This window comes from Kribbella jejuensis, assembly GCF_006715085.1.
GTDB classification, from domain to species: Bacteria; Actinomycetota; Actinomycetes; order Propionibacteriales; family Kribbellaceae; genus Kribbella; species Kribbella jejuensis.
Window position 1 is genome coordinate 1,473,063 of the sequence record NZ_VFMM01000001.1, and the last position, 110,766, is coordinate 1,583,828.

The 110,766-nt window shown below is 68.4% G+C and carries 121 protein-coding genes and 1 pseudogene (2 of these 122 running past the window's edge); 65 read left to right on the forward strand and 57 right to left on the reverse strand.

The annotated features are described in order from the left end of the window. The 3 genes in view from FB475_RS07120 to FB475_RS07130 are tightly spaced (at most 43 nt apart) and all read left to right on the forward strand, a layout consistent with a single transcriptional unit that may run on beyond the window. Positions 1–818, forward strand: the 3' portion of a protein-coding gene (locus tag FB475_RS07120) for a PaaX family transcriptional regulator (protein WP_141853666.1). The gene continues 1 nt to the left of window position 1, outside the view; the window shows 818 of its 819 coding nt (coding positions 2–819); its start codon straddles the left edge of the window (only 2 of its three bases are visible, at positions 1–2); its stop codon occupies positions 816–818. Positions 819–850: 32 nt separating this feature from the next. Beyond that, a complete protein-coding gene (locus FB475_RS07125; RefSeq protein ID WP_141853667.1) occupies positions 851–1,645 on the forward strand; it encodes an enoyl-CoA hydratase/isomerase family protein in 795 nt (264 codons plus the stop codon). Positions 1,646–1,688: 43 nt separating this feature from the next. Further along, positions 1,689–3,755, forward strand: a complete 2,067-nt coding sequence (locus FB475_RS07130) for an alpha/beta hydrolase-fold protein (protein WP_141853669.1) — start codon at positions 1,689–1,691, stop codon at positions 3,753–3,755. 191 nt (positions 3,756–3,946) lie between these two features. Here FB475_RS07130 and FB475_RS07135 read toward each other — a convergent pair whose 3' ends face one another. Genes FB475_RS07135 through FB475_RS07160 form a run of 6 tightly spaced genes read right to left on the reverse strand, consistent with a single transcriptional unit; the run spans position 3,947 to position 8,638 of the window. Next, on the reverse strand, positions 3,947–4,507 hold the full coding sequence (locus FB475_RS07135) for a DNA-3-methyladenine glycosylase I (RefSeq protein ID WP_141853671.1): 561 nt from the start codon (positions 4,505–4,507) through the stop codon (positions 3,947–3,949). Next, positions 4,504–5,313, reverse strand: a complete 810-nt coding sequence (locus FB475_RS07140; RefSeq protein WP_272952077.1) for a DivIVA domain-containing protein — start codon at positions 5,311–5,313, stop codon at positions 4,504–4,506. The genes FB475_RS07135 and FB475_RS07140 overlap by 4 nt, the downstream gene beginning before the upstream one ends. A 54-nt stretch (positions 5,314–5,367) precedes the next feature. Continuing rightward, a complete protein-coding gene (locus FB475_RS07145; protein WP_141853675.1) occupies positions 5,368–6,213 on the reverse strand; it encodes an LOG family protein in 846 nt (281 codons plus the stop codon). A 37-nt stretch (positions 6,214–6,250) separates the two neighbouring features. After that, positions 6,251–7,315, reverse strand: a complete 1,065-nt coding sequence (gene dapE / locus FB475_RS07150) for a succinyl-diaminopimelate desuccinylase (RefSeq protein ID WP_141853677.1) — start codon at positions 7,313–7,315, stop codon at positions 6,251–6,253. After that, positions 7,312–7,995, reverse strand: coding sequence for a VOC family protein (locus FB475_RS07155; RefSeq protein ID WP_141853683.1), 684 nt, complete (start codon positions 7,993–7,995; stop codon positions 7,312–7,314). The genes dapE and FB475_RS07155 overlap by 4 nt, the downstream gene beginning before the upstream one ends. Before the next feature lie 10 nt (positions 7,996–8,005). Beyond that, a complete protein-coding gene (locus tag FB475_RS07160; protein ID WP_141853685.1) occupies positions 8,006–8,638 on the reverse strand; it encodes a CGNR zinc finger domain-containing protein in 633 nt (210 codons plus the stop codon). Between the two features lie 301 nt (positions 8,639–8,939). Here FB475_RS07160 and FB475_RS38520 point away from each other — a divergent pair. From FB475_RS38520 to FB475_RS07170, 3 genes and pseudogenes are all read left to right on the forward strand, one after another. After that, a pseudogene (locus FB475_RS38520) lies at positions 8,940–9,167 on the forward strand (pyridoxamine 5'-phosphate oxidase family protein); the annotation flags it as partial. Positions 9,168–9,242: 75 nt separating this feature from the next. Continuing rightward, positions 9,243–9,350, forward strand: a complete 108-nt coding sequence (locus FB475_RS38335) for a pyridoxine 5'-phosphate oxidase C-terminal domain-containing protein (RefSeq protein WP_272952078.1) — start codon at positions 9,243–9,245, stop codon at positions 9,348–9,350. Continuing rightward, positions 9,341–10,006: a maleylpyruvate isomerase family mycothiol-dependent enzyme gene (locus FB475_RS07170; protein WP_141853687.1), complete on the forward strand. Its 666-nt coding sequence runs from the start codon at positions 9,341–9,343 to the stop codon at positions 10,004–10,006. Before FB475_RS38335 ends, FB475_RS07170 begins: the two co-directional genes overlap by 10 nt. On the opposite strand, the gene FB475_RS07175 is transcribed toward FB475_RS07170, so the two are convergent. The 4 genes from FB475_RS07175 to FB475_RS07190 form a co-directional block, all read right to left on the reverse strand. Further along, complete coding sequence (locus FB475_RS07175) at positions 10,003–12,036, reverse strand: DUF4185 domain-containing protein (protein ID WP_141853689.1); 2,034 nt, start codon at positions 12,034–12,036, stop codon at positions 10,003–10,005. The genes FB475_RS07170 and FB475_RS07175 overlap by 4 nt on opposite strands. 12 nt (positions 12,037–12,048) lie before the next feature. Beyond that, entirely contained in the window at positions 12,049–12,849 is an 801-nt protein-coding gene (locus FB475_RS07180) for a carbohydrate ABC transporter permease (RefSeq protein ID WP_238332007.1), read from the reverse strand. Beyond that, entirely contained in the window at positions 12,836–13,723 is an 888-nt protein-coding gene (locus tag FB475_RS07185; protein ID WP_202878274.1) for a carbohydrate ABC transporter permease, read from the reverse strand. The genes FB475_RS07180 and FB475_RS07185 overlap by 14 nt, the downstream gene beginning before the upstream one ends. 62 nt (positions 13,724–13,785) lie before the next feature. After that, positions 13,786–15,147 carry an ABC transporter substrate-binding protein gene (locus tag FB475_RS07190; RefSeq protein WP_141853693.1) on the reverse strand — a complete coding sequence of 454 codons (1,362 nt, stop codon included), beginning with the start codon at positions 15,145–15,147 and terminating at the stop codon, positions 13,786–13,788. Between the two features lie 210 nt (positions 15,148–15,357). Between FB475_RS07190 and FB475_RS07195 the strand changes: the two genes are divergently transcribed. From FB475_RS07195 to FB475_RS07205, 3 genes are all read left to right on the forward strand, one after another. Next, positions 15,358–15,975: a KpsF/GutQ family sugar-phosphate isomerase gene (locus FB475_RS07195; RefSeq protein ID WP_238332008.1), complete on the forward strand. Its 618-nt coding sequence runs from the start codon at positions 15,358–15,360 to the stop codon at positions 15,973–15,975. Further along, positions 15,972–16,913, forward strand: a complete 942-nt coding sequence (locus tag FB475_RS07200; protein WP_141853697.1) for a ribokinase — start codon at positions 15,972–15,974, stop codon at positions 16,911–16,913. Before FB475_RS07195 ends, FB475_RS07200 begins: the two co-directional genes overlap by 4 nt. Before the next feature lie 69 nt (positions 16,914–16,982). Beyond that, positions 16,983–17,981, forward strand: coding sequence for a LacI family DNA-binding transcriptional regulator (locus FB475_RS07205; RefSeq protein WP_141853699.1), 999 nt, complete (start codon positions 16,983–16,985; stop codon positions 17,979–17,981). 3 nt (positions 17,982–17,984) lie between these two features. Here FB475_RS07205 and FB475_RS07210 read toward each other — a convergent pair whose 3' ends face one another. After that, positions 17,985–21,062, reverse strand: a complete 3,078-nt coding sequence (locus FB475_RS07210) for a GH92 family glycosyl hydrolase (RefSeq protein WP_141853701.1) — start codon at positions 21,060–21,062, stop codon at positions 17,985–17,987. 59 nt (positions 21,063–21,121) lie between these two features. Then, entirely contained in the window at positions 21,122–21,943 is an 822-nt protein-coding gene (locus FB475_RS07215) for a phosphotransferase family protein (protein WP_141853702.1), read from the reverse strand. 54 nt (positions 21,944–21,997) lie between these two features. On the opposite strand from FB475_RS07215, the gene dapD reads away from it, so the two are divergent. Together dapD and FB475_RS07225 are read left to right on the forward strand one after the other, a co-directional pair. Then, positions 21,998–22,927, forward strand: a complete 930-nt coding sequence (gene dapD, locus FB475_RS07220) for a 2,3,4,5-tetrahydropyridine-2,6-dicarboxylate N-succinyltransferase (RefSeq protein WP_141853704.1) — start codon at positions 21,998–22,000, stop codon at positions 22,925–22,927. 106 nt (positions 22,928–23,033) lie between these two features. After that, positions 23,034–24,005 (forward strand): VldE C-terminal domain-containing protein, encoded by a 972-nt coding sequence (locus FB475_RS07225; protein ID WP_420359201.1) that lies wholly within the window; start codon positions 23,034–23,036, stop codon positions 24,003–24,005. A 114-nt stretch (positions 24,006–24,119) separates the two neighbouring features. Here the strand turns inward: FB475_RS07225 and fdxA are convergent, their stop codons facing one another. Further along, positions 24,120–24,446, reverse strand: a complete 327-nt coding sequence (gene fdxA, locus FB475_RS07230) for a ferredoxin (protein WP_012923087.1) — start codon at positions 24,444–24,446, stop codon at positions 24,120–24,122. A 118-nt stretch (positions 24,447–24,564) separates the two neighbouring features. Here fdxA and FB475_RS07235 point away from each other — a divergent pair, with 118 nt between their 5' ends. After that, on the forward strand, positions 24,565–25,491 hold the full coding sequence (locus FB475_RS07235) for a GNAT family N-acetyltransferase (RefSeq protein WP_238332009.1): 927 nt from the start codon (positions 24,565–24,567) through the stop codon (positions 25,489–25,491). On the opposite strand, the gene FB475_RS07240 is transcribed toward FB475_RS07235, so the two are convergent. Beyond that, complete coding sequence (locus FB475_RS07240; protein WP_141853708.1) at positions 25,467–26,843, reverse strand: MFS transporter; 1,377 nt, start codon at positions 26,841–26,843, stop codon at positions 25,467–25,469. The two genes, FB475_RS07235 and FB475_RS07240, sit on opposite strands and share 25 nt — an antisense overlap. 48 nt (positions 26,844–26,891) lie before the next feature. On the opposite strand from FB475_RS07240, the gene FB475_RS07245 reads away from it, so the two are divergent. Then, positions 26,892–27,329 (forward strand): type II toxin-antitoxin system PemK/MazF family toxin, encoded by a 438-nt coding sequence (locus FB475_RS07245; protein WP_141853709.1) that lies wholly within the window; start codon positions 26,892–26,894, stop codon positions 27,327–27,329. Here the strand turns inward: FB475_RS07245 and FB475_RS07250 are convergent. Both FB475_RS07250 and FB475_RS07255 read right to left on the reverse strand, forming a co-directional pair. Further along, positions 27,326–29,074 carry a VanW family protein gene (locus tag FB475_RS07250; protein WP_141853711.1) on the reverse strand — a complete coding sequence of 583 codons (1,749 nt, stop codon included), beginning with the start codon at positions 29,072–29,074 and terminating at the stop codon, positions 27,326–27,328. The genes FB475_RS07245 and FB475_RS07250 overlap by 4 nt on opposite strands. A 112-nt stretch (positions 29,075–29,186) precedes the next feature. Further along, positions 29,187–29,669 (reverse strand): flavin reductase family protein, encoded by a 483-nt coding sequence (locus tag FB475_RS07255; protein ID WP_238332010.1) that lies wholly within the window; start codon positions 29,667–29,669, stop codon positions 29,187–29,189. Positions 29,670–29,722: 53 nt separating this feature from the next. Between FB475_RS07255 and FB475_RS07260 the strand changes: the two genes are divergently transcribed. Then, positions 29,723–30,667 carry a DMT family transporter gene (locus FB475_RS07260; protein WP_141853713.1) on the forward strand — a complete coding sequence of 315 codons (945 nt, stop codon included), beginning with the start codon at positions 29,723–29,725 and terminating at the stop codon, positions 30,665–30,667. On the opposite strand, the gene mshB is transcribed toward FB475_RS07260, so the two are convergent. The 3 genes from mshB to FB475_RS07275 form a co-directional block, all read right to left on the reverse strand. Next, positions 30,606–31,517, reverse strand: coding sequence for an N-acetyl-1-D-myo-inositol-2-amino-2-deoxy-alpha-D-glucopyranoside deacetylase (gene mshB / locus FB475_RS07265; RefSeq protein ID WP_141853715.1), 912 nt, complete (start codon positions 31,515–31,517; stop codon positions 30,606–30,608). The two genes, FB475_RS07260 and mshB, sit on opposite strands and share 62 nt — an antisense overlap. A gap of 61 nt (positions 31,518–31,578) precedes the next feature. Next, the gene (locus FB475_RS07270) at positions 31,579–31,875 is read right to left on the reverse strand and encodes a LuxR C-terminal-related transcriptional regulator (protein ID WP_141853717.1); all 297 of its coding nucleotides are present in this window, start codon (positions 31,873–31,875) and stop codon (positions 31,579–31,581) included. Positions 31,876–32,023: 148 nt separating this feature from the next. Continuing rightward, positions 32,024–32,392, reverse strand: coding sequence for a (deoxy)nucleoside triphosphate pyrophosphohydrolase (locus FB475_RS07275; protein WP_141853719.1), 369 nt, complete (start codon positions 32,390–32,392; stop codon positions 32,024–32,026). Between the two features lie 58 nt (positions 32,393–32,450). Here FB475_RS07275 and FB475_RS07280 point away from each other — a divergent pair, with 58 nt between their 5' ends. The 7 genes from FB475_RS07280 to FB475_RS07310 all read left to right on the forward strand — a co-directional run bounded on the left by FB475_RS07280 (position 32,451) and on the right by FB475_RS07310 (position 38,701). Next, positions 32,451–33,077 (forward strand): hypothetical protein, encoded by a 627-nt coding sequence (locus FB475_RS07280; protein ID WP_141853721.1) that lies wholly within the window; start codon positions 32,451–32,453, stop codon positions 33,075–33,077. 108 nt (positions 33,078–33,185) lie between these two features. After that, positions 33,186–33,473: a hypothetical protein gene (locus tag FB475_RS07285; protein ID WP_141853723.1), complete on the forward strand. Its 288-nt coding sequence runs from the start codon at positions 33,186–33,188 to the stop codon at positions 33,471–33,473. Next, entirely contained in the window at positions 33,473–34,273 is an 801-nt protein-coding gene (locus FB475_RS07290; protein WP_141853725.1) for a hypothetical protein, read from the forward strand. Before FB475_RS07285 ends, FB475_RS07290 begins: the two co-directional genes overlap by 1 nt. Positions 34,274–34,280: 7 nt before the next feature. Then, on the forward strand, positions 34,281–36,158 hold the full coding sequence (locus tag FB475_RS07295; protein ID WP_141853727.1) for a fumarate reductase/succinate dehydrogenase flavoprotein subunit: 1,878 nt from the start codon (positions 34,281–34,283) through the stop codon (positions 36,156–36,158). After that, positions 36,155–36,904 carry a succinate dehydrogenase/fumarate reductase iron-sulfur subunit gene (locus tag FB475_RS07300; protein WP_141853729.1) on the forward strand — a complete coding sequence of 250 codons (750 nt, stop codon included), beginning with the start codon at positions 36,155–36,157 and terminating at the stop codon, positions 36,902–36,904. Before FB475_RS07295 ends, FB475_RS07300 begins: the two co-directional genes overlap by 4 nt. A gap of 116 nt (positions 36,905–37,020) precedes the next feature. Continuing rightward, positions 37,021–38,409 (forward strand): MFS transporter, encoded by a 1,389-nt coding sequence (locus FB475_RS07305; protein ID WP_141853731.1) that lies wholly within the window; start codon positions 37,021–37,023, stop codon positions 38,407–38,409. Between the two features lie 4 nt (positions 38,410–38,413). After that, positions 38,414–38,701 carry a 4a-hydroxytetrahydrobiopterin dehydratase gene (locus FB475_RS07310; protein ID WP_141853733.1) on the forward strand — a complete coding sequence of 96 codons (288 nt, stop codon included), beginning with the start codon at positions 38,414–38,416 and terminating at the stop codon, positions 38,699–38,701. On the opposite strand, the gene FB475_RS07315 is transcribed toward FB475_RS07310, so the two are convergent. Both FB475_RS07315 and FB475_RS07320 read right to left on the reverse strand, forming a co-directional pair. After that, the gene (locus FB475_RS07315; protein WP_185759121.1) at positions 38,698–39,048 is read right to left on the reverse strand and encodes a VOC family protein; all 351 of its coding nucleotides are present in this window, start codon (positions 39,046–39,048) and stop codon (positions 38,698–38,700) included. The two genes, FB475_RS07310 and FB475_RS07315, sit on opposite strands and share 4 nt — an antisense overlap. A gap of 10 nt (positions 39,049–39,058) precedes the next feature. After that, positions 39,059–39,892, reverse strand: a complete 834-nt coding sequence (locus FB475_RS07320) for a helix-turn-helix domain-containing protein (RefSeq protein WP_141853737.1) — start codon at positions 39,890–39,892, stop codon at positions 39,059–39,061. 50 nt (positions 39,893–39,942) lie between these two features. Here FB475_RS07320 and FB475_RS07325 point away from each other — a divergent pair, with 50 nt between their 5' ends. Further along, positions 39,943–40,767, forward strand: coding sequence for an acyltransferase domain-containing protein (locus tag FB475_RS07325; protein ID WP_141853739.1), 825 nt, complete (start codon positions 39,943–39,945; stop codon positions 40,765–40,767). Here the strand turns inward: FB475_RS07325 and FB475_RS07330 are convergent. After that, positions 40,762–41,925 (reverse strand): polysaccharide deacetylase family protein, encoded by a 1,164-nt coding sequence (locus FB475_RS07330; RefSeq protein ID WP_141853741.1) that lies wholly within the window; start codon positions 41,923–41,925, stop codon positions 40,762–40,764. The genes FB475_RS07325 and FB475_RS07330 overlap by 6 nt on opposite strands. A 90-nt stretch (positions 41,926–42,015) precedes the next feature. After that, on the reverse strand, positions 42,016–42,645 hold the full coding sequence (locus FB475_RS07335) for a DedA family protein (protein WP_238332011.1): 630 nt from the start codon (positions 42,643–42,645) through the stop codon (positions 42,016–42,018). A gap of 143 nt (positions 42,646–42,788) precedes the next feature. Between FB475_RS07335 and FB475_RS07340 the strand changes: the two genes are divergently transcribed. Both FB475_RS07340 and FB475_RS07345 read left to right on the forward strand, forming a co-directional pair. Continuing rightward, positions 42,789–43,106 carry an ArsR/SmtB family transcription factor gene (locus tag FB475_RS07340; RefSeq protein ID WP_141853743.1) on the forward strand — a complete coding sequence of 106 codons (318 nt, stop codon included), beginning with the start codon at positions 42,789–42,791 and terminating at the stop codon, positions 43,104–43,106. After that, positions 43,096–43,509 (forward strand): SRPBCC family protein, encoded by a 414-nt coding sequence (locus tag FB475_RS07345; protein WP_141853745.1) that lies wholly within the window; start codon positions 43,096–43,098, stop codon positions 43,507–43,509. Before FB475_RS07340 ends, FB475_RS07345 begins: the two co-directional genes overlap by 11 nt. 58 nt (positions 43,510–43,567) lie before the next feature. On the opposite strand, the gene FB475_RS36670 is transcribed toward FB475_RS07345, so the two are convergent. Beyond that, the gene (locus FB475_RS36670; protein WP_185759123.1) at positions 43,568–43,744 is read right to left on the reverse strand and encodes a DUF5302 domain-containing protein; all 177 of its coding nucleotides are present in this window, start codon (positions 43,742–43,744) and stop codon (positions 43,568–43,570) included. Between the two features lie 147 nt (positions 43,745–43,891). Here FB475_RS36670 and FB475_RS07350 point away from each other — a divergent pair, with 147 nt between their 5' ends. Together FB475_RS07350 and FB475_RS07355 are read left to right on the forward strand one after the other, a co-directional pair. Then, positions 43,892–44,542: a LysE family translocator gene (locus FB475_RS07350; RefSeq protein WP_202878275.1), complete on the forward strand. Its 651-nt coding sequence runs from the start codon at positions 43,892–43,894 to the stop codon at positions 44,540–44,542. A 58-nt stretch (positions 44,543–44,600) separates the two neighbouring features. After that, a complete protein-coding gene (locus FB475_RS07355; protein WP_141857856.1) occupies positions 44,601–45,488 on the forward strand; it encodes an aminoglycoside phosphotransferase family protein in 888 nt (295 codons plus the stop codon). Here FB475_RS07355 and FB475_RS07360 read toward each other — a convergent pair. Genes FB475_RS07360 through FB475_RS07375 form a run of 4 tightly spaced genes read right to left on the reverse strand, consistent with a single transcriptional unit; the run spans position 45,475 to position 48,737 of the window. Beyond that, on the reverse strand, positions 45,475–46,197 hold the full coding sequence (locus tag FB475_RS07360; protein ID WP_141853747.1) for a class I SAM-dependent methyltransferase: 723 nt from the start codon (positions 46,195–46,197) through the stop codon (positions 45,475–45,477). The genes FB475_RS07355 and FB475_RS07360 overlap by 14 nt on opposite strands. A 43-nt stretch (positions 46,198–46,240) precedes the next feature. Then, a complete protein-coding gene (locus FB475_RS07365; RefSeq protein ID WP_238332012.1) occupies positions 46,241–47,020 on the reverse strand; it encodes an ABC transporter permease in 780 nt (259 codons plus the stop codon). Further along, the gene (locus FB475_RS07370) at positions 47,017–47,772 is read right to left on the reverse strand and encodes an ABC-2 family transporter protein (protein ID WP_141853750.1); all 756 of its coding nucleotides are present in this window, start codon (positions 47,770–47,772) and stop codon (positions 47,017–47,019) included. The genes FB475_RS07365 and FB475_RS07370 overlap by 4 nt, the downstream gene beginning before the upstream one ends. Continuing rightward, positions 47,769–48,737 (reverse strand): ABC transporter ATP-binding protein, encoded by a 969-nt coding sequence (locus FB475_RS07375; protein WP_185759125.1) that lies wholly within the window; start codon positions 48,735–48,737, stop codon positions 47,769–47,771. The genes FB475_RS07370 and FB475_RS07375 overlap by 4 nt, the downstream gene beginning before the upstream one ends. A gap of 62 nt (positions 48,738–48,799) precedes the next feature. Here FB475_RS07375 and FB475_RS07380 point away from each other — a divergent pair, with 62 nt between their 5' ends. Beyond that, positions 48,800–49,768 (forward strand): helix-turn-helix transcriptional regulator, encoded by a 969-nt coding sequence (locus FB475_RS07380; RefSeq protein WP_141853752.1) that lies wholly within the window; start codon positions 48,800–48,802, stop codon positions 49,766–49,768. On the opposite strand, the gene map is transcribed toward FB475_RS07380, so the two are convergent. Beyond that, complete coding sequence (map, locus tag FB475_RS07385; protein ID WP_141853754.1) at positions 49,759–50,529, reverse strand: type I methionyl aminopeptidase; 771 nt, start codon at positions 50,527–50,529, stop codon at positions 49,759–49,761. The genes FB475_RS07380 and map overlap by 10 nt on opposite strands. Before the next feature lie 45 nt (positions 50,530–50,574). Between map and FB475_RS07390 the strand changes: the two genes are divergently transcribed. Further along, positions 50,575–50,835 (forward strand): helix-turn-helix domain-containing protein, encoded by a 261-nt coding sequence (locus tag FB475_RS07390; protein WP_141853756.1) that lies wholly within the window; start codon positions 50,575–50,577, stop codon positions 50,833–50,835. A gap of 59 nt (positions 50,836–50,894) precedes the next feature. Here FB475_RS07390 and ychF read toward each other — a convergent pair whose 3' ends face one another. Beyond that, positions 50,895–51,971 carry a redox-regulated ATPase YchF gene (gene ychF / locus FB475_RS07395; RefSeq protein ID WP_141853758.1) on the reverse strand — a complete coding sequence of 359 codons (1,077 nt, stop codon included), beginning with the start codon at positions 51,969–51,971 and terminating at the stop codon, positions 50,895–50,897. A 43-nt stretch (positions 51,972–52,014) separates the two neighbouring features. Further along, on the reverse strand, positions 52,015–52,563 hold the full coding sequence (locus FB475_RS07400) for a GNAT family N-acetyltransferase (RefSeq protein ID WP_202878277.1): 549 nt from the start codon (positions 52,561–52,563) through the stop codon (positions 52,015–52,017). A 41-nt stretch (positions 52,564–52,604) separates the two neighbouring features. On the opposite strand from FB475_RS07400, the gene FB475_RS07405 reads away from it, so the two are divergent. The 9 genes from FB475_RS07405 to FB475_RS07445 all read left to right on the forward strand — a co-directional run bounded on the left by FB475_RS07405 (position 52,605) and on the right by FB475_RS07445 (position 60,393). Further along, positions 52,605–53,471 (forward strand): DUF817 domain-containing protein, encoded by an 867-nt coding sequence (locus FB475_RS07405; protein ID WP_238332013.1) that lies wholly within the window; start codon positions 52,605–52,607, stop codon positions 53,469–53,471. A 75-nt stretch (positions 53,472–53,546) separates the two neighbouring features. Next, positions 53,547–54,341 (forward strand): polysaccharide deacetylase family protein, encoded by a 795-nt coding sequence (locus tag FB475_RS07410; protein ID WP_141853760.1) that lies wholly within the window; start codon positions 53,547–53,549, stop codon positions 54,339–54,341. Positions 54,342–54,380: 39 nt separating this feature from the next. Then, positions 54,381–55,355, forward strand: coding sequence for a methyltransferase (locus tag FB475_RS07415; protein ID WP_141853762.1), 975 nt, complete (start codon positions 54,381–54,383; stop codon positions 55,353–55,355). Positions 55,356–55,401: 46 nt separating this feature from the next. Continuing rightward, a complete protein-coding gene (locus FB475_RS07420) occupies positions 55,402–56,571 on the forward strand; it encodes a DNA recombination protein RmuC (protein ID WP_141853764.1) in 1,170 nt (389 codons plus the stop codon). Positions 56,572–56,617: 46 nt separating this feature from the next. Next, a complete protein-coding gene (locus FB475_RS07425) occupies positions 56,618–57,160 on the forward strand; it encodes a DinB family protein (RefSeq protein WP_141853766.1) in 543 nt (180 codons plus the stop codon). Positions 57,161–57,266: 106 nt separating this feature from the next. Then, the gene (locus FB475_RS07430) at positions 57,267–58,430 is read left to right on the forward strand and encodes a glycoside hydrolase family 64 protein (RefSeq protein WP_141853768.1); all 1,164 of its coding nucleotides are present in this window, start codon (positions 57,267–57,269) and stop codon (positions 58,428–58,430) included. Positions 58,431–58,470: 40 nt separating this feature from the next. After that, positions 58,471–58,818, forward strand: coding sequence for an ArsR/SmtB family transcription factor (locus FB475_RS07435; protein ID WP_141853769.1), 348 nt, complete (start codon positions 58,471–58,473; stop codon positions 58,816–58,818). Then, on the forward strand, positions 58,815–59,264 hold the full coding sequence (locus FB475_RS07440; protein ID WP_141853771.1) for an SRPBCC domain-containing protein: 450 nt from the start codon (positions 58,815–58,817) through the stop codon (positions 59,262–59,264). Before FB475_RS07435 ends, FB475_RS07440 begins: the two co-directional genes overlap by 4 nt. A gap of 7 nt (positions 59,265–59,271) precedes the next feature. After that, a complete protein-coding gene (locus tag FB475_RS07445) occupies positions 59,272–60,393 on the forward strand; it encodes an aromatic ring-hydroxylating oxygenase subunit alpha (protein WP_141853773.1) in 1,122 nt (373 codons plus the stop codon). Here FB475_RS07445 and FB475_RS07450 read toward each other — a convergent pair. Beyond that, positions 60,377–60,988 carry an NAD(P)-dependent oxidoreductase gene (locus FB475_RS07450; protein WP_141853775.1) on the reverse strand — a complete coding sequence of 204 codons (612 nt, stop codon included), beginning with the start codon at positions 60,986–60,988 and terminating at the stop codon, positions 60,377–60,379. The genes FB475_RS07445 and FB475_RS07450 overlap by 17 nt on opposite strands. Positions 60,989–61,086: 98 nt before the next feature. Between FB475_RS07450 and FB475_RS07455 the strand changes: the two genes are divergently transcribed. Next, the gene (locus FB475_RS07455; protein WP_202878278.1) at positions 61,087–61,431 is read left to right on the forward strand and encodes a winged helix-turn-helix transcriptional regulator; all 345 of its coding nucleotides are present in this window, start codon (positions 61,087–61,089) and stop codon (positions 61,429–61,431) included. Between the two features lie 24 nt (positions 61,432–61,455). Here the strand turns inward: FB475_RS07455 and FB475_RS07460 are convergent, their stop codons facing one another. Next, positions 61,456–61,737, reverse strand: a complete 282-nt coding sequence (locus FB475_RS07460) for a nuclear transport factor 2 family protein (RefSeq protein ID WP_185759126.1) — start codon at positions 61,735–61,737, stop codon at positions 61,456–61,458. Positions 61,738–61,843: 106 nt separating this feature from the next. Between FB475_RS07460 and FB475_RS07465 the strand changes: the two genes are divergently transcribed. Next, entirely contained in the window at positions 61,844–62,362 is a 519-nt protein-coding gene (locus FB475_RS07465; protein ID WP_141853779.1) for a SigE family RNA polymerase sigma factor, read from the forward strand. 1 nt (position 62,363) lies between these two features. Next, complete coding sequence (locus FB475_RS07470; RefSeq protein ID WP_141853781.1) at positions 62,364–63,137, forward strand: hypothetical protein; 774 nt, start codon at positions 62,364–62,366, stop codon at positions 63,135–63,137. On the opposite strand, the gene FB475_RS07475 is transcribed toward FB475_RS07470, so the two are convergent. Beyond that, positions 63,130–64,146 (reverse strand): 4-hydroxy-3-methylbut-2-enyl diphosphate reductase, encoded by a 1,017-nt coding sequence (locus tag FB475_RS07475; RefSeq protein ID WP_141853783.1) that lies wholly within the window; start codon positions 64,144–64,146, stop codon positions 63,130–63,132. The genes FB475_RS07470 and FB475_RS07475 overlap by 8 nt on opposite strands. 259 nt (positions 64,147–64,405) lie before the next feature. Here FB475_RS07475 and xseA point away from each other — a divergent pair, with 259 nt between their 5' ends. After that, positions 64,406–65,617, forward strand: coding sequence for an exodeoxyribonuclease VII large subunit (gene xseA / locus FB475_RS07480; protein WP_141853785.1), 1,212 nt, complete (start codon positions 64,406–64,408; stop codon positions 65,615–65,617). A 14-nt stretch (positions 65,618–65,631) separates the two neighbouring features. Continuing rightward, a complete protein-coding gene (locus FB475_RS07485) occupies positions 65,632–65,826 on the forward strand; it encodes an exodeoxyribonuclease VII small subunit (protein WP_238332264.1) in 195 nt (64 codons plus the stop codon). Positions 65,827–65,853: 27 nt separating this feature from the next. Here FB475_RS07485 and FB475_RS07490 read toward each other — a convergent pair whose 3' ends face one another. Further along, positions 65,854–66,429: a TetR/AcrR family transcriptional regulator gene (locus FB475_RS07490; RefSeq protein WP_238332014.1), complete on the reverse strand. Its 576-nt coding sequence runs from the start codon at positions 66,427–66,429 to the stop codon at positions 65,854–65,856. A gap of 91 nt (positions 66,430–66,520) precedes the next feature. On the opposite strand from FB475_RS07490, the gene FB475_RS07495 reads away from it, so the two are divergent. After that, a complete protein-coding gene (locus FB475_RS07495; RefSeq protein ID WP_141853791.1) occupies positions 66,521–67,114 on the forward strand; it encodes a flavodoxin family protein in 594 nt (197 codons plus the stop codon). A gap of 40 nt (positions 67,115–67,154) precedes the next feature. Next, complete coding sequence (locus tag FB475_RS07500; protein WP_141853793.1) at positions 67,155–67,475, forward strand: DMT family transporter; 321 nt, start codon at positions 67,155–67,157, stop codon at positions 67,473–67,475. 107 nt (positions 67,476–67,582) lie between these two features. Here the strand turns inward: FB475_RS07500 and FB475_RS07505 are convergent, their stop codons facing one another. Together FB475_RS07505 and FB475_RS07510 are read right to left on the reverse strand one after the other, a co-directional pair. Next, positions 67,583–68,230, reverse strand: a complete 648-nt coding sequence (locus FB475_RS07505; protein ID WP_141853795.1) for a nucleotidyltransferase family protein — start codon at positions 68,228–68,230, stop codon at positions 67,583–67,585. A gap of 168 nt (positions 68,231–68,398) precedes the next feature. After that, on the reverse strand, positions 68,399–69,022 hold the full coding sequence (locus FB475_RS07510; RefSeq protein ID WP_141853797.1) for a DUF4245 domain-containing protein: 624 nt from the start codon (positions 69,020–69,022) through the stop codon (positions 68,399–68,401). Between the two features lie 69 nt (positions 69,023–69,091). On the opposite strand from FB475_RS07510, the gene glpX reads away from it, so the two are divergent. Genes glpX through FB475_RS07525 form a run of 3 tightly spaced genes read left to right on the forward strand, consistent with a single transcriptional unit; the run spans position 69,092 to position 71,546 of the window. Further along, positions 69,092–70,126 (forward strand): class II fructose-bisphosphatase, encoded by a 1,035-nt coding sequence (glpX, locus tag FB475_RS07515; protein ID WP_141853799.1) that lies wholly within the window; start codon positions 69,092–69,094, stop codon positions 70,124–70,126. After that, positions 70,123–71,067, forward strand: a complete 945-nt coding sequence (locus tag FB475_RS07520) for a carbohydrate kinase family protein (protein WP_141853801.1) — start codon at positions 70,123–70,125, stop codon at positions 71,065–71,067. Before glpX ends, FB475_RS07520 begins: the two co-directional genes overlap by 4 nt. Continuing rightward, positions 71,064–71,546, forward strand: a complete 483-nt coding sequence (locus tag FB475_RS07525; RefSeq protein WP_141853803.1) for a hypothetical protein — start codon at positions 71,064–71,066, stop codon at positions 71,544–71,546. The genes FB475_RS07520 and FB475_RS07525 overlap by 4 nt, the downstream gene beginning before the upstream one ends. 150 nt (positions 71,547–71,696) lie before the next feature. Here FB475_RS07525 and FB475_RS07530 read toward each other — a convergent pair whose 3' ends face one another. Continuing rightward, a complete protein-coding gene (locus FB475_RS07530) occupies positions 71,697–72,365 on the reverse strand; it encodes a FadR/GntR family transcriptional regulator (protein ID WP_141853805.1) in 669 nt (222 codons plus the stop codon). Positions 72,366–72,550: 185 nt separating this feature from the next. On the opposite strand from FB475_RS07530, the gene FB475_RS07535 reads away from it, so the two are divergent. The 4 genes from FB475_RS07535 (at position 72,551) to FB475_RS07550 (ending at position 75,731) form a co-directional block, all read left to right on the forward strand. Beyond that, positions 72,551–73,879 carry a 2-isopropylmalate synthase gene (locus tag FB475_RS07535; protein WP_238332015.1) on the forward strand — a complete coding sequence of 443 codons (1,329 nt, stop codon included), beginning with the start codon at positions 72,551–72,553 and terminating at the stop codon, positions 73,877–73,879. Beyond that, a complete protein-coding gene (locus FB475_RS07540; RefSeq protein WP_141853807.1) occupies positions 73,867–74,655 on the forward strand; it encodes an ABC transporter ATP-binding protein in 789 nt (262 codons plus the stop codon). Before FB475_RS07535 ends, FB475_RS07540 begins: the two co-directional genes overlap by 13 nt. Before the next feature lie 73 nt (positions 74,656–74,728). Continuing rightward, complete coding sequence (locus FB475_RS07545; protein ID WP_141853809.1) at positions 74,729–75,250, forward strand: hypothetical protein; 522 nt, start codon at positions 74,729–74,731, stop codon at positions 75,248–75,250. Then, positions 75,234–75,731, forward strand: a complete 498-nt coding sequence (locus tag FB475_RS07550) for a hypothetical protein (RefSeq protein ID WP_141853811.1) — start codon at positions 75,234–75,236, stop codon at positions 75,729–75,731. Before FB475_RS07545 ends, FB475_RS07550 begins: the two co-directional genes overlap by 17 nt. On the opposite strand, the gene FB475_RS07555 is transcribed toward FB475_RS07550, so the two are convergent. Further along, positions 75,724–76,410, reverse strand: coding sequence for a DUF1707 SHOCT-like domain-containing protein (locus FB475_RS07555; RefSeq protein WP_141853813.1), 687 nt, complete (start codon positions 76,408–76,410; stop codon positions 75,724–75,726). The genes FB475_RS07550 and FB475_RS07555 overlap by 8 nt on opposite strands. A 96-nt stretch (positions 76,411–76,506) precedes the next feature. Between FB475_RS07555 and FB475_RS07560 the strand changes: the two genes are divergently transcribed. Both FB475_RS07560 and FB475_RS07565 read left to right on the forward strand, forming a co-directional pair. Further along, positions 76,507–76,815: a hypothetical protein gene (locus FB475_RS07560; protein ID WP_141853815.1), complete on the forward strand. Its 309-nt coding sequence runs from the start codon at positions 76,507–76,509 to the stop codon at positions 76,813–76,815. A 101-nt stretch (positions 76,816–76,916) separates the two neighbouring features. Continuing rightward, positions 76,917–78,578 carry a fumarate hydratase gene (locus FB475_RS07565; protein WP_141853817.1) on the forward strand — a complete coding sequence of 554 codons (1,662 nt, stop codon included), beginning with the start codon at positions 76,917–76,919 and terminating at the stop codon, positions 78,576–78,578. Positions 78,579–78,765: 187 nt separating this feature from the next. Here the strand turns inward: FB475_RS07565 and FB475_RS36675 are convergent, their stop codons facing one another. The 4 genes from FB475_RS36675 to FB475_RS07580 form a co-directional block, all read right to left on the reverse strand. Then, on the reverse strand, positions 78,766–78,924 hold the full coding sequence (locus FB475_RS36675) for a hypothetical protein (RefSeq protein ID WP_185759128.1): 159 nt from the start codon (positions 78,922–78,924) through the stop codon (positions 78,766–78,768). A 55-nt stretch (positions 78,925–78,979) separates the two neighbouring features. Beyond that, positions 78,980–79,645, reverse strand: coding sequence for a DUF402 domain-containing protein (locus FB475_RS07570; RefSeq protein WP_238332016.1), 666 nt, complete (start codon positions 79,643–79,645; stop codon positions 78,980–78,982). Next, a complete protein-coding gene (locus FB475_RS07575) occupies positions 79,638–81,041 on the reverse strand; it encodes a class II fumarate hydratase (protein ID WP_141853819.1) in 1,404 nt (467 codons plus the stop codon). The genes FB475_RS07570 and FB475_RS07575 overlap by 8 nt, the downstream gene beginning before the upstream one ends. A 70-nt stretch (positions 81,042–81,111) precedes the next feature. After that, a complete protein-coding gene (locus FB475_RS07580; protein WP_141853821.1) occupies positions 81,112–81,753 on the reverse strand; it encodes a spermine/spermidine synthase domain-containing protein in 642 nt (213 codons plus the stop codon). Positions 81,754–81,806: 53 nt separating this feature from the next. On the opposite strand from FB475_RS07580, the gene FB475_RS07585 reads away from it, so the two are divergent. Next, a complete protein-coding gene (locus FB475_RS07585; RefSeq protein ID WP_141853823.1) occupies positions 81,807–82,529 on the forward strand; it encodes an SDR family oxidoreductase in 723 nt (240 codons plus the stop codon). 3 nt (positions 82,530–82,532) lie between these two features. Here FB475_RS07585 and FB475_RS07590 read toward each other — a convergent pair whose 3' ends face one another. From FB475_RS07590 to FB475_RS07600, 3 genes are all read right to left on the reverse strand, one after another. After that, a complete protein-coding gene (locus tag FB475_RS07590; RefSeq protein ID WP_141853825.1) occupies positions 82,533–83,237 on the reverse strand; it encodes an aggregation-promoting factor C-terminal-like domain-containing protein in 705 nt (234 codons plus the stop codon). Between the two features lie 171 nt (positions 83,238–83,408). After that, positions 83,409–84,740 carry a PhoH family protein gene (locus tag FB475_RS07595; protein ID WP_141853827.1) on the reverse strand — a complete coding sequence of 444 codons (1,332 nt, stop codon included), beginning with the start codon at positions 84,738–84,740 and terminating at the stop codon, positions 83,409–83,411. A gap of 500 nt (positions 84,741–85,240) precedes the next feature. Then, positions 85,241–86,020 (reverse strand): isoprenyl transferase, encoded by a 780-nt coding sequence (locus tag FB475_RS07600; RefSeq protein ID WP_141853829.1) that lies wholly within the window; start codon positions 86,018–86,020, stop codon positions 85,241–85,243. A gap of 249 nt (positions 86,021–86,269) precedes the next feature. On the opposite strand from FB475_RS07600, the gene trhA reads away from it, so the two are divergent. Next, the gene (gene trhA / locus FB475_RS07605) at positions 86,270–86,956 is read left to right on the forward strand and encodes a PAQR family membrane homeostasis protein TrhA (protein WP_141853830.1); all 687 of its coding nucleotides are present in this window, start codon (positions 86,270–86,272) and stop codon (positions 86,954–86,956) included. A 1-nt stretch (position 86,957) separates the two neighbouring features. On the opposite strand, the gene FB475_RS07610 is transcribed toward trhA, so the two are convergent. Continuing rightward, positions 86,958–87,407 (reverse strand): MarR family winged helix-turn-helix transcriptional regulator, encoded by a 450-nt coding sequence (locus FB475_RS07610; protein WP_141853831.1) that lies wholly within the window; start codon positions 87,405–87,407, stop codon positions 86,958–86,960. 54 nt (positions 87,408–87,461) lie between these two features. Between FB475_RS07610 and FB475_RS07615 the strand changes: the two genes are divergently transcribed. Together FB475_RS07615 and FB475_RS07620 are read left to right on the forward strand one after the other, a co-directional pair. After that, positions 87,462–88,616 (forward strand): phosphotransferase, encoded by a 1,155-nt coding sequence (locus tag FB475_RS07615; RefSeq protein WP_238332017.1) that lies wholly within the window; start codon positions 87,462–87,464, stop codon positions 88,614–88,616. A 177-nt stretch (positions 88,617–88,793) separates the two neighbouring features. Then, a complete protein-coding gene (locus tag FB475_RS07620) occupies positions 88,794–89,174 on the forward strand; it encodes a hypothetical protein (protein ID WP_238332018.1) in 381 nt (126 codons plus the stop codon). A gap of 6 nt (positions 89,175–89,180) precedes the next feature. On the opposite strand, the gene FB475_RS07625 is transcribed toward FB475_RS07620, so the two are convergent. The 3 genes from FB475_RS07625 to FB475_RS07635 form a co-directional block, all read right to left on the reverse strand. Beyond that, positions 89,181–90,596, reverse strand: a complete 1,416-nt coding sequence (locus FB475_RS07625) for a M28 family metallopeptidase (protein WP_141853832.1) — start codon at positions 90,594–90,596, stop codon at positions 89,181–89,183. An 85-nt stretch (positions 90,597–90,681) separates the two neighbouring features. After that, on the reverse strand, positions 90,682–92,766 hold the full coding sequence (locus FB475_RS07630) for a M4 family metallopeptidase (protein ID WP_238332019.1): 2,085 nt from the start codon (positions 92,764–92,766) through the stop codon (positions 90,682–90,684). A 227-nt stretch (positions 92,767–92,993) separates the two neighbouring features. After that, the gene (locus FB475_RS07635) at positions 92,994–95,087 is read right to left on the reverse strand and encodes a thioredoxin domain-containing protein (RefSeq protein WP_141853834.1); all 2,094 of its coding nucleotides are present in this window, start codon (positions 95,085–95,087) and stop codon (positions 92,994–92,996) included. 44 nt (positions 95,088–95,131) lie between these two features. On the opposite strand from FB475_RS07635, the gene FB475_RS07640 reads away from it, so the two are divergent. Further along, positions 95,132–95,659, forward strand: a complete 528-nt coding sequence (locus tag FB475_RS07640) for a nitroreductase family protein (protein ID WP_141853836.1) — start codon at positions 95,132–95,134, stop codon at positions 95,657–95,659. Here the strand turns inward: FB475_RS07640 and FB475_RS07645 are convergent. From FB475_RS07645 to mca, 3 genes are all read right to left on the reverse strand, one after another. Beyond that, a complete protein-coding gene (locus FB475_RS07645) occupies positions 95,656–96,681 on the reverse strand; it encodes a CopD family protein (protein WP_141853838.1) in 1,026 nt (341 codons plus the stop codon). The genes FB475_RS07640 and FB475_RS07645 overlap by 4 nt on opposite strands. A gap of 126 nt (positions 96,682–96,807) precedes the next feature. Next, positions 96,808–97,092 (reverse strand): hypothetical protein, encoded by a 285-nt coding sequence (locus tag FB475_RS07650; protein WP_141853840.1) that lies wholly within the window; start codon positions 97,090–97,092, stop codon positions 96,808–96,810. A gap of 31 nt (positions 97,093–97,123) precedes the next feature. Next, positions 97,124–97,987 (reverse strand): mycothiol conjugate amidase Mca, encoded by an 864-nt coding sequence (gene mca / locus FB475_RS07655; RefSeq protein ID WP_141853842.1) that lies wholly within the window; start codon positions 97,985–97,987, stop codon positions 97,124–97,126. Between the two features lie 57 nt (positions 97,988–98,044). Here mca and FB475_RS07660 point away from each other — a divergent pair, with 57 nt between their 5' ends. The 3 genes from FB475_RS07660 (at position 98,045) to FB475_RS07670 (ending at position 100,604) form a co-directional block, all read left to right on the forward strand. After that, on the forward strand, positions 98,045–98,494 hold the full coding sequence (locus tag FB475_RS07660) for a DUF4307 domain-containing protein (protein ID WP_238332020.1): 450 nt from the start codon (positions 98,045–98,047) through the stop codon (positions 98,492–98,494). Positions 98,495–98,704: 210 nt separating this feature from the next. After that, complete coding sequence (gene greA / locus FB475_RS07665) at positions 98,705–99,217, forward strand: transcription elongation factor GreA (RefSeq protein WP_141853847.1); 513 nt, start codon at positions 98,705–98,707, stop codon at positions 99,215–99,217. Positions 99,218–99,365: 148 nt separating this feature from the next. Continuing rightward, a complete protein-coding gene (locus FB475_RS07670; RefSeq protein ID WP_141853849.1) occupies positions 99,366–100,604 on the forward strand; it encodes an MFS transporter in 1,239 nt (412 codons plus the stop codon). Between the two features lie 77 nt (positions 100,605–100,681). Here the strand turns inward: FB475_RS07670 and FB475_RS07675 are convergent, their stop codons facing one another. Both FB475_RS07675 and FB475_RS07680 read right to left on the reverse strand, forming a co-directional pair. Continuing rightward, entirely contained in the window at positions 100,682–101,878 is a 1,197-nt protein-coding gene (locus FB475_RS07675; protein ID WP_141853851.1) for a hypothetical protein, read from the reverse strand. A 130-nt stretch (positions 101,879–102,008) separates the two neighbouring features. Beyond that, positions 102,009–103,472: an MFS transporter gene (locus FB475_RS07680; RefSeq protein ID WP_141853853.1), complete on the reverse strand. Its 1,464-nt coding sequence runs from the start codon at positions 103,470–103,472 to the stop codon at positions 102,009–102,011. Between the two features lie 133 nt (positions 103,473–103,605). Here FB475_RS07680 and FB475_RS07685 point away from each other — a divergent pair, with 133 nt between their 5' ends. Genes FB475_RS07685 through FB475_RS07695 form a run of 3 tightly spaced genes read left to right on the forward strand, consistent with a single transcriptional unit; the run spans position 103,606 to position 106,209 of the window. Then, positions 103,606–104,061, forward strand: coding sequence for a MarR family winged helix-turn-helix transcriptional regulator (locus FB475_RS07685; RefSeq protein WP_141853855.1), 456 nt, complete (start codon positions 103,606–103,608; stop codon positions 104,059–104,061). Continuing rightward, positions 104,054–105,079: an alpha/beta fold hydrolase gene (locus tag FB475_RS07690; RefSeq protein ID WP_141853857.1), complete on the forward strand. Its 1,026-nt coding sequence runs from the start codon at positions 104,054–104,056 to the stop codon at positions 105,077–105,079. Before FB475_RS07685 ends, FB475_RS07690 begins: the two co-directional genes overlap by 8 nt. Positions 105,080–105,117: 38 nt before the next feature. Then, positions 105,118–106,209, forward strand: coding sequence for an aminoglycoside phosphotransferase family protein (locus FB475_RS07695; protein WP_141853859.1), 1,092 nt, complete (start codon positions 105,118–105,120; stop codon positions 106,207–106,209). Positions 106,210–106,535: 326 nt separating this feature from the next. On the opposite strand, the gene FB475_RS07700 is transcribed toward FB475_RS07695, so the two are convergent. Then, complete coding sequence (locus FB475_RS07700) at positions 106,536–108,278, reverse strand: HNH endonuclease (protein WP_185759130.1); 1,743 nt, start codon at positions 108,276–108,278, stop codon at positions 106,536–106,538. A gap of 607 nt (positions 108,279–108,885) precedes the next feature. Here FB475_RS07700 and FB475_RS07705 point away from each other — a divergent pair. Continuing rightward, on the forward strand, positions 108,886–109,554 hold the full coding sequence (locus FB475_RS07705; RefSeq protein ID WP_141853864.1) for a hypothetical protein: 669 nt from the start codon (positions 108,886–108,888) through the stop codon (positions 109,552–109,554). 275 nt (positions 109,555–109,829) lie between these two features. Here the strand turns inward: FB475_RS07705 and FB475_RS07710 are convergent, their stop codons facing one another. Continuing rightward, positions 109,830–110,766, reverse strand: partial view of a hypothetical protein gene (locus FB475_RS07710; RefSeq protein WP_141853866.1) — the 3' portion only. The gene runs 575 nt beyond the window's last position; only the last 937 of its 1,512 coding nucleotides appear in the window; the start codon falls outside the window, past its right edge; it ends in the stop codon at positions 109,830–109,832.

Below are 110,766 nucleotides of genomic sequence, written 5' to 3' on the forward strand. Positions count from 1 at the left end.
TGCACGCCCGTTCAGCCCTTTTCGACCTGTACGGCGACCACCTGCGCGCACGCGGTGCGCAGGCCCCGGTCGCGGCCCTCGTCCGGCTGCTCGCCCCGCTGGGCGTGCATCCGCCGGCCGTCCGGACCGCGGTGTCGCGGATGGTCCGGCAGGGCTGGCTGGAGCCGGTCCGCATCGAAGGACAGCCCGGATACGGACTGACGTCCCGGGCGCGTCGCCGGCTCGACGACGCGGCCGCCCGGATCTACCGGACCGCGCCGGACGGCACGCCGGTGGCAACGGGTTCGGAGGGCTCGGGCGACTGGGACCGGCACTGGCACCTGGGCATCCTCCGCGAGGTCCCGAACGCCCGCCGGCGCGAACAGCTGGCGAGCCAACTTTCCTTCCTGGGTTGGGCTCCGCTGTCCGACGGGGCCTGGGTCGGGCTGCGCAACGACGCCGAGGTTGACCAGATCCTCGGTATCGAGGGCATCGCCGCGGACCGCTTCCGGGCGCCGATCGACGAGAGCGCTCCGCAGTTCGCCCGGCGGGTCTGGAAGCTCGACGAACTCGGCGCGTCGTACGACGCCTGGCTGATCGAGGCGAAGGCTCTCGTCGACGCCGCCGGGGCAGACACCAGCGACGAGCAGGCGTTCGCCGTCCGGTCCCAACTCGTGCACGAATGGCGCAAGTTCCTGTTCCGCGATCCGGGGCTGCCCGACGAGCTGCTGCCGGCCGGCTGGTCGGGGACCAAGGCCGCCGCGTTCTTCGATTTCCACGCCGAACGACTGGGCCCCGCGGCCGGGCGTTTCGTCGACGAGTGCTTGACACAACACTGAAATTCTCACTGACCGTCAAGGAGCTGACCACGATGAGTGATTCCGTCACGTACGCCGTATCGCCCGAGGGCGTCGCGACCGTCACCCTGAACCGGCCGGACGCGATGAACTCCCTCGACACGCCGACCAAGGTGCTGCTCCGCGACACCGTCCAGGCAGCCGCGGACGATCCGGCCGTGCGGGTGGTCGTGCTGACCGGGACCGGGCGGGCGTTCTGCGTCGGGCAGGACCTGAAGGAACACATCGGGTTGCTCCAGGCAAACGACCAGGCCGCGCTGTGGAGCACGGTGCCGGACCACTACGCGCCGATCGCGCTGGCGCTCGCCGAGATGCCGAAGCCGGTCATTGCCGCGGTCAACGGCGTGGCGGCCGGTGCCGGCGCGTCGATGGCGTTCGCGTGCGACTTCCGGGTGGTCGCGGACACGGCCGGCTTCAACCTCGCGTTCACCGGGATCGCGCTGTCCTGCGACACCGGCATCTCCTGGACACTGCCCCGCCTGATCGGCCACGCCAAGGCGCTCGAACTGCTGTACTTCCCGCGCACGATCCCGGCCGCCGAGGCGCTGGACCTCGGCCTGGCGTCGTCGGTCGTCCCTGCCGCCGACCTGGAGCAGACGGTCGGGGAACTGGCTCTCAAACTCGCGGCCGGTCCGACGGTGGCGTACGGCGCTGTACGCCGGTCGCTCGGGTACTCCGCGAGCCACACGCTGGCCGAATCGCTCGCCTTCGAGGCCGGCAAGATGCAGGAAACCGGAGCCACCGAGGACCACCAGAACGCGGTCGCCGCGTTCGTCGCGAAGCAGAAGCCGACCTTCAACGGGCGGTAACCAGGCCTTGTAATCGTTTACGTAAGCGATTACAAACGCCTGTGTGAGGAAACTGCTGCTGCCTGCCCTGACCGCCGCCACGCTGGTCGGGAGTCTCGTCGTGCCCGGATCGAGCGCCGCCCCCGCGGCCGAACCCGGGGTGATCAAGTCCGCCGCCGTGCGTTCCACGACGCTCGGCGAGGACATCAACTACAACGTCTACCTGCCCGCCGGGTACGACGAGTCCACTCGCCGCTACCCCGTCCTCTACCTGCTGCACGGCCGGGGCGACTCGATGAGTGCCTGGACGCAGGTGAAAAGCCGGCTCGACGAGCTGATCGGGAGCGGCGCGATCCCGCCGGCGATCGCGATCATGCCGGACGCGCCGTGGAGCAGCCGGGCGAGCTGGTACGTCGACTCGGCCTACACCGGGACCGATCCGGGCCGACCGGTCGAGACGGCGTTCGTCAAGGACCTCGTGCCGCAGATCGATGCGACGTACCGGACGATCGCCGACCGGACCGGTCGCGCGATCGCGGGCTACTCGATGGGCGGCGCGGGCGCGCTGCGGTACACGCTCGCACACCCGGACGTGTTCGGCGCCGGGATCGTGCTCAGCCCGGCGGTGTACTTCCCGTTGCCGCCGAGCGATTCCAGCACCCGCGATTTCGGTGCCTTCGGCAAGGGCAAGGACCCGTTCGTCGAGGCGACGTACCTGAAGCTGAACTGGCCGGTGGCGCTGAAGTCGTTCGCGGCGAGCGGGCTGCAGTCGCACCTGTACATCGCGGTCGGCGACGACGAGTACAAGAACCCGAAGCCGATCGACGCCACGCACGACCTCGACTTCGAGGCGCACGTGGTCTACAACCAGGCGGCCCGGGTGCCGAACCTGACGTCGGAGTTCCGGGTCGTCGACGGCGGGCACGACTGGGACGTCTGGGGGCCGACGTTCGCCGAGGGCGCGAAGTACGTGTTCCAGTACCTCGGGAAGCCGCCGGCCACACCGATGCAGGCCGACATCACCGGTACGCCGGGCGACGACCGCGCCGGCGGAATCGCGACCGATGCCTCGGGCAACGTTTACCAGGCGCTCGCCGGGACCGACGTGACTCTCAACAAGTACACGGCGGACGGCTCCCTGGCATGGACACGCTCGATCGCGTCGGGTGGCACCGATCGTGCGTACGGCGTGCAGGTCGACGCCGACGGGCACGTTGTGGTGACCGGGTACACCAACGGCGATCTCGACGGCGCACACGCCGGAAACTCCACGGACGATGCGTTCGTCGCGCAGTACGACGCGGACGGGAACCGGCGGTGGCTCACGCAGTTCGGCGTACCCGGGGTGGCGGATCGCAGCTACTCGCTGGCGGTTGACGGGACCGATGTGTACGTCGGCGGTTATACGAAAGGTGCGTTGGGCGGGGCGAACCAGGGCGACAAGGACGTGTTCGTCGCGCGGTTCGATGCCGACGGGAAGCAGGTGTGGTTGCGGCAGAACGGGACCGCGGGCGAGGACAAGGGCATGGCGATCGCGGTGTCGGGCGGTTCGGTCTACCTCGGTGGGATGACGAGCTCGGCCGGTGGGATCGACGGGCTGCTGGCGCGCTACTCGACCGCGGGTGATCCGGTGTGGACCAAGCAGGTCGGTACGGCCGAATCCGATGAGGTGTGGGGGCTCGCGGCGGATCCCGCGGGTGGCGTCTACCTGACCGGGTACACGGCCGGCGACTTCGCGCGGACGTTGATCGGCGACAAGGACATCGTCGTGGCTCGGGCGGACGCGGACGGCGTCCTGACGTGGCGGGACCAGTTCGGTACGAGCGGGAACGACAAGGGCGCTGCGATCGCTGTCGACGCCGGCGGTTCGGTGTACGTCGGCGGGTTCACCGACGGCGCGCTGGAGACGCCACTCGGGAAGTTCGACGGCGTGCTGGCGAAGTACTCACCGGATCACACGCGGACCTGGACACGCCAGTTCGGTACGCCGGACGACGACGCCGCGGACGCTTACGCCGAAGCGAATCTGTACCTCACCACCACGACTGACGGCGCCCAGTTGAGCGGGCTGACCGGAACCGACGTGTTCCGGACCAGCTTCACCGCCGACGGCACGAACAGGCACCCGTAGAACGTTTGGTGGGCTCCACGACCGCGTTCCGGCCGGGCGAGTCACGGCCGGACAACCACCTGACAGTCGGGGAGCCCGCTGAACACCTCATCACGTTCCGTGCCCGGAGCACAACTCGTTCAGCCGTTTGTCTTTTGATTTCGGCAAAGAGCCTTATGCAGCTGCCTTTTGCAGATGCACGTGCACGAGAACTACCGGGCGATACAGCTCTTCAAGTGGTCGTTCACGATGCCCGTGGCCTGCATCAACGCGTACGCCGTGGTGGGTCCGACGAAGACGAAACCCTTCTTCTTCAGGGCCTTCGACATGGCAACCGACTCGGGTGTCGTGGCCGGTACGTCGGCCAGTGTCTTCGGGGCCTTGTGCTTGGCTGGCTGGAACGACCACAGCAGCTCGGTGAACTCGCCGTCGGCCAGCTCGAGCAGGGCGCGCGCGTTCGCGATCGTGGCGTTGATCTTCAGCCGGTTGCGGACGATCCCGGTGTCGGCCATCAGCCGCTCGAAGTCCGCGTCGCCGTATGCCGCGATCACCTCGGGGTCGAAGAACGCGAACGCCTTCCGGAAGTTCTCCCGCTTGCGCAGGATCGTGATCCAGGACAGCCCCGACTGGAACCCCTCGAGCGTCATCCGTTCGAACAGGCCGACGTCGTTGCGGATCTCCTTGCCCCACTCGTTGTCGTGGTACTCGATGTACTCCGGCGCCGAGGTCGCCCACCCGCAGCGCGGCTGCCCGTCCGGGCCGACGACCGTCACTGCGCGTCCGGCGACGACTGCTCGGCCTTGGGTTGGCTGAGCCGGAGGCGGTCGTACTGCTGCGCGGGGGTCAACTTCGCGGGCGCGGGTTCTTCCGCTGCCGGCTGCTGGGCCGGCTGCTGGGTCGGCTGCGCTGGCGGCTGCTCGGCCGGCTCTGGCGGGGGCGGCGTACGGCGTGGGGTCACCGGCTGGGACCGGGCCTCGAGTACGGCGCGGGCCTCGGCCTGGAGGCGCTCGTACTCGTCCTGAGCGCGCTGAATCGCCCCAGGAAACTCCCGCGTCCGCGGCGCGTCCTCCTCGTCGTGCCTCCGGTCCACAGGCTCATCCGCAGCGTCCGCCGGCTCATCGGCCGCGGGCTCGGCCGCGGGCTCGACTGTGGGCTCGACTGTGGGCTCGACTGTGGGCTCGGCTGCCGGCTCCGGGAAGTCGCCGCCGACCAGAATCGGCGGCTGCATCCCGGTGTCCTCGAACTCGCCGTCGTCGTACGCCGCGGAGGTGAACCCGTGGCCCTCGGGCGACTCGACGATCGGCGCGACCGCCCGCTCCAGGTCGGCGATCCGGCGGTCGCGTTCGGCCACCTCGCGGGCGATCCGTTCGAGCAGCGTGTCGACCTCGTCCATCCGGTAGCCGCGCACCCCGACCGCGAACCGGGCACCCTCGATGTCGACCGACGTCAGCGCCTGCCGGGCCGGCACCGTCATGTCCGGCCGGTCGTCGTACGCCGTACCCATGGCACCCCAACGACCCGAGGCCACGACAGCGACAGCCCCGATCAATAAGACGACGATCAGCCCGAAGAACCACATCACGGGTCCGATCGTGCCATGCCGCCCGAGTCAACCGCGAAGACGCCCAGCTTTTCAGCTCCCGTCGGAGCCGAGGCGGCGGGTTTCGGAGGCTTCCCCGGCCTCGTGGGCGGCGGCCTCGGCGGCCTCCTCCGCGGCGGCGTCGGCGAGTTCGCCGGCCTTGACGATGTAGCTGATCGCCTCGTCGACGTCGTCGGTGACGACGAACATGTCCAGGTCGGCGGCGGAGATCTTGCCGTCGGAGAGCATCGTGGTGCGCAGCCAGTCGACCAGGCCGCCCCAGTACGACGTACCGAACAGCACGACCGGGAACGACGTCACCTTGCGGGTCTGCGCCAGCGTGAGCGCCTCGAACAGCTCGTCGAGCGTGCCGAACCCGCCCGGCATCACGACGAAGCCCTGGGCGTACTTCACGAACATCGTCTTGCGGGTGAAGAAGTACCGGAAGTTCATCCCGATGTCGACCCAGTCGTTCATGCCGTTCTCGAACGGCAGCTCGATGCCGAGCCCGACCGACACGCCGCCGGCCTCGGAGGCGCCCTTGTTCGCCGCCTCCATCACGCCCGGCCCGCCGCCGGTGATCACGGCGTACCCCGCCTGGACCAGCTTCCGCCCGAACTCCTCGGCGGCCGCGTACATCGGGTCGTCGACCTTGGTCCGGGCGGACCCGAACACGCTGATCGCCGAGCCGAGCTCGGCCAGCATGCCGAACCCCTCGATGAACTCCGACTGGATCCGCAGCACCCGCCACGGGTCCGTGTGCACCCAGTCCGACGGGCCGCGGCTGTCCAGCAGCCGCTGCTCGGAGGTGGAGTGCTGCACCTGCTTGCGGCGCATCACGATCGGCCCGCGCTGCTGCTGGCCGACCGGGCGGTCGGGGTGGATCGATGGTTCTGACATGCTTCCAGGTTATTGCCTGAGCGGTAACCGGGCCCGCTTACGCGCGGTCTGTCAACCAAGTCCTCAGCCGCTGTTCACACAGCTCGATCTCGGCCTCGGGCACGAACTCGTCCTGCTTGTGCGCGTACAGCGGGTCGCCCGGCCCGTAGTTGACCGCCGGTACGCCGAGCAGCGTGAACCGCGCCACGTCCGTCCACCCGAACTTCGGCTGCGGTTCCCCGCCGACGACCTGCAGGAACGCCGCCGCGGCCGGCCGCTCCAGCCCGGGCAGCCCGCCGGGCGCCGAGTCCGTGACGACCACGTCGTACCCCTCGAAGACCTCCCGCAGGTGCGCCTCGGCCTCCGCCTCGGACCGGTTCGGCGCGAACCGGTAGTTGATCGTCACCGTGCACAGGTCCGGTACGACGTTCCCGGCGACGCCGCCGGTGATCGCGACCGCGTTCAGGCCCTCGCGGTACTCGAGCCCGTCGATCGGTACCCGGCGCGGCTGGTAGGCCTGGAGCCGCGCGAGTACGTCGCCCGCGGCGTGGATCGCGTTGCTGCCCATCCACGAGCGGGCCGAGTGCGCCCGCTCGCCGCGGGTGGTCACCTCGATCCGCATCGTGCCCTGGCAGCCGGCCTCGACGACCGCGTTCGACGGTTCCATCACGACCGCGAACACGCCTTCGAGCAGCTCGGGGTTGGAGCGGGTCAGCTTGAACAGACCGTTGCGCTCGGCCTCGATCTCCTCGCAGTCGTAGAACACGTACGTGACGTCCCGGTTCGGCTCGTCGAGGGTCGCGGCCAGGCGGAGCGCGACCGCCACACCGCCCTTCATGTCGCAGGCGCCGAGGCCGTGGATCAGGCCGTCGGCGCGGCGGGCCGGGAGGTTGTCGTTCAGCGGGACCGTGTCGAGGTGACCGGCCAGCACGACCCGCTCGGCACACCCGAGATCGGTGCGCGCGACGACGGTGTTGCCGTGCCGGAACACCTTCAGGTGCGGGTACGCCGAGAGCGCCTTCTCCACCTTGTCCGCGAGCTTCTCCTCGGTACCGCTCACCGAGGAGATGTTGACGAGCTGCTCGGTCAGGTCGGACGCCGACGCGGTCAGATCCAGCTTCATGAGGCCTCCGGGGGCAGGAACACGCAGAACTCGTTGCCTTCGGGGTCGGCGCAGACGTGCCAGCCGATCTCGTCGTCCTTGGGTCGCAGCAGTGTCGCACCCGCGTCGAGGACCGGCTGCAGGGCGGAGGCGGTGACGTCCCAGTGCACGCGGTTCTTGACCGTCTTCGGCTCTGGTACGGGGACGAACACCCAGTACTTGAACGGCATCCCGGGCACGTTCTCGAGCCAGCGGTACGGACGGCCGGGCCGGCTGTTGACGTCGCCGCCCACCACCCCGGCCCACCACCGCGCCTGCGCCTCCGGGTCGGCCGAGTCGACGATCAGCTCCATCAGCCGGTACGCAGGAACCGTCTCGCGGACGAATCCGCAGAACTCACCGCCCTCAGGATCGGTCAGCACCGTCCATCGCTGCTCCTCGCTCGCCGGGGTGTGGACCGCGGCGCCCATCCGTTCCAGGTCCTCGACCGCGCCGGTGACGACGTCGAGGTGGACGCGGTTCTTGACGGTCTTCGGCTCCGGGACCTTGCACATCCACACGGTCTTCTCGGGTACGTCGCCGACCAGCACGTTCGGATTGTCGGTCGGTGTCGTCAGGCCGAGCGCCCGGCCCCAGAACGCGGCCATCTCGCTCGGCGAGCCCACGTCCACGCACAGGTCCTTGAAACGCGCGATCGTCATGACGCCCAGGCTATCGGCCGGTGCGCTTGCGGTAGTGCCGGTTCACCCGTTCGCGGTTCCCGCAGGACGGCGAACACCAGGTCTGCCGCGGATCGTCCTGCAGGAAGTACTTCACACACCGCGCCGCCGGGCAGGCCTTCAGCCGATGCCGGTCCGGCCCGACCATGAACTCGATCGCCGACCGCCCGACCGCGCCGATCAGCAACTCCACCGGATCCCCGGTCCGGTACGCCCACTTGGCGCGCGGGGCGTCCTCCCACTCGAGGTAGGTCGTTCCCAGCCTGGCCGCCGCCTCGTTCACCCTGCGCAGGGCCTCCGGAAACTCCATCAGCCGATCCGCATCGGCCTTCGACGGCTCCCCCGGCGCGACCGCCCGCGCGAACAACGCCCGTACCGCCCCCCGCATCCGCCGCAACTCCCGCCACGCCCCGGAACCGTCGACGTCGGGGAGGATTTCTGCCCGATCCGGGTGCAAAAGCTTCCCCGAGTCCGAGTCCGGCGAGGGGTGCAGGACGTCGGCGACGAGGGGATTGTTTTCGGTCAGCCAGGCAGCCGTCTCCGCCGGGGTGGAGAGGAGGTCCGCGACGCCGCCGTGGCCGTCGTGCTTGATCGTGGCCGCGAGGGCGAAAGCCAGGGTGGTCATCTGGCGATACTAATGGGATATTCGCTTGCTGCCATGTGAATACCTCCTCTAGGGTCTCGACCCGTGAGCGATCTCCGCACGCGCCTCCGCGCCGTACCGACTCTGACCGGGACTCCGCCGCTCTGGGATCCGTCGCAGAGCCCCCGGATCCCGCACGAGCTGTTCGTCGACTGGTTGCTGACGGCGATCGACCGCGGCGTTGTCGAGCCGTGCGCCGCCACGCTCTCCACGGTCCGCCCCGACGGCCGGCCGAACGCGCGGGTGCTGATCCAAGGACGTCACCGCCGACGGCTGGCAGTTCGCGTCCACGTCGACCAGCCGCAAGGGCTCGGAGTTGGCGGCTTCGCCGTACGCGGCCCTGACGTTCTACTGGATCCCGCTCGGCCGGCAGGTCCGCGTATCCGGCCGGGTCGCGCCCGCGGCACCCGAAGAATCCAAGCGCGACTTCCTGCAACGGCCGGCCGCGGCCCGGGCGGAGGCGCTGGTCGGCAAGCAGAGCGCCGTACTCGCGGATCGCGCGGACATCGATGCCGCGGTCAAGGAACAGCTGGACCGCCTGACGCTCGAGCCGGACCTGGTCGCGCCGAACTGGACGCTGTACACGCTGCACGCGGACGAGGTCGAGTTCTGGCAGGCCGACCCGAACCGCCGGCATCTCCGGCTGCGGTACACCCTCGATGACACCTGGACGAAGGAGCTGCTGTGGCCCTGAACGACGTACGCGCGATCGCCGACCAGTTGCTCGCGCTCACCGCCGGGCTGGACGAGGACACCGCCCGCGGCGACTCCGTCCTCCCCGGCTGGACCCGCGGCCACGTGATCACCCACCTGGCGAACTTCTCCGAAGCCATGACCCGCCAGGTCGAAGAGGCCCTCCAAGGCCGCCTGATCGAGGTCTACGACGGCGGCCGCCCGGCCCGAGACGCCGCCATCGAATCCGGCGCCCACCGCCCCGCCGCCGACCTGAAGACCCACCTGACCCAGGCAGTCACCACCCTGATGACCTCCTGGGAGAAGGTCGGCCCGACGGACTGGCCCCTCCCCATCCTCCACCGCAACAGCAACCTCGCCGCCGGCCTCCAGGCAACCTGGCGAGAACTCACCATCCACACCTCAGACCTCAATCTGGGCATCAACCCAGCAACCTGGTCCGAAGACTTCTGCCTACACCTCCTGGACTTCCTCCGCCCCCGCACCCCCGACAACATCCACCTGATCCTCCAATCACCCACCACCACCTGGGAGAACGGCACGGGCGAGGAGGTAGAGCTGGCCGGCGCCCTGACAGACCTAACCGCCTGGTACGCCGGCCGCCCAGCCCCCGGCCCGATCACCGGCTCAACCCCCGAACTGCTCCCCTGGCCCTAGTTGACTGTGAAGTCGTCGAGCTGGATCCAGGTGTCTTTGTTGGGGGCGTTGAAGCCGGCGTAAACCGTTAGTTCGTGGACGCCGGCTGGGACTGTCACCGTGACTTCGTGGTGGACGTAGCCGGTGCCGGCGCCGAAGGTGGTGCTGGCGAGGTCTGTGGTGCCGTTGCGGACGCCGAAGCGGCCCTGGTTTGCGGGGAGGTTGGCGGAGGCGTTGATCCAGGAGCCGAAGGTGTACGTCGTACCTGGTACCACCGGCACGTTCTGGTAGAGGTCGCTGAAGCCCGTGCAGGTGCAGCGGATCCAGCCGTTGTTGGCTCCGGAGTGCGCGAAGCCCAGGCCGCGGTCGACGCCGTTGGCCGCAGTACCTTCGAACAACCACGCCGGCTTCCCGCCGCCGGTCCCTTCGAAGCCACCGTCCGCGAGCTGCGCCACGAACCGCACCGCCAGCTCCGAGACCGTCGTGTACGAACGCGTCCCACCCGGCAGCCCGATCACCCGTACGCCATCGGTTTCCTGCGTCGGGAACGTGATCGTGTACGTCGTGTTCGCTCCCGCCGACGCAGCACCCGGATACGCAGGCGACACCGTCTGCGATCCGACCTCGACCCACTGCCCGTCGCGGCGAACCTGCACCCGCGGCCGTCCGGTGAAGTACCCGCCCTCCGCGGACACCGCGCCCGACGTGAACTCGACGTTGTTCACCTTGTGCCGTGCCGGCCATTCGTACCCCCACCACGAAGCACCCTTCACCTCGTCGTCGAAGTCGGACTCGCTGCCCGTCTTCGACCCGTCGTTCATCAGCGCGAGGCTCCCGGACTGCGACGACTTGGAGATCGCCACCGCACCCGTGGACGACGCAGCCAGGTTGTCCGGCCCCGGCAGGTTCGAAGCAGGCGTGTCGACCGACGGGGTCAGTACCAGTTTGCGCAGGTTGAAGTTGTACACCGACGTACCGATCCCGCCGCCACCGCACGGGCACACGTTCGCCTGGAGGTACATCGTCCGACCGTCCGGCTGGACGAACTTCGACGGAATCGTCACGGCGTACCCGCCGTACTTCGACGTCGACCACGGATACCCGCCGAAGTCCTTGGACAGGAAGTGCTTCCACGGTCCCCACGGCGTCGGCGACTCGTAGAACTCGAACGTGTACTCCGTCCACGACGTGTAGACATATCGCTTCTGCGCCGGCAGGTACGTGACGCCGCCCTGGCTGATCACGCTCAGGTTCGAGGCATTCGTTCCGTACGTCTGCGCGTACAACCGTCGCGTGTCGGTTAGCACCGGCTTGCGGTCCACGAGCTTCGCCGACCACCCGGACCCGGTGTAGAACTTCCACGCGCTCCGGTTCTGCACCTCGTCGCGCGGCACCCGTGCCAGGTACACCGACTGCGGATCGGCGACCGTGTCGTCGAACGAGTCCCGCCAGTTCCCGTCCAGCCCGTAGGCGTAGACGTACGCGTCCGGCGCCAGCGCTCCACCGCGGCCGAAGTCCGCGAACCAGATCGTCGTGAACACGTGGTCGGAGAACATCGGCTTGGACTTGTCCCAGGTCCAGGTCCGCCCGTGGTCGGTCGACTTCAGGATCGTCGCGGCCGGTACGTCGTTGAAGTCGAGCGCGAGGTCCTGCACGGCCAGGTACAGCGTGTCCCCGACGCACACCATCCCGGTCGGCTTCCGGTTGTACCCGCCGCCGCTCCAGATCTGGCCGACTTGGTCGCCTTTCGAGATCGTTGCCCCGGACAAGTTTCCCGGCGTACCGGTGATCTCGCTGACCGCGACGTCGGCGAAGTCACCGTCGACGCTGAAGCCCTTGCCGTCACCGTTGGCGGCGTACAGCTTGTCGTTCTTGGCCCAGCAGGACGGCCACAGGTCACCGTCGCTCTTGCTGGGCGTCCCCTTCGACTCGACCTGCACGGTCCCGATCGGAGTGGTCGACGGTGCCGGCCGGGAGGCTGGTGACTGGGTGAGCAGTGTCGCCGTTCCGAAGACCAGCGGCAGGACAGCAAGCAAGGCCCCACGCTTCATGAGCTATCCCTTTCATTTGAGACCGGTGGTCTTCATCGCGTCGACCAGGCGGCGCTGGCCGGCGACGAAGACCACGACGGTCGGGATGGCCGCGATCACCGCGGCCGCGAGAATCAAATTCCAGGCGGCGGCGTACTGACCCTGCATGCCGGAGATGCCGAGCTGGATCACCCGCAGGTCCGGATTCCGGGTGATGGTCAGCGGCCAGAGGAACGCGTTCCAGTTGGCCAGGAAGAACAGCACCGACAGCGACGCGAGCACCGGCCGGCTGAGCGGCAGGATGACGCTCCAGTACCGGCGCCAGTACCCGCAGCCGTCGAGGTCGGCCGCCTCCTCGAGTTCCCGCGGGATGTTCAGGTAGTACTGCCGGAGCAGGAAGATCCCGAACGCGTGGAAGATGCTCGGTACGATCAGGCCGGCGTAGCTGTCGAGCAGTCCTAGCTGCTTCGCCACCAGGAAGAGCGGAACCAGGATCACCGGCAGCGAGACGAGCAGCGTCGACATGATCCCGGAGAAGATGATCCCGCGGCCCGGGAACCGCAACCGGGCCAGCGCGTAGGCCGCCATCGAGTGGAAGAACAGTGCGACCACGGTGACCGTGACCGAGACGATCGCCGAGTTCAGCATGAAACGCGGCATCGGGATCTTCAGCAGCACGTACTGCAGGTTGCTCAGCGTCCAGTGTTGCGGCCAGCCGAAGTTGAACACTTCCTCGGCGGGCTTCAACGCACTGATCAGGATCCACAGCAGCGGCAGGATCGCGATGATCGCCAGGACGTGAGCGAGGATCGGGACGACTCTAATCTTCGTCAAAGCGGCCTCCTCGGGTGAAGCCGAACATCAGGCCGGTACAGACGATCAGCAACGCCACCACCACGGTCGTCAGCGCCGCGGCGTACCCCATGTTGTTGAAGGTGAACGCCTGCTCGTAGATGTAGAGCACGACCGTGCTGGTCGCGCGGGCCGGGCCGCCCTTCGTGAGGACGTAGACCAGGTCGAAGGCCTGCAGGCCGGTGACCGCGCCGATCGTCGAGTTCACCACGACGAAGAAGCTGGTCGGCCGGAGCAGCGGCCAGATCACGTACCGGAACCGTTGCCAGGGGCCCGCACCGTCGATCGCGGCAGCGTCCTCGAGCTCCTTCGGCACGTCTTTGAGACCGGCCAGGAAGACCAGCATCTGGTACCCCATCAGGAACCAGACGCTGATCACCACATAGGTGCCGAGGGCAAGCGACGGCGTACCGAGGAACGACACGTCACCGAGGCCGAACGGCGCCAGCAGCCGTGACAGCGCGCCCCGCTTGTCGACGAGCAGGAACTGCCAGATCAGGCCGACCACGACCAGGCTGACGACGTTCGGCAGGAAGAACGCGGAGCGCACCCAGCCGATGCCCTTGAAGTGGTTGCGGACCAGCATCGCCAGCGCGAAGCTGACCACGAACGCGATCGGCACGAACGAGACGACGTACATCGCGGTCACCTTGAGCGACGCCCAGAGCTGGTCGTCGCCGGCCATCAACCGGTAGTTGCCGAGTCCGATGAACTGGTAGTTGCCGAAGCCGTCGACCTTGAAGAACGCGACCCCGAACGCGAGCAGCATCGGGATCGCGACGAAGATCAGCAGGCCGAGGGTGTCCGGCGCGAGGAAGGCGTAGGCCGCCAGCGCCTCGCGCCGTTTTCTGGTCATTCCCGTGCGCTGCGCCCGCGGCTTCACCACACGCTCGGAGGGCGGGGAGATCGTGGTCACCATCAGCTGATCGGCGCACCTTGGTAGGTCTTCAGGAACGTGTCGATCTTCTGGGCGGCGTCGGCCGCGGCCTTGGCCGGATCGGCACCGTTCAGCTGGCAGGCCTGGATCGCGTCCGCGATCGGCTGGTACACCTCCGGTGGGAACCGCGGCTCGGGCTTGCCGGTCGGCGCGATCTCGTTCGCGAACTTCTTCAGCACACCGTCGGCGAAGGCACCCTTGGCGTCCGCAGCCTCCTGCACAGACTTGCGTGGCGGCAGGTTGGTCTTCACCACGGTGTTCCACTGCCGCTGCCGTTCGACCCCGGCCGCGTCGGTGGAGCCGAGCGCCCAGGCGATGAACTTGGCCGCCGCCTCCGGGTTCTTGCCCTTGGAGTTCGCGACGAACGCCCAGCCGCCGAGGTCGGTCGAGGGCTGTCCGCCGGCCGGTGTCGGCAGCGGGATGATCCCGTACTTGAACGTCTTCGCCTTGGACCGCATGTCGGCGACGGCCCAGATACCGCTCTGCTGCATCGCGGCCGCGCCGGAGCCGAGGTTCGACAGCACGTCACCGCCGCCGGTACCGAGCGACTTGCGCGGAGCGACCTTGGTCTTGATCGTGTCGCCCCAGAACTTCAGCGCCTGGACGGCGGCCGGCGAGTCGAAGGCGGCCTTGCCGTCCTTGATCGCGGTGCCGTCACCCTGCCAGAGGAACGGGTACCAGGTGAAGTTCTGGTAGTAGCCGGGCGCGGTCTCGAACATCACGCCGTACCGGTCCTTGCTGGTGAGCTTCTGCGCGACCGCCAGCGTCTGGTCCCAGGTCTTCGGCAGGTCGGCCTCGGACAGGCCGGCCTTCTCGAACGCGGCCTCGCTGTAGTACATCGCGAGCGGCTCGATCTCCATCGGCAGGCCGTAGACCTTGCCGTCGACGCTGCGCGCCTCGAGCAGACCGGGCAGGTAGTCCTTCTTGGACTCCTCGGACAGCGCCGGCCCGAGGTCCTGCAGCACGCCGCCGTTGTAGTAGCGCAGGAAGTCGCCGGGGCTGATCAGGAAGATGTCCGGGCCCTGGCCGGACTGGAACGCGGTCTGCAGCGTCGACCCGTTCATGTAGTCCTTGTTCGGGACGTAGCGCAGCTTGACCTGGACGTCGTTGTTCTTGTTCCACTCCGCGACCGTGTCGACGAACCACTTGCTCTGCGGGCCCCGGTCGTCGGACGGACCGTAGAAGTTCCAGAACGACAGCTCCTTGGCGCTGCCGCCGGAGGAGTTGCCGCCGCCACAGGCGGACAGCAGCGGTACGCCGGCGGCGGAGGCGGCGAGCGCCCCGAGCCCGCCGCGGAGGACGGACCGGCGGCTGAACCGGGCGGGAGAGGTTGTTGCGGCCATCAGGGACTCCTCGAAGGGCAATCGATTTCTCGCAATGTACGAGCGACCGACTGCGCGGTCAAGGGCGGACCGGGGATCGATGTGATCAAGTCCGCCGATTCCCGCGTGCACACAGGGTTTCGCCTCGGTGGTAGCCGTTGACACCGGCTGATCGCACTGCCTAATCTGCGGAAATCGATTTCTGAGATGAGAGGCGCTGGGATGCCAGTTGTGCCGAGCCGTAGAGACCTGGTCGCACTGGGTCTCCAGGCGGCGCGGGACGCCATCGAGACCGAAGCAGCAGCCGTGTCGGCCCTGGCCGACCGGCTCGACGGGGTGTTCCTGGACGTTCTGATCGCGGTCGCCCGGTGCGAAGGTCACCTGGTCGTGACCGGTCTCGGCAAGTCGGGGCTGGTCGGGCGGAAGATCGCCGCGACGCTCGCCAGTACCGGTACGCCGGCCACCTTCATCCACTCCGCCGACGCGCTGCACGGGGATTCCGGCGCGGTCACACCGCGCGATCTCGTCCTCGCTCTGTCCGCGTCGGGTGAGACGGCCGAGGTGTGCGCGTTCGTCCGGATGCTGCGCGAGCGGGAAATCCCGGTGATCGCGATGACCGGGCGTGAGGAGTCGACACTGGCACGGCTGGCGACGTACACGCTGGACACCATGGTCTTGCGGGAGGCCGATCCGTTGAACTTGGCACCGACCGCGTCCACCACGGCGTCGCTGGCGATGGGCGATGCGCTCGCGTGCGCGCTCGTCGTACTGCGGGAGTTCAGTCATCACGACTTCGCGCAGTTCCATCCGTCCGGTGCCCTGGGCAAGCGTCTCCTGGGGGACGCATGACGGACGTGTGCGTGCTCGGGTCGTTCATGAAGGACCTGGTCGCCTCCGCCGAGCGGCGGCCGTTGCCGGGCGAGACGCTGCACGGAACCGGGTTCGCCGAGTTCCTCGGCGGGAAGGGTGTGAACCAGGCGATCGCGGCGGCGCGGATGGGCGCGCGGACCGCGATCGTCGGCACGATCGGCGCGGACCGGTACGGCGAGGAGTTCCTCGAACTGCTGGCGTCGAACGGGGTCGACACGTCGTGGGTGGTGCGGCATCCGTCGCTCGGTACGGGGGTCGGGCTGCCGCTCGTACTGCCTGACGGCGGGAACTCGATCATCATCGTGTCCCGTGCGAATGCGGCGATCACCACACTGGACGTGGAGGCCGCGGCCGACGTACTGACCGCAAGCAAGGTGCTGAGCGTGCAACTCGAGCTACCGGTCGAGGCAAGCCACGCCGCCCTCCGGCTCGCCTCGACCGCGGGCGGCACGACGATCCTCACGCCGGCCCCGGTCGGGCCGGTCGATCCGGCGCTGGCTGGGCTGGCAGGGTACGTCGACATCCTGGTGCCGAACGAGGTCGAGGCGGCGGCGCTGACCGGGCTGAACTGCGACGACGAGTCGCAGGTGCCGATGATCGCGCGCAAACTCGCCGAGGACTGGGACCTGCGCGGCTGCGTCGTCACGCTCGGCGCGCGCGGGGCGTACGTGCTCGACCGGGCCGGCAGCTTCGAGGAACGGATCGCGCCGTACGCCGTCGACACCGTGGACACCGTCGGCGCGGGCGACGCCTTCTGCGGCTCACTCGCGGCCTCACTCGCGGACGGTGCCGACCTGGTCGACGCGGTTCGGCTGGCCAACGCCGCCGGCGCCCTGTCCACCACCGTCAACGGCGCCGCCGATTCCGCCCCCGTCCGCGCCGCCGCCATCGCGCTGCTGGAGTCGACGGCCTCATGAGATCCTTTCGGACGGATCGGAGTTAGAGTGCGATCCAGACGACCATCGGATCTCCAGCGGGGAGCGGGTATGACGACGATCTACGACGTCGCGCGTAGGTCGGGGGTGTCTCCGGCGACGGTCTCCCGGGTGCTGAGCGGCCGGCGGAACGTGGATCCCGAGCTGTCCGAGAAGGTCCGCGCCGCGGTCGCCGAGCTCGGGTACCGCCCGAACGGCGTCGCCCGGAACTTGCGCAAGTCGTCGACGAACCTGTGGGCGGTGGTCATCTCCGACATCGAGAACCCGTTCTTCACCTCACTCGTCCGCGGCCTCGAGGACGTCGCACAGACCGAGGGCTACCACGTCGTACTGTGCAACTCCGACGAGGACCCGGCGAAGGAAGCGGCGTATGCGTCGGCCGTGCTGACCGACCAGATGGCCGGCGTGGTGATCTCGCCGACGTCGACCGCGGAAGGCGTCCAACTGCTCGCGGACGCGAAGATCCCGCTGGTGATGATCGACCGCCGCGTCGAGGGAGTCGAGGCCGACACCGTGCTGGTCGACAACGAGCACGGCGCGTTCGAGGGCGTCAAACACTTGATCGACGGCGGCTACCAGCGGATCGCCTGCATCACCGGTCCCCGGAAGGTCTCCACCGCGATGGACCGGCTGGCCGGCTACCGGTCGGCGCTGCGCGCGGGCGGCATCCGGTACGACAAGGACCTGGTCCGGCACGCCGACTTCCGCGAGGCGGGTGGGTACGCCGCGATGGAAAGCCTGCTCGAACTACCGAATCCCCCCGAGGCGCTGTTCGCCACCAACAACCTGATGACCGTCGGCGCCCTGGAATGCCTTGCCCGCAAGGGCCTCCGCGCCCCCGACGACATCGCCATCGTCGGCTTCGACGACATCCCCTGGGCCGACCTGGTCATCCCCAGCCTCACCACCGTCGCCCAACCCACCTACGAACTCGGCCGCACCGCCGGCATGCTCCTCAAAGACCGAACCACCTCCCCCGGCCGCCCACCCTCCACCGTCACCCTCAGAACCGAACTCCACATCCGAGCCACCTCCGCGCCGAAGAGGTAGCGTTCACAGCAGTTCGATTTGGCTGAGGGTTGTGGGGGTCGGGAACGTCAGGCGGTAGTGCTGGTAGGTGCCTGGGGTAGGGATGGTGAAGGGGCGGAGTTGGCGGGGCCAGGGGAAGGATTGGGAGTCGCGTTCGTCGAGGACGGTCCAGGTGGTTCCGTCGGCGGAGGCTTCCAGGCGCCAGGCGGTGGGTGGGGTGGTGCTGCCCGAGGTCAGGGTGTAGAGGGTTGGGGTGGCAGGAGTTGGCAGGGACCAGGTGAGCTCTTCGACAACGGCGGAGGTTGTGGAGGTGTCGTCGAAGAGGGGGTTGGTGGGGTCGGTGGGGATCAGGTCGACGAGGGGGGTTGCCACCTGGTCGTCGAGGGTCAGGCCGGGAGGGAGCTCCAGGGTTGCCCAGTCGGACGGGTCGGGGCCGAGGGTGAACGTCAGTTCGGTCGCGGCGGTCAACGAAGCGTGGCTGATGGATGCTACCGGCAACTGTTTGCCGTCGACCAGGACCTCTTGTACGTAAGGGTTTTCGGCCCCGGAAGCAGTGATCGTCAGCGGTCGACCGCCCAGCGGTGACACGACTACCCGCGGGAAGAGCGGTGAGCCGATGGCGTACTCCGGAGCGCCGACGCGGAGCGGATACAGACCGAGTGCGGCGAAGAGGTACCACGCGGACATCTCCCCGTTGTCCTCGTCGCCCGGGTAGCCCTGGCCGATCTGCTCCCCGACGTACAGCCGGTCGAGTACCTCGCGGACGATCGCCTGGGTCTTGTACGGCGTACCGGCGTAGTTGTACATCCAGGCGATGTGATGCGCCGGCTGGTTCGAGAAGCCGAACTGGCCCATCCGGACCGCCTGCGCCTCGACCATCTCGTGGATGACGATGTCGTACGTCCCCTTCTTCACCGCCAGCTCCGGCGTCGCGAAGAACGCGTCGAGCTTCGCCTCGAGGCCGCGCGGACCGCCGTACAGGTTGGCCAGGCCGCGCGGGTCGTGCGCGACGTGGAACGCGAAGTTCCAGCCGTCGGTCTCGGTGAAGTCGCCGCCCCACTCCTCCGGGTCGAACTCGGCCGGCGTCTTGGCGAAGCTGCCGTCCGGGCGACGGCCCTGGAAGAAGTTCACCGCGTCGTCGAACAGCAGTACGTAGTTCAGCGACCGTCGGAGCAAGTACGAGGCTTCCTCAAGTAGTTGCTCGCGGCGCTCATCGAACCGATCAGCCAGTTGCAACGCCATCTGTGCCAGACCGAAGTCGTTCAGATAGGCCTCGAGCGACCACGACACGCTCTCCTCGGTGTCCGTGCTCACATACCCGGCGAAGAACCCGGTCTCCACGCCTTTGCGCCCGACCTCGGTCGCCTCCGGCGCGACGGTCGCGTTCCGCAGACCGGCCTCGTACGTCGCCAACGCGTCCGGCAGCTCCACGCCCTTCAGATAGACGTCCGCGAACGACACGTCCGAACTGGTCCCGGTCATGCAGTCCGCGTACCCCGGCGACGACCACCGCGCGATCCACCCGCCGTCGCGGTACTGCTGCACGAACCCGTCCACCAGCTCGCCTGTCAGTGCGGGATAGAAGAGCGCGTACGCCGGCCACGCGGTCCGGTACGTGTCCCAGAACCCGTTGTTCACATACATTTTCCCAGGCCGCACGACCGCATTGGTCGCCCGCGACGTCGCCTCACCGGCAACCGGCAGAACCGGGCTCGCGTACTGGTACTCCGGGTGCTCAGCGGTCCCGGTGTTCTCGAAGTGCGAGTTCGGGTAGAGGTTCAGCCGGTACAGGTTCCCGTACACGGTCCGCAGCTGCGGGGGCGTCGCACCCTCGGGGCGGATGACCGCAAGACGCTCGTTCCAGATCGCGTTCGCGGCCGCCTGGATCTCCTCGAACGGCCGCCCGTCCAGCTCGAGCGCGAGGTTGTGCCGCGCCTGCTCGACGCTGATGAACGAGGTCGCGATCCGCAGTGTCACCTCGAGCACGTCGAAACTCGCCGCGCGGGCGTTGGCGCGCCCACCGGTCGCCGGCCCGAAACCGATCGGTGCGGTGGAGAACTCGCCGTAGCAGTACATCCGGGTGAGGCCCGACTCGGATCGCTGCGATCCGTTCTCGACCCACCCCGTGACCGCGATGCCGTCGTACGTGAACCCGCCGTTCTCGTCGATCGTGTCGAAGATCAGGTGCTTCCCGGCCGCGCCCGCCGGAAAGGTGAACCGGAAGATCGCGCCGTGGTCGGTCGGCGTCAGCTCGGCGCGGATGCCGTTCGCGAGCGCGACCGAGTACAGGTCGGGCCGCGCGATCTCGTCGTCGTGGCTGAACGCCGACGCCCGCGCGACCGGGTCGCCCAGCGGTTCCGCGGCGGCGACCGGCATGATCGTCAGCTGATCGCGGTCCCCCATCCACGGACTCGGCTGGTGCGAGAACGTGAGGCCCTGCAGCTCCGGGCGGTTGTCCGCGTTGTTGGTGCGGTGGTACTCGTACGGCCAACGGTACGTCGACGCGTCGGTGACGGGTGTGAGGAAGTTGAACCCGTTCGGCCACGCGGTGATCGGCAGCGTGTTCCCGCGGGAGAAGTCGTGGCTGGCGTTGGTACCGCGCCGCGTGTCGACGTACGCCACGAGGTCCGACCCGTCCGGTTCCGCCGGCGCCGGCCCGACCTCGACGTCGTCGATCCACCCCGCGAAGTCCGCCGAGCCGGGCGCGTCGACCACCAGCATCAGTTGCGCGATGGTCTTTCCCGCGGCCGCGGTCAGGTCGACCTGTACGTCGTTCCACTGGTCGGCGTACAGGATCTTCGCCGCACCCTGACCCGCGGCATCGGCGGGCTTCCCGTACTGGTCGACGCCGGCGAACCGGGAGCCGTCCGCGAACACGACCTCGACCGCCACGTACGTCGCGGCATACGTCAGCCCTGCATCCAGCCCCGGATAGATCTTGTACCGCAGTCGATCCCGCGCCGCGACCAGCTGTCCACCACCAGGCAGCACGACCTCTTGCCGCCCGCCGGCAACCCCCGAATACCGGGTCCCGTCCACGCTGCTGAATCCGCCCCGCGAACTCGTCGGGCCACCCGGTCCACCGCCAGTCTCGATCTGCACGCAGCAATCCTACGAATCAACAAGGCGGCGCAGGTGGAACGTTTCCATCGTGGACGTTCTCACGCCAGTTGCTCCACCAGCTCTGCGAGTTCGGCGAGCAGCGGGGCGATCCAGTCCTCCGAGCCGGGGATCGTCCGGACGCCCTCCGCCATCACGAATGTCGCCGCGAGCAGGCAGAAGCACGCTCCGCCGACGAGCAGTTGCCGATCCACCAGAAACGGATCGGTTCCCGACACCTCGACATACCGCGCGAGGATCGGGCCGCGTTCGTAGCCGAGGGCAACGGCGTCACGGATCAGCGTGTACAAGTCGCTCAGGTGCGGCGCGAGGTACGCCAACGGCCAGTCGACCGCGGTCCACCGTGTGCCGTCCGTGACCAGGTTCTTCGGGACGAAGTCCCCGTGCACCACGCCGAGCGGCGCGTCCTGGTGCAACCGTTCGAGCGCCTCGACCAACGGCTCCAGATCGAGCTCGACCCACCCGGCGAGCTCCTTCACCCGCTCCGGCGGGAACCCGGGCGGCCCGTCCACCGGCGCGGTGTGGATCCGCGCCACCAGTTCCGCAGCGGCCAGGAACCCGTCCGCGGTCGGCTCCTGTTCCAGCGTCACCCGGCCGACGTCGGACAGCACGATCACGCCGTCAGCGCCGTACAGCAACTCCGGCGCCGGCAGACCGAGCGGTACGACGTACCGCTGATAAGCAGCCTCTTCGCCCGCCTGGCTGCCGGTCGCGCGCTTCGCGATGACGCTGCGCAACCCGTACGACAGCCGCCAGACCTCCGACGAACTCCACTGCCGCAACAGCTCCGCGTGGACCGCCTCCAGCTCCGGCGCCGCCGTCACATCGAGCACCACGTCCCGCGGAATCCAGCCAGGAACCATCCGAGAAGTAGACCACGCACGATCACCTGTACGCGGCGGAATTAGGGTGTGCACATGACCGACAACGCCTGGGGCTTCGGCCTCGCCACCGTTACGACCGCCGGTGACGTCCTCGATGTCTGGTACCCGGCGCCCGCGCTCGGGACCCGGCCGGACGACGCCAAGGCCCCGGCCGAGCTGGTCGCCGCCGAGGGGAACGACGACCTCCGGCGGGTGCGGCGTCAGGTGGTCGTGACCGAGATCACCCTGGACCAGGCCCCGAGCGGTACGGCGGACGCGTACCTGCGGCTGCACCTGCTCAGCCACCGCCTGGTCCGCCCGCACGGCGTGAACCTGGACGGCATCTTCGGCGCGCTGCCGAACAACGCGTGGACGTCGCTCGGCCCGGTCCCGGTCGAGGAGATCGAGAACGTCCGGCTCCGTACCCGTGCTGCCGGGCAGCACCTGAGCGTGACCAGCGTCGACAAGTTCCCGCGGATGACGGATTACGTCGTTCCGTCCGGGGTCCGGATCGGCGACGCGGACCGGGTCCGGCTGGGCGCGCACCTGGCGTCCGGGACCACCGTCATGCACGAGGGGTTCGTGAACTACAACGCCGGCACCCTCGGTACGTCGATGGTCGAGGGCCGGATCGTGGCCGGCGTGGTGGTCGACGACGGCAGCGACATCGGCGCGGGCGCCTCGATCATGGGCACGCTGTCCGGCGGCGGCAAGCACGTCATCTCGATCGGCAAGCGCTGCCTGCTCGGCGCGAACGGCGGTACCGGGATCTCGCTCGGCGACGACTGCGTGGTCGAGGCCGGGCTGTACGTGACGGCCGGCACGAAGGTGACCCTTCCGGACGGCAGCGTGGTCAAGGCCCGCGAGCTGTCCGGGCAGCCCGGTCTGCTGTTCATCCGCAACTCGGTCACCGGCGCCGTCGAGGCCCGCCCGCGCACCGGCGAAGGCATCACGCTCAACGAGGCACTGCACGCCAACGCCTGACCATCCGAAAGTATGAATTCGGCAACCGGCGTGCGGCGCGGCTCGTCAACCTGTTCGTGAGGCAGGAACCTGTGACCCGCCCTCGGACGTTGGGAGCGGTATGCCGATGAAACGTGGTGCCCTCGTGGTCCTCGGGGGCATCGGCGTGCTCAGCCTCGCGATCGGGGCCGGCATCGCCTGGCTGGGCGGCAAGCACATCGGCACGCTCCTGCCGCCGCCGGAGCAGTGCACGGCGACCGTGAACGGGCAGATGGTCGTGACGGACCTCGAGCAGGCCGAGTCCGCGGCGATCATCGCCGGGATCGCGGTCCGGCGTGGGCTCCCGGCGCGGGCGGCGACGATCGCGCTCGCCACGGCGTACCAGGAATCCAACCTGCGCAACCTCGCGCACGGGGACCGCGACTCGCTCGGGCTGTTCCAGCAGCGGCCGTCGCAGGGCTGGGGTACGGCGCAACAGGTCCAGGACCCGTACTACGCGACCGGCAAGTTCTACGACGCGCTCGTGAAGATCAAGAACTACCAGAAGCTCGCGATCACCGTCGCCGCGGACAAGGTGCAGCGCAGTGCGTTCCCGAACGCGTACGCCGACCACGAGGCGGACGCGCGGGTGCTGGCGTCCGCGCTGACCGGGCAGTCGAAGAGCGTGTTCAGTTGCACGGTGAACAGCGAGGACGTGGCGCAGGAGACGCTGGGCAGCAACGGGCTCACGCCGCGCGCGGACGCGGTCCGGAAGGACCTGATCCGTACGTTCGGGAAGCTGTCGACCGGCGGGTACGAACCGGGCGGGGTGCGGACCGGGCACATGGAGGGGTCAGCGCACTACGAGGGGCGCGCGATCGACGTGTTCGTCCGGCCGATCTCGGCGGCGAACACCACCAAGGGCTGGGCGATGGCGCAGTACCTGGTCGCCCGCGCGAAGCTGCTGAACATCAAGACGGTGATCTTCAGCGACAAGATCTGGACCGCCGGCCGCCAGTCCGACGACGGCTGGCGCCCTTACACGCCCCCCGAACGCTCCGGCGACCCCAAGATCCTCCGCCACCTCGACCACGTCCACGTCGACGTACAAGAGCAGTAGTAACAGGGCACAGGCGGGGCGTCTCAGGACGCCCCGCCTGTCTCGGACGACTACTCGTCGTGCTCCTGCGGGGGGGAGGGCGGCGACCCCCTCACTCCCGCTTTTGTTTTTCTTTTATTCGTCGTGCTCCTGCGGGGGGAGGGCGGCGATGAACGGGTGGTCCTTGTCGATCTTGCCGAGTTTGGACGCACCGCCCGGTGAGCCGAGGTCGTTGAAGAAGTCGACGTTCGCGGTGTAGTAGTCCTTCCACTGCTCCGGGGTGTCGTCCTCGTAGTAGATCGCCTCCACCGGGCAGACCGGCTCGCAGGCTCCGCAGTCGACGCACTCGTCGGGGTGGATGTACAGCATCCGGTTGCCCTCGTAGATGCAGTCGACAGGGCATTCCTCGACGCACGCGAGGTCCTTCAGGTCAACACACGGCTGCGCGATGACGTAGGTCACTGCTACTCCTCCTATGGCAGGCAAGCGCAGCGCTGGTTTCGGGGTGCTGCGATGCGGTGATGCAAGGTGTCTCTAGTATCACGGTAGTACGTCGCCCACTGTGCCAGGAGTCCGGATCGTGTCAGGCCTCGGTGTCCGTGATATCGGCCACCGTGTCGTCGTCCGGCACCGGATCCCCGGCGGCCTGACCGACGTGATCGGGGTCCTGCAGGCCTGTACACCGGATCTCGTCACCGTCCGCCACGCCGACAGTACGCTGCACGAGATCCCGCCCGCCGACGTGACCGCGGCCAAGCGGATCCCGGAGATGCCGCTCCGCCCGGTCGACGTCGACCAACTCTTCCTGACCACCGCCCTGGGCCGGCCGGCCGCGGAGACCGCCCACCTCGGCCAGTGGTTGCTCCGAGCATCAGCAGGCTGGACCGGCCGCGCGAACTCCCTCCTCACTGCGGGCGACCCCGGCATCCCCCTCGCCGAGGCCCTCCAGCAAACCGAGCGCTTCTATCGGGAACACAACCTCCCACCACAGGTGCAGGTACGCATCGGCAGCCCTCCCGACCAAGAGATCCGGGCTCTCGGGTGGGTGGACGCCCGCCCCGAGCAGTCCGACGTACTCGTCATGCACACCACCCTCGACCACGTGAACGAGTTGCCGACGTACGACGTAGAGCTCACCGAACGGCCGGATGCGGCGTGGTACGCGGCTGCCTTCGAGGGCCCGGTACCGGAAGTTGCTCCGAAGGTGCTCGAAGGTGCGGCGAAGGCGGTGTTTGCGTCGGTCACCACCGCCGGCCAAGTGGTTGCGGTGGGCCGGGGCTCGATGACCGGGCATTGGCTGGGAGTGGACTCGATCCGGGTGGCGGACGGGTTCCGGCGGCGGGGGCTCGGTACGGCGATCGTGCAAGGCCTCGCGCGCTGGGCCGGGCCTCACGGCGGCCGCCGTACCTATCTGGAAGTCCTCCTGGAGAACACCGCCGCCCTGGCGACGTACACCCACCTCGGCTACCAAGAGGCCTACCGCTACCGGTACCTGACCAACCGCTGAGCCGCACCGGCACCCACGAGCGCCAGCACGACGAACCCGGCTAGCACGACGCTCAACGCCCGCCCGGGATCAGCGTCGAGCGCAGTGTAGGTAGAACCCGCCACAGCAACCCCCAGCGCACCGGAGAGCTGAGCATTGGTAGCCACCACGCCAGACAGATCAGCCGCGTACTCCGGCGACAGGCTGGACGTCACAGCACCGATCAACGTGTTGGCGCTGATCCCAAGCCCTGTCCCACCAACCCCGAGCAGCACGAACAACAACGGCCCGCTACGCCCGCCAAGCAGCAGGTACGTCAGCACGCACAAGTAACCCAGAGCCAGCACCACACAGCCCACGACAGGCATCCACCGCACTCCCCTGCGCAGTCTTGGAAGCACGGGCCCCGCCAGCCCAAAAGCGGCCACCCAGACCACCATGGCGAACCCGGAGTACGCGGGGCCCTTGTGCAGACCGCCCTGCAGGTACAGCGCCAGCACGAAGAGCAGTGCGAAGTACGAGCCACTCGTACAGCCATGCGCCAGCAGACCAGCCCGGACGGACCGGCTTGCCAGCACTTCACGGGCGATCAACGGACGTCCACCACGAGCAGCCGTGCGCCGTTCGCCGTACTCGAAGAGCGCAAGAGCCGGGAGACTCAGCAGAAGGCACAGCCAGGACCATGTGGGCCAACCGCGTTCCGCACCGAGCAGGAGCGGCACGACGACGAGCAGAACCGTTGTACACAAGGCGAGTACGCCGCCCAGGTCCAGGCGATCGCGGCGACCCGGCGGATCCGGTGGGAGCAGCCTGCGCCCGGCCACAGCCAGTGCGATCCCGATCGGGACGTTCACCAGGAAGATCGGCCGCCAGCCGGTATCGAACAGGTTCGCGGCGATCAGCACGCCGCCGAGCAGCTGACCGGCCACAGCGCCGCCGGAGAGCGCGATCGAGAAGTACCCGAGCGCTTTGAGGCGGTCCCGGCCGCGGAAGTGCAGCTGGATGCCGCTGAGTACCTGCGGCACCATCAGCGCGGCTCCTGCACCCTGGACGAAGCGAGCGCCGACCAGCGTGGCGATCCCGGGCGCGAGGCCGCAGGCGAGCGAGGCCGTGGTGAACACGGTCAGCCCGAGCAGGAACGTCCGCCGGTACCCGAGCGACGTACCGAGCCGGGCGCCGGTGATCAGCAGCACCGCGAACGCGATGACGTACCCGGAGACGACCAGGCCGACCGCCCCCGGCGACGCGCGCAGGTCGTTCCCGATCGACGGGCCGGCGATGTTCGCCACCGCGGTGTCGATGTTGGCCATGAACTGACCGGTGAGCAGCACGGCGAGCACCGCGCCCCGGTTGCGAATGGTGAGCACGTCCATGGAACGGGGTGAGGCCTTCGCGATGTGAGGGCGTTAGGCTCCCGGGCTATGGCGGATCACGTGGTTGAGCGGCCGGAGTACGCGGGGGATTTCGAGGGCACGGTGCACGTGCAGTACACGCCGCATCCGGACGACGGGGTGGCGGATCCGGGCGAGATCGTCTGGACCTGGGTGCCGTTCGAGGAGGATCACACCCGCGGCAAGGACCGGCCGGTGCTGGTGGTCGGCTGGGACGAGCCCTACCTGCTGGCGCTGATCCTGACCAGCAAGGACCACGACCGCGACGCCGCCGACGAGGCGCGCTGGGGCCGGGTCTGGATGGACATCGGCAGCGGCCTGTGGGACAAGGAGCACCGCCGCAGCGAGGTGCGCCTGGACCGGGTGCTGCGGATCGACCCGCGGCAGGTCCGCCGCGAGGGCGCGGTCATCGAGGAGGCCCTCTTCGACCAGGTCGCGGCGGAACTACACAAACTGCACCGCAGTTAGCTGGGCTTCCGGCCGGGCGTGGTCGTCCCCGGCGGCGGCGTCACGGTGGTCCCGGGTTTGGGACCGCAGCGGATGTCGTCGGCCGCGTTGTACTTGGTGGTGAACTGCTCGGTCTTCTGCCGGACGCCGTTCCGCGCCATGTACCGGTAGATCGTGATGTCGAAGCCCGGCGTCGGCGCCTGCGGCTCGCACTTGGCGGCGGTGTTGTACACGACCTTCGGCTGCCGGATGTTCGACTTCTCCGACTGCCCCGCGGTGACGTCCCAGAACTTCGTGCCCCAGATGATCACCCGGATGCTGCCCTTGGAGCCCGGCGTCGACGCCTTGAAGATCGTCTGCACGAGGATGCCGTGGCCGGAGTCGTTCAGGAACTTCAGGTCCACCGAGCCCCACGCCACGGTCGCCTCACGGCCGACCGGGTAGCGGCTGATGTAGACGCTGTGCGCCTTGTGCTCGAGGATCTTCAGCCCGGCGAAGAACGCTGCGTTGAACGTCGTGGTCGCGGACTGCGAGACACCACCGCCGAGGTCCTTCTCGAACTTCCCGCCGCTGATGATGTAGCCCTCGGTGAACCCGTTCTCCTTGGTCCGCTCGCCGACGATCTTGTTCAGGCTGAACGTCTCGTTCGGCTTCAGCAGCGTGCCGTTGATCTTGCGCGCCGCCGTACCGATGTTGATGTTGCGATAGGCCGCGTCCGGGAACTCGGTCTGGAACTCGCCCATCTTCTCCTTGATCCCGAGCGCGGTCGCCGCCTCGGTGGTGAACGCCGCCTTGGTCTGCGTCAGCGGTACGACGGCCCGCCGCTCGCCCTGCGGCTTCGGCAGCACCAAGAGGATGGCCGCACCGACCTTGGCCCGGTCGACGACCAGCCCGTCGACCGCCGGTACCACCTTCGGGGCGGCGCCGACGATCTGCACCGTGGCGTCCTTCGGCAGCGTCTCGAGGGTCTTGAAGCGCGCCTGGAACAGCGGCTCGAGCTTCTTGGTGTTCAGCGCCGGAATGACCCGGCCCTCCTGGACCGTGACCGACAGCGCCGGGGCCAGCTCGGCAGGCTCGAGATCCACCGACTTCGAACCGACGCTCAGCCGCACCGGTCCGGACATCGCCGGCTCGGCGAACTCCGTGACCGCCTTGTCGATGGCCTCGGAAGCGGCCTGCGGCTTCGTCGTGCTGACCGGCAGGTCCGTGGCGTCGCCGTCCGAGGGGTACGCCGCCAGCACCGCGCCGGTCGCCTTCGCGGTGTCGAGCTCCAGGCCCTCCGCCGGCTCGTGCTTGACCGGCTTGGTCCCGGTGAAGGTGATCGTGCCCTCGGTGGCCTTCCGGTTCACCTGGCCGGCCAACTTGTCGACGGCGGCCTTGAGCTTCGCGTCGTCCTTCGTCACCACCGGCTCGACGGCGTCGCCGCCGGTGAGGGCGTGCCAGATCCGGGCCGGCGACAGACTGCGACCCGCTCCGGCCGCGTCGACGGTCTTGCCGATGTCGACCGACAGCCCGGCGTCGGCCGGTACCACCTGGAACTTGGACCCGCCGGCGGTCAGCGCGATCGGCGCGGCCACCCGGTCCTTGAGACCGTCGGACAGCTTCGCCTGCGCGGCGTCCTTGGAGAGCCCACCGATACCGATCCCGAGCACGGTCGTGCCGGACGGGATCTTGGAGCCCGCGAACGCGAACGCGGCACCGTACCCGACAACGATCACACCGAGCCCTGCGGCGGCGATGATCCCCGCGAGCTGCTTTCTCCCCACCGGAAAGAGTCCTCTTCTCGAGCCTTGGTCAGGGCACAAGCGGCCATCTTACGGGACGCGGCGGGCCTCACCGACCCTCGGGGCAGGCCCTTCGCAGGGGCCGAGACAACGCTCAGTTTCCGGGCAGTTCCCGATAGTTACCGGAGTAGTACAGCAACGCTCCGGGATCGGTCGCCGGGCCGGTGCCGAGGCTCAGCACCTCACCCACCACGATCGTGTGGTCTCCCCCGTCGTACGTCGCCCACGTACGGCACTCGAGCCAGGACAGGGCCCCGTCGACGGTCGGACAGCCCGTCTTCGGGCCGGCCGTCGTACCGATGCCGTCGAACTGGCTGTACAGGTCGCGGCCGGAGCGGGCGAACCGCTCCGCGATCGGCTGCTGATCCCCGGCCAGCACGGAGATCGCCCAGAAGCCGCAGTCCAGTACGGCGGCGTGCATGCGGACGCCCTTGTCGACGCAGACCAGCACGAGCGGCGGATCGAGCGACACCGACGTGAACGCGTTCGCGGTCATCGCGTGCGCGACGCCGTCCTGCAGCGTGCTCATGACCGTGATTCCGGACGCGAACTGCCCGAGCGCAGCTTTGAATGACACGTCAGCAGGTTACGCGCTGCATCAGCCGGCGTCTTCGGGGTACCGGGAGAGCGATGTCTGGTGACCAGCAACGTTCCGGACAGCGGGCCGGGCCTGGGTTCCGGCTCGCTGCCGGGGCGTTGTTCGTGTCGGTCTCTTCGGTGCTGATCGACCTCGCCCGCACCACACCGGGAACGGCCAGCTTCTATCGCTGCGCTCTGTCGCTACCGCTGCTCGCGGTGGTCGCACTAGTCGAGCGACATCACGGCCGGGCGCTCGGCCGTGCCGAGGTGCTGATCAGCCTGGTCGCCGGTGTCTTCTTCGCGGGCGACATGTTGCTCTGGACCCGGGCGATCGAGGAGGTCGGCGCGGGCCTGTCGACCGTGGTCGTGAACGTCCAGGTGGTCGGCGTACCGCTGCTGGCCTGGGCGATCGACGGCGAGACCGTCCCGCGACGCTTCATCGCCTGCGTCCCCGTGATGCTCGTGGGCGTCGCACTGACCGCGGGACTCGTCGGCGGTGGCACCACCGGTACGGATCCGGTCTGGGGCACGGTCCACGCCGTCCTGGCGGCCGCGTGCTACTCGGTCTTCCTCTATCTGCTGCGCCGCAACGGCTCGACGGGGCGGCCGGTGCAGAACTACTTCGTCGTGATCGCGTCGGCGGGACTGGTCTCGCTGGTGGCCGGATGGTTCTGGCGCGGCGTCGATCTCACGCCGGGTTTCCGGGTCATCGGCTGGCTCATCGGTGTAGCCGTCGCCGGCACGGTGGTCGGTTGGCTGCTCGTGGCGATGAACTCGTCCAAGCTCCCGAGCCACGTCGGCGCGGCGCTGTTGATGCTGACGCCGGTGGGCGCGCTCGTGCTCGGCACCGTGGTGCTGCACGAGCGGCCGACCTGGCTCCAACTGACCGGCTGTGTGCTGATCGTCGCCGGCGCCTATCTGTCCGGCAACCGGCTCAGAGTCCGGCGAACAGATCGTGTTCCAGACCGTCCTCGTCCGGAGCCGGGGTCCCCTTGACCAGCCGGTACGGCTCGGACGCCCAGATCTGGTTGCCGTTGTTGTTCGACAGCGCGAAGAACGGGCCGTCGACGGTGATCTGGGTGGCGTGCGCCTTCATCGCGTTCATCTTCCGGTCGAGGAACTCCTCGCCGTCGATCACGCAGTCGATCAGCCGGTCCGGCGTGATCATCGGCGGCAGCGGGCCGTCCGGGTCCATCCCCTCGAACGTCGTGGTGTCGCCGGCGTCCCGGAGCGCCCGCAGCTGCTCGCGCATCGGCGACTCGGCCATCGCCGTCCAGTAGATCTTCGCGATGTCCCAGGCCGGGCCGAGATCCTCCCGGTAGGACCGGGCGGCGGCCAGCGCGGCGGCGTACATCGCGACCCGGTGCGCCTTGATGTGGTCCGGGTGGCCGTAGTTGCCCCACTGGTCGTAGGTGACCAGGACCTGCGGGCGCAGCTCACGGATGACCGGGACCAGGTCGTTGGCGGCGTCGACCAGGTCGGCCTGCCAGAAGCTGTCCTTGCGGGTCTGCGGCGGGACGTCCGCGTTGCCCTCGTCGTTGTAGATCATGCCGGTGTCGCGGTACTTCCCGGCCTCGCCGAGGAAGCGGTGGTCGGTGACACCGAGCTCGGCCATCGCGTTCGCCAGCTCACCGATCCGGTGCCGGCCGAGGCCGTCGGTCTGGTCGGCGGCCAGGTGCGCGAGCTCGGGGACGAGGACCTCGCCCTCCTCACCGAGGGTGCAGGTGATCAGCGTGACGTGCGCTCCCTCGGCGACATACCGCGCCATCGTCACGCCGTTGTTGATGGTTTCGTCGTCGGGGTGGGCGTGCACCAGCAACAGCCGGCGCTCAGCAAGCTCAACCATGCCGAAAGCCTACGTCGGCCCGCGGACAGTTTCCCGGGCGTTTCTGCTCGTTCGGTGGAGCTCAGCCGAACCGGCGGACCAGCAGGCAACCGGCCTGGAACCGCGACTTCGCGCCCAGCCCCTTGATCAGCGCGCTGATCTCGGCGCGCACGGTCCGCAGTGAGAGCCCGAGGTCGCGGGCGATCGCGGCGTCCTTCGCGCCGGTCGACATCATCCGGCCGATGGCGACCTGGCGGCTGGTCAGCTCCTTGATCACGGCAGGCGTCCGCCGGTGCGAACCGAGCTCGTAGACCTCGCAGACCAGCTCCGGTGCGAAGTCTTCCTTGCGTAGCACCTGGACTGCCGGGTACACCGACATACGTCACTCCTCCCCAAGAGTCAGGCAAGGATTCTCGTCCCGACCTCGGAGCGCTCACCAGGTACAACCCATACAAACGACCCATACAGTTTCACAGCGTGAACGATCGGGGCCGGGCCGCAGTGTCATCGGGTGTGATGTGTACCACTTACAACCTGGTACGGAGCTCCCGGACGAACGGACGGTCGGGGACCAACCAGTCCGCCTCGTCCAGCTCGGCGGCCGCGAACCACCGCAGCTCCGAGTGTTCCCGCAGTACCGGGTCGCCGGAAAGTACTGTCGCGAGATAGACGTGCAGCCGGTACTCCGCTGAGATGTCCACGCCCGCCCCGAGGGACTCGCCGACCTTGATCTCCAGGTCGAGTTCCTCGCGGATCTCCCGTACCGCGGCCTGCTCGTCGGTCTCCCCCGGCTCCACCTTTCCGCCCGGGAACTCCCACCCACCTTCGGGACCAGGCCGGTACGCCGCCAGCACCCGGCCGTCCTCCACTACCGCCACGCCCACGACCGTCTTCATGTCGCGACTCTGCCAGAAACTGCCAGAAACTGTCGGGCGCGTGCGGCACGATGCGGCTATGCCCTTGCAGAACAGGGTTCTGCCGACGCAGGAGATCGTGGCCGACAGCGGTCGCGGTCTGCTGATGGGTAACCGCGGCAGCATCCATCACCCCGATCGGACCCTCGGCACCACCCGGTGGCGCTCGAAGGCGTGGATCTGCTGCGTCCTTGACTGGAAGGGGATCCGGCGCGACCCGATGCCGCCGGGGCGCTGGACCGCACTGTTCTTCTTCGACGAGGCGGTCGCGCTCGCGGCCGGGCATCGCCCTTGTCATTACTGCAGACGCAGGGATTTCCTGCTGTACGCCGGAGCCTGGGCTGCGGCCAACTCTCTGGCCGAGCGTCCGCGAGCGGCTGAGATGGATGCCGTGCTGCACTACCAGCGAGTCGAGTCACGGACTCGGCGGCAGCGGACCACGACCCAGAACCTCTCCGACCTACCTGACGGCGCGATGGTTCGGTTCGACGGGTCGCCCGCGTTGGTGCTGGGCGGGCGGGTGTTGCCTTGGGCATGGGACGGGTACGGGGAGCCGCTACGGCCGCGTGGGCTGGAGCTGGTCGAGACGTTGACGCCACCGGCGAATCTTCTTGTGCTGCAGGGCGGATTCGCTCCATTACTCCACCCGTCGGCAGGTCGCAAGTGAGGTAAACCTAACCGGAAACACGCCGTACCGAGGGGTCTTCCGTTGGGCGCTCGGCAGGGGCAAAGTGTGCCCATACTGACAGCTACACAACCATCACTGGAGTCTGCCATGAGCAACAGCGAGGTTGCCGCAGTCGCCCGCGCACTCGAAGGGCTGCACGCCGCCGTCGGCCGGCTCAGCCAGGAGTACGGTGACACCCTCGGCATTCGCCGCCTGGTGTCCGACGTGGCCCGGCTGAGCGACGATCTCGCAGAGCTCGGCCCGCCCGACCCCAGGCACAGGCCCGGACCAGTTCCGGAGGAACTCGAGGAGATTCCCGACGTGGAGTATGACGCGTCCATGTGGACCGACGCGGAGCAAGAAGGCTTCGGCGCTCCAGATAGGCATGCCCCCTGATGGCTACCGGAGTAAGCGCACCGGGCCGCGCTCAAGTAGGCCTCAAGACCGCAAGAACGGATCGTTGGTGGCTCGCGCCGCTGCGGATCGGCGTGATCCTGGCGTTCTTCATCGTCTACGCGACGATCCGGATCTTCATGAACAAGTGGTACTGGGTCGACGCGTACCACTACCTGACCCCGCTGTACTCGCCCTGTCTGACCAGCAGCTGTGTCGAGGGCTCCAGCCACCTCGGGACCTGGTTCGGCAACTTCCCGCGCTTCCTGCCGTTCAGCCTGATCACGTTCGTGGTGCTGGCCGGCTTCCGCGGCACGTGCTACTACTACCGCAAGGCGGGCTACCGGTCGCTGTTCTTCGCGCCGGCCGCGTGCGCGGTGCCCGAGCCGCACAAGAAGTACACCGGTGAGCGGAAGTTCCCGCTGATCGCGCTGAACCTGCACCGTTACTTCTTCTACGGTGCACTGCTCTTCGGTCTGCTGAACATCTACGACGGCATCCAGGCCTTCCACGGCAAGGGCGGCGGTTTCGGCATCGGCCTCGGCACGCTGATCATCTGGGTCAACCTGGTGATGCTGTGGCTGTACACGCTGTCCTGCCACGCCTGCCGGCACATCGTCGGCGGCCGGCTGAAGAACTTCTCCAAGCACCCGATGCGCTACCGGTACTGGACCTTCGTGTCCAAGCTGAACCCGAGGCACGGCACCTTCGCGATGATCTCGCTGTTCACCGTGATCCTGACCGACTTCTACATCATGGCGGTCTCCGCCGGCTGGTTCTCCGACCTGCGCATCATCAATTGAGGATTTCATGACTGAGCTGGAACGACACACCTACGACGTCGTCGTGATCGGGGCCGGCGGCGCCGGCCTGCGCGCGGCGATCGAGGCCCGTGAGCAGGGCAAGAAGACCGCGATCATCTGCAAGTCGCTGTTCGGCAAGGCGCACACGGTGATGGCCGAGGGCGGTTGCGCGGCCGCGATGGGCAACGCGAACTCCAACGACAACTGGCAGGTCCACTACCGCGACACGATGCGCGGCGGGAAGTTCCTGAACAACTGGCGGATGGCCGAGCTGCACGCGCAGGAGGCCCCGGACCGGGTCTGGGAGCTGGAGACGTACGGCGCGCTGTTCGACCGGACACCGGACGGCAGGATCAGCCAGCGCAACTTCGGCGGCCACACCTACCCGCGGCTCGCGCACGTCGGCGACCGGACCGGCCTGGAGCTGATCCGCACCCTGCAGCAGAAGATCGTCTCGCTGCAGCAGGAGGACTTCGAGGCCACCGGTGACTACGAGGCGAACCTCAAGGTGTACGCCGAGTGCACGATCACCGAGCTGCTGAAGGACGGCGACGCCATCTCCGGCGCCTTCGGGTACTGGCGCGAGTCCGGGCGGTTCGTGCTGTTCGAGGCGCCGGCCGTCGTACTGGCGACCGGTGGCGTCGGCAAGTCCTTCAAGGTCACCTCGAACTCCTGGGAGTACACCGGTGACGGGCACGCGCTGGCGATGCGGGCCGGCGCGACGCTGATCAACATGGAGTTCATCCAGTTCCACCCGACCGGCATGGTCTGGCCGCCGTCGGTGAAGGGCATCCTGGTCACCGAGTCGGTCCGCGGTGACGGTGGCGTGCTGAAGAACTCCGAGGGCAAGCGGTTCATGTTCGACTACGTGCCGGACGTGTTCCGGGCGCAGTACGCCGAGACCGAGGACGAGGCGGACCGCTGGTACAAGGACCCGGACAACAACCGGCGCCCACCCGAGCTGCTGCCCCGCGACGAGGTCGCCCGGGCGATCAACTCCGAGGTCAAGGCCGGCCGCGGTACTCCGCACGGTGGCGTCTTCCTGGACGTGTCGACCCGGCTTCCGGCCGAGGAGATCACCCGGCGACTGCCGTCGATGCACCACCAGTTCATGGAGCTGGCGGACGTCGACATCACCAAGGAGCCGATGGAGGTCGGGCCGACCTGCCACTACGTGATGGGCGGTGTCGAGGTCGACCCGGACACCGCGTCGTCGACGGTCCCCGGCCTGTTCGCGGCCGGTGAGGTCGCCGGTGGCATGCACGGTTCGAACCGGCTCGGCGGCAACTCGCTGTCCGACCTGCTGGTCTTCGGGCGGCGGGCCGGCATGGGCGCCGCGACGTACGTCGACTCGCTCAAGCAGCGGCCGAAGATCGACGAGGCCGACGTCGACGCGGCGGCGACCGAGGCGCTGGCGCCGTTCGAACTCGAGGGCGGCGAGAACCCGTACTCGATCCACCAGGACCTGCAGCAGTCGATGAACGACCTGGTCGGCATCATCCGCAAGGAAGAGGAGATGGAGCGCGCGCTCGGCCGGCTGGCCGAGTTCCGCGGCCGGATCGCGAAGATGACGGTCGAGGGTCACCGGCAGTTCAATCCCGGCTGGCACCTGGCGCTCGACCTGCGGAACATGCTGACCGTGTCCGAGTGTGTGGCCGGCGCGGCGCTGCTGCGGCAGGAGTCGCGCGGCGGTCACACCCGCGACGACTTCCCGGAGATGTCGGCGGAGTGGCGCCGCAAGCTGCTGGTCTGCAAGCTCGACGCCGAGGGCCACGTGAACGTCTCCGAGAAGCAGCAGATCCCGATGCGCGCGGACCTGCTGGAGCTGTTCGAGATCGACGAGCTGAAGAAGTACCTGACGGACGAGGAGCTGCCGACAGCATGAGCTACCAGGCCAAATTCCGCGTTTGGCGGGGCGATTCCGAGGGCGGCGAGCTCAAGGACTACGAGGTCGAGGTGAACGAGGGCGAGGTCGTCCTCGACGTGATCCACCGGCTGCAGGCCACCCAGGCGCCGGACATGGCGGTGCGGTGGAACTGCAAGGCCGGCAAGTGCGGCTCCTGCAGCGCCGAGATCAACGGCATGCCGAAGCTGATGTGCATGTGCCGGATGAACACGTTCGAAGAGGACGAGGTCGTCACGGTGACGCCGATGCGGACCTTCCCGGTGATCCGGGACCTGGTCACCGACGTCTCGTACAACTACCAGAAGGCCCGCGAGGTGCCGGCCTTCAAGCCGCCGGCGGACCTCAAGCCGGGTGAGTACCGGATGCAGCAGCAGGACGTGGAGCGCTCGCAGGAGTTCCGCAAGTGCATCGAGTGCTTCCTGTGCCAGAACACCTGCCACGTGATCCGGGACCACGAGGAGAACAAGGAGAACTTCTCCGGTCCCCGGTTCCTGATGCGGATCGCCGAGCTGGACATGCACCCGCTCGACGCCGCCGACCGGAAGAATGCGGCACAGGAGGAGCACGGCCTGGGCTTCTGCAACATCACCAAGTGCTGCACCGAGGTGTGCCCCGAGCACATCAAGATCACCGACAACGCGCTGATCCCGATGAAGGAACGCGTCGTCGACCGCAAGTACGACCCGCTGGTCTGGCTCGGCAACAAGATCCGCCGCCGCGCCTGAGGCCTCGCGAAGCCCCTGGAACCCCTGACTGCTTGGGGTTCCAGGGGCTTTGTGTTGTCCGGGGTTTTCCCGTAAGGCTTGACTTCAACCTCACTTGAACTTCGACGATAGCGGTCATGACTACGACGGCCGCTGCGGCCCGCCCCAAGCTCTTCACCGGACAGCACCTGCCGCTGGTGCTCGGGGTGATCGGGCTCGTCACGCTCGGCGCGTTCGAGAACCGGGCCGTCGGTACGGCGCTGCCGACGATGGTCCGCGAGTTCGACGCGCTCGGCAGCTTCGGTCTCGCGAACGCCGCCCCGAACGCGAGCTACCTGATCTCGCTCGCGGTCGCCGGCCTGTGGTCGGACCGCCGCGGCCCGATCCCGACGCTGCGGGCGGGCGCGATCTCGTTCGCGCTCGCCCAACTGCTCGTCGGTACGGCGACCGCGATGCCGATGGTGATCGCCGGGCGGCTGCTCAGCGGGCTCGCGGAAGGTCTGCTCGACGTGTCGCTGATGGTGCTCGTCGCGCGGGCGCTGCCCGCCGTACTGCGGCCGCGGATGTTCTCTTTGTTCGCCGCGATGTGGATCCTGCCGTCGGTGCTCGGGCCCGTGCTGACCGGAGTGGTCACCGAGCAGTTCGGCTGGCGCTGGGTGTTCCTCGGCGCGGTCGTCCTGCTCGTACCGAGTTGGCTGCTGCTGCGTCCGGCGATGCGACAGTCCGCCGACGTACCGGCCCCGGAACGTACGGCCGAGGACGCGGCCGAGCTCGAGGCGTGGCGCGCCGCCCTTCCCTGGGCGCTCGCCGCATCCGTTGCGCTGTTCACGCTGACGGTCGCGGGCGATCACCTCGAGGCGCATCCGGTGATTGCCGGTACGGCGGTACTCGTCGCGCTCGTGGTGCTCGGACGGGCCGCCGTACGGGTGATGCCCGCGGGCACGTTCACCGCGCGACGTGGCTTCCCTGCTGTGGTTGCCGTTCGCGGACTCGGTGGTGCGGCCTTCGCCGGGGTTGGCGCGTACCTTCCGCTGCTGCTGACGTTGCAGCACAACTTCAGTCCGTCGAAGGCCGGCGTGACGTTGTCGATCACCGGCGTGTGCTGGGCGTTCGGGTCATGGCTGCAGGGACGTGAGCACGGGTTCGAGCGGGTCGCCGTACTGCGGACGGGGCTGGCGTTCATGACGGTCGGACTGCTGGTGACGTCGTTGCTCGCGTGGACCGATGCGAGCACCTGGTTCGGCCTGATCGGCTGGGGTTTCGCCGGGATCGGGATGGGGCTGAGCTCGTCCAGCCTGTCGGTGCTGACGCTGGATCTGTCCGACCAGAACAACTCCGGGCGGAACAGCAGCGCCGGTCAGATGGCCGCCACGATGAGCATCGCGACGGCGCTCGCGATCAGCGGGACGTTGCTCGCGTTCAACGCCGACAACCCGCAGCCGTGGGTCTTCGGCACGATCATCACGGCCGGCGCGGCCGCGGCGGCCGCTGGCCTGCTGGCCACCGCGCGGGTAGGTCTAGAGTGAGCGCATGGCTGACCTTTTGACCGACGACCAGATCGACCTGGCCCTGCGCGACCACCTGCCGAACTGGAAGGTCGTGGACAACGAGCTGGTCCGAAGCGTCAAGGCCGACAACTTCCTGGACGGCATCCGGCTGGTCGCGACCGTCGCCCAGCTCGCCGAGTCGATGAACCACCACCCGGACATGGACATCCGCTACACCACCATCACCTTCCGGGTCAGCAGCCACGAAGCCGGCGGCATCACCGACGACGACCTCGTCCTCGCCCGCCACATCGACACCGCCGCCGGCTAAAGCGGCTGGCGGAGGCCGAGCAGTACGCCTTCGGGGTCGCGGATGTAGGTGAGGCGGCCGACGCCGGGGAGCTCTTGGATTTCGCCGACCTGCTCGCCACCCGCAGCCCGGGCGGCGTCCAGGATCGGCTCGAGGTTGTCGACCTCTAGCCACGCGATCGTCTGTTGTGACTGGTACCGGTTGCTCATGATCGCGCCGTCGATTCCGTCGCCCTGGCCGGTTCGCGCGAGTAGGTAGCCGTCGGGGACGGGGGCCGGTGTCAGCTCCCACCCGAAGACTTCGCGGTAGAACTGCGCGACCCGGTCGTGGTCCTCGGCAACTATCTCGACATGAATGATTCGTCCCATGCGTCGATGATCAGGCACCCTGGTCCGGATCGTCTTGGACGGATCTTCCATGCATCAGCGCCGCGATTCCGTTCTGTACGGCGCGGAACGTCGTTGCGCTGACGCCCGTGTACTTCTTGAAGTCCCGTGCCGCATGCGCCTGGTCGTAGAACCCGTGCAGCGCCGACAACGTCGCGGCCGCGTCCGCGGGCCCCCCGAGCAGGCCGCCGACGAAGTGGTAGTACCGGATGATCTCGGCGTACTGCTTCGGCCCGATCCCGACGCTCCGCCGGAACAGCCGGTACAAGGTGCTGTACGACGTACCGCATCGCCGCACGACCTCCGCCACCGCGACCTGTCCGCGCAGCTCGTCGATCGCGCGTACCGCCTCCACCACGACCGGCGGTACGTCGACGTCCGTCAATCGCGCCGCGAGGAACCCGGCCAGCCGCTCCGCCCGCGCGGCCCCGAACGGTACCGCCCGCAGCTCCGCCACCAACCCGGCGACGGCCTCCGCGCCGACCCAGTCAGCCAGCTCCTGCACCTCGTCGACCAAGGCAGGCAACCCGAACGCCGCGAGCCCCCACGGCGTGAACCCGACGCCCGCATAACTCGACGTACCGAGCTGACCGAGTACGTGCGGCCGCGTCATCACCCCGAAGACCGCCGCCGCGTTCTCCCACTCCGCGCCGGTCACCGGATCGTGCCGCGTCCCCGGGTCCGCCAGCGCGATCGCGAGCCCAGGCCGGCCGTCCGGGATCAGGATCTCCCGCCGTACCTGAGTCAGCGGCGCCGACTCCACCAGCCAGACATGGTCGACCACTCCCCGCAACCGCTCCGGTACTGGAAACCGCTGGTAGCTCACGTCTCAGATCGTAAGGTTCTGGCGGGCGTTACATCGGTTACCGTTGACCGGTGACGACTGCTGAGGAGTACCGGCTGCTGGGGTTTTCGGAGCTCGATCGGGAGGCGGCGGAGGCGTTCACGCCGGATCCGGTGGCGGTGAAGGCGCTGGCCGACCAGCTGCGGGCGGCGGTCGGAAAGCTCGGGAGCGAACCCGAGCCGACCTTCCCCGAGGACCCGCGGAACTCGGTTCAGGCGTACCTCGACACCGTGCCGGACATCCGCCGGTTCCACGCCGAGCGTGGGATCCCGGACGAGATCAGCTGGGCGTCGCTGGCCGACCTCGGGCAGCAGCTCAAGGTCAACCGCCGGACGCACGGCGACTACGGCCTCGAGACGCACTGGTGGTTGCGGCACTTCTGGAACGGCCAGATCTACGCGCTCGGCCGGCTGCAGTACATGCTCTACGAGGTCACCGAGCAGGACCCGGTCCCGGGCGTGGAGACCGGCGAGTGGGTGATCGGCGTACACATCCCGGAGACCGGACCGCTGACCCCTGAACTGGTCGACGACAGCCTGCAGCAGGCACGCGAGTTCTTCCCACGGTACTTCCCGGAGCACCCGGTGCGGATCGCTACGCTGTGGTCGTGGCTGATCGACCCGTACCTGCTCGACCACCTCCCGCAGGACTCGAACATGGTGAAGTTCGGCCGCCGGTTCACGCCGTACGGGACGCCGACCGACGCCCAGGACAGCGCGATCTTCTTCACGTTCCGGACGCACGGCACCGACCACCTCGACGAGCTCCCGCAGGACACCACGCTGCAGCGGCTCGTCGTGCAGCGGATCAAGGAGGGCGGCACCTGGCAGAGCGGCTTCGGCTACCTCGAGCTATGACGGCCGGGTCCGCTGATCAGGTACGCCGTACTTCGCCAGCCAGCTCGCCAGCTCCATGTTCGACACGCACCGGACGTCGGGCTGCTTGCACGTCTCCAGGACGAACTGCGTAAGCGCGTCGGAGTACACGCTGTTGTTCCAGTGGTTGAAGTGGTTGCCGAGGAACAACGGCGGGTTGCCGCTGGCGCGTGACTTGGCCAGCACGGCCCGGTACGTCGCGAGCACCTGCGCCTTCATCGCGGGCGCCTGTGCGATCGGGGCTTTCCGCGCTTGCGTCTGCGCGTACCAGAGGTTGTAGTCCATCGTGAGCGTCTTCTTCGAGGTACCGGCCAGCGTCACGGACTCGAGCGGGAAGTTCCACACGCCGTTCGCCCTCCGCGGCCAGGTGATGTACCCGGGTGCGGAGGCGTCGTACAGCATCCCGCGCTGCACCATCGCGAGCCGGTACGCGGCTCGGTTGCCCTCCAAGCACGGTGTCCGCATGCCCTTCACGGTCGACGGGTCGAACGGCGGCGCGACCGTCTTGCCCGCGGCCAGCGACGGACCGGTCCGGACCATCCGGTCGAACGCGCTGAGCTCGGCGGTCCACTGGGCGATGGTCCAGCGGCCGATGCCGTTCGCGCCGCAGAAGTGGCCGTTGGCGTGCGTACCGATCTCGTGGCCCTCGGCGATCGCGTCGCGGAGCACCTTCGTCCGGCCGAGGATGTTCGCGGTGTCGCCCCAGCCGATGTCGGACGCGCCGGGTTTCTGGTACGGCGGCTTGTAATCAGTGCGGTGGCTGCCCGGGTAGAGGTACGGGCCGGACAGGAAGAACGTCATCCGCGCGTTGACTTGCTTCGCGACGGCCCGCCAGTGCGCCCAGAGGCCGAGGTCGCCGGCACCGTCGAACGAGACGACGACGAACAGCGGCGGCTTGCCGTTGGCGAGTCGGCTCGGAAAAGAGCGGAGTACCGGAGCCGCCGCCGGCAGGTTGCCGTTCGGCGTGGGCGTGGGCGGTGACGGCTTCGGGGCCGTGGGCTTCGGCGACGGCTTGGGTGCGGTGGATTTCGGGGCGGTGGGTTTGGTGGTTTCGCTCGGCGTCGGAGCACCTTCCAGCGGTACGTCGGCACATCCGGCCAGGACCGCTGCGAGGAGCACCGCAACGGCCAGGAGGTTCACCCCAGGCCTCACCACTCGTCTACTGACGCACAGGAGCGGCGAAAGGTTGGGCCGGGACACGCCCCGGCCGGGAAACCGGGGCGGTGATCGTTAGGCCGCCGTGACCTTCACCGTGCGGCGCCGGTTCACGATCCGGCGGGACGTCTCGAGCGCGAGACCGATCACCGCCGCCAGGCTGAGGCTGAAAACGAGCCCGAGCAGCTGGTCGTGCGCGAACGCGTCACCGCCAAGGTAGCCGAGCATCGCGACATAGGTGTACGCGATCGTGACGCCGAAGAACGTGAACACCAGGAACTTCTTGAACGAGTACCGGGTCGCGCCGGCCGTCAGCGTCGCGACCATCCGCGCGCCGGGGATGTAGCGGACCGTCATCAGGATCAGCCCGCCGCGTTTGTGCAGCGCGCCGGAGACCCGGTCGTAGATCTGCTGGCGGCGCTCCTGGCGCTTCATCCAGCGGTGCAGCGCCGGACCCGAGCCACGGCCCAGGAGGTAGCAGAACGACTCCCCGATCACCGAACCCGCCATCGCGACCGCGATCACCAGCAGCAGGTTCTGATGGCCGGCGGCCGCGGCCATCCCGGCCGTGATCACCATGCCCTCGCTCGGCACCACCGGGAACACCGCATCCACCGCCGCGGCGACGAACAGGATCAGCAGCAGCCAATGCGAGGCCATCGCCGTGCTCAGCAGGTGTCGCGCGACCTCCATCAACTCCGTCACCCCGAAAGGATGCCATTGCCGGCCAAGAACGCCGCAATCCCACCGATGTCATTTCACCAGATGTTCAGAGCGGTACCCGCAGTCCGCGGATCGCATGCACCCGGGGGTTGACAGGACAGTTAACTAGTTGGTGAAGTATCAGCGTGCTGACGAGAACGTTCGGGGCGCTCGCGGATCCGACCAGGCTGGCGATCGTAGGGCGGTTGAGTCGCGGTGCCGCAACGATGGGTGAACTTGCTGCGCCGCATGAGGTGACCTTGCCGGCAATCACCAAGCACGTCCGGGTGCTCGTCGACGCGGGTCTGGTGGCGCGGCGGCGGAGCGGGCGGACGGTGGTGTGCACTCTGCGACGCGAGGCGATCTCTGAGGTCGAGGAGTGGCTCGGCGACCTCACGTCGTACTGGAACAACACCGTTGACCGGCTGGAAGAGCTCCTCCGAGAGGACGACGATGGACACTGAGATCCGGATCGAAAGGGTGCTCCCGGCAACGATCACCCGGGTGTACGACGCGTGGACGCGGGCCGAGCTGCTCGCCCTGTGGTACTGCCCGAACCCGGACCTGCCGCTGAAGGTCGACGCGGACGTCCGCGAGGGCGGGTCGTACGTCGTCGAGATGGGCCCGCACGTGGTCCGCGGTACGTACCTCGAGGTCGTGCCGCCGACGCGGCTGGTGTTCAGCTGGCAGTGGGACGGTACCGGCGACGCGCCGACCCGGGTGGAGGTCGAGCTGACCGAAGTACCGGAGGGCACCCGGATGCAGCTCAGCCACACCGGTTTCGCGACCGCCGAGGACGCGGCGAACCACCGAACGAGCTGGGACCCGGAAATCCTTCGGCTGGTCGAGCTGCTCGGCGCTCGATAATGGTCGAGCCCCGGGCGGCAACCCGGGGCTCAGGTGGATGGATGGACAGTGGCGGTCGTCAGCTGCCGGACTTGCGCCGGAACTGGCGCTTCTGCTTGTCGTTGTGCGCTTCGCCGACGCCCTGACCGCGCGTCCCACTGCCTGGGTGCGTGTGGTTGCCGGCGTTCTTCTTCTCGAGCGCTTCCCGGAACTTCTTCTGCAGATCGTCCGCCGGCTCGCTGGACTTCTCGCTCATACCGTCTCCTTCAAACCGTAGGCGTACGGACCCACGCTAACCGAGGGTGAGCACCATCCGCGACCGAATACCGGTCTGTGGAAAACCTTCGAGCCGGAACGCCCCGCACTGTTAGGTTCGGCGTACCGCCGAGGGAGGGACACGGACATGCTGGTGAGCAACGAAGCGCTGCTCGGGATCGCGCTGGTCGAGCTGGGCCTGGTGATCGTGCCGGGGCCGAACATGATCTACCTGATCTCGCGCTCGATCGCCCAGGGCCGCCGCGCCGGCCTGATCTCGCTGGCCGGTGTCGGGGTCGGCTTCCTCACCTACTTGCTCGCGGCAAGCGCCGGGCTGGCCACGCTGTTCGCGCTGGTCCCGGAGATCTACCTGACGCTCAAGCTGGCCGGCGCGGCGTACCTGCTCTGGCTCGCCTGGCAGGCCTTCCGCCCAGGCGGTACGTCGGTGTTCGCCACCCAGGAGCTCGAACCGGACCGTCCGCGCAAGCTGTTCGGGATGGGCCTGCTCACCTGCCTGCTGAACCCGAAGATCGCCATCCTCTACATCTCGCTGCTCCCGCAGTTCCTCGATCCGTCCCGCGGTCACCTCGGTCTGCAGAGCCTGATCCTCGGCCTCGGCCAGCTGACCGTCGGCGTGGTGATGAACGCCGTCTTCGTGATCACCGCAGGCTCGGTCGCCGTGTTCCTGTCTCGCCGCCCGACCTGGATGCGCATCCACCGCTACCTGACCGGCACGGCACTCGCCGCCTTCGCTCTCCGCCTCGCCACCGACCGCGCCCGCCCACTCGCGACCCACTGAAGTGCTGGTCTAAATCGTGTGCGGTGGCGGCTGAGGGGCCGGGATACTGCTGGGCGTGATGCACGAAGGACAACTGGACGTGACGGTCGAGCTGGTCGAAGCCCTCGTCAAGGAGCAGTTCCCGGAGTGGAGCGAGCTCGCGGTCCGCGCCGTGGGGTCGCACGGCACGGTGAACGCGGTCTTCCGGATCGGCGACGACCTCACCGCGCGGCTGCCGATCCAGCCCGGCGATCCCGCGGCGGTCCGGAAGGAGCTCGAGGACGAGGCGGACGCGGCGCGCCGGTTGCGCGCGATGTCGCCGTACCCGACGCCGGAGCCGGTCGCGCTCGGCGCACCGGGCTCGGGTTACCCGCTGCCGTGGGCGGTGCAGACCTGGATCGACGGGACGATTGCGTACGACGCCGACGTCGCGGGGTCTGAGGCCTTCGCCGAGGATCTCGCGCGGTTCGTGCTCGCGCTGCGGGCGCAGCCGACCGAGGGCCGGACGTTCAACGGGCAGTGGCGCGGCGGCTTGCTGACGTCGCAGGACGAGTGGGTCGCGGAGTGCCTGGAGCGCAGCCGCGGGATGATCGACGTGGACGCGCTCACCCGATTGTGGTCCGAGCTGCGGACGACGGCGCGGACCGAGCCGGACGCCTGGACGCATCGCGACCTGATGCCGGGCAACCTACTCGTCAAGGACGGCCGGCTGTCCGGCGTGATCGACGTCGGCATGTTCACGGTGTCGGATCCCGCGATGGACCTGCAGCCGGCGTGGAACCTGTTCGATTCGACCGCGCGGACGGCCTTCCGTGCGGCGGTCGGCAGCGACGACGCCGAGTGGCGGCGCGGGATGGGCTGGTCGTTCGCGCAGGCGATCGGCTGCCTCTGGTACTACGTCGAAACCAACCCGGTCATGTCCCGCACCGCGCACGACACGTTGACCGCGTTGCTCAAAGCTTCCTAGCCACGAACACGTACTCCTTGCCCGGCCGATCGGGAGCGCCACGTACGTCGTCGACCGCGAATCCCGCCGCGGTCAACGACTGCTCGACCTCGTCCCGCTCCCGGAACCACAGCGTCGAATCCGACGTCAGCACGGCGCCGTCGGAGGAGAAGATGTAGGTGGCGCGGAATGTGACGTACGGCAGCTGTACCGCGACCAGCTCGGTCCAGACCTCGACCGTCTCGTCGCCGAGCTGCCGGACCTGATGCGTGTGCTCGCGCGTCCACTCCTCCCACGCGCGCCGCGCCGGGATCCTGGTCTCGAACACGAACCGTCCACCGGGCTCGAGTGCCGCATGCACCCCGCGGACAGTCGCCGCCCACTCATCGGCCGTGAGGAACACCTGCGCGACGTTCCCTGTCATCAACGCGAGTTCGACCTGCATCGGCGGCAGCGTCGTCGCGTCGCCGTGGATCCACCGGACCCGATCCGCAAACTTCTTGCCTCGAGCAACCTCCAGCGACGCCGCGGCCGGATCCACCCCGGTCACCTGCACGCCGGCGCTCGCGAGCAGGCAGGTCAACTCCCCCGTACCGCATCCGACGTCGAGCACCCGCTCGGCACCGAACTCGCGCACGATCGCCGCGTAGTGCTCCAGATCCCCTCGATCCGGATCCAGCGCGTCATACACCGCCGCCAACCGAGGCACCCCGAACAAGGCATCAACCATGCCCGCGACGCTAACGCTGATCACTGCGCCCAGCGAATGGATTTCACGACGTCGCCCCGCTGTAACGCCGGAGCCCGGCATGCCAGGTGAGAACCGCCAGGCTCGCCGCACCACCCGCGGCAGCTACTCCGGCGATCAGCACCCCTGCCTGGGGTCCACGGAGTAGTGCGGTGGACGGGACGCTGGCGATCAATGCCATCGGGAAGACGTACGTGAGGAGAATCCGCAGTGGGCGGGCGAAGACGTCGGTCGGATAGCGGCCGAGTTGCCAGGCCGAGTGGTAGAAGACATCCAACTGCAGCTTCGGCGCCCAGAACGCCAGGCAGGCCAGCAAGACGCTCAACGCCCACGTCACCACGATTCCGGCGATGACGAGCAGCAGCCAACTCGCCAACCCGCCGACCGTCGGCACGTGATCCGCGATTCCCCAGCCGAGTACGCCGAGGCCGAGTACGACCTGGATCAGCTGCAAGGGCGACGACAACGACAGGCTGGCCAGGAACAAGCTCGATGCCGGCTGCAACAAGTACGCGTCGAGTTTCCCGTTCCGGATGCCGGTTTCCGGGAACCACGACAGGTTCGGATCGATGAATGTCGACCGCAACCCGGTGATCAACTGGTACGTCCCGATCAGCACCAGGAACTGCGCCTTCGACCAGCCGGCGAGCGTGTCCGCCCGGGTGAACACGATCAGTACAGCCGCGATCGCCGTACCCAGACCCGTGAACGCCAGCAGGACGTCGAAGACCAGGTTGACGCGGAACGCGATACTCCGGCGCAGCGACATCGAGAAGCCCGCGCCCAACAATCGCAGCAGCTTCACGATCCCACCGCCGTGTACCGCCGTACGCCGGCCCGCCACAGCACCACGACCACGCCCACCAGGACCACCACCCAGCTCAGCTGATACCCGATCGATCCGCCCACCTGCGTTCCCGCGGCGACCGAGGCCGGCAGCCCGTGCATGCCGTAGAACGGCAACACCTCCGCGACCCGTCGCCAGCCGTCCGGCAGTACGCCGATCGGTGCCGCCGTACCGCCGAGCAGGAACATCACCTGCCCACCGAAACCGACCACCGCATGCACCCGATCGGTCCAGAAGGCCGTCAGCGACAACAAGAACGTCCACAGGAAAACAAGGGCCGCCGCAAGCACGAGGTACGGAACCGAACGCACCACCGCCGGCCAGTCGAACCCGACCCGCAACGAGACAGCGGTGAGCAGCACGATCGGTGCCCCGAGCAACGTCAGCCAGGCACGGATCGCCAGGTTCGTACCGATCACGCCGAGCACGACGGGTTGCGGACGGAGCAGCTCGTGGCTCAACGTACCGTTGTAGATCGTCTCCGAGAACGTGTGCTGCTCGAACGACTCGGTCATCAACGTGACCAGGATGACCGCGACGTAGTACCGCCCGACCGCGGGGTCGTCCGGATACACCGCCGACCAAACGAACAACCCGATCAGCGGCGCGACCACTGCCTGCACCACGAGCGTCAGCAGGAACGACCACGCGCCGGACCACTCCAGCACCTCCTGGCGCAGCCTGAAGCCGAGCAGTACGGCGGTCCTCATCGCAGACCCTCCCGGTACGCCTGGTCGATGACCTTCTCCAGCGGCGGCTCCTCGATGGCGAGATCCACGACGTCCATCGCCTGCAGCACGCGGCCCGTCGTGCCGGCGACGTCGTCCCGCGGCACCCGCAGTACCCACTGTCCGTCCGCCTTCTCGACCACCTCGCCGAACCCGGACGGATCGCCCGGCGTCGAGATCCGGATCAGCTTGTACGGCGACAATCGCGCGGACAGTTCCGCGAGCGGGCCGTCGTACTGCACCTTGCCCTTGTCGATCAGGATCAGCCGCGGGCAGAGCGAGGCGACGTCGGCCATGTAGTGGCTGGTCAGCAGTACCGTCGCGCCGGTCTGCTCGACGTACTCCTGGACGAACTCACGGATCAGGCTCGCGGCGCTGACATCGAGCCCGATCGTCGGCTCGTCGAGGAACAGCACCTCCGGGCGGTAGATCAGCGCCATCGCGAGACCGACCCGCATCCGTTCGCCGAGGCTGAGCGCGCGGAGCTGGCGCTCGATCAGCGGCTCGAGGTCGAGCAGCGCCTCGAGTTCGGCGAGGGTACTGCGGAACGCCGGGCGCGGGATCTCGTACAGCAGCCGCTGGTACTCCAGCGAGTCCATCACGGTCAGCTCCTGCGAACCGCCGACGGGCTGGCTGCCGCGGACGAACGCGATCCGCTTCAGGAACGGCGACCGGCGCTGCCACGGGACCGAATCGAGGACGCGGACACCTCCGGCGGTCGGGTAGAGGATGCCGGACAGGATCTTCATCGTCGTGGTCTTGCCGGCGCCGTTCGGCCCGATGAACCCGGCCACCTCGCCGCGGGCGATCGTGAACGACACGTCGTCGAGCGCCTGGACGGTCTTGTACTCGCGGCGCACCAGCGAACGGAAGGCCGCTCGCAGCCCGCCTTTGCGGACCGGGGCGCGGTAGGACATCGAGAGGTTTTCCACCTCGACTGCAGTCATGACGCCGACCGTAGAAAGAAAAGACGCCCATCCCTGGCTTATTTTCCTGCGATACTCGGACGATGCGCGCGGAACGCCTCCTCCGGCTGCTGCTGCACCTGCAGACGCGCGGTCAGACGACGGTTGATCAGCTCTCCCAGGCGATGGACGTCTCACCGCGGACGATCCAGCGCGATCTCGAGGTGCTGAGCCTGGCCGGCGTACCGGTGTACTCGATCCGCGGGCGCGGTGGTGGATGGGCGCTGCTGCCCGGGTACCGCACCCGGCTGACCGGGCTGACGCCGTCCGAGGTGATGTCGGTGTTCGTCGGCGCGACCGCCCACGTACTGGCCGACCTCGGCCTCGACGCCTCCAGCGAACAGGCCGTCAGCAAGCTGATCGCGGCCCTGCCCGAGAACACCCGCCGCGAGGCGGAGTACGCCCGCCAACGTGTCCTGATCGACCACGCCGGCTGGGACGACCGCCGCGAGACACCGCACTGGCTGGACCTCTGCCGGCAAGCCGTCTGGGAAGAACGCCGACTAGCCATCACCTACAGCGAACCACCGGACCCTGCGCCGTGCACCCCCGACGCCGGGCGCGGTCCGTTCGCGGTGTCTCCGCTCGGGTTGGTCGCGAAGGCGCGTACGTGGTACCTGGTCGCCGCCCGCACCGACGGCCGCCTACGTACCTACCGCCTCTCGCGCCTCACGTCGGCCGAGCTCACCACCGACCCGTTCACCAGACCGCGCGACTTCGACCTCGCCACCTACTGGGCGCAGTCGCAGCGCGAGTTCCACGCCTCCCGCCCGTCCTACCCGATCGTCCTCAAGGTCCGCGACCACGCCGTCCGCCGCTTCCGCCCGATCGAGCCGATGGTCCCCGCCGGCGACGGCTGGTGGATCCTCCACGCCGACCTGGAGAACCCCCACGAAGCCCGAGCCGCCGTACTGGCCCAAGCCGGCGCCGCCCAGGTGCTCGCCCCACCTGAACTCATCGCCCTGATCCACGAAGCCGCCATACAGCTCGCGAACCAGCACTGTCAGCGCTGAACGGTGAGGATCTCCGGGCCGTCGGGGGTGATGGCGATGGTGTGTTCGGTGTGGGCGGTGCGGCAGCCGGTGACGCTGCGCAGGGTCCAGCCGTCGTCGTCGGTGAAGAGCTCGGCGGTGTCCTGCATCACCCACGGCTCGAGGGCGAGCAGCAGGCCGGGGCGGAGCTGGTAGCCGCGGCCTGGGCGGCCCGTGTTCGAGACGTGCGGGTCCTGGTGCATGGTCGAACCGATGCCGTGACCGCCGAAGTCGGTGTTGATCGGGTATCCGGCGGCACTCAGCACGGTGCCGATCGCGCGGGAGATGTCGCCGATCCGGTTGCCCGGTACGGCGGCCTCGATGCCGGCGGTGAGCGCGCGCTGGGTCGCGTCGATCATCGCGACGTCCTCCGGAGCGTGGGTCTCGCCAACGATGAAGCTGATCGCCGCGTCGGCCGCGATCCCGCCCAGCGAAACGGCCAGGTCGAGTGTCAGCAGGTCCCCGTCGGCGAGCCGGTAGTCGGACGGTTTCCCGTGCAGCACAGCGTCGTTGACCGCCGTACAGATGTAGTGGCCGAAGGGCCCACGCCCGAAGGATGCCTCGTAGTCGACATAGCAGGACTGCGCACCGGCGTCGGTGATCAGCGCCTTCGTCCACTGGTCGATGTCCAGCAGGTTCGTGCCGACGGCGGTCCGGCGCTTCAGGTCCTGCAGAATGCCGCCGACCAGCGCACCGGTCTCCTTCGCCTGCGCCAGCTCCCGCGCGTCCAAGATCTCGATCATGCAATAACTATACCGGCCATATTATCCCGGTACTATTATCGGATCATGGTCAGGCTCCCGCTCACCCCCGCGGAAGTCGAGCGCGGCGAACGCCTCGGCGCCGTACTCCGCCGCGCCCGCGGCACCCGTTCGATGCTGCAAACCGCCCTCGACGCCGGCGTCTCCCCCGAAACCCTCCGCAAAATAGAGTCCGGCCGAGTAGCCACCCCGGCCTTCCCCACCATCGCCGCCATCGCCGACGTCCTAGGCCTGTCCCTCGACACCCTCTGGTCCGAGGTAACCCAACCCGAACGCCTCGTTTCCTAGACGTTGAAGCGGAACTCGACCACGTCGCCGTCCGCCCCCAACCCCCTCTTTCTTTCTTTTCAGACGTTGAAGCGGAACTCGACCACGTCGCCGTCCTGCATCACGTAGTCCTTGCCTTCCATGCGGACCTTGCCGGCGGCGCGGGCGGCGGTCATCGAGCCGGCTTCCATCAGGTCGTCGAAGGAGACGATCTCGGCCTTGATGAAGCCGCGCTGGAAGTCGGTGTGGATGACGCCGGCGGCTTCCGGAGCGGTGGCACCGCGCTTGATCGTCCAGGCGCGGGACTCCTTCGGACCCGCGGTCAGGTACGTCTGCAGGCCGAGCGTGTCGAAGCCGACCCGGGCGAGGACGTCCAGACCGGGCTCGGAGATACCCATCTCGGCCAGCATTTCGCGGGCCTCGTCCTCGTCGCCGAGCTCGACCAGCTCCGCCTCGAACTTCGCGTCCAGGAAGATCGCCTCGGCCGGCGCGACCAGGTCCCGCATCTTCTGCTTCAACGATTCGTCCGCCAGCTCGTCGGCGTCGCAGTTGAACACGTACAGGTACGGCTTCGCGGTCATCAGCATGAGCTCACGGATCGCGTCCCGGTCCACGGTCGTGGCGATGATCGGCGTACCGGCCTCGAGGTGCTTCTGCGCCTCCCGGACCGCCTCGAGCACGACCGCGCTCTCCTTCTTCAGCCGGGCTTCCTTCTCCAGCCGCGGGATCGCCTTCTCGACGGTCTGCAGGTCGGCGAGGATCAGCTCGGTCTGGATCGTGGAGATGTCGTCGGCCGGCGACACCTTGCCGTCGACGTGGGTGACGTCGTCGTCGCGGAACACCCGGGTGACCTGGCAGATCGCGTCCGACTCGCGGATGTGGCTGAGGAACTTGTTGCCGAGCCCCTCACCCTCGGACGCGCCGCGGACGATGCCGGCGATGTCCACGAACTGCACGGTGGCCGGGATCACCTTCGCGGAGTTGTACAGCTCGGCGAGCTTGCCCAGCCGCGCGTCGGGGACGCCGACCACGCCGACGTTCGGCTCGATGGTCGCGAACGGGTAGTTCGCGGCGAGTACGTCGTTCTTGGTCAGCGCGTTGAACAGGGTGGACTTGCCCGCGTTCGGGAGCCCGACGATTCCGATGGTGAGTGCCACGGGCGTCAAGGGTACGCGGGTTACCCCGCCGTACCCCAATCCGTCAGATCAGGTAGGCCTCCAACTCGGCGCCGTACCAGCGGGTGGTGCGGCCCAGCGACCGCATCCCGAGCCGGTTGCAGACCGCCAGGGAGGCCACGTTGTCCGGACGGACGACCGCGTAGATCTCGCCGATCCCCGCCTTGAATCCGTGCTCGATCGCGCCCCGCGCCGACTCCGTCGCCAGCCCACGCCCCCACGCGTCCGGGTGCAGATGCCAGCCGACCTCGACCTCTCCCCGCCCGGCGGTCCCGTCCGACGGATCCGGCAGCGGCACCAGCAGTACGGTCCCCGCGATCGTCCCGGTCGCGCGCTCCTCGACCGCCCACACGCCGTACGGCGGCTCCTGGTTGCGCTCGTTCCACCTCTGGATCACCTTCGACGCCGCGCCCCGGTCCGGCATCACCCGCGGCTCGGCGCCGAGCCAGCGGGAGACCTCCCAGCGGCGGTAGATGTCGAACACGCGGTCACCGTCGGCGTCCGTCCAGTCACGGATCAGCAGCCGCTCTGTCTCGAAGACCACCATCCCCACCACCTCCTGCGACCAGTTCATATTTCTCCCAACCAGGTGATCGCAAGCAACGTCTCCAGTCTGTGACCACCTGGACCGATCGCGCCGGCGATTCTTCACGCATCGTGTTCGGCTGCTTGCAGTTCCTCCGCTTCGGCTGGCTGGAGGTGCTGTCGTCGCTCTTCCCCGGGTTGGTGTTCGCCGGCCTGGCGATCTCGAAGTACGTCGACCTGCCGATCGCCCGGTACGACGCTCTGCTGATCTACTGCCTCGTCCTGACGTTGCTGTTCTGGGCCGTCCGGCTGGAGACGTGGCGCGAGGTCGCGGTGATCTTCGGGTTCCACCTGGTCGGCCTCGGCCTGGAGTTGTTCAAGGTCCACATCGGCTCGTGGCAGTACCCGGGTGACGCGGTGACGAAGTTCGCCGGGGTGCCGTTGTTCGCCGGGTTCATGTACGCGGCGGTCGGCAGCTACATCTGCCAGGCCTGGCGCCGGTTTGACCTGCGGGTCAGCAACTACCGGCCGGTGCCCACGACGGTTTTCGCGGTCGGTATCTACGCGAACTTCTTCACCCATCACTGGATCCCGGACCTGCGCATCCCGATCGCGATCGGTCTGCTCGTCGTGTTGCGGCGTACCTGGGTCTTCTTCACGGTCGGCGTACGGCGGTACCGGATGCCGCTGGCGTTGTCGTTCGCGTTGATCGGCTTCTTCCTGTGGATCGCGGAGAACTTCGGCACGTTCCTCGACGCGTGGAACTACCCCGACCAGGTGAGTGTGTGGCAGATCGTCCATCCGGCGAAGTTCGGCGCGTGGTCGTTGCTGGTCAGCATGAGCTTCGTCCTGGTCGCCAGCGTGAAGTCGCTCGAAGGCCGGCTCTACCACCGGGGTGGGCACGCAACAGTCGAGATCTCACCGCAACATGACGGCGCCAACCAACCTGCTGAGTAAGGCGTCTCATCTGTGTGAGGCGCTCCTGAGGGGGAGCACTGGGGAAGAACCGCCTGAAATACAAGGGGAAAAGCCATGACCCGGAAGTTCGCTGCGTTCATCACGACGATGGTCGCGCTGGCCGCTGTCGCCGGTTGGATGATGGCCTCGGCGGTCGCGCAGATGGACCGTCCGCACGCGTCCGCGGCGACCACGAAGCCGTCCGCGTCGCCTTCGGGTACCCCGACCAGTGCTCCCACTCCGAGCGGCACGTCCACGCAGTCGGCGACGACGACGACAACCGGCCACCCGGTACCGCCGAACCCGACCACCTCTGTTGCCTCCGGCAACAAGGCGCTGTTCTTCACCTTCGACGACGGACCGGACCCGACCTGGACGCCGCAGGTGCTGTCGACGCTGGCGAAGTACGGTGCGCACGCGACGTTCTTCGAGCTCGGCGAGATGCAGGACGAGCACCCCGGCCTGCGCGACCAGGTGCTCGCGGCGGGCAACACCATCGGCAGCCACTCGATCAGCCACCCGCAGCTGACCAAGATCTCCGCGGCGCAGCGGCACCACCAGATCTTCGACGGGCCTCGGTCCACCTGCTTCCGGCCGCCGTACGGCGCGACGAACGCGAAGGTCCGCGCCGACATCAGGGCCGCCGGGATGGTCCAGGTCCTGTGGGACGTCGACCCTCGCGACTGGGCCCGCCCGGGTGTGAGCGCGATCGTGCACAACATCCTGACCCACGCCCAGCCCGGCCGGATCATCCTGATGCACGACGGCGGCGGCAACCGCGCCCAGACCGTCGCGGCGCTCAACCAGGTCCTCCCGGTCCTGCAGGCGCAGGGCTACACGTTCCCCGCGTTGAACTGCCAGCAGCGCTGAGCTACTGACCAACCGGTCCTCCCGGGAGCAGAATGGGCCATGGATGCTTCCCGGCAGTTGCTCGGTCTGATCGGCGGATACCAGGTGTCGCAGGCGATCTCGGTCGCCGCCCGGCTGCGGATCAGCGACGTACTGGCCACCGGTCCGCAAACTCTGGCCGAACTCGCCCAGTCGATCGGCGCCGACGAACAAGCGCTCGCGCGGTTGATGCACGCGCTCACCGCACTCGGCCTCTACACGAACGACGGCGGTACGCTCGCCAACACCGAACTCGGCGCCGCGCTGCGCGTCGACGCGCCCCGCTCGGTCGCCGGCTGGGCCCGGTTCGTCGGCACCGGCTCCTACTGGCAGACGCAGGCCGCACTGGAGCAGAGCATCCGCACCGGCGAGACCGCGTTCACGCTCCTGCACGGCGAGCCGGTGTGGACATACCGCGCCAAACACCCGGACGAACAGGAGGCGTTCGATGCGGCGATGACGTCGATGGCGGACGCGGTGAGCGCGGCGGTTGTCGCGGCGTACGACTTCAGCCGCTATCAGACGGTGGTGGACGTCGGCGGCGGGCACGGCCGCCTGCTGAACGGGATCCTGGATCGCTACCCGACGGTCAAGGGCGTGCTCTTCGACCAACCCGACGTGGTCGCGGGTGCCGATGCCGAGCGCTTCGAAGTAGTCGGAGGCAACTTCTTCGAGAGTGTTCCCCGCGGCGACGCCCTGGTGCTGAAGTCCGTGATCCACGACTGGGCGGACGCCGAGTCGATCGACATCCTCCGCACCTGCCGCAAGGCACTGGCTTCCGACGGACGAGTGTTGCTGGTGGAGCAACTCCTGGACCGCTCGCCCGATCCGGTCCGTACGGCGTTCTCGGACCTCAACATGCTGATCATGACCGGCGGCCGGGAACGCACCACGGACGAGTACCACACGTTGTTGGCAGCGGCCGGCCTCGAGCTCGTCGACACGACTCCGACCGCGAGTACGACGTTCGTGATCGAGGCCGCCGCGGCCCGTTGAGCGTGTGCGCCGAAAACTGTCGGTGGGGTTGTGCACTATCGGTGACATGACGGGTACGACGGTGTTGCTGATCCTGCTCTTCCTGGTGGTCGGGCTGTTGTTGGGGGCTGTCTTCGGTGTGCTGTGGGTGCGGGGTCGCGACGGGGCGGAGCTTGCGCGGATCACGGCCGAGCGGGATGCGGCCGAGGACCGGGTCGTCGAGCTCACGCAGGAGCGGACGAGCGTCGGACAGCAAATGGGTGGGCAAGCCGTTGTGAAGGAGGCGCTCGATCGCCTGCACGCGCAGCTGAATCAGCTCGAGCAGGGGCGGGCGGCCTGGCAGAGTCAGCTGCATCAGCAGGTGAACGAGGTGCGGATGAGCGGCGAGGCATTGCGCCGGGAGACCGCGTCGCTGTCGACCGCGTTGCGGAAACCGCAGGTTCGTGGGCGGTGGGGCGAGCTGCATCTGCGCCGGACGGTCGAGCTGGCCGGGATGGTCGCGCACTGCGACTTCACCGAGCAGGCGACGACCTTCGGCGAGGACGGCGTGCTGCGGCCCGACCTCGTGGTGAGGCTTGCCGAGGGCAAGAATCTGGTCGTCGACTCGAAGGTGCCGCTGGCCGCGTTCCTGGAGGCGAGCGAGTCCGACGACGCGGCGTTCCGCGACGACCGGCTGCGCGCGCACGCCCGGCATCTGCGGACGCATGTGGATCAGCTCGCCTCGAAGGCGTACTGGACCCGCCTGTCACCGTCGCCGGAGTTCGTGATCCTGTTCGTGCCGGGCGAGTCGTTCCTGTCCGCGGCCCTCGACGTCGAGCCGTCGTTGCTGGAGTACGCCGCCGAGCGCCGGGTGATCCTCGCGACGCCGACGACGCTGATCGCGACGCTCCGCGCAGCGGCGTACGCGTGGAACCAGTCGGCGCTGACCGAATCGGCGCAGCAGGTGTTCGAGCTCGGGCGCGAGCTGTACGAGCGGCTCAGCACGATGGGCGATCACCTGAGCCGAGTCGGGCGATCGCTGACGTCGGCGGTCGAGGCGTACAACGGGACCGTCGGGTCGTTCGAGCGCCGGGTGTTCATCACCGCGCGGAAGCTCCGCGACCTGCACGTCACCGAGTCCGAACTGACCGCGATGGAGTCGATCGAGGCGTCGGTGCGACCACTCACGGCGCCCGAGTTCCTCGCCCTCGACGAGTCACCGAGCACGCGACGATGGCCGCCGTCGCAGGCGGGCTGAGCTTTCCGGACGGGGATCGTCCGGAACCGGCGATAGCGTGCTTCGTATGACCAACACACCGTTGACGGGACCGCCGGTTGCCGGCACCGAGGCCGACACGTTGATCGGGGCGCTCGAGCGCAACCGCCGTACGTTCGCATGGAAATGTGGCGGGCTCGACTCGGCGGGCTTGAACAAGCAGCACCCACCGTCGACGGTCACGCTCGGCGGCTTGCTCAAGCACTTGGCGCTGGTCGAGGACGAGTACTTCACCCACCGCCTGCTCGGCAAGGAGCTCGGCGCTCCCTGGAACGCCGTCGACTGGGATGCCGACCCCGACTGGGAATGGCACAGCGCGCCCGACGACTCCCCCGAGGAACTGATGGGCCTGTGGGAAGCATCGGTCGAGCGGTCCCGCGCCGCGGTCGCCGAAGTACTCGCGACCGGTGGCGTCGACCAACTCGCGAACTGGACGGGCCGCAACGGCGACTCCCCGAGCCTGCGCTACATCCTCGTCGACCTGATCGAGGAGTACGCCCGGCACACCGGCCACGCCGACCTGATTCGCGAATCGATCGACGGCCTCACCGGCGAGGGCGTCCCGGAGTAAGTCCTGGGCAGGTGTCGGAAAGCCGACAGTGATGAGTTGTTGACAGTCAGTGGCCTCCACACGTAACGATGAGAGCGCTCTCTCAGGCGGACGTGAGGAGAAACTGATGCGCATCAAACTGCTGGCGATCGCCGCAGCGGCGGTAGCCCTGACCGGGGCGTTGGCGGCTCCGGCCCGGCCGGCCGACGCGGCCGTACCGGCGACGATCCCGTTCACGATCACCAACCACTCGGGCCGGGGCGACCCGGTCTACGTCTACAACCTGGGCACCAATCTGGCGACCGGCCAGCAGGGGTGGGCCGATGCCTCCGGCACCTTCCACGCCTGGCCGGCCGGCGGGAACCCGCCGACCCCGGCGCCGGACGCCTCGATCGTCGGGCCGGCCAACGGTCAGTCGATGACGATCCAGCTGCCGAAGTTCTCCGGCCGGGTGTACTTCTCGTACGGCCAGAAGCTGGTCTTCAAACTCACCACCGGTGGCCTCGTCCAACCGGCCGTACAGAACCCGTCCGACCCGAACCGGAACATCCTGTTCAACTGGTCGGAGTACACGCTCAACGACGGCGGCCTGTGGATCAACAGCACCCAGGTCGACATGTTCTCCGCGCCGTACGCCGTCAGCGTGAACTCCAGCACCACCGGGCATCTCAAGCCCGGCGGGTACAACGCCGTCTACAACGGACTGCGGGCCGCGAACTGGGGCGGCCTGATCCAGACCGCACCCGACGGTTCGGTGTTGCGTGCGCTCTCGCCGTTGTACGGCGTGGAGACCGGCGCACTGCCGGCCGGCGCGATGGACGACTACATCAACCGCGTGTGGTCGAAGTACAGCTCCACGACGCTGACCGTCACGCCGTTCGGAGACCAGCCGAACACGAAGTACTTCGGCAGGGTGTCCGGCAACGTCATGAACTTCACCAACAGCGCGGGCGCCGTCGTCACCTCGTTCCAGAAACCCGATTCCGCCAGCGTCTTCGGCTGCTTCAAGTTGCTCGACGCACCGAACGACCAGGTCCGAGGCCCGATCTCGCGCACGCTGTGCGCCGGCTACAACCGCTCCACCCTGCTGACGAACCCCAACCAGCCGGACTCCAGTGATGCGAACTTCTACCAGGACGCGGTCACCAACCAGTACTCGAAGACCATCCACGCCCAGATGGCCGACGGCCGCGCCTATGGTTTCGCCTTCGACGACGTCGGCAACCACGAGGCCCTCGTCCACGACGGCAACCCGCAGCAGGCCGCACTCATCCTCGATCCGTTCAACTGATGCCTTGACTCCTTGATCCGTTAGTGGCAACTTACCGTTCGTGGAGACTTACGGATCACTCGAAGCGGCCGGACCGGTGCTCGATGCGCTGGGCGACCCGACCCGGCGGGTGATTCTCGAGACGCTGCGAACCGGCGGGCCGTGCTCGGTCGGCGTACTGGCCGAGCGCGTGCCCGTCAGCCGGCCCGCGATCTCGCAGCACCTCAAGGTGCTCGGCGCGGTCGGGCTCGTGCAGCACGAGTCGCGGGGGACGCGGAACATCTACCGCGTCCACCAGGCCGGACTGGACGAGTTGCGCAGCTGGCTCGACCAGTTCTGGGGCGACACGTTGCAGGCGTACGCCGACCATGTCGCGCGGACTGTTCGGCTCGAGGAGGAACGGAAATGATCGTGGAACAAGACCTATCACCCCTGGTGAAGACGGTGACGGTACCGGTCGGTGTGGAGCGCGCGTTCGAGGCGTTCACCGCGGAGACGTCGAAGTGGTGGCCGCTGTTCCGGCACTCGGTCGGCGAGGCGGCGGCGAACGAAGTACGGCTGGAAGGTGCCGTCGGCGGACAGATCGTCGAGTACGGCGCCGAGGGCGTGCTCGCGGTCTGGGGCACCCTGTCGGAGTGGAACCCGCCGGCGTCGCTCAGCTTCAGCTGGCACCCGGGCCAGGATCCCGCCGAGGCCGGACAGGTGACCGTCACCTTCACTCCCTCCGCCGAGGGCACCGAGGTCAGACTCGTGCACGCCGGCTGGGAACGCCGCAGCGACGGCCGCCAGGCCCGACTCAGCTACGACACCGGCTGGGACTACGTCCTGGGCAAGTACACCGAATTCACCCGATAGTAGGTGAATGCCGAACCCTCCCGTCGACGCCCGCGCCCTGGAAGCGTCCCTCCGGCCGCACGGCGAATCCGTCATGCTGCCGCGGGCGGCGTACGTCGACCCTGACGTGCTCGCGTGGGAACGCCGGCACTTCTTCGGCGGGACGTGGACCTGCCTCGGTCGCGCCGCCGAACTGTCGAACGGTACGACGTACCGCGAGGTGACCGTCGGCGACATCGCGACGGTGCTGACGTTCGGAGACCGGCCGCGGGCGTTCGCCAACGTATGCAGGCATCGCGGGCACGAACTGCTGCGGGCGGAGGAGTCGGGCGATCGGCCGGCGCTGGTGTGCCCGTACCACGGGTGGTCGTACGAGCTCGACGGGTCGGTGAAGGCCGCGCCGCGGATGGGCGACTCTTTCCATACCAAACCGTATGGTCTGGTCGAGCTGCCGGCCGAGGTGTGGCACGGGTGGTTGTTCGTGAACGCGACCGGTACTGCGGGACCGTTCGCGGAGCACCTCGGCGGGATCACCGAACTCGTCGCGCCGTACGCGCCGGAAACGCTGTCTCTGAAAGCACGGCACACGTACGACGTGGCGGCGAACTGGAAGACGATCGTGGAGAACTACCACGAGTGCTACCACTGCCCGCTGATCCACCCCGAGCTGTGCAAGGTGTCGCCGCCGACCTCGGGCGACAACTGGAGCCTGCCCGGCGCGTGGGTCGGCGGACTGATGGACCTCCGACCGGACGCCGAGACCATGTCGCTCGACGGCCGGTCGGCCGGGATTCCGTTGCCGGGCGTTGATCAGCGGCGGGTGAACTACCTCGGCCTGTTCCCGAACCTGCTGCTCTCACTGCACCCCGACTACGTGATGACCCATCGCCTCGAGCCACGCGCGCCAGGGCTGACCACGGTCGAGTGCTCGTGGTACTTCCGGCCCGAGGTGACGGACCCGTCGTACGCCGTGGAGTTCTGGGACATCACCAACCGCGAGGACTGGGCGGCGTGCGAGTCGGTGCAGCGCGGCGCCGAGTCCCCACACTTCCGCCCCGGTCCACTGGCGCCCGCCGAGGACGCCGTCTACCAGTGGGTGACAATGCTCGCCCGCGGGTATCTGGGGAAGCCGGTCAGTAGCCCAGGGTGAAGCGCTTGCGGTTGTGGGTCGGGGTCTCGGCCTCGTTGAGCAGGGCGACGGCGTAGTCCTCGGCGGAGATGTGGTCGCCGACCGGCTCGTCGCCGCCGAGCCGGAAGGTGCCGGTGCGCTCGCCCGGGGCGATCACGAACGCGGGCGAGAGCATCGTCCAGTTGACGTCGTCGCCGGTGGCGCGCAGGTTCTCCAGCGCCTGGGAGACGGTCAGCGATTCCTGCTTGTACTCGGCCGGGAAGTCCGGGCCGTCCACCACACGGTTGCCGTTGACAACCAAGCTGCCGGCGCCGCCGACCACGAACAGCCGGGTCGCCGTCCCGCGTACAGCCGCGACCAGGTTGTCGACCGCATCCAGGTACTCCTGGTGGTCGCCACCGGTGCGGCTCGGGCCGATCGCCGCGACCAGCACGTCCGCGTCCGCCGCCAGCTCCTTCGCGGTGGCGTCGTTCGCGCTGCCCTGCACCGCGCGGACGCCGGCCGGCAGTTCGCCGCCCGAACGGGTGACACCGGTCACCTCGTGACAGCGGCTCACCGCCTCGGCCGCCACCCGGCTGCCGACCATCCCGCTCGCCCCGAACACCGCGATCTTCATCCCTTGCTCCTTGTCTCCGTAGGTTCGACGTAGACGGTATCCATTGGTAACTGGCTACTTCAACGTGCTATAAGTACCTTGTGGTAACCAAAGGAAATGTGTTCGACCCGAACTGCCCGACCCGGGTGATCCTGGACCGCCTGGGCGACAAGTGGACGGTGCTCGTCGTACTCGTCCTGCGCGGCGGCCCGCGGCGCTTCACCGAACTCCGCGACGGCATCGGCCAGGTCGCGCCCAAGGTCCTCACCCAGACCCTCCGCCGGATGGAGCGCGACGGCCTCCTCACCCGCGAGGTCTACCCCGAGATCCCGCCCCGCGTCGTCTACACGCTGACCCCGATGGGCGCCTCCCTGATCGACCCGATCAGCGTCCTCACCGAGTGGGCCGAAACAAACCTGCCCGCCATCACCAAGGCCCAGGAGCACTACGACGCGGTCAGCTGAGCGTGGATCCCGCAGTTTCGGCGGTCACTGACGGAGGCCACCGAGCTGGAGGATCATCGCGAGATCGTCCCTGATCGCCCAGCGCTCGGCGATGCGGCCGTCACGGAGCCGGTACGCGAACGCTACATCCCGGGTGCAGACACCCTCGGCCAGCTCGAAGCCCCGGAACCCGCCGCCGGGCCAGTGGACCTCGCGGGAGCCGAACTGCACGACCAGGTCGTCCTCGGCGACCACGAACGACTGCACCCAACGGGCCGGGTGCCGGTCCCGGGCTGCCGCGCTCAAGAACTGCCTGGTGCCCGGCATGCACGTCCGGAACATCACAACCTTCGCCTGTTCGGATCACGACTCAACCTTTGCGGCTCGGTCGGGCATCACAAGTCTGACCGAGTTGAACGAGCTGGGGGTTGGGATGGATCCAGGACGCGACCACGAATTCGCCGAGTTCGTGGACGGGCGGTTCACCGCGCTGCAGCGGTTCGGGTATCTGCTGACCGGTGAATGGCATCTGGCCGAGGACCTGGTACAGACGTCGCTCACCAAAGTGTGGTTCCACCGGAACTCGCTGCGCAGCGGTACCGCACTGGAGAGCTACACCAGGACCGTGATGGTGAACACCAGCACCCAGTGGTGGCGCCGGAAGTGGCGCGGCGAGACGCCGACCGAGCAACTGCCCGAGCGCCATGCCAACGAGCAGTACGGCACCGTCGACGACCGGGATCTGTTGCTGCGGGCACTCAATTCGTTGCCCCGGCGTACCCGCGCGGCCTTGGTACTGCGGTACTTCGAGGATCTCCCCGAGGCCGAGATCGCCCAGATCATGGGCTGCTCGGTCGGCACCGTGAAGTCGAACGTCTCCCGCGGACTGGCGAAGCTCCGCGAACACGAACTGATCACCGCGATCCCCGCCACGGTCCAGAAGGAGGGCTGACATGACCGACGATCTCAAGGACAAGCTCGAGCAGCTGGTTGCCGATCCGCCACCACCGAGCGCGGTGCCCAGCCAGGCCGTGTTCACGCGGGTCCGGAAGGCACGCCGCCGGCGCGCCGTCGGAGCGATGACGCTGGCCGCGGCCGCGGTGGTCGCGGTGGCTGTTGCCGTCACCAACGTCACGGACATCGACGGCCGCCCGCCGGTGTCGAACACGCCGAGCGTCGTCATCACCCCGACGACGACCACACCGACTGCACCCCGCACACAGTCCACATCGACTGCACCGTCCACGCAGGTGACCGGCGCGGTACACACACCGAGCAGCACCAACACCAACACTCCCCCGCCGGCCACTACGTCGAATCCGCCCGCGCTCGGCGTACACGTGACGCTGAAGCCGACGGTCAAGGGCCGCACCGTGACCATGAAGGTGACGCTGTCCGGGGCCTCGCTGGTACCGGTCGACGACACCGGCAAGCCGCTGTCGACGTCGGGCATCGACTTCCTCGACCTGCTCGGCGGGACGCAGTACTTCTTCGGCGACGGTCAGCAAAGCGGCTCGGACGCGGGCGGCGTCAAGTGCGTCAGCGGGTCGCCCCGGACCACCGGGCACCAGACCTACACACTGATGAACGATGGCACCGGAACCAACGGAACAGGTACGCACACCTACCCGAACGCAGGCAGCTACACCTTCAAGTACACCGTCAAGTACTGCAGCAAGAGTGGCTGGGTGCCGGTGACGAAGTCGACCCAGGTGACGATCAAATAGTCCAGGCGTGGTCGGAGGTGCCGGTGGTGGGCAAGCCGGCGGCCTTCAGGTCGGAGCGGAGGTCGCGGGGGAGGGCGAAGGTGAGGCTCTCCTCCGCGGTGGTGACTTCCTGGACCTCACCGTAGCCGCGCTCGGCCAGCCAGCGGAGGACGTCGCGGACGAGGACCTCCGGCACGCTGGCGCCACTGCTGACACCGACCGCGTCGACGCCCTCGAGCCACGCCTCGTCGATCTCGTCGGCGAAGTCGACCAGGTGGCCGTCCTTGGCGCCGTGCTCGATCGCGACCTCGACCAGGCGGACCGAGTTCGACGAGTTGCGGGAGCCGACGACCAGCATCAGGTCAGCCTCGGGGGCGAGCTTCTTCACCGCGGCCTGGCGGTTCTGGGTGGCATAGCAGATGTCGTCGCTCGGCGGGTCCTGCAAGTGCGGGAAGCGCTCGCGCAGGCGGCGTACCGTCTCCATCGTCTCGTCGACCGACAGCGTGGTCTGCGACAGCCAGACGACCTTCTCCGGGTCGCGGACCGTCACGTTCGGTACGTCGTCGGGCCCGTCGACGATGTGTACGTGCTCCGGAGCCTCGCCGGAGGTGCCGATGACCTCCTCGTGGCCCTCGTGGCCGATCAGCAGGATGTCGTAGTCGGTGGCGGCGAACCGCTTCGCCTCGTGGTGCACCTTGGTGACCAGCGGGCAGGTCGCGTCGATCGTCTTCAGCTGCCGCGCGGCCGCCTCCTCGTGCACCACCGGCGCGACACCGTGCGCGGAGAAGATCACGGTCTTCCCCTCCGGCACCTCGACGGTCTCGTCGACGAAGATCGCGCCACGCTTCTGCAGGGTCTGTACGACGTACTTGTTGTGCACGATCTCCTTGCGCACGTACACGGGCGGACCGTACAGATCGAGAGCCTTCTCCACCGCGACCACGGCCCGGTCCACACCCGCGCAGTACCCACGGGGCGCCGCGAGCAGCACGCGCTTCGTCGTACGGGTGTCATCAGGCTGGGAAGTCACGCCCCCATGGTACGGGCCGCGATCGACACGCCCGCATCGGATGCTGTGAGCAGCATCACCCGAAAACACGCCGAGGAGCCGCCCGCCCTGTCCGAACGGCTCCCCCGCCGGGAGGTGTTACCAGACCTCAAGAATGCCGACCGAAACCCTTGTCCGCAAAGGATTTTCGGCGCACAGGCCCCGACGGGGACCGGGTAGGTGGAGTGGGCGCATCACGCAACGTTAGTTAATTGTCGGTGGGGGGTCGTAGGGTCTGGGGGTGGCTTTGGAGACGTCGCCGGAAGCGCCTGCGGCCGTTCGGACCATTGCGAACGGGATTGCGAGCTGGATCAACCAGCTCGGGGCCGTGTGGGTCGAAGGGCAGCTGACGGACGTCTCGATCGGGCGGGGTACGACGACCGTGTTCGGCACGCTGCGCGACACCGACGCGGACATCTCGCTGCGGTTCACCTGCAATCGCCGGGTGTTCGAGGCCGTCGACGTCCGCGACGGTTCCCGGGTGCTCGTGCACGCCAAGCCGAACTTCTTCGCCCGGCGCGGCACGCTCGCGCTCGCGGTCAGCGAGATCCGGCACGTCGGGATCGGCGAGCTGCTGGCGCGGATCGAGCGGCTGAAGCAACTACTCGGCGCCGAGGGGCTCTTCGAGCCGTACCGGAAGAAGAAGCTGCCGTTCCTGCCGCACACGATCGGGCTGATCTGCGGGCGGGACTCCGCGGCCGAGCGGGACGTGCTCGAGAACGCGAAGCGCCGCTGGCCGGCGGTCGCGTTCCGGATCGAGTACGCGTCGGTCCAGGGGCCGTCGGCGGCCGGCGAGGTGATGACCGCGCTGCGGAAGCTGGACGCCGACGACGCGGTCGAGGTGATCGTGATCGCGCGCGGCGGCGGCTCGCTGGAGGACCTGCTGCCGTTCTCCGACGAAGGGCTGATCCGCGCGGTTTCCAAGACGAGTACACCGGTGGTGAGCGCGATCGGCCACGAGCCGGACAGTCCGCTGCTCGACCTGGTCGCGGACCTGCGCGCGTCGACGCCGACGGACGCGGCGAAACGGGTCGTGCCCGACGTACACGAAGAGCTCGACGGCGTGCATCTGCTGCGTGAGCGGGGATCGCGGGCGATCCGGTCGTGGCTGGAGCGGGAGGCACATGCGCTGGCGGCGATCCGTTCGCGGCCCGCCCTCGCCGCGCCGGTGACCGACCTGCAGCGGCGGTCGGACGAGATCGCGGCGCTGGTCGAGCGGAACCGGCGGACATTGACGCATCGGCTGGATCGGGCCGGTGACGATCTCGCGCACCGGTTGGCCAGCGTACGGGCGTTGTCCCCGAAGGCGACGCTCGAGCGGGGGTACTCGGTGCTCCAGTTGGCGGACGGGACCGCCGTACGGGAAGTGGCGCAGGTCGCGCCGGGTGACCTGCTGCAGGCGCGGGTCAGCGACGGCCGGTTCGCGGTCGAAGTCAAGGAGGACAACACGTGAGCGACCGACCTGAGATGACGTACGAACAGGCCCGCGAGGAACTCGTCGAGGTAGTCCGCAAACTCGAAGCCGGCGGCACCACCCTCGAAGAATCCCTCGCCCTGTGGGAACGCGGCGAAGAACTGGCCACCACCTGTCAACGCTGGCTGGACGGCGCCCGAGAACGCCTAACCAAAGCCCAAGCCACCCACGAGGAAAAACCCAACTGACCCCGACAAACCACAGCCCGGCGGTGGTCAGGAACTGAGTAGATTTCTGGCTACTGCGGCGAGGCCGGTTTTTAGGCGGGGCAGGGGGAAGCCCTGGGTGCGTAGGGCGTTGTGGAGGTCGGCGGCCAGGGGGGCCAGGAGGACGTGGGCGGTGTAGTCCGCGTCGAGGTCTGGGCGGGCGGACTCGATCAGGTGGGACAGGTGGCGGTGCCAGAGGTGGTACGAGCCGATTCGGTAGCGGGCGCCGTCCGACGCGTTCTCGCTGTCCATGAACAGGGCCACGTGCCGGTCGAGCAGATCCAGGTACGCGTCGAGGAAGGCCAGTACCCGCACAACCGGCGGTGCGCCCGGACCTAGCGGTGGCGGGCCGCTGAGGATCTTCGCCTGCAGCTCCTGCTCGCGCTCGTCGAGCAGCGCGACCGCGAGCCCCGCGCGGTCCCCGAAGCGGCGGAATACGGTGCCCTTGCCGACCCCGGCCTCCGCCGCGATCGCGTCGAGCGAAACGTTCTTCACCCCGTGCTCGGTGAACAGTCGCTCGGCCGCCTCCAGTACGCGCAGCCGATTGCGCTTGGCGTCCGCTCGCTCCGGGCGTGGCGAACCCACGACCGGGAGATCCCGTTGTGAAACGGACCGCGGTCCGGTAGTGTCCTTCATAAGACGGACTGTAGTCCGCTAAAGCCTCAGGAGGAAGCACATGAGCAACGCCCGGATCGCCATCGCCTACCACTCCGGATACGGGCACACCGCGAAACAGGCCGAGGCCGTCGCGGCCGGGGCGGCATCAGTGCCCGACACCACGACCGACCTCGTTCCGCTCGACGAGCTGACCGAGGAGGTCTGGGAGCGGTTGACCGCGGCGGACGCGATCATCTTCGGCGCCCCGACATACATGGGCAGCCCGAGCTGGGTCTTCAAGAAGTTCGCCGAGGAGAGCGTCCGGATCTGGGCCGCCGACCTCGGCTGGCGGGACAAGATCGCGGCCGGTTTCACCAACTCGAAGGCGATGTCCGGCGACAAGCTGAACAGCCTCGTCGACCTGGCCGTGTTCGCCGCGCAGCACGGGATGATCTGGGTCGGCCTGGACATCTACCCTGGCTGGGCGGACAGCACCGCGAGCATCGAGGACCTCAACCGCCTCGGCAGCTGGATGGGTGCGATGGCGCAGTCCGACGCCGACCTCTCCGCGGAGAAGGCGCCGCCGGCGACCGACCTGCGTACGGCAGCCGCACTCGGCGCGCGGGTCGCGACCGTCACGCACCGGCACCTGAGAGGAGCGCTCGCTGCATGACGACCTACCGCATCAGCAGCCTCGATCGGGGGACGGTCTGATGGCGTGGATCGTTCTGCTCGCCGCGGCGGCGTTCGAGATCGCGTTCGCGCTCAGCCTGAAACCGAGCGAGGGGTTCAGCCGGCTCTGGCCGACGCTCGGCGTGCTGGTGTTCGGCGTGATCTCGGTCGCGCTGCTGGCGAAGACGCTCGACCGCCTCCCGGTCGGTACGGCGTACGCGATCTGGACCGGCATCGGCTCGGTCGGCGTGGTGACGCTCGGCATCGTGCTGTTCCACGAGCCGGTCACCCCGGCCCGCCTGGCCTGCATCGCCCTGATCGTCATCGGCGTCGTGGGCCTCCGACTGGTCGGCGCCGACTGATGCGGACCTGCAGCACTCACTAACCCGCGCGCGAAGCAGGCCAGACCGCGGCTCTGAGCGTGCCGGACGCCGCGACGGCGCGGTTGGTGAGTGCCGGCGGTCCGCCCTCAGCTGTTGGTACGGCGACGGCGCCGCGCGTACGACGTGGCGCGGACCGGGTGCGGGAGCTCGTCGGACAGGTCAGGGCTGCCGGACAACAGCTGGTGGTACGACGACCAGGTGGTCGCCCGGGGAGGTGTCGCGCCGATGGCATCGACTCGGGTGACCGGGTGGGTGCCGTCGTTGATCGGGTTCCACAGGTCGGCGTCGGTCCGCAGCCGGCGGAGTTCGCCGAACAGCTCGCGGCCGAACCAGCACGGGTAGCTCTCGCCGTCGTCGTACCGGCAGACGCCGATCGGAGTGGCGACCTCGGCAACCAGCGACCAGACGGCGGCCGAAGTGATCCCGGGCTGGTCGCCGGGCAGTACGACGATCCCGTCGGCGCGCCGGTCGACTGCGTCCAGCGCGGGCACGATCGACGCGCTGCCGGTGTCGGCGTGCGGCGACTCGACTACCCGGACGCCGTCCAGATCGACCCGTTCGCGGATCTGCTCCGAGGCGGTGCCCAGGGTCACGACGAGTTGGTCGAACCCGCAGTCCCGCGCCCCGTCCAGCGCCGCCCCGAACAACGTGCCGCCCTGATAGGCCAGCAACTGCCACGGCGCACCGAGATGCGGCGAACTGTCCGCACCCAGCAGAAGCCCCGTGATGAACATCGCCCGGTCAACTCCCCACCCGCGACGGCGTGGGACAAGGACACATACCCACTGGCCTTTCGCTTTTCCCCGAGCGTGCAAGCCGAGTTTCGATCAGACCAAGTTCTCCGGCCGGGTGTCAAGAGCCGCCGGAATCAGCGCAGTGTCAGCCCAGTGTTCAGCGCAGTGTCAGCGAAGCACCGAAGCGAACGCTTCAAGCGCCGGATAGCCGGCGTTTCCGGCGACGATCGTGGTCACCCCGGAACCGACCAGCACCAAGGCGTTCTCGCCCTTCCGGTCGAGCAGGATCTTCCGTTGCCAGGTCACACCCGCGACCGCCGACGTCCCGTCGTAGGAGGTCCGGCCGAGCTTGTCGGCCTGGAACTTCGGAGTGGTGACGTTGGACTGCTCGAGGCCGACGTACTTCCGCTCGTTGGTGACGACGCCGAGGTGCCAGGTGATCGGCTCCTGCTGCGGCGCCCTGAATTCCACGCTGGTCGCGGTCCAGCCGGTCGGCATCGGCTCCGGGCCGCGGGCCCAGGACGCGGCCTTGCGGGCGTCCTCCAGCTGCGCGGTGTACTCGACGGCCTTCACCTCTTCGTGCTTCGGCCGCCAGGTGACCAGCATCAGGAACGCGACGACGGCCAGGCAGATCACCAGCGCGCCGACCATGTTGCCGACGGTCTGCGACTTCGCCTTGTCCCGCCGGTACGCCTGCCGGTACTCGTCCGCCTCGGCGAGCACTTGGGCACGTTCGCGCGCCTTCTCCGTCGCCGCTGCCTCGCCGGAAGCGTCCTGACCTGTGGAACTCATGGCCACAGTGTCTCGCGTTGCGCAATCCGATCGAACACCGGTCACGCTCGTTGGCTACGATCCGTGGACATGACGGACCCGACATCGCCACCGGCACATCTGGAGGTCGACGCGCATGCGCCCGACCGGAACCTCGCCCTCGAACTGGTGCGGGTCACCGAGGCCGCGGCGATGGCGGCCGGGCGCTGGGTCGGACGCGGCGACAAGAACGGCGCCGACGGCGCGGCCGTGAACGCGATGCGTACGCTGATCGGCACGGTCGGGATGAACGGCGTCGTGGTGATCGGCGAGGGCGAGAAGGACAACGCCCCGATGCTCTTCAACGGCGAGCAGGTCGGCGCCGGCGAGGGTCCGGAGTGCGACGTCGCGGTCGACCCGGTCGACGGTACGACGCTGGTGGCGAAGGGCATGGCCAACGGGATCGCGGTGATGGCGGTCTCGCCGCGGAACTCGATGTACGACCCGTCCGCCGTGTTCTACATGGAAAAGCTGGTCGTCGGACCGGAGGCGGCCGAGGTGGTCGACATCCGGCTCCCGGTGGCGGAGAACATCCGCCGGGTGGCGAAGGCGAAGGGCTCGTCGGTCGACGACGTCACCGTCGTACTGCTCGACCGGCCGCGGCACACCGAGCTCGCCACCCAGATCCGGGCCACCGGCGCGCGGATCAAGTTCATCTCCGACGGCGACGTGGCCGGCGCGGTCGAGGCGGCCCGCCCGGACACCGGTCTGGACATGTTGCTCGGCATCGGCGGTACGCCCGAGGGCATCATCGCCGCCTGCGCGATGAAGTGCCTGGGCGGAAAGATCCAGGGCAAGCTCTGGCCGCGCGACGATGCCGAACGGCAGAAGGCGCTCGACGCGGGCCACGACCTGGACCGGGTGCTCGACACCGACGACCTGGTCAGCGGTGACGACTGCTTCTTCGTCGCGACCGGGATCACCGACGGCGAACTGCTCCGCGGCGTCCGGTACGGCCGCTCGACCGCGCGCACGCACTCGCTGGTGATGCGGTCGCGCAGTGGCACGATCCGCTCGATCGAGAGCGTCCACCAACTGGAGAAGCTGCGCGCCTACTCCGCGATCGACTTCGAGCACGCCCGATGAGCGCGCCGGTCCTCGTCATCGGCGAGGCTCTCGTGGACATCGTGGGTACGGCGGTCAAGCCGCGCAACGGCAACGGGAAGGCCAAGGCGACGCCGGGCGGTTCGCCCGCGAACGTCGCGGTCGGGCTGGCGCGCCTCGGCGTACCGACCGAACTGGTGACCCGGTTCGGGACCGACGTGTACGGCGACCAGCTCGGCGCGCACCTGTTCGGGAACGGCGTACAGCTCGCGCCGGGGTCGGTCGACCCGAACTTCCGGACCAGTACCGCGACCGCGACGCTCGACGCGGAGGGCGTCGCGACGTACCAGTTCGACATCACCTGGGAACCGCCGGCGCTGTCGCTGTCGCGCGGTTGCCCGGCGATCCACACGGGGTCGATCGCGACCGTGCTCGAGCCCGGCGCCGCGGCGATCCGGGCGTTCCTGGAGTCGGTCGCCGACCAGCCCGTCACTGTGACGCTGGACCCGAACGCGCGGCCGAGCATCACGCCGGACCCGGTCTCGACGTGGGCCGCCGTACGGAGGCTGGCCGCATCGAGCGACCTGGTGAAGCTGAGCGACGAGGACTGCGAGTTCCTCCGCCCCGGCGTCGAACCGGTGGACATCGCCGCGGAGCTGCTGACGGTCGAGCGAACGCAGTGCGTGGTGATCACGCGCGGCGGCAAGGGCGCTCTCGGGGTCAGCAGGGACGCGCAGGTCGACGTGAGCGCGCCCGCGATCCAGGTTGTCGACACGGTCGGCGCCGGTGACTCGTTCATGTCCGCGCTGATCGCCGGGCTGGACAAGCGCGGCCTGCTCGGCGAGCGGCGGCTGGCCGGACTGACGTACGACGACCTGAACGACGTCGTGGACTACGCGGTGAAGGCGGCCGCGATCACCTGTACGCGGCACGGCGCCGACCCGCCGACCGCGGCCGAGCACCTCGCGACCTGGGGTTCGTGACGGTGTCCGTCGAGGCCTGGACCTCCGAGCTCGAGACCAAGGGCAGCGTGGAGTTCCCGCCGCGCCGCGGCCGGCTGATGGTCCGGCTGGTCGGCTTCGGCCTGCTGATGCTGCTGTCGGTGTGGACGAACGTCGACCACCTGCGCGCGGACGGTGTGTCCGGCGCTCTCGGCGTACTGCGGTTGACCGCGCTCGCGGCGTTCGTCTACGGCACCGGGCTGGCCGCGTGGCAGCTCGTCACGAACCGCCCGGTGGTGACGGTGAACGCCGAGGGCATCACGCGCGGCCGCAGCCTGCCGTGGTCGCGGATCACGAGCATCGGCGAACCGACCGGCCTCCCGCTCGCGCGGGCGGTGCAGGTACGCCCGGTGGACCGGCGTACCCGGCCGATCTCGATCTCCCACGACAACGTCGAGGACCTGGACGCGCTCGCTCCTTGGCTGCGCTCGCTGCACCAGCAGCACCTAGGGCATGTCTGACAATCCAGCGCCGTAGCGAGGAGGTGCTCGGTGCGGTGCATCGGCGCGCGGGGGCGAAGGACTCGATGCGGAGCATCGTGGCCTTTGCACCCGTGCGGCGAGGTGCCGTGCCGAGTGCCCCGCAGTAGGCGCTGGATTGTCAGACATGCCCTAGCTGACGGAGCTCCGGGCGGCGCTGAGCTGCTCGCGTGCGCGGGCGGCCGCGAGCTCGCCGTCCTTCGCGCGGATGGCGTCGGCGATCGCCTCGTGCGCGGCCTGGTCGTGCCGGTACCGGTGTTCGTCGTCGAGCGTGAGCATGTCGATCATCGCCCGGCGGATCCGAGGTACGAACGTATCGAAGAGCTCGGTCAGTACGGCGTTGTGCGCCGCCGTGACGACGGCGCGGTGGAAGGCCAGGTCCGCTTCGATGTACCAGTCGTCCGGCGCGTTCGCGGCGGCCCGTTTGCGGTCTCCGAGGGTGTAGCGGAAGTTCTTCAGGTCCCCCGGCGTACGGCGGGACGCGGCCAGTCGGGCGGCCTCGGTCTCGATCGCCAACCGGCCTTCCAGTACGTCGCTGATGTCCGCCTTGCGCAGAACCTTGTCCCAGTCCTCGGCGGCCTGCAGTGCAATCACGAACACGCCTGCGCCCTGGCGGCTCTCCAGCACCCGGCGGCCGGCCAGTTCACGGACCGCCTCGCGGATCGTCGACCGGCCGACGCCGAGCTGCGCGGCCAGCGTGGTCTCGCCCGGAAGCTTGGAGCCGAGCGTGAACTCGCCGCTGCCGATCCGGCGCAACAGCTCCTCGGCCGCCTGCTCGGCGAGCGGGTGTCGGCGAATCATGCGGGTCAGGATATCCGGAACCGACTTGTCAGCTTGTCTGAGGAGTTGATAGCGTGCTCGGCATGCGCTTGCTGCCGGGTCTCCTCCTCCTTCGCCGCCACGGCGGGAGCTGATTCGACCGGCGCTCCCTTCGTGGAGTGCAGTCGTGTGCCGGTCCTCCTACAGCTCTGGAAGGACCTCTCCCGATGAACCGTCAGCAGCCCTCCCCGATGCCCAGCCACAAGTACCGCGACATCTTCGCGAAGGTCCCGGTCGCGCCGGTCGACCGGACCTGGCCGGACCGCCGGATCACCCAGGCACCGCTGTGGGTGCCCGTCGACCTCCGCGACGGCAACCAGGCGCTGGCCGACCCGATGGATCCCGAACGCAAGCGCACGTTCTTCGAGCTGATGGTTGCCATTGGCTACAAAGAGATCGAGGTCGGGTACCCGTCCGCGTCGCAGACCGACTTCGACTTCGTCCGGTTGTTGGTGGAATCCGACCTGGTCCCGGCCGATGTCACGATCGTGGTGTTCACACCGGCCCGTCCGGACCTGATCGCCCGGACCGTCGAGTCGGTCGCCGGGATGCGGGGCGACGTCGTGATCCACATGTACGCCGCGACCGCGCCGGTGTGGCGGGACGTCGTACTGCGTAAGTCCCGCGACGAACTCGCCTCGATGATCTACGCGGGGTCCGAGGAGATCCTGCGACTGGCCGGGGACTCGGTGCGGTTCCAGTTCTCGCCCGAGGTGTACAACCTGACCGAGCCGGACTACGTGCTCGAACTCGCGGACCACCTCACCAAGCAGTGGGACGCGACGCCGGAGCGGCCGGTGATCCTGAACCTGCCCGCGACGATCGAGGCCGCGACGCCGAACGTGTACGCCGACCAGATCGAGTACATGGATCAGAACCTGCCGCGCCGCGACGGCGTCATCCTGTCGGTCCATCCGCACAACGACCGCGGTACCGGGATCGCCTGCGCCGAGCTCGCCGTACTCGCCGGTGCTCAGCGGGTCGAGGGATGCGTGTTCGGAAACGGTGAACGGACCGGAAATGTCGACATCGCCACGCTCGCGCTGAACCTGCACGCGCAGGGCGTGGACCCGATGATCGACTTCTCCGACATCGACGGGATCCGTTCCGTGGTGGAGTACTGCACGCGGATGCCGATCCATCCGCGGCACCCGTACGTCGGGGAACTCGTCTATACAGCCTTTTCCGGAACGCATCAGGACGCGATCCGCAAGGGGTTCGCCGTCCAAGGGGACGGTCTGTGGGAGGTGCCGTATCTGCCGATCGATCCGGCGGATGTCGGCCGCGGGTACGAGGCCGTCGTCCGGGTGAACAGCCAGTCGGGTAAGGGTGGGATCGCGCACGTACTGGAGTCTGTGTACGGGATCCGGTTGTCCACTGCTCAAGAACGTGAGTTCGCGCAGCACGTGCAGCGGCACACTGATGCCACCGGGCGGGAAGCGGGTGCGGAGGAGTTGAAGGCCTTGTACGAGGAGGTTTACGGGTGCTCGAACTGAAGGACGTCGACTTCGTCCGGGACGGCAAGGAGCTGCTGTCCGGGGTGTCGCTGACCGTCGGGGAGGGCAAGCGGTGGGCGCTGCTCGGGCCGAACGGCGCCGGGAAGAGCACGATGCTCGGGTTGTGCGGCGCGGTGACGCATCCGACCCGCGGTACCGTCGAGATCCTGGGCCGGCGGCTCGGTACGGTCGACATCCGCACGTTGCGTGAGTCCATCGGGCACGTGAATCCGCGGCATCCGCTGCGGTCGCCGCTGAGCATCCGGGACGTCGTACTGACCGGCCTCACCGGCACCGTCGAACGCATGCCGCGCTGGGAACCGAGACCTGCTCAGATCGAACGCGCCGACGAACTCATCGACCTCCTGGGCATCAGCGCGCTCGCTTCCTCCCCGTGGACGACGCTGTCCCAGGGCGAACGCGGCCGCGCGCTGATCGCCCGAGCCCTCATTTCCGACCCACAGTTGATGCTCCTCGACGAACCCTCCACCGGCCTGGACGTCGCGGCCCGCGAACAGCTCCTGGAAACCCTCGACCAGATCCACGCCAACCACCCGCGGCTGGCATGGATCCTGGTCACCCACCACCTAGAAGAACTCCCCACCTGCACCACCCACGCCGCCCTCCTCCACGCCGGCCGCCTGCTCGCGGCCGGCGCGGTCGAGGACGTCATCACCACACCGTTGATCTCGGCAACCTTCAACCACCCCATAGCCATCAACCGCCACGCCGCCCGCTGGACCGCCACCACCCACCGAACCACCCGGCACCCGTAACCCAGCCATTCCGCCCCCGAGTGCATTACAGTGTTTCTGCTCCGGGGGCGGGGCTGTGCGAGCTGGGGGCGACATGGCGGTCATGGGCGAACGCCTACCCGAGGCGTGGATGGTCGAGTGGCACCGCAACGGCCGCGTCGAGTTCCCGCTGCGGCGGTGGTCGTTCATGCAGTACCCGTTCCTCTTCCTGCTCGGCCCGGCGCTGATGACGCTGAGCAGGCTGCCGGACATGCTCGCCGACGACGTGGGCCGCTTCTTCGGCTATCTGTCGATCGCGGTCTACGCCGTCGTCCTGATCGTGCTCGCCTACACGCTCATCACCCAGCGCCCGTACCTGATCGTCGACCGAAGCGGCATCCGCCAAGGCCGCCGCTCGATCGCCTGGACCGACGTCGGCTCGATCGGACTCATCCGCGGTCCCCGACCCGTCCGCCAGCTCCCCGTCCACCCGAAGAACATCTGGGCCAACGACCTGCTCCTCACCCGGCAACACGTCAACGACCTGCAAACGTTCAAAACCTGGCTCGAGGAACTGCTCGAAGAGCAGCGTCGGTCGGAAACCGTTGAAAAGGCTGACGATGCCAGCGATCGGTGATGGGCCGACCGAGGTGTGGGCCGCCGAGTTGCAGCGGTCCGGGCGGGTCGTGTTTCCGCTGCGGCGGGAACATCAGCTCCGGCAGACGCGCGCTGCCGGAGTGTTTTTCGTACTTCTGGCGGCCGTTCAGCTTCCGCCAGCACTGCGGAGCGGCGGCGTCCTGCGGATCATCGCGATCGTGGTGACGACGGCCGTCGCGGTCGGTCTGTGCGTCAGTGGCTGGCAGTTGCTGACCCAACGGCCGGCGCTGACGGTTGACACGAGTGGCATCCGGCTCGGGCGCAAGCGGTACTTGGCCTGGGACGACATCAGCGGCGTCACCGAGTTGGACGATACGGGAGACGAGCTCTCGTTCGCCGTCGTACCGGCCGTCAGCAAAAGAGAGCTCCGCCTCACCCCCCGCCACGTTTGCAACGTCGCGGCCCTCAGATACTGGCTGATCGACGTACTCGCGGAACGGCGCCGTACGTCGGCTATGTGAGGCCGAGGCGTTTGGTTAGGCGGGGGCCTCGTTTGATCTTGATTTCGCCGAGGATGGCGGTGCCGCGGATGTGGAAGCGTTTGGGGGCGGCGGGGTTGGTGTTCGGGTCGGGGACGGCCTTGAGACCGGATTCCTGTTCGGAGACCGAGCCGAGGATGGGGTTGCTGTCCAGCAGGACGATCGCGTTCTGCGGGACGCGGATCTTCACGTCGGCGAGGATCGACTTCACGTCGATCTGGATGTCGTCGAACGGGATCTCCGCCTCGGTGTAGTCGAGTGTGACGTCGCCGAGGACCGCGTTCACCTCCTGGCGCTGCGGTACCAGCCAGGCGCCTGTCCGCTTGGTCTCGGACAGGATGGTGTTGATCACCGGCCCGCGCTCGACCACGGTGCCGCCGTACTGCGGGGTGGTCGCCGGCGCACCGGGCGGGCGCAGGCCGTTCGGGAGGTCGGCGGTCAGCTCGACGAGTTCGCCGTACGTCTTGGAGGAGTACAGCGTCTCCAGCCGCTCTTCGAGCTCGGCGTACGTCAGGCGGCCCTCGCCGGCGGCGTCGCGCAGTACGTCGGCGACCTCCTCGCGCTCGAGGTCGGACACCCGCCGCCGCAGCACCGGATCCACGGCCTGCGCCGGCACGACGTCCTGCGGTCGGTTCTGCTGGGGAACATCATCCTGAGCCACCCCAAAACCATACGCGCGGGACGGTGCGTCCGCCGCCAGGTTTCTCCCCCGATTCACCCCTGACCCCACCCCTGAGCCGGCCTCATACTGTCCTCCATGGACTGGACAGGCATCCGCGGCGGCCGCGTGCTCGCGGGCGTGTACCTGCTGGCCTTCGTCGGCTTGTACGGCGGGCCCGGGTGCGACATTCTCGCGCAGTGGACGGGACCGCCGCAGCTGGCGGTCGGCGGCTTCGTGTTCGTCGGCAGCATCATCGCGATGGTCGTTCTGTCCTCAGCCCTTCGCAGCCGGGTGCCGGCGCCGGCGGGCTGGCCGGCGGCCAGGTCGAGCAACACCACACGCGCCTACCGGCGACTCACGCTCGGGGCCGAGCTCGGGCGCGCTTGGCGGGTCCTTCTCGGCTGACGGTTGCCTCGGGGCGGGTGAGACGGAGGTCGCGTGGGGGTGCGGGGTGGGGAGAACTAGGATTTGGGGGTTCAGTCCACTCCTGCTGGAGGTATGCCGCGGTGTCTGCCGACTTCAACTACTCCGAGCTCTTGCCGTTGGGTGCCGACGAGACGGAGTACCGGCTGCTGACGACTGAAGGTGTCAGCACGTTCACGGTGGGCGCTCGGACGTTCCTGCAGGTGCAGCCCGAGGTGTTGCAGCAGCTGACCGCGGAAGCCATGCACGACATCTCGCACTACCTGCGGACCGCGCACCTGGAGCAGTTGCGGCGGATCATCGACGACCCGGAGGCGTCCGGGAACGACCGGTTCGTCGCGCTCGACCTGTTGAAGAACGCGAACATCTCGGCCGGCGGCGTCCTCCCGATGTGCCAGGACACCGGTACCGCGATCGTGATGGGCAAGAAGTCCGAGGGCGTGCTGACCGGCGCGGTCGACGAGGAGTGGATCAGCCGCGGCGTGTACGACGCGTACACGAAGCTGAACCTGCGCTACAGCCAGATGGCACCGCTGACCATGTGGGACGAGAAGAACACCGGCTCCAACCTCCCGGCGCAGATCGAGCTGTACTCGACCCCGCAGCACGGCGACCCGGCGTACAAGTTCCTGTTCATGGCCAAGGGCGGCGGCTCCGCGAACAAGTCCTTCCTGTACCAGGAGACGAAGGCCGTGCTGAACCCCGCGCGGATGATCGAGTTCCTGGACGAGAAGATCCGCTCGCTCGGTACGGCGGCCTGCCCGCCGTACCACCTGGCGATCGTCGTCGGCGGCACCTCCGCCGAGTACGCGCTGAAGACCGCGAAGTACGCCTCCGCGCACTACCTGGACACGCTGCCGACGACCGGATCGCCGGTGGGGCACGGGTTCCGGGACGTGGAACTCGAGGAGGAGGTCTTCAAACTCACCCAGGAGTTCGGGATCGGCGCCCAGTTCGGCGGGAAGTACTTCTGCCACGACGTCCGCGTGATCCGGTTGCCGCGGCACGGCGCGTCCTGCCCGGTGGCGATCGCGGTGTCGTGTTCGGCGGACCGCCAGGCGCTGGCGAAGATCACGCCGGAGGGTGTGTTCCTGGAGCAGCTGGAGAAGGAGCCGGCGCGGTTCCTGCCGGACACCACCGACGAACACCTCGACGACTCCGAGGTGGTCCGGATCGACCTGAACCGGCCGATGTCGGAGATCCGCGCGGAGCTGTCGAAGCTGCCCGTGAAGACGCGGCTGTCGCTGAGCGGACCGCTCGTGGTGGCGCGGGACATCGCGCACGCGAAGATCAAGGAGCGGCTGGACGCGGGTGAGCCGATGCCGTCGTACTTGCGCGATCACGCGGTGTACTACGCGGGGCCCGCGAAGACGCCGGAGGGGTACGCGTCCGGGTCGTTCGGACCGACGACGGCGGGGCGGATGGACGCGTACGTCGACCAGTTCCAGGCCGCGGGTGGTTCGTTCGTGATGCTTGCCAAGGGCAACCGGTCGGCGAAGGTGACGGCGGCGTGCAAGGAGCACGGCGGGTTCTACCTGGGGTCGATCGGCGGGCCGGCGGCGCGGCTCGCGCAGGACTGCATCAAGTCCGTGGACGTGATCGAGTACCCGGAGCTCGGCATGGAGGCGATCTGGAAGATCCAGGTCGAGGACTTCCCGGCATTCATCGTGGTGGACGACAAGGGCAACGACTTCTTCACCGACACCAAGAAGCCAGTCCCCCTGACGGTGCGCCCAAGAAGCTAAAAGCAGGTGGGGGTGGGGGGACACCAGGAAACCAGTCCCCTAACAGTGCGCCCGAGAAGCTAAAAGCAGGTGGGGGTGGGGGGACACCAAGAAGCCAGTCCCCCTGACGGTGCGCCCAAGAAGCTGAAAGCAGCTGGGGCGAGGGCACACCAGGAAACCAGTCCCCCCCGACGGTGCGCCCAAGAAGTTAGCCTGCTTTGGTTTCGATTTCTTCTGGGAGTTTGAGGAGTAGGGCTCTGGCGGCTTTGACCAGGTCTGCTTCGTTGTGGCCGAACGCCTGGAGGTAGCACCCAAGGGCCGAGCGCAGCATCTGAAGCTCCTCGGCCTGCAGCTCGATGGTGTACATATCTCCACGCTAATCCCGTACCCCCCAGTTGCAACACCCCGTGACCCAGCTGTTGTCAGCTGTGCAATTCCTCCGCGATCAGCTCTGGCTGGTGAGTCGTCGGCGCCGCCGGCACCCGCCAGCCGGCCGGCGCCGTCCACATCTCCCACCCGTCGGAGAACGGCGCCGTCCAGGCCTCGATGTCCCGGATCGCGGCGTGCGCGTCCGCAACGATCCGCTCGGCCTCGGCGGGCGTGAACCGGCCTGCCTCGACGGCCCCCTCGAGCTCGTCCTCGTCCTTCCACTCGATCGAGCGGTCCGGGTTGATCCACAGGTCGAGCACGTGATCGACAGTGCTGGTACGGCGTGCCGCCCAGTCCCGGACGTGTTCCCGCTCGAGGTTCACGTACCACCCACGGAAGGTGCCGTCGGCGCCCCAGAAGCACCACACCGACCACGGCTTGCCGGGCGGAGACACCTTGAGAATGCCGGTCCCCCGCCAGACGTCGAGCTTCAGCACCCGCCGTTCGGTGAACATCCCGACCGGACCGGCGTGCCGGACCTCACGGCCGTCGACGAGGACCGGTTTGAGCAGCGGCGTACCGGGCGCGAGCCAGGCGACCAGGCCGTCGGCGTCGTCCCGGACGACCGTCATCGGCCGGACGTTCGGCAGGTCGGCATGCCGGCCGGTCCCCTCGTACACCCACTCGATCGTCGTCCCGGGCTCCCAGTACTCAGTCACGGGCCGGCCGGGTCATCGAAAGTACGTCGAGGGCCGCGTCCAGCTGCTCCTCGGTGAGGTCTCCCTTCTCGACGTGACCGTTCTCGATCACCACTTCGCGGATCGTTTTCCCTTGTTTCAAAGCGCTTTTCGCGACCGCGGCGGCGTTCTCGTAGCCGATGTAGCGGTTCAGTGGCGTGACGATCGACGGTGACGACTCGGCCAGCGCGCGGGCGTGCTCGACGTTCGCGGTGATGCCGTCGACGCAGCGATCGGCGAGCAGCCGGGAGCTGTTCGCCAGCAGCGTGATCGACTCGAGCAGGTTACGGGCGATCACCGGGAGCATCACGTTCAGCTCGAAGTTGCCTCCGGCACCGGCCACGGTGATCGTGGTGTCGTTGCCGATCACCTGCGCGGCGACCATCAGCGTCGCCTCACAGATCACCGGGTTCACCTTGCCGGGCATGATGCTCGACCCGGGCTGCAGGTCCGGCAGCGCGATCTCGCCGAGCCCGGCGCGCGGGCCGGAGCCCATCCAGCGCAGGTCGTTGCAGATCTTCGTCAGGCTGACCGCGACCGTCTTCAGCTGGCCGGACAGCTCGACCAGCCCGTCGCGGGCGCCCTGTGCCTCGAAGTGGTCCTCGGCCTCGGTCAGCTCGAGCCCCGTTCGCTTGTTGAGCTCGCTGATGACGGCGGCGGCGAACCCGGGCGGTGTGTTGATCCCGGTGCCGACCGCCGTCCCGCCCAACGGCAGCTCGGCGACGCGCGGCAGGGTCGCGCGCACCCGGTCGGCGCCGCGGCGGAGCTGCTGTGCGTACCCGTTGAACTCCTGGCCGAGGGTGACCGGCGTGGCGTCCATCAGGTGCGTCCGCCCGGACTTCACCACCTCGGCGAACTCCGATCCCTTACGCGCAAGGGAATCCGCGAGATGTTCGAGCGCCGGCAACAGCTCCTGTACGACGCCGGCGGTGGCGGCGACGTGGATCGCGGACGGGAACGTGTCGTTGCTGGACTGCGACGCGTTGACATGGTCGTTCGGGTGCACGTCGGCGCCGAGCGCACGGGTGGCGAGCGTGGCCAGCACCTCGTTGGCGTTCATGTTCGTCGACGTACCCGAGCCGGTCTGGAAGACATCGATCGGGAACTCCGCGTCGAACTCCCCCGCCGCCACCTGGTCCGCGGCGTCGACGATCGCCGCCGAACGGTCCGCGTCGAGCACGCCGAGGGACGCATTCACGACCGCGGCCGAGGCCTTGATCTGCGCCAGCGCATGCACGAGCGCCGGCGCCAGCGGCCGCCCGGAGATCGGAAAGTTCTCCACCGCGCGCTGTGTCTGAGCCCGCCACAATGCGTCCCGAGGCACCTTCACCTCGCCCATCGTGTCGTGCTCGATCCTGAACTCCGCGTCATCACCCATACCTGCAGAGTACGTCGATCGCCCACTGTCCGAACGCCCTGTTGGACAACCTGTGGACAACGCCACAGGACTACGAACTGCCCTGATAGACGTAATACAGCTCGTCCCGGCCCTGGAGTTCGACCGGGACGGGCTTCACGTCGCACGTACCGAAGACCGCAGTGACTGCGGACTCGAGCGCGGGTGACGCCGACGAGGACCAGACGGTCAGGACGCCGCCGGCCCGGAGTTTGGACCGGCAGGTGGCCAGGAACATCGAGGTGTAGATGGCCGAGTTCTCGTTGTAGACAAGGAAGTCCGGGCCGTTGTCGACGTCCAGCAGGATCGCGTCGACGGAGGCATCGGGGAGGTCGGCAACGACCACCCGGACGTCGCCGACGACCACCGCGACCCGCGGATCGTCGAGGACCGACGGGACCAGGCCGGTGCGCATCCACGACACCAGGTCCGGCTCGATCTCCGCGACCACCACCTCGCCGAGCCGGTCGTCGGCGAGCAGCGCGCGGACCGTGTACCCGAGGCCGAGACCGCCCACCAGGACCCGGTCCGGACGCGGCACCGCCGCCAGCGCCGCCGACGCCAGCAGCTCTTCGCTCGAGGTCTCCTGGTCGTCCATCACGAACACACCGTTGACCCGCAGCTCCAACGCCCCGTCGTCGCGCCGCCGCAACGTCAGCTCGCCCCGGTCAGAAGAAGCCTTCGCCAGCTCCACGTCAAACCCGTCCGTTGGTCAGAATGGTCTCCGGACTTACGGCAGGAGAATAAGTGACAGACACCCGGAAGGTCGCACTGGTGACCGGCGGCAACAAGGGCATCGGCTTCGAAGCCGCCCGCCAGCTCGCCCAGCTGGATCACCGCGTGGTCATCGGCGCCCGCGACCAGCACCGCGGCCAGGCCGCGGCCGAGCAGCTCCAGTCAGAGGGCGCGGAGGCGTCGTACGTCGTCCTGGACGTCAGCGCGCACGACACAGTCACCGCTGCGATCGCGGTGATCGAGCAGCAGTACGGCCGACTCGACGTACTGATCAACAACGCGGGCACCGCCCCCACGGAAGGGGCCCCGAGTGAGGTAGCGCTCGACACGCTGCGGGACACGTACGAGACCAACGTGTTCGGACTGGTCGCCGTGACCCAGGCGGCGCTTCCGCTGCTGCGCCGGGCCGTTGCCGGGCGCATCGTCAACCTTTCCTCCGGCGCGGGATCGCTGACCGTCGTCAGCGGCCCCGATTGGCGACCCGAGTGGAACGGACTGGCCTACAACACGTCGAAGTCGGCGGTGAACGCGGTCACGGTTGCCTTCGCCACCGAACTGCGGGCGACGCCGATCAAGGTCAACGCGGTCAACCCTGGCTACACCAGGACCGACATGTCCCCCGGCGCTGACCGGCCGGCGTCAGCAGGCGCCGCGGTGGTCGTCCGGTACGCCACGCTGCCCGCGGACGGTCCCACGGGCGGCTTCTTCGACGAGAACGGGCCTGTCGCTTGGTAGGGCTCAGTACCAGCCCTTGGCCTGGGAGTGGCCCCAGGCAGAGCACGGGGAGCCGTAGGTGGCCTCGATATAGTCCAGGCCCCACTTGATCTGGGTGACCGGGTTGGTGCGCCAGTCACTGCCGTAGGCCGCCATGCGGTTGCCGGGCAGAGCCTGCGGGATGCCGTACGCCGAGGACGTCGGGTTGGCCGCGCTGACCCGCCAGCGGGACTCCTTGTTCCAGAGCTTCTCCAGGCAGCTGAACTGGCCCTGGCTCCAGCCGTGGTCGGGGAGGAGGTTCATCGCGACCTCCTTCGGCGTGCCCTCGTACTTCTTCCGCTCGGCGTCCCGGCTGGCGCGCTCCTCGCTGGACGAGCGGTTGGCGCGCTCCAGGGCCTCGTAGCGGCGCAGGGCGGCGTTCTTGGCGGCCATCTTCTGGTCGGCGGCGTTCTGCAGGGCGACCTGCTGCTGGGCGATCGCCTCGACCTGGTTCCGCATCCGGATCGCGTCGGCGGCGGCGTCGGCGGCAGAAGCAGACGGTCCGGTGGACGGCTTGTCGTCCTGGGCGACCACCTTGCCGCTGTTGATGACGGCCATCTCGGCGCGTCCCGACACCTTCTCCGACGCACTACTGCTCCCAGGGGAGCTGAAGAGGTCGATACCGGCGACAACGGAGACCACGGCGATTCCGGTGACTGCGAGAACCGCGACGGAGCGCTTCGCTTTCATCTGTCCTTCCGAGAAACCCGACCCCCGTCGGCTACGACGAGAACATACTCTGGCGTAAACCGTCCGTGATCACAAGCAGGTCACAAAACAACGGCGCGGCCACCGCGTGGCGACCGCGCCGTTCTTACCTTCGCTTTACAGAAAGCTATTACCTAAGTACGACGACACCCCTTACAACTGCAGGTCGTCCAGCATCTCCGTGACCAGCGCCGCGATCGGCGACCGCTCCGAGCGGGTCAGCGTCACATGCGCGAACAGCGGGTGCCCCTTCAGCTGCTCGACCACGGCGACCACGCCGTCGTGCCGGCCCACCCGCAGGTTGTCCCGCTGGGCCACGTCGTGGGTGAGCACGACCCGCGAGTTCGCGCCGACCCGCGACAGCACCGTGAGCAGGACGTTCCGCTCCAGCGACTGGGCCTCGTCGACGATCACGAACGCGTCGTGCAGCGAGCGGCCGCGGATGTGGGTCAGCGGCAGCACCTCGAGCATGCCGCGGTCGATCACCTCGTCGATCACCTCACCGCTGGTGAGCGCGCCGAGCGTGTCGTACACGGCCTGGGCCCAGGGCTGCATCTTCTCCGACTCCGAGCCCGGCAGGTACCCGAGCTCCTGGCCGCCGACCGCGAACAGCGGCCGGAACACGACCACCTTCTTGTGCTGCCGGCGCTCCATCACCGACTCCAGGCCGGCGCACAGCGCGAGCGCGGACTTGCCGGTACCGGCCCGGCCGCCGAGCGAGACAATCCCGACGTCGGGGTCCAGCAGCAGATCGAGCGCGACCCGCTGCTCGGCGGACCGGCCGCGGATCCCGAACGCCTCCCGGTCGCCGCGGACCAGCCGGATCCGCTTGTCCGGCATCACCCGGCCGAGCGCGCTGCCCCGGTCGGACAGCAGGACGAGACCGGTATGGGTCGGGAACTCCCCCGCCTCGGTCAGCTCGACGGAACCGTTCTCGTACAGGTCGTCGACCACCTGGGTACCAACCTCGAGCTCGGCCATCCCGGTCCAGCCGGACTCCAGGGTCAGCTCGGCCCGGTACTCCTCGGCCTGCAGGCCGCACGCCGACGCCTTGACCCGCATCGGCAGGTCCTTCGAGACCAGCGTCACGTCCTTGCCCTCAGCCATGAAGTTGCAGGCCACGGCCAGGATCCGGCTGTCGTTGTCGCCGAGCCGGAACCCGGCCGGCAGCGTTTCCGGGTCGGTGTGGTTCAGTTCGACCCGGAGCGTCCCACCCTTCTCCCCCACTGGCAGGGGTGCGTCCAACCGTCCGTGCAGGATCCGCAGCTCGTCCAGCAGTCGCAGTGCCGTCCGCGCGAAGTAGCCGAGCTCGGGGTGATGCCGTTTGGCCTCCAATTCGGTGACGACGACCACCGGAACGACCACGTCGTGCTCGTCGAACCGCAGCATCGCGTGCGGGTCGGAGAGGAGCACCGAGGTGTCCAGCACGAACGTGCGCTGGTCCGGTGTGGATGAGGTACTTGACGCCTTGGCGTGGATGGCCATGTCGCACGTCCTCTTCTAGGCCGTGACGTACACCCTCGCCCCGGCCCGCCAGTGGTTAGGTGATGGGTCGGGTGCCGCCCTCGGGGTCCGGTGTTGACCCCGTCCGCGCCGCAACTGCGGCAATGGCGATCAGTGAGCCGGAGACCTCAGGTCTCGGGTACTCCGTTCGGCCCCTCATGGGGCAACCGGCTGGAACGAGATTCTCAAACTGATCGGGCCTCCCGTGACAGCCGGCTTCCCCTCCGACCGTCTCTGCCAGAGTAGGAGCCGCCCGCAAACGGCGCAGCCCGACACGCCAGGCCACGGGGTTAACACGGCGTTACACCTTCAATCGCGAGGGGGAGCATCCTCACTCCCCTGGGTGATCCGGTACCCGCACCCATGCAGCGACGCTCAGTACATGCGAAGAACTGGCCGGCCGCTGGGTATCGTCCCTCCTCGCGATCGTGCCGGCTTCGCTCGTGGCCGCCGTACGGCGTGCAGGCGCTGCGGGCGAGGTTCTACGTCCCGAAGCGACGTTCTCGCTGGGCATAGCTCCGAATCGCACGCAGGAAGTCCACGTGCCGGAAGTCCGGCCAGAGTGCTTCACAGAAGTAGAACTCGCTCAGCGCGCTCTGCCAGAGCAGGAAGCCACCCAGACGCTGTTCACCTGACGTGCGGATGACCAGGTCCGGGTCGGGCTGGCCCTTGGTGTACAGGTGCCGGGCGATGTGCTCGACGTCGACACGGTCGGCCAGCTCCTCGATCGAGATGCCCTTCGCGGCCTCTTCCAGCAGCAGCGAGCGGACCGCGTCGGCCAGTTCGCGGCGGCCGCCGTACCCGACGGCGACGTTCACGAGCATGCCGTTGACGTCCTGGGTCGCGGTCTCGGCCGCCTTCAGGGTTTCCGCCGTACTGCCCGGGAGCAGGTCGAGCGCGCCCACCGGGTGGATCCGCCAGCGGCCGATCGCGGTCAGCTCCTCGACCGCCTGCTCGATGATCCGGAGCAGCGGCTCCAGCTCGTCGGCCGGCCGGGTCAGGTTGTCGGTGGACAGCATCCACACTGTGACGACCTTGACGCCGACGTCGTCGCACCAGTACAGGAACTCGGAGATCTTGTTCGCGCCGGCCTGGTGACCACGCGACACCGGGTCGCCGCCCTGCCGGGCCCAGCGCCGGTTGCCGTCGATGATGACGCCGATGTGCCGCGGGATCCGGTCCGGCGACAGCGATCTGATCAGCCGGCGCTCGTACAGGGCGTAGACCGCGTCGCGCAGCTTCTGCTTGCCAGGTGTCCGCATGGGCAGGGTGCTCTCCTCAAAGACTCTCGGTCACGAGGCTAGCCCAGAATCGCCGCCTGCGAGAGGCCCAGGAGCGAGGATCGGAAACCTGCCGGCAAGGCCGAACTTTCCGCGAACTTCGTGCATCGAACACGCGGGCGTGCTGCGGGTCCCGGGTGACTTCGCCTACATTTCATCCTTCTGACCGATGCAACCTACGGTTCCGTAGGTTACGGTTGCGTAGGTACGAATCTCCTCGAAAGGACGGCGATGACCGCTACCAGCGCCCAGCCCCAGGACCTCGGCCACCGGCTCTCCGGCCGGCTGAAGCCCAAGCTTCGTGGATGGTTGCACGCCGGTACGTTCCCGTTCGCCACCGCCGCCGGCATCGTCTTGGTCTGTCTGGCGCCGCACGCCAACGCGCGCTGGGCCGCTGCGGTCTACACCGTCGGAGCGATGCTGCTGTTCGGCATCTCGGCGCTGTACCACCGGTTCTACTGGGGTCCGAAGGGCGAGGCGATCCTGCGCCGGCTCGACCACAGCAACATCTTCCTGCTGATCGCCGGTACCTACACACCGCTCGGCATGGTCCTGCTGCACGGCAAGGACCGGCTGCTGATGCTCGGCCTGGTGTGGGGCGGCGCGACCGCCGGCATCCTGTTCCGGATCTTCTGGCTGAGTGCTCCGCGCTGGATCTACACGCCGATCTACCTCGCGCTGGGCTGGGTCGCGATCTTCTGGATGGGCGACATCTACCACTCCGGCGGTGCCGCGGTCGTCACGCTGATCGCGGTCGGCGGCGGCCTGTACTCCATCGGCGCCGTCGTCTACGCCACCAAGCGCCCGGACCCGTCCCCCCGCTGGTTCGGCTTCCATGAGATCTTCCATGCGTTCACCGTGGCGGCCTTCATCTGCCACTACATCGCCGTCAGCATCGCCACCTACCGCGCCGGCTGATTCAGCCGGCCAACTCGCGGAGCGTTTCCCGTAGCTCCGCGTAGCGCTCAGGGCCCAACTGGGCGATCCAGCGCCCCTCAATCCGTTCGATCGCGGCACGACTGAAGGCCGCCGCTTCGTCGCCCGTGGGGGTACGGCGTACCAGCCGGACGCGGCGGTCCTCGCGCAGCCGGTCGGACTCGACGTACCCGAGTCTCTGCAGGTAGTCGACGTGCTGGCCGAGACCCTGTTTCGTCATCACCGCGACCTCCGCGAGGTCGGTGATCCGGGCGCCGCCGGGCGGAATCAACTCGAGCAGCCGGTAATGGGAGACCCGCAGCCCCGGGAAGTGCTCCTCCGAGGTCGCCAGGATCTCCTCCCGGACCCGCTTCAGCGCAGCGGCCAGCAGACCGGCCACATGCTCTGACCACGCGCCGGCAGGACTGCTCGGCAGGTCGTTGACGGAAGTCATAAGGCCACTTTACTATCCAGATAGTAAGGCTGCTTTACTTCCGTGGGGGGAATCATGGTCAGCGGGCTCGAAGTGCTGGGGCGGGACGCGTTGGGGGAGGAGGACCTGACCGCGCTCGCGCGGACGATCACCGGGGATCCGGCGGCCGTCGCGAGCGCGGTCCGGGTCGAGACGGTCGACTATCCGATCGGTACGCCGAGCACCGAGTCACTCCACCGGGTGTTCGGGACCACAACCGCCGGCGCGGACTGGTCCTGTTTCGTGAAGAAGCTCCAGTCGGTGCGGCACTCGCCGATCATCGAACTGGTACCGGTGGAGTTCCGGCAGAGCTTCATCGACTACATGCCGTGGAACCTGGAGATCGCGGTGCACCGCAGCGGCGTCGGCGACCTGATGCCGGACGGCATGCGGCTCCCGAAGGCGTACCGGATCGATGTGTACGACGACGACCGCGGCACGGTCTGGATGGAGAACGTCGTCCAGGAGTGGGGTCCGTGGCCGATCGCCCGCTTCGAGCGGGCCGCCTACCTGCTCGGCCGGCTGTCCGCGCGGCGGCAGCCGCACCTCGTCGAGCCCTTGCTCGACCGGGAGGTCTCGAGAATTCCCGGGAACGGTCTGCGGTACTACGCGGGCGGTCGCGTCCTGAACGCCGCCCTGCCCGCGCTGTCCGATCCGGCTACCTGGCGGCACCCGATGCTCGCGGCAGCCGTCTGCAACCTCGGCGACCACCGGTTGAAGGACGATCTGCTGGACCTCGGCGCGCGGGTCCCTGGGGTGCTCGACGCCCTGGACGCACTCCCCCAGTGCTACCAGCACGGCGACGCCAGCCCGCAGAACCTGCTGGTCCCACACGACTCCCCCGACGAGTTCGTGGTGATCGACTGGGGCTTCGACTGCCCGCAGGCGGTCGGGTTCGACCTGGGGCAGTTGCTGATCGGCCTGGCGCACGCGGGCGAGTTGTCGGCGGAGGCGCTGCCCGCAGTACACAAGGTGATTCTCGAGGCGTTCCAGGAAGGACTTGCCGCAGACGGGATGCAGGTGAGCGAGGACGAGGTCCTGTACGGGTACCTGGGCTCGCTGCTGATCCGTGCGACGTTCACTGCGCTACCGCTGGAGCTGTTCGGCAAGGCCCAGGCGTCACCGGAGCTGTTCGAGGAGCGGGTGCTGCTGACGCGTGCGCTGGTGGACCTGGTGTCAGAGGTGATCTGAACATTTCAGTCGTGTCACAGCTGCAACGAACGGCCTCCCTGCGTGTATCCCTTGTGCGTGAGGAACTTCAGCAGATACACCACAGTGGCCGTGATCGCAGGACTCGTGCTGACCGGGTGCGGCAGTGAAGCCGGTACCGGGAGCACGCCGCCCTCCAGCGCCCCGACGCTGCCATCGGTGACCCAGTCCGCGCCGGTCGGCGCCGGTCTGCCCCTCACCGTGTCCAGGACCGGCGGGTTCGCGGGGTTCAACGACCAGGTGCAGGTCGGCGCCGACGGCGTCGCGACCGTCACCGCGCGTGGCAAGGACACGATCCGGTGCAAGCTCGACCCGAGCCTGCTGACCACGCTCAGCACCGCCGCGGAGAAGGTCGACTGGGCGAGTCTGACCCCGTCGAAACCGTCGACCCGGCACCCCGACGACATGATCATCGCCGTCAGCGCGAACGGGAAGACCGCCCGGCTCGAGGACCCGCAGCTCAAGCCGCTGGCGACTCCGGTGACCACACTGCTCACCGAAGCCGCCATCCCACCGGGCAAGCTCTGCACCAAGATCTAGCCGGATCTAGCCGGCGGTCACCGCGACGTCGTCGATCACGAAGCTGGTCTGCAGGGACGAATCCTCCTGGCCGAGGAACTGCACCGTGACCGTCCTTCCCTTGTACTGCGAGAGATCGAGCGTCTTCTGAACGTACGACGTGGTCTTGTTCAGATTCGAGTACCTCGCCAGCGTGGTCGCGGTGAACCCGTCGACGACCTGAACCTTGAGCGTGTCGTACGCGGTCGAGGACGTGGTTTCCGCGGTGTCGATCCGGATCCACAGCGACAACGCCGCGGCTGCCGCCGCGGCCGGGATCGCCACCGGCTGGCCGATGTTCTCCGTAGTGCTGCGGCCGTTCCCTTGCAGCCACGCCTTCCATGTACCGGTGCGCGCCGGGCGGCCCGAGTCGTTGGTGATCGGACCCGACGTACCGGTCCAGTCGACCGCGCCGGACTCGAAGCCCGGGTTCTTCAGCAGGTTGGCACCGGTCGGCGGCGTACCACCGCTGTAGTCCTTCTGCGCGTACGTCCAGATCATGTGGCCGATCGCATCGATCTGACGGTCGAGCGACGTCAGGTCCAGGTTGGTGATCGTGTCGCACGAGCGGTGGTAGCACGCGTCGAACGCCTTCCCCGCCGTACCACCCCACTTGGCCGCCTGGGCGGACGTCTTCGTGTCCTCCGCGCCGGAGAATGTACCTGCTGTTGGGATCCCCAACGATCGGAACGCGGCATGGTCGGACCGGCCCTGGACGTCGATGAACTCGGTCTGCACGTTCTTCGAGGTGAAGTACGCGACCAGGTCGTCGCGGGCACCGTTGCCGGCCGGGTTGTCGTCGTACACGAAGTACCCCGGGTTCGGCGAGGCGATCATGTCGAAGTTGAGGTACAACTCGATCTTGTCCCGCTCGGCGGCGGGCAGGTTGTTCACGTAGTACTTCGAGCCGAGGAGCCCGAGCTCCTCCGATCCCCAGAAGCCGAAACGTAAACGATTCTTGGGGGATTGGCCACTGGCAGCGTAGGCGAGGGCGGTCTCGAGTACGCCGGCGCTGCCTGAGCCGTTGTCGTTGATGCCCGGACCGGCGCTGACGCTGTCCAGGTGCGAGCCGGCCATCACCACGTGGTTCGCGTCGCCGTGCGGCCATTCCGCGATCACGTTGTACGACGTACCTGCCGAGGTGCTGAACGACTGCAGCGTGGTGGTGTACCCGGCCGCGTCCAGCTTGGCCTTCACGTAGTCGGCCGAGGCCTTGTAGCCGGGCCGGCCGGTGTAGCGGTTGCCACCGTTGCTGTTGGCAATGGACTGCAACTGGTCGAGATGAGCTCTGACTGCTGTGACGGAGATGTCCGGCGAGTCGGCCGCTGCCGCGATGTTGCTGGGAGCAAGCAAAGCTCCCGCGACGAGCACCACGCCGAGTCCTGGGACGAGGGACCTGCGCATGTGGATCTCCTTGAAGGCAAAGGAAGTCCAGGGCGCGCGGGCCTGGGCGGATGGCCGCGCGCGCCCCGGACGGTTCATCGCGGGCTCAGCTCGCGGTGAGGGACGTGTCGTCGATGACGAAGCTCGTCTGCGCGGAGGAGTCCTCCTGGCCGGTGAACTTGATCGTGACGGTCTTGCCCTTGTACGCCGTGAGGTTCACCGTCTTCTGCACGTACGACGTGTTCTTGTTCAGGTTCGAGTACGTCGCCAGCGTGCTCGTCGTCGTACCGTCGACGACCTGGACCTTCGCGGTGTCGTACGCCGTCGTCGTGGTGGTTTCGGCGGTGTCGATGCGGATCCAGAACGACAGGGTCGCGCTGGTGGCCGACGCCGGGATCGCCACCGACTGGGACACGTTCTCGGTCGCGGTGCGGCCGTTCCCGCCGAGCCACAGCTTCCAGGTGCCGGTCCGGGCCGGGCGGCCGGAGTCGTTCGTGATCGGGCCGGCGGTGCCGGTCCAGTCGACGGCGCCGGACTCGAAGCCAGGGTTCTTCAGCAGGTTGTCACCGGTCGGCGGCGGCGTGGTGCCACCACCGCAGGCGGCCGAGCCCGCCGGGACCGAGATACCGCCGAACGCGGCCTCGATGCCCTTGCACTGCGCCGAGTCCGCGCCGTACAGCTCCTTCGCGGAGTTGATCGCGCCTTCGCGCGCGTCCTTGTAGGTGCTGCCCGAGCTCAGCTTGGTGGTCAGCGTCCGGTACCAGACCTTGGCAGCGACGTCGCGCCCGACACCGGCGAACGTCGTGCCGTTGCAGGCGGTGCTGTTGTAGGTGACACCGTTGATGGTCTTGCTGCCGGTGCCCTCGGAAGCCAGGTAGAACCAGTGGTTCAGCGGGCCGGACGAGTAGTGCGGGTCCAGGCCGCCGGTGCTGGTGGTCCAGCAGTCCTTGCTCGCTCCGTCCTTCGACGGCTTGTCCATGTAGCGCAGCGGCGTACCGTTGCCGTTGATGTTGATCTTCTCGCCGATCAGGTAGTCACCCGGGTCGCTCGCGTTGTTCGCGTACCACTCGACCATGGTGCCGAAGATGTCCGACGTCGCCTCGTTCAGGCCGCCCGCGTCACCGGAGTAGTTCAGGTTGGCGGTCGCCTCGGTGACACCGTGGCTCATCTCGTGTCCGGCCACGTCGATCGCGGTCAGCGGGTGGGTGTTGCCCGAGCCGTCGCCGTACGTCATCTGGGTGCCGTCCCAGAACGCGTTCACGTACGCGTTGCCGTAGTGCACGCGGGAGCGGGCGCCCTGACCGTTGTTGAAGATGCCGTTGCGGCCGTGGACGTTCTTGTAGTAGTCCCAGGTCAGCTGCGCACCATAGTGCGCGTCCACCGCCGCGGTCGCGCGGTCGGAGGCGGCGCCGTTGCCCCAGGTGTCGTCGGCGTCGGTGAACGTCGTACCGTTCCCGGACGTCGCGCCCTTCAGATCGGTGGTGTAGTTGCCACCGCGGCTCGGGTCGGTCATCGAGAAGTTGCCGGACGAGCCCGACGTACCGATCGTGACCGTGCCGGCGTACATCGAGTTACCCGTCCCGGCCTTGATCTCGTCGTCCTGGGCGAGCACGGCGCCGGTCTTGGCGTCGATGAACGAGTGCAGCACCGACGGGGTCTGGTCAGGCTTCACGCCGGTTGTGACGACCTCGTACGCGAGCACGGGCTTGGTCGGCGTCACGTAGACGACGAGCTGGCCTTTGTTGCCATTGGCCTTGAATTTTGCTGCTTGTGCGCCCTTGGCCAACGCGGCCGACTGGGACAGGGTCGGCTTGGTGGAGACCTCGACAGCCTTCGCGCCGCGGTTGTAGGTGACCTGACCGATCGATTCGCCCTTGCCGCGCTTGACGATCAGGTCACCACCGACGACCTTGAGCCCGTTGAACGTACGGTCGTAGCGGACGTACTCCGTACCGTCCGGGTCCTTGACGACGTCGCGGACCTGGAGCTGCTCGCCGGAGCCGAGCCCGAGGGCGGCGGCCGTCCGCGCGGTCAGCGCCTGCTCGGCCTGGACGGCGGCCGGCTGGTTGAAGCCGGACGCCGGGAGCGGAACCGACCGGTCGGCGGCACCGGCTGTCGAAGCGGTGAACGTCGTAGCGAGACCCGCCGCCGCGACGATCGCCACCGCCCCTGCTGATGTCAGTCGTTTCAAGACAACATCTCCTCACGGTGTGGTCGCTGTTTGGGCGCAGCGACCTGATTCAGTTGGGGACGCGCCGGATGCTGACGCAGAAGTGCCACTGCCTCATTTGTGACACTTCGTGTCGGGCCATGCGAGTTCTGTTACATCCGACGTGAGGACTGACTGTTGCTGCCCGGTAGCCGTGAGTCAAGGGAACTGAGAGAAACCTGAGGGAAAACCTGCGCCCGTGCGGGGTGTCAGGCGCTCGGCCGCAACAGCTGCCGAAGGTCTTCCGGCAACGTGACTGGCAGCTTGCAGGTAAATCTCTGACATACGTACGCCGCCGGCTGCCCACCAACCAGCCCTCGCCCCTCCATCAAAGGCACCCCGAGATCAGCCGCCCCAGCAACAATCGCGGTACCCCACGGAGCGTTGCCAAAGGCAACACGAACCAACTCCGAGGCAGCTCCGCCAGCGGTTGCCGGAGTGGTGGAGGCGGGCGTGGTGGAGGCGGGGGTGGCCGAGCCCGGGGCGGTGGTGGCCGAGCCGGGGGCGGTGGTGGTCGGGCTCAGGGTGGTCGGGGGCTCCGTGGTGACGACTATGGCGATCTCCAAGGGGCCTGCGGCGATTGACTCGGCGACTGCCAAGGCGCGGCCGGCGAAGCGGGGGGCTTGGGAGGCGAGGGCGGCGGAGGCGGCGAGAGCTTGGTGGGCGGCGTCTTCGTACCTGGCTGTGCCGGTGAGGCTGGTGAGGGTGGTGAGGGCTTCGGCGGTGAGGCTCACGCCGGAGGGCGTGGCGTTGTCGGTGGGGTCCTGCGGGCGCCAGACGAGCTGTTCGGCGTCGGCCGCGGTGTCGTAGTAGGTGCCGTCGGCAACAAACTGTTCGAGGACACGATCGAGCAGGAGTTCCGCCGTACGGAACCATTCGACGTCCCCGGTCGCACCCAGCAAGGTCAAGCAGGCTTGGGCGAACGCGGCGTAGTCCTCGAGTACGCCGTCCGCACTCCCCCGCACCCCGTCCCGCGACGTGCGGTACAACCGCGCCCCCTCCAGGTGCACGTCACGGATCAACCGAGCCGCCCCAACAGCAGCCTCGACGTACTCCGGCCGCTCGAGCACCACGCCGGCACGAGTCAGCGCGGTGATCGCCAGCCCGTTCCACGCAGCGACCACCTTGTCATCACGCCCCGGATAAGTACGAAGGTTCCGCGCGCGCCTCAGCTCTTCGCGGATCCGGGACCAGCGGACGTCGTCAGCCGGGTCCTCACGAAGCTGGAGAACCGACGAGCCGTGTTCGAAGGTACCGGTGACGTCGCACAAGCCGATGACCCACTCCGCGTCGTCGGCGGACAACACGGACCGCAGCTCCGACGGTGTCCAGACGTAGTACTTGCCCTCCTCGCCCTCCGTGTCGGCGTCCAGCGCCGACGCGAACCCGCCCTCCGCCGTACGCAACTCGCCCAACAGGAAGTCGGCCGTCTCGACAGCGATCCGCCGGGCCAAGGGTTCCCCCGACACCGTCCACCACTGCGTATAGACGTCGAGCAGCAACGCGTTGTCGTACAGCATCTTCTCGAAGTGCGGCACCACCCACTGCCCGTCGACGGAGTACCGCGCGAACCCGCCCGCGAGCTGGTCGTACATCCCGCCGCGCGCCATCCGCGAACACGTCTGCGCCACCATCGCCAGCGCGTCCTCGTTGCCGGTACGCCGCTGATGCCGGAGCAGGAAGTCCAGTACCATCGACGGCGGGAACTTCGGCGCCCGCCCGAACCCGCCGTCCACCGGATCGAACTCGGTCTTCAGCAACTGGACGGCGCGCTCGAGATCGACCTCGGATCCGGCAGCCGCCTGCTGCGCCCCGAGTTGCGAGACGACCCGCTTCCCGATCCCGTCGAGCTGCTCACGCTTGTGCTGCCAAGCGTCGGTGATTGCCTCGAGCACCTGCCGGAACGACGCCATCCCGCCGCGCGCCTCGCGAGGGAAGTACGTCCCGCAGAAGAACGGCTCCCCGGCCGGCGTCAGGAACGCCGACATCGGCCACCCGCCCTGCCCGGTCATCGCGACGGTCGCCGCCATGTAGATCGCGTCGACATCCGGCCGCTCCTCGCGATCCACCTTCACACTCACGAAGTGCTCGCTCAGGTACGCCGCCGTCCCCGGGTCCTCGAACGACTCGTGCGCCATCACGTGACACCAGTGACAAGCGGAGTACCCCACCGAGAGGAACACCGGCACGTCCCGCTCCCGCGCCTCCGCGAACGCCAGCTCGGACCACTCCCGCCACTCCACCGGGTTCTCCGCGTGCTGCCGCAGGTACGGACTGGTCGATCGCCCGAGCTCGTTCGCCATACCCCCACCGTAGGCGCTGCGACCGTCACTCGTTGAATGGGTCCATGCCCGTGCATCCGCTGCTTGCCAGTCGTTTCAGCCCTCTCCTGTTCGACCCGGAGTGGACCGTCACGGAGGAAGACGTCGACGTACTGCTCGAGGCCGCACGCTGGGCGCCGTCCGCGGGCAACTCGCAACCCTGGGCGTACTTCGTCGCGCGCCAGGGTCAGCCCGAGCACGACCGGGTCGTCCAGCATCTCGCCCGCAGCTCTGCACGCTGGGCGCCGACCGCGTCGCTGCTGATCGTGACGATGGCCCACCGGTACGTCGAGGACACCGACTGGGCGTACTCCGACTTCGCCGACTACGACCTCGGCCAATCCGTCGCGCACCTCACCCTGCAGGCCCACGCGATGGAGCTGGCCTGCCGTCAGTTCCGCGCGTTCGACCTCGAAGCCCTCACCAAGGACCTCAACCCCGGCCCCGGCTGGCACATCGTCTCGATGATCGCCGTCGGCCGCCCCGCCGAGGAACCACCCGCCGACCGCGCCCGACGCACCACAGAGAGCCTCCGAACCGCGCCTTGGGACTAAGCGGTCTGCGAGAGGGCGACGGCCAGGCCGAGGGTGAGTGCCATGACGAGGAGTTCGACGCCGACGACTCGCCAGAAGGCGTGGGTGGAGTCGAGGAGGTCGCCGGTCGCGGTGGTTCGGTGGACGGCGGCGAGTACGACGAGGAGTACGAAGGCGACGAGTTTCGCGAGCAGCAGGGCGCCGTACGCGTCGCCGGTGAGTTCGTCGAGGACCGAGTCCCAGCCGCCGCCCTTCGCGGCGAGGCGGCCGGCGCCGCTGATCAGGCCGCTGAGGGCGACGGCAACGGCCGAGACGATCGCGACCTGGCCGTACCGTTCCAGCACGATCGGCAGCCCGCTCCGACTCGCGCGCCCGTACCGCACCAGGCCGGCCAGTCCGCCGACCCAGGTGGTCGCGGCGATCACGTGGACCACCAGCGCGGCGCCGGCCAGCACGACGTACGACTCGTTCCTCGGGTACGTCGTGACCGCGGTCGGGACGAGTGCGGCGATCGCGACCAGTACGCCGAGGCCCGCGGCGGAGGACGTCTGCACGCGGCGGATCCCGATCGAGAGCGCGAGCACGAGGATGCCCGTGATCAGCAGTGCCTTCACCTCGGGTACGCCGAGCGCGTCGTCGATCCGGAGCCCCAGCAGCCGCATCGGAGTGTTCAGCAGCAGCGCCGCGGTCACGATCGAGGACGCGAACGCGCAGATCGCCCAGATCAGCGCCGCATTGCTCGCGTCCCGGACCGCACGCCGGCCCTGGACGCCGAGCGAACCGCCCTCGATCCGCAGCACGACGACAGCCGCCAGCAGTGCGCCCGCACAGCCGACGGTCGCCAGCGTGGCGATCAGCCGGAGCAGCGGCAGCAGCCAGGACCAGAACTCACTGGGCCCGCCGATGCCGCCGGCGTTCTGCGGCTCGGAGCCGGCCGCGTACAGCGCGCCCACCAGGCCCACCGAGGCCACGACGACAGCACCCATCCCACCCACGACCAGTCGCCCGGGCATGCGATGCCGGGCCGCGCGGGTCGCGGTCACCGGAGGGAACGGTCGTGGGCACCTGTCAGCACGCGGCTCACTATAGGGTCAGCCAGAGGTGGGCAGCCCAGTCCGACACCATGTCGTGACCGGTCTACCAGGAATCGGTTACCGCACTGAGATCAATCAGTGCGAAGAGTGCTCATTCGGGGTCGGGGTCTGCTCCGAGGTCGTCGGCGCCGCAGCGCCATCCGGGGACGGCGAGCCGGCCGGACTCGCTGGGTCGTCGGACGGTGCTGGGGCGTCCGCACCAGCGCGGTCCACGTCGATCCGCTTCAGCTGCTTGGCCATGCTGCGCCACAGCAGGAACGTGGCGACACCGAGCGCCAGCACGATCAGCAGCGCGACCCAGCCCGGCTTCACCACGTTGGGGTCGATCTCGGCCGTCTGAAGGGAGATCATCGCTGTCACGCCACCATTCTCTCATTGTCGGCGCCGCCCGTCAGCGCAGCCCCGCGAACAGGTCGTTCTCGGGCAGCTCGGACTCGACGACACTCCGCGCCAACTCGTAGTCCTCGGTCGGCCAGGCTGCCTGGTGTACCTCCAGCGGTACGGCGAACCAGGCCCCGTCGGGGTCGATCTGAGTGGCGTGGGCGAGCAGGGCCTTGTCCCGGACCGCGAAGTACTCCGCGCACTCGACCCGGGTGGTGATCCGGCGCTCGTTCTCCGGATCCGGCTTCCAGTCCTTCAACCGTTCGGCGTACGGGGACTCCAGACCGCGCTCGACCATCGCGTCGTGCAGCGCCTTCATCCGCTCGTAGTGGAACGTGTGGTGGTAGTACAGCTTCAGCGGCTGCCACGGCTCGCCGAGCTCCGGGTACGCGTCCTTGTCACCGGCCGCCTCGAACGCCGCGACGGTGATCTGGTGGCACATCACGTGGTCCGGATGCGGGTAGCCGCCGTTCTCGTCGTACGTCGTGACGACCTGCGGACGGAAATCGCGGATCAGCTTCACCAGCGGGGCCGCGGCGTCCTCCACCTTCAACGCCCCGAAGCAGCCCTCGGGCAGCGGCGGCAGCGGATCGCCCTCCGGGAAGCCGGAGTCCACCCAGCCCAGCCACTCCTGCCGGATGCCGAGGATCTCACGCGCCGCGTCCATCTCCTTGCGGCGGATCTCGGTGATGTTCGCCAGCACCTCCGGGCGGTCCATTTTCGGATTCAGGATCGATCCGCGTTCACCGCCGGTACAGGTCGCGACCATCACCTCGACGCCTTCGGCGACGTACCGGGCGGTCGATGCGGCTCCTTTGCTCGACTCGTCGTCCGGGTGGGCGTGCACATGCAACAACCGAAGATCTCCACTCACAGGCACAATGGTCCTCCAACCCCGTGCAAAACCCACGACCGACCCCCTGGACAACCTGTGACCGAGCAATCAACCGGGCCGACTCCGACCGGACCAGCCGCCCCGGCGCCCGACCTGAGCGCGCGGTACGGGCGCACCGGACGGTCCCGTCGGCCGCTGCTGATCGGCGTCCTGGGCGTCGTCGTCCTGGCCGGCCTGGTCTGGCTGGTGTGGGCCGCATGGGTGCAGTCGAACCCGCCGGTGCGCTCGGAGCTGCAGGGGTTCACGATCGTCTCCCCGACCAGCGCGACGGCGACCATGACGGTGGACCGGAACAAGTCGGTCGAGGCGAGCTGCCGGCTGCAGGCGAAGGCCGCCGACTTCTCGATCGTCGGCGAGGTGACGGTCACGATCGCGGCCGATTCGCCCCGGCACCAGACCGTACCGGTGACGCTGACAACGCAACGCTCGGCGACCTCGGTGGTTCTCGTCGGCTGCACGACCGCCGACCAGCACCGGCCGCGCTGACCCCAGGACAAGCTGCCACGGCAACCGATTGCCGCCGGTTGTCCGCCGAGGGCGGAAAAACAGTGGTAGCAAACGCTTTCCAGGCGTCAATGACCGGTCAGGACACCTGCGTGATCGGCGGTCTCTTGCTACGCTCGATGGATTGGTCGCCGTCGACGACGGCGGCCAGCAGCATTTTCCTGCCCATCCGACCGACACAAGGAGCAGCCCGTGACGCAGAAGATCGACGAGGACAGCGTTGTCTGGCTGACGCAGGACGGTTACGACCAGCTGAAGTCCGAGCTCGAGCACCTGAAGGGCCCTGCCCGTGCCGAGATCACCCAGCGGATCAGCGAGGCCAGGGACGAGGGCGACCTCAAGGAGAACGGCGGCTACCACGCCGCCAAGGACGAGCAGGGCAAGATGGAGGCGCGGATCCGGCAGCTGGAGGACATGCTCCGGCGGGCGCGGGTCGGCGAGACGCCGAAGGCCGGCGGCAAGATCGAGCCCGGCATGAAGGTGTCGATCAAGTTCGCCGGTGACGACGACGTCGAGACGTTCCTGCTCGGCTCCCGCGAACTGCTCGCCCTGGACGCGTCGGTCGACATCGACGTCTACTCGCCGCAGTCGCCGCTCGGCTCGGCCATCCTCGGCAAGAAGAAGGGCGACAAGGCCACCTACGAGGCCCCGAACGGCAAGCCCGTCACCGTCGAGATCGTCGCCGCGGAACCCTTCACCGGCTGATCCCACCGCAGCTTCCAGCGCCCCGGTGGACGACCACCGGGGCGCTTGCTGTTGTGGAGCCGTCCATTTCGTCAGACTTGAGCGCTGTCGACTCAACTTTATTGACAGTTGAGTCGACAGCGCTCAACTTGGCGTTTACGGTCGCGGAATGGGCATTCTCCGCCACCCCGACTTCCGCCGGCTGTGGACCGCCGACCTGCTCAGTCAGCTCGGTTCGCGGATCAGCATGGGCGCCATCCCGCTGCTCGCCGTACTCACCCTGAACGCCTCGACCCTCCAGATTTCCCTCCTCCGCACCTGCGAGACCGCCGCGTGGCTGGTCCTCGGCCTGTTCGCCGGCGCCTGGGCGGACCGGATCCGCTGCCGCCCGGTACTCGTGTACGCCGACCTGCTCCGGGCGCTGCTCTTTGCATCGATCCCGATCGCCTGGTGGTTCGGCGTACTCACGCTGACGCAGCTGTACGTCGTACTCGTACCGGCCGGCGTCCTGACCGTGCTGTTCGACGTCGCGCACAACTCGTACTTGCCGCGGATGCTCGACCGCGACCGGTTGCTCCCGGGCAACGCGAAGCTCGCCGCGAACCACTCGATCGCGGCGGTCATCGGCGCCGGGGCGAGCGGCCTGCTCGTCCAATGGCTCGGCGCCGCGCTGACGATCGGCCTCGACGCGCTGAGTTTCCTGTGGTCGGCGATCTGGCTGCGCAGCATCCGCACCCCGGAGGCCGCACCGATCCCACCGGAACGCCCCGATCTCCGCCGCGAGATCGGCGACGGTCTGCGGTACGTCGTCAAGCACCCGCTGCTGCGGCCGCTGGCCCTGAACACGATGACGACCATGCTGTTCCAATCCGCGGCCGGCGCGATCATGGTCGTCTACCTGGTCCGCGGCGTCCACCTGCAGCCGGCGACGATCGGCGTACTGAGCATGATCGGCCTGCTCGGCGCGATCGCCGCGTCGGCCGTCACCGAGAAACTCAGCACGCGGTACGGCGATGCGCGCACGCTGCTGCTCTCGTCGACCGGGATCGGCGTCGCGTTCACCGTGCAGGCGCTGACGGCGCCCGGCTGGCAGGTGAGCTGGTTCGTCGCCGCCACGCTGCTCGCGGGCTTCTGCATCATCGTCAGCTACATCCTGCAGGTCAGCACGCGGCAACGCGTGTGCCCGCCGGAGCTGCAGGGTCGGGTCAGCGCGACCATGAGCTTCCTCGGCTGGGGCGCCGCCCCTGTCGGGAGCCTGCTCGGCGGCGCACTCGGTACGGCGTTCGGCCTGCGCCCCACGTTGTGGATCGCAGGCCTCGGCACGTTGGCCGGAAACGCCGTCCTCTACCTGTCGCCGCTCCGCACGACACGCACGATCCCGGCCGCAGCGCCGAGCGCCACGCACTGACTTGGAGGGTTGCCGATCGAGAATTCGAGAGCGGGCAACCCTCCGGGCGTACGGGCATCCCGGGCGGATGCTGGTGCTCAGTCCGAGGTGATCTGAGCGGTGCCGACCAGCACCTCCACGTCGAGGGCGGCGCGGCCGCGGCCGATTTCGACGTCCTTGGACTGGCCGGAGACGGCGCCCGACCAGGTGACGCGGCCGAGCTGGGCCTCGGTGTGGACGTGGACGTCGGAGCCGCGGCGGAGCGCGACCTTCGCCGTACCGGACTCGACGCGGACGCGGGACCGGCCCTTGGTGATCTGGGCGTCCAGGTCGGCCGAACCCGCCTGCACGAGGACGTCGATCGGCCCGTCGACGTCGGTCACCTTCGCCATCCCGGCGGTGACCCGGACCCGGGTCAGGCCGGGCAGGCGCTCGGCGTTCACGCTGCCGCCGGTGACCTCGACCTCGACCTGGAGATGCGGGTTGACCCGGATCGAAAGCTCCTTGGCCAGGCCGTTGACGTGCGCCTTCAGGTCGGTCGGGTTGCGCAGCATGCTGAACCCGTCGATCGAGACACCCATGTCGCCTTCGCTGCTGATCGCGAGGGTGTCGCCGTCGCGCTTGATCACGTGCGGCCCGTCGACGGCCACGCCGTTCACCGCAGGCTCACCGATCAGGCGAACCCGGCGGCCGATCGCCCGCACGGTCACCCGCTGCACACCGGACGGAATCGGCACATTGCTGTGCTCTTCCTCAACCGGCTCCTCGGCAACCTCGTCCTGCGCCTTGTCCTGCAACTGGTCCTGCACCTGGTCCTGCACGGACGACGGCTCGGCGGCGTGCCGGGCGGACGGCTCCCCCTGCGGCGGCCCAACCGGCTCGGCCGTCCGCTCGGCGGTCGGCCCCGCAGTCGCGTCTGCTGGCGTCGCGGCAGCCGGTCCAGTAGCCGGTCCGGCGGTCGGCCCGGCGGTTGGCTCGCCAGTCGGTCCGGCGATCGATCCGGTGGTCGGTCCGGTAGTCGGTCCGGTTGTCGGCTCGGCCGTTGGGGAGTCCACTGCTTCCGCCCAGACCTCCGGGGAGCTGAGGTCCTCGGCCGCCGGCCAACCAGTGCGGTCACGGGACGTGCTCGGAGTTTCCTCGGCAACCGGAGACGTACCGGACGGCTCCCCGGCCGCAGCCGGACCGTCGGTCTTGAGGGCGGCGATCAATGTGGCGCCTTCCTCGGTGGAGAGGTGGCCCTTGGCGACGCGGTCCAGGATGTCCTTGACCTTCTCGTCGTAGCTCTGGTTGCTCATGCGTCCAGTCCAGCACCCCGGCGGGCCGAAACCAATCGGGGAATCCCCCGAGATGCGGTGGTGCGGACCCCGGAAGGAGTCCGCACCGTCCACTCTCTATCACTGCACAGCCCAGCCGGGCTGGTTGTTGTCACGCTGCAGGCGTCATCTCCTCCGCCGCCAGCTCGTCCTGTACCGCAGCCAGCTCGGCCGCCTCAGCCTCTTCGGCCGCCCGCCGGGCCTTCAGCCCGCGCAGACCGGTCAGCGCGATGACCAATCCGAGCGCCGCGATTCCGGTCACGACCCCGAGTCCCGACTTGTACGCCGAGAGCACGCCGGACGCGGCGGTGACGCCTGCGGTCTGACCGCTGATCACCGCGGTCACGATCGCCAGTACGACCGCGCCGCCGACCTGGTTCGACGTGTTGAACAGCCCCGAGGCCAGCCCCTGCTCGTGGTCCGGGACCCCGGACACGGCCTGGATGTTCAGCGACGGGAACCCGAGCGCGAACCCGAGACCGAGCAGCATGATGGTCGGGAACACGGTCGAGAAGTACGCCGACTCCGGGCCGATCCGCAGGCTCAGCGCGTACCCGGCGACGAAGAACGCCATCGCGACGATGATCATCTTCTCGGTGCCGACCCGGTCGACGATCTTGCCGACGTTCGGGGACAGCGTGGCGACCAGCAGGCCGGCCGGGAGGAACCCGAGCGCGGTCTGGAAGGACGACCAGCCGAGCAGGTTCTGCAGGTACATCGTGCCGATCAGCTGGAAGGCGACGTACGAACCGAAGACGGTCAGGATGGCCAGGTTCGCGCGCCGCAGCGACGCGTTCCGCAGGATGCCGAGCCGGACCAGCGGGTGCTTGGTGCGCAGCTCGATCGCGACGAAGCCGGCCAGCAGCACGACGGCCAGTGCGAACAGCCCGATCGTCTGCACCGAGACCCAGCCGGCGTGTTCCGCGCCGACGACCGCGTACACCAGGGACAGCATTCCGGCGGTGACGGTCACCGCACCCGGTACGTCGTACCCGCCGGCGGCGTCGTCCCGCGGGCTGTTCGGGATCAGCTTGATGCCGAACAGCAGCACGATCAGGGCGACCGGACCGGGCATCAGGAAGGTCCAGCGCCAGCCGACCTCGGTCAGTGCGCCGCCGAGGATCAGGCCCATCGAGAAGCCGCTGGCGGCGCAGGTGGTGAAGATGCTCAGGGCGCGGTTGCGGTCCGGCCCTTCGTGGAAGGTGGTGGTGATGATCGAGAGCGCGGCCGGGGCGGTGAACGCCGCGGCGACACCCTTCACGAACCGCGCGGCGATGAGCAGTTCGGGATTGCTGGCCAGTGAGCTCAGCATCGAGACGACGGCGAAGACGGCCAGCGCGATCAGGAAGACCCGGCGCCGGCCGAGCAGGTCGGCGGTCCGGCCGCCGAGCAGCAGCAGACCGCCGTACCCGAGCACGTAGCCGGTCACGACCCACTGCAGAGAGGCAAGGGAGACGCCCAGGTCGGCGCCGATGGACGGCAGTGACATGCCGACCATGGAGACGTCCAGGCCGTCGAGGAAGATCACACCGCAGACCACCAGGAGGGCCCCCCAGAGGCGCGCGTCCCAGGTCATGCGGGCAGGTCCAGTGCTTGTTGAAGCGGGGGTTTGCGTAGTCACGAGGAGAGACTATTCCATGCATGTGCATCTAATGTCTAGGCATTAAATGCGTTTGCATTGATTGCAGCTGCATGCTATGGTCGGCTCCATGACCGCTATGAAGGTCAGCGGTGGGCCTGGTGAGACCACCGCCGATGTCAGCGCCGACGTCAGGGAATGGCGCGAGCTGCTGGCCCGCCATGCGGACCTGACCTGCGCCCTCGACCGGGCACTGCAGGCCGGCCACTCGCTCGGCATGAGTGAGTACGAGGTGCTCGAGCGGCTCGCCGAGCTGCCGGAGCACTCCGCGAAGGTCGCGACGATCGCGAAGTCCGTGCACCTCAGCCAGAGCGCCCTGTCCCGGGTGATCGGCCGGCTCGAGGTCGCCGGTCTGGTCGAGCGGCACATGTGCCCGGAGGACCGGCGGGCGATCAACGTCCGGTTGACCGAGCAGGGCCTACAGCGGCAGGCCGAGGCGCAGCCCACCCAGCGTCAGGTGCTCGCGCAGCGCCTGCACGCACCGCTGGTGAAGACCTGCGAGCCCGTACTCTCACCGGGTGAGTGAAACCTTCGACGACGCTCGCGAGATCATCGCGGACCTGCAGCGCATCGTCACGCCCAACGGCGTCCAGGAGAACTACCTGCTGACCGCCGGCGGGGTAGACCACTGGGTCTATGCGCGCGGCAACGATCGCGCCAACCCCGTCATCCTGTTCATCCACGGCGGCCCGGCGTCGCCTCTCGCCCCGGTGGCCTGGGAGTTCCAGCGGCCGCTTGAGGAGTACTTCACGGTCGTCACTTACGACCAGCGCGCCGCCGGTCGCACGCTGCACACCATCGACCCCGAGACCATCGCGGACACCCTGACGATCGCGCAGTACGTCACCGACGCGATCGAGCTCGCCGAGCAGCTCCGCGAACGGTACGGCGTACCCAAGCTGATCCTGCTCGGCCACAGCTGGGGCACGATCATCGCCACGCGGGCCGCCCTCGAACGGCCGGACCTGTTCCACGCGTACGTCGGCATCGGGCAGATCGTCGACGCCCGCGCGAATGAGCAGCTCTGCTTCGACTACGCCGTTGAGCAGGCCCGCGAGCACAACCACACCGAGGCGCTCGAGCAGCTCGCGACGATCGCCCCGTATCCCGGTGCGGAGCCAGTGACCCGGGAGCGGATCATCATCGCCCGCGAGTGGGCGCAGTACCGCGGCGGGCTCTCGGCGTACCGGGACAACTCGCTGTACTTCTTCATGGCGCCGCTGCTGTCACCGGAGTACACGGTGGCCGACGCCGAGGCGATCGGCGAGGGCAACCTGTTCACGCTCGGCCGGGTGCTCGACGAGATGCTCGAGGTCGACTTCACCGGCGTCATCGAGTTCCAGATCCCGGTGCTGATGTTCCTCGGGCGGCACGACTACACGACGCCGACGGCCCCGGTCGAGGCATGGTTCGAGGCGGTGCGGGCGCCGTACAAGAAGGCGATCTGGTTCGAGCACTCGGCACACCTGACACCGTGGGAGGAGCCGGGCAAGTTCCTGCTCAGCCTGGTGACTCACGTCCGTCCGTTGGCCGTCGAAGTGTGACCTAAAAGCAGTTGCGGCGTGAACATACGCTTCTGCACATGGAAGTTCGGGCTCAGTTGGCACAGCAGATGTTCGTGGTCGAGATGCCCGAGAACTTCTGGTTTCCCGATGTCGAGCCGGTGCTGCAGGCGTTGCGGGAACAGTTCGGGTTTGAGGCTGTCGTACGCACGTGTGTGTCCGAGGATCCCATTACGTACTTGCTGGACCCGATCGATTCGTTCGATGAGATTCTGGGCTGGATCGGGTCACACGTGCAGGCATGTGGGCCGTGGGTGCAGGTGAAGTCGTGGGGCCTGTCCAACGTTCTGCGGATCCCGACGGCTGACGGAGACGTTTATTTCAAGGCGCTTTCGCAGGCGTCGACCGATCCGGAGGCATTGCCGTTCCTGTTCGCGGACGAGCCGCGGTTCCTGCAGCTCACGTCCGCGGATCGTCCCGGTGAGGTCCCGGCGCCGATCGCGATCGACGAGCGGCGGCGATGGATGCTGCTGCCGGACCTCGGTACGCCGCTCGGAGCTGCTGAGGATGTCGGACTGTGGATCGATGCCGTACGCAACCATGCGCGGCTGCAGCTGAGCTACGCTGCCGAACCTTCACGGCTGCTGTCGTACAGCTGCGCCGACCGGCGGCTCGCCGTACTCACCGACGAGCTGGACCGGCTGCTCGAGCCGAACAAGCTGACCCGCCACCTCGACCCTGTGCAGTTTGCGAAACTGCCTGATCGGGCGAAGCAGTTGCGCGAGGCAATCAACGAGCTGGCGGAGATCGGCGTACCGGAGACGTTGCTGCACGGCGACCTGCACCCGCGAAACCTCGCCGTGCGGGACGGTCGCGTACTGGCCTTCGACTGGACCGACGCGGCCCTGGCGCACCCGTTCCTCGACCTGGTGACCTTCGTCGAGAAGCAGTCGCCGCTCTCGGCGGACCCGCGAGTACGGGACGCCTACCTGGCCGAGTGGGAGCAGTACGCCACCCCCACCGACCTCCGCCGCGCCCTGACCCTCGCCGAGGAACTGGGCACCCTCTACCAAACCATCACCTACCTACACCTCGTCGACCACGTAACCGGTCCCACCCAAACCTCCCTCCTCCGCGGCGGCTCGACCTGGCTGGAAAAACTCCTCGCCTGAAGCCAACTCCCTCCCACCCAAACCACGCCGCCCCTCCCGACCGCGAACCGCCGCAAACCCGCACCCCACTGCCAACCGGCACCCAACACACATCACCACCCACCGTGGACCACGACGAACCACCCCGGACTCTCGCGGCACCACCAATCACCCCGACCCACGCGACACCACGAACCACCCCGACCGACACGTCACCACAGATCAATGCGCACCAAGACAGCACCGCGGACCGGTGCGCCGCAGCGCCCGAGCAGGTCGGGGAAGATCCCGCGCCCCACCAACGAGTCGGGCGACTCGGCCGGTCGGCGACTCGGCCGGTCAGCGAGTCAGCCGGTCGGCGTGTTGATCGAGGCGAACTCGGCTGCTTCGCGGAGTGCGGCTTCGTCGGCCTTCCAGCGTGACGTGCGAGCGATGGACACGACAGTCCCACCCGCCTCCGACGCTCCGGCGACTGACCTGCCTGCCGCAGCGTCGTCCGGCGCGGGGCGGCTACCCGCGGCTTGCTGGTGTTTGCGCCGGATCAACCTGGTTGGTGGTGGCTCGGCCCACGCGGGCCGCGCGACGTGAACGACCCCGTTCGTGATCCTGATTGTCCACTGCCCGTCGTGCACATCCACATGATGACGGCGGCACGTGAGCGCCAGGTTCTCGACCTTCGTTTCGCCACCGTCGATCCACGAGGTCAGATGATGGGCGTCACACATGATCGGCGGTGCGCCGCAGACGACACAACCGTTGTCCCGAGCGTTCAGGGCGCGCCGGATCGCCCGCGTGACAAGGCGTTCGCTGCGGCCGACATCCAGTGGTTCGGAGTTCGTACCGAGTACCAACGGGATGATCTTCGCGTCACAGGCGAGACGTCGTACGGTCGCCGCCGACAGCCCGTCGCCGAACACCAACTGCCCGCACGCGTCGGCGGTGGCTGCTTGCAGGTCGCGAAAGTCGATGGTCACCGTCAACTGCGCCTTGGCCCCAAACCCAGGCACCGCACCGCACACACCAGCGACCTCAACATCACCACCCTCGGGGCCTACAGCACCCGGCCACTCCGCAGGTACGACATCCTCGAACCCAGGCAGTACGTCGTCCCCGCTCGCCATCGCGACGGCATCCGCACCTGCAAACGGCCCGGCGTCCTCGGCCTCGGCCGGTACGTGGCCCGCGGCCGTCGCCGACGCGAGGCCTCCGCCGTCTGCACGGGCACCGTCGTGATGCGTACCGTCCTGGTGGGGACCGTGTTCGTGTGCCGGGGTAGCGGTGCGGGGCCTGAGGTAGCCGCTGTCGGTAGCGGCTGCTGCGATGGTGAGGGTTGTGCTGAGCGCGTCGGCCTGGCGCTTTTCGCGAGAGCGAGGGTCCCGTTCGCCGTCGACGGTCTTGCGGGGGCGGGCGCCGGCGTGGATGAGCGCGCGAAACAGTTCGGCGTTCTCGTTCGCCAGGTAGCCGCGGAACTTCACCCCGCGATCGGCCGCCGTCAGCGTCAATGACTCAGCCGCCGCGGCCTTCGCCTCCTCCGGCTCCGGACCGTCGGTATCCAGAACGTCCCGCATCCGCGTCCCCGCCTGCCGCAACTCAGCCGGGCAGAGATGCGCCGCCAACCCCACCAACTCCCGCTCAGCCACATCACGATCCTCGACGGGCACGTGCGCCGGGACCCGCTCGAGCGCGGACACGATCGCCTCCGCCTGGGCCGGCCGCAACAACCATCCACCAGCCGCAGCATCGTCGCCCTGAGCACCGTCGCCCTCAGCATCGGCGGCGTCCGGATCCGCTTCGGGCTCGACAGCGGCGGTGGCATCAAGAGCCGCGGACACGGACGGGTACTTCGGCAGCGCCTGAGCGAGGCGGAAGGTACGGCGGGCGGTCGAGGCGTCCAGCCGGTACCGGAAACGCAGCAACTCGGCGGTGTCGCGAGCACCGAGCTCAGCGGCGTACCCAGTGGTCTCGATTGCGCCGACCACATGCAAACGACAGGTCTCCAGGCGCGCGATCTCAGCCTCCAGCGCATCGAGAGTGGACAGCAGTTCGCCACCCCTCATCGACCACACCGGCCGCTCGCCCAGAAGTTCCATACCGCCGACTCTAGACGACCCAACCGACATTTCCCGAACCAGAATCCCCTTATTTTGTTGACAATTCGTGGGCTCACCAGCCCACACCCCATCCGGCGCCGGCTCCCGCCAACGCATCCGTCAGCTTGTCGATGGCCGTCTCCGGGCACCGTCAACCACACGACACGCGCAGTACGCCGCGGCCAACACCTCTCCGGCAACAGCCAGCCAACTGCTGCATCGCCGGGTACTCGCTCGCCCTGGCAGAGGCGGCTCGCACATGAAGGACAGGAGTCACAAAGAACTGCTGAGCGATGCGCCGAGGCCGGTCCTCGCCCGCATGACGGTCCGGTGCACTTTCAGGCCCGCGATCCGCACCGACCGCTGAACCACCCGGCTGCCACCCCAGCCAACGTTTGCTCCCTACCTTCGTGCCCGCCGGTTCGGCTGCTGAGTTTCAGGCGGGAGTGATGGTCGGGTCGAGGAGGAGTACGCCGTGGGGGAGGGTGTCGGCCCAGGCGGCCAGTTCGGGGGTGACTCGTACTGGTTCCGCTCTGGCGAAGGGTTGACCTTGGGCGTCAGAGTTTCCGGTACCGAAGGACTCCAAGCGCCACTCCTGGAAATGGGCATGGAGGACGTCGCCGACCTCATCCAATTGGGCACGGGTGAAGCGACTTTGGACCACGCAGAGCTGATTCGGGAGGCTCGGGGACAGCGCGCGGGTGACCGCTTCGACATCGGTTGCGGCTACGACGAGGACTTCCTGGTCTTCCGAGGGACGGAAGATCACCCGATGAACGATCGCCCCAGACGATTCCAGGTCGCGGATGTCCAGGTCCAGGTGCGAGACCGGGCTGTGCGGCCAGCCTTCGTGCCAGGTCACATTCTGTGGCCAGCCTCCGGAAGGTGGCGGGCATGGTGGGCGGGTCCTATCCGCACGTGGGCGCGGTCGACGGCCTTCCGGAGTTTGTGTTTCGACCTCGATGCTCTCGTCACCGAGCCGTACCTGCACACCGGGCGCTGGGGCATGCCACCTCCCGACCACTTTGATGTGGCCCGGGACCTGATTCGGGCCGAACTCGGAGGGTACGGCGGCTGCGTCGGCGCCGATCAGCCGGATCGACAGATCCGATTTCCAGCCCGGCGGTTTGATCATCAGATCGTGGACGCGCTGCACGTCGAGCCAGTCACCATCCGCGCCGGAGACGAACCGGCCGAAGGTGCGGACTCTGTCACCCGCCCGGAAAACCAGATCTCTGGCGGCCATGCATCCATCATGACCAGAAGATCAACGTGACGTGGTACTTGGATCCCTACGGGTCCATGTGCTCCACACACCACAGCACCCGGCAGCCCTCCCCACACCACACCACCCGCCGCCCTCCCCCCACACCACAGCACCCGCCGCCCCACACACCACAGCACCCGCCGCCCTCGCCCACCACAGCACCTGTCAGCCCTCCCACACACCACAGCACCCGCCGCCCTCGCCCACCACAGCACCTGTCAGCCCTGCCCACAGAGGGCAGCAGCTGTCAGCGCCTCCGTACAGGCTGCACCTGGCGCTTGTGGTCAGATGCCTTCTTGGATTGAGTCGATCTCGGCGTTCTTGACGAGGGTTGCTAGGCGGGTGAAGGTGCGGATGCGGACCGTACGGTCGAGTTCGGGCGGCATCATCGGGAGGAGTGTTTCGGGCCACAGTTGGTGGCGGCGGAAGCAGTACGCCGCCAGCGCGTCCGAGGCGCCGCGCTCGCCCAGGTAGCCGAGGGTCTGCCGCATCGAGCGGCGGCCGGGTACCCGCTCGACGGCTTGGTTCGCGAGGAAGATGCCGAAGCCGTGGAAGATGGCGAACAGGTCCGTCATCGCCTCGGCATCCGGCCGGCCTCGCTCCAGTAGGTGGTATCCCCAGAGCACTTCGTGGCCGAGCTCGTGCGCGGTCGCCGCGACCACCGCGGCCGGATCGGCGAGGGTGTCCGCCGCCAGCATGACCGCCGTACCGTCCTGCCAGGCCCCCACAGTGTCGTGACAGTCCCCCGCCACGCCTTCTAGCCGATCGGCCTGGCGTCCGGCGGACTGTAGTTCGTGCCAACTCCTGCCGGCCGGGCCGCCGGCGGACGGTACGTCGAGCCGCGCCGGGCCCGAACTGCTGCCGGCCGGGCCTCCGGCGGATCGCATGTCCAGCCCGGCCGCGTGCGAATCGCTGGCAGCCGGGCTGGCGGCGGACCGAAGGTCGGGCCGGTCTGCGCCCGAACTGATGCCGACCGGGCCTCCGGCCGACCGCACGTCCGGCCCGGCCACGTGCGAATCGCTGGCAGCCGGACCGCCGGCGGACCGAAGGTCGGGCCGGCCTGGGCCCGAACTGGTGCTGGCCGGGTCTCCGGCGGATCGCACGTCCAGGTCGGCCGCGGGCGAATCGCTGCCGGCTGGGTGTTCGGTGGATCGTGGGTTGGGTCGCGACGGGCGCGGATTGCTGCCGGTTGATTGGGTGGGTGAGCGTAGGTTGAGCCAG

Coding starts and splice junctions, on each gene's coding strand:
- FB475_RS07125 (WP_141853667.1), top strand. CDS start 851: ATGAGTGATTCCGTCACGTACGCCGTATCGCCCGAGGGCGTCGCGACC.
- FB475_RS07140 (WP_272952077.1), bottom strand. CDS start 5,313: ATGTGGTTCTTCGGGCTGATCGTCGTCTTATTGATCGGGGCTGTCGCT.
- FB475_RS07145 (WP_141853675.1), bottom strand. CDS start 6,213: ATGTCAGAACCATCGATCCACCCCGACCGCCCGGTCGGCCAGCAGCAG.
- dapE (WP_141853677.1), bottom strand. CDS start 7,315: ATGAAGCTGGATCTGACCGCGTCGGCGTCCGACCTGACCGAGCAGCTC.
- FB475_RS07155 (WP_141853683.1), bottom strand. CDS start 7,995: ATGACGATCGCGCGTTTCAAGGACCTGTGCGTGGACGTGGGCTCGCCG.
- FB475_RS07160 (WP_141853685.1), bottom strand. CDS start 8,638: ATGACCACCCTGGCTTTCGCCCTCGCGGCCACGATCAAGCACGACGGC.
- FB475_RS07175 (WP_141853689.1), bottom strand. CDS start 12,036: ATGAAGCGTGGGGCCTTGCTTGCTGTCCTGCCGCTGGTCTTCGGAACG.
- FB475_RS07185 (WP_202878274.1), bottom strand. CDS start 13,723: ATGACCAGAAAACGGCGCGAGGCGCTGGCGGCCTACGCCTTCCTCGCG.
- FB475_RS07190 (WP_141853693.1), bottom strand. CDS start 15,147: ATGGCCGCAACAACCTCTCCCGCCCGGTTCAGCCGCCGGTCCGTCCTC.
- FB475_RS07200 (WP_141853697.1), top strand. CDS start 15,972: ATGACGGACGTGTGCGTGCTCGGGTCGTTCATGAAGGACCTGGTCGCC.
- FB475_RS07205 (WP_141853699.1), top strand. CDS start 16,983: ATGACGACGATCTACGACGTCGCGCGTAGGTCGGGGGTGTCTCCGGCG.
- FB475_RS07215 (WP_141853702.1), bottom strand. CDS start 21,943: ATGGTTCCTGGCTGGATTCCGCGGGACGTGGTGCTCGATGTGACGGCG.
- dapD (WP_141853704.1), top strand. CDS start 21,998: ATGACCGACAACGCCTGGGGCTTCGGCCTCGCCACCGTTACGACCGCC.
- FB475_RS07225 (WP_420359201.1), top strand. CDS start 23,034: ATGAAACGTGGTGCCCTCGTGGTCCTCGGGGGCATCGGCGTGCTCAGC.
- FB475_RS07240 (WP_141853708.1), bottom strand. CDS start 26,843: ATGGACGTGCTCACCATTCGCAACCGGGGCGCGGTGCTCGCCGTGCTG.
- FB475_RS07245 (WP_141853709.1), top strand. CDS start 26,892: ATGGCGGATCACGTGGTTGAGCGGCCGGAGTACGCGGGGGATTTCGAG.
- FB475_RS07260 (WP_141853713.1), top strand. CDS start 29,723: ATGTCTGGTGACCAGCAACGTTCCGGACAGCGGGCCGGGCCTGGGTTC.
- mshB (WP_141853715.1), bottom strand. CDS start 31,517: ATGGTTGAGCTTGCTGAGCGCCGGCTGTTGCTGGTGCACGCCCACCCC.
- FB475_RS07270 (WP_141853717.1), bottom strand. CDS start 31,875: ATGTCGGTGTACCCGGCAGTCCAGGTGCTACGCAAGGAAGACTTCGCA.
- FB475_RS07275 (WP_141853719.1), bottom strand. CDS start 32,392: ATGAAGACGGTCGTGGGCGTGGCGGTAGTGGAGGACGGCCGGGTGCTG.
- FB475_RS07280 (WP_141853721.1), top strand. CDS start 32,451: ATGCCCTTGCAGAACAGGGTTCTGCCGACGCAGGAGATCGTGGCCGAC.
- FB475_RS07285 (WP_141853723.1), top strand. CDS start 33,186: ATGAGCAACAGCGAGGTTGCCGCAGTCGCCCGCGCACTCGAAGGGCTG.
- FB475_RS07290 (WP_141853725.1), top strand. CDS start 33,473: ATGGCTACCGGAGTAAGCGCACCGGGCCGCGCTCAAGTAGGCCTCAAG.
- FB475_RS07295 (WP_141853727.1), top strand. CDS start 34,281: ATGACTGAGCTGGAACGACACACCTACGACGTCGTCGTGATCGGGGCC.
- FB475_RS07300 (WP_141853729.1), top strand. CDS start 36,155: ATGAGCTACCAGGCCAAATTCCGCGTTTGGCGGGGCGATTCCGAGGGC.
- FB475_RS07305 (WP_141853731.1), top strand. CDS start 37,021: ATGACTACGACGGCCGCTGCGGCCCGCCCCAAGCTCTTCACCGGACAG.
- FB475_RS07310 (WP_141853733.1), top strand. CDS start 38,414: ATGGCTGACCTTTTGACCGACGACCAGATCGACCTGGCCCTGCGCGAC.
- FB475_RS07315 (WP_185759121.1), bottom strand. CDS start 39,048: ATGGGACGAATCATTCATGTCGAGATAGTTGCCGAGGACCACGACCGG.
- FB475_RS07345 (WP_141853745.1), top strand. CDS start 43,096: ATGGACACTGAGATCCGGATCGAAAGGGTGCTCCCGGCAACGATCACC.
- FB475_RS36670 (WP_185759123.1), bottom strand. CDS start 43,744: ATGAGCGAGAAGTCCAGCGAGCCGGCGGACGATCTGCAGAAGAAGTTC.
- FB475_RS07350 (WP_202878275.1), top strand. CDS start 43,892: ATGCTGGTGAGCAACGAAGCGCTGCTCGGGATCGCGCTGGTCGAGCTG.
- FB475_RS07355 (WP_141857856.1), top strand. CDS start 44,601: ATGCACGAAGGACAACTGGACGTGACGGTCGAGCTGGTCGAAGCCCTC.
- FB475_RS07360 (WP_141853747.1), bottom strand. CDS start 46,197: ATGGTTGATGCCTTGTTCGGGGTGCCTCGGTTGGCGGCGGTGTATGAC.
- FB475_RS07370 (WP_141853750.1), bottom strand. CDS start 47,772: ATGAGGACCGCCGTACTGCTCGGCTTCAGGCTGCGCCAGGAGGTGCTG.
- FB475_RS07375 (WP_185759125.1), bottom strand. CDS start 48,737: ATGACTGCAGTCGAGGTGGAAAACCTCTCGATGTCCTACCGCGCCCCG.
- FB475_RS07380 (WP_141853752.1), top strand. CDS start 48,800: ATGCGCGCGGAACGCCTCCTCCGGCTGCTGCTGCACCTGCAGACGCGC.
- map (WP_141853754.1), bottom strand. CDS start 50,529: ATGATCGAGATCTTGGACGCGCGGGAGCTGGCGCAGGCGAAGGAGACC.
- FB475_RS07390 (WP_141853756.1), top strand. CDS start 50,575: ATGGTCAGGCTCCCGCTCACCCCCGCGGAAGTCGAGCGCGGCGAACGC.
- FB475_RS07400 (WP_202878277.1), bottom strand. CDS start 52,563: ATGAACTGGTCGCAGGAGGTGGTGGGGATGGTGGTCTTCGAGACAGAG.
- FB475_RS07410 (WP_141853760.1), top strand. CDS start 53,547: ATGACCCGGAAGTTCGCTGCGTTCATCACGACGATGGTCGCGCTGGCC.
- FB475_RS07415 (WP_141853762.1), top strand. CDS start 54,381: ATGGATGCTTCCCGGCAGTTGCTCGGTCTGATCGGCGGATACCAGGTG.
- FB475_RS07420 (WP_141853764.1), top strand. CDS start 55,402: ATGACGGGTACGACGGTGTTGCTGATCCTGCTCTTCCTGGTGGTCGGG.
- FB475_RS07425 (WP_141853766.1), top strand. CDS start 56,618: ATGACCAACACACCGTTGACGGGACCGCCGGTTGCCGGCACCGAGGCC.
- FB475_RS07430 (WP_141853768.1), top strand. CDS start 57,267: ATGCGCATCAAACTGCTGGCGATCGCCGCAGCGGCGGTAGCCCTGACC.
- FB475_RS07440 (WP_141853771.1), top strand. CDS start 58,815: ATGATCGTGGAACAAGACCTATCACCCCTGGTGAAGACGGTGACGGTA.
- FB475_RS07445 (WP_141853773.1), top strand. CDS start 59,272: ATGCCGAACCCTCCCGTCGACGCCCGCGCCCTGGAAGCGTCCCTCCGG.
- FB475_RS07450 (WP_141853775.1), bottom strand. CDS start 60,988: ATGAAGATCGCGGTGTTCGGGGCGAGCGGGATGGTCGGCAGCCGGGTG.
- FB475_RS07460 (WP_185759126.1), bottom strand. CDS start 61,737: ATGCCGGGCACCAGGCAGTTCTTGAGCGCGGCAGCCCGGGACCGGCAC.
- FB475_RS07465 (WP_141853779.1), top strand. CDS start 61,844: ATGGATCCAGGACGCGACCACGAATTCGCCGAGTTCGTGGACGGGCGG.
- FB475_RS07470 (WP_141853781.1), top strand. CDS start 62,364: ATGACCGACGATCTCAAGGACAAGCTCGAGCAGCTGGTTGCCGATCCG.
- FB475_RS07485 (WP_238332264.1), top strand. CDS start 65,632: ATGACGTACGAACAGGCCCGCGAGGAACTCGTCGAGGTAGTCCGCAAA.
- FB475_RS07495 (WP_141853791.1), top strand. CDS start 66,521: ATGAGCAACGCCCGGATCGCCATCGCCTACCACTCCGGATACGGGCAC.
- FB475_RS07500 (WP_141853793.1), top strand. CDS start 67,155: ATGGCGTGGATCGTTCTGCTCGCCGCGGCGGCGTTCGAGATCGCGTTC.
- FB475_RS07505 (WP_141853795.1), bottom strand. CDS start 68,230: ATGTTCATCACGGGGCTTCTGCTGGGTGCGGACAGTTCGCCGCATCTC.
- FB475_RS07510 (WP_141853797.1), bottom strand. CDS start 69,022: ATGAGTTCCACAGGTCAGGACGCTTCCGGCGAGGCAGCGGCGACGGAG.
- glpX (WP_141853799.1), top strand. CDS start 69,092: ATGACGGACCCGACATCGCCACCGGCACATCTGGAGGTCGACGCGCAT.
- FB475_RS07520 (WP_141853801.1), top strand. CDS start 70,123: ATGAGCGCGCCGGTCCTCGTCATCGGCGAGGCTCTCGTGGACATCGTG.
- FB475_RS07530 (WP_141853805.1), bottom strand. CDS start 72,365: ATGATTCGCCGACACCCGCTCGCCGAGCAGGCGGCCGAGGAGCTGTTG.
- FB475_RS07535 (WP_238332015.1), top strand. CDS start 72,551: ATGAACCGTCAGCAGCCCTCCCCGATGCCCAGCCACAAGTACCGCGAC.
- FB475_RS07545 (WP_141853809.1), top strand. CDS start 74,729: ATGGCGGTCATGGGCGAACGCCTACCCGAGGCGTGGATGGTCGAGTGG.
- FB475_RS07550 (WP_141853811.1), top strand. CDS start 75,234: ATGCCAGCGATCGGTGATGGGCCGACCGAGGTGTGGGCCGCCGAGTTG.
- FB475_RS07560 (WP_141853815.1), top strand. CDS start 76,507: ATGGACTGGACAGGCATCCGCGGCGGCCGCGTGCTCGCGGGCGTGTAC.
- FB475_RS36675 (WP_185759128.1), bottom strand. CDS start 78,924: ATGTACACCATCGAGCTGCAGGCCGAGGAGCTTCAGATGCTGCGCTCG.
- FB475_RS07575 (WP_141853819.1), bottom strand. CDS start 81,041: ATGGGTGATGACGCGGAGTTCAGGATCGAGCACGACACGATGGGCGAG.
- FB475_RS07590 (WP_141853825.1), bottom strand. CDS start 83,237: ATGAAAGCGAAGCGCTCCGTCGCGGTTCTCGCAGTCACCGGAATCGCC.
- FB475_RS07595 (WP_141853827.1), bottom strand. CDS start 84,740: ATGGCCATCCACGCCAAGGCGTCAAGTACCTCATCCACACCGGACCAG.
- FB475_RS07600 (WP_141853829.1), bottom strand. CDS start 86,020: ATGCGGACACCTGGCAAGCAGAAGCTGCGCGACGCGGTCTACGCCCTG.
- trhA (WP_141853830.1), top strand. CDS start 86,270: ATGACCGCTACCAGCGCCCAGCCCCAGGACCTCGGCCACCGGCTCTCC.
- FB475_RS07610 (WP_141853831.1), bottom strand. CDS start 87,407: ATGACTTCCGTCAACGACCTGCCGAGCAGTCCTGCCGGCGCGTGGTCA.
- FB475_RS07615 (WP_238332017.1), top strand. CDS start 87,462: ATGGTCAGCGGGCTCGAAGTGCTGGGGCGGGACGCGTTGGGGGAGGAG.
- FB475_RS07625 (WP_141853832.1), bottom strand. CDS start 90,596: ATGCGCAGGTCCCTCGTCCCAGGACTCGGCGTGGTGCTCGTCGCGGGA.
- FB475_RS07635 (WP_141853834.1), bottom strand. CDS start 95,087: ATGGCGAACGAGCTCGGGCGATCGACCAGTCCGTACCTGCGGCAGCAC.
- FB475_RS07640 (WP_141853836.1), top strand. CDS start 95,132: ATGCCCGTGCATCCGCTGCTTGCCAGTCGTTTCAGCCCTCTCCTGTTC.
- FB475_RS07670 (WP_141853849.1), top strand. CDS start 99,366: ATGGGCATTCTCCGCCACCCCGACTTCCGCCGGCTGTGGACCGCCGAC.
- FB475_RS07675 (WP_141853851.1), bottom strand. CDS start 101,878: ATGAGCAACCAGAGCTACGACGAGAAGGTCAAGGACATCCTGGACCGC.
- FB475_RS07680 (WP_141853853.1), bottom strand. CDS start 103,472: ATGACCTGGGACGCGCGCCTCTGGGGGGCCCTCCTGGTGGTCTGCGGT.
- FB475_RS07685 (WP_141853855.1), top strand. CDS start 103,606: ATGACCGCTATGAAGGTCAGCGGTGGGCCTGGTGAGACCACCGCCGAT.
- FB475_RS07695 (WP_141853859.1), top strand. CDS start 105,118: ATGGAAGTTCGGGCTCAGTTGGCACAGCAGATGTTCGTGGTCGAGATG.
- FB475_RS07700 (WP_185759130.1), bottom strand. CDS start 108,278: ATGGAACTTCTGGGCGAGCGGCCGGTGTGGTCGATGAGGGGTGGCGAA.
- FB475_RS07705 (WP_141853864.1), top strand. CDS start 108,886: ATGGAGGACGTCGCCGACCTCATCCAATTGGGCACGGGTGAAGCGACT.